This window comes from Aquimarina agarilytica ZC1 (genome assembly GCF_000255455.1).
GTDB lineage: Bacteria > Bacteroidota > Bacteroidia > Flavobacteriales > Flavobacteriaceae > Aquimarina > Aquimarina agarilytica.
Map to the genome: position 1 here is coordinate 21,358 of NZ_JH621252.1, position 115,343 is coordinate 136,700.

Sequence of the window (115,343 nt, forward strand, 5' to 3'; positions counted from 1 at the left end):
AAAATATTAAAAACCCGCATATCTCAAATAGGCTTTTTGTAATTTTTCATCATATTTATTTTGTCGGTATCCACTACCATTATAGCCTTCGGCAAACTTTGCCCAATTTTTAGCGCGAGCCCAATCTAATAATGGTTTTCCTTTAAATACCGTTACCTTTATAAATTTTCCAAATGCTGCTAAATGCTCACGTTCATGCTCATACATTTCAGAAACAAAATGATCAACAGAAGCATAGCCCAACTTTTTATAATGATATCCCATAATCTGGAAAGCTCCCCATGATGCAGATGCATATGCGGCATCATGAACCTCGGGTAAGTCAGACATTCCGGCTGCTTTTTCCAAACGCGTATATTCTCCTGCACCACCCTTGTAGTATTTTTTAGTCCAACGGGAATACAATACATCTTTTGTCCTATCCTCTAAAAAATCGGAAGGATTTAAGCCTTTACTTTTCAATTGTTTCCAAAACACATGTCCTTCAAACAATATTCGTGGGCGCCCGTACACTAAAAACCCTTTTCCACTACTCTCTATTTCATTCACAGCTTTAACTACAGCGACTTCTAAATCATAAGTAGTTGCAAAGTCTTCAATATCTTTTTCGGACAGCAACTTATCATTAAATACAATAAGTTCTTTTTCCTTTTCAATGAGTTTTGACCATGTTTTTAAACCTACAATACCATCCGCTACTAACTTATTCTTTTTTTGAAAATCAATGATAGCTGCATGAGAGTCTTTTCCAAAATAATTAGACACATATACATTATAGCCTAATTTTTCCAAAATTTCTTCTAAAAAATAAACTTCTTGTCCTCTGGACCTGTAACGTAGTGTCTTCATAATTATGTGGTTGTAGTTTTATACAATTTACGCTATTCTTTTATTCAACATCTGAATTTAACGAATAAATTAATTTTAACTTCCCCCTCTATTCTCAATCCTTTCCAATTCCTTATGCAATTCCTTTACTTTTTCGGGATATTTATCTGCTAAGTTAACTTGCTCCGATGGATCATCTCTTAAATTAAACAACTGGGCTTTATCCATTATCCCCGATTCAATACCCTTTGTTGTCACCCATAAAAAATGCTTTTCATATTTACTTGGTTTTATATATTTCCAATCTCCTATACGTAAAGCCAAAGTCCCCGCTTCTTCCAATAATTGATCTCTTCCTTTTTTATCTTCTCCCGTAAGGCTTGTTAAATGGTTTTTACTATCCAATACATTAGCTGGTACTTTTTGACCCACCAAGGCAGCAAAAGAACTATAAAAATCTACCTGACTTAGCAATGCATTCGATACCAACGGAATAATTTTTCCTTTCCAATACACTATAGTGGGTACTCGAGTACCTGACTCATAAATACTATATTTACCTCCTCTAAAAGGTCCAGAAGGATTATGATTCCCTAACTTTTCAACCGAAAAATCTTCGTATCCATCATTCAATACCGGTCCATTATCGCTAGTAAAAATAAGCATTGTATTAGCTGCAATCCCATGTTTTTCGACACTTTTCATTATTTCACCAACAACAAAATCTACTTGAGCAATAGCATCACCTCTAGGCCCCATAGTACTTTTTCCTTTAAATTTTTGATGTGGTAGTCTTGGCACATGAATATCGTGAAAGGAATAATATAAAAAGAAAGGTTTTTTCTGTTATTCTGAATAAATTTAGTTGCTTTTAGAGTTAATTTATAAGGAATATCCTCATCAACCCACTCTGCTGCTTTCCCTCCTTGCATGTAGCCTATTCTGCTCACTCCATTTATAATTGTATTACTGTGTTGTGGGTCCGCCTTAAAACGCAACTGTTCTGGATTTTGATCTCCTGTAGGTCGGTTCCCTACTTTTTTATCATAATTAACAAGTATAGGATCCTCTATTGATTTCCCTATCACTTCCCCATTTTCCATGTACACTGTAGGAACACGATCTCCTGTGGCTGGTAATAAAAAGCTGTAATCAAAACCTATCTGCTTAGGCCCTGGATTTATTTTTTTGTTCCAATCCACATATCCATCTCCTAAGCCTAAATGCCATTTACCTATTACTGCAGTTGTATATCCTGCTTTTTTAAGCATTTTGGGTAAAGTGATCGAAACCGTATCAATCAATAAAGGAGCGTCACCTTTTAATACTTTTGCCTTTTTTCGAAATGCATAATTACCCGTTAATAAGCTATAACGTGATGGTGTACATGTTGCTGTAGCACTATGCGCATCAGTAAAACGCACTCCATTTGCAGCCATAGCATCAATATTTGGTGTGTTTACTCCTTTTGCACCATAACAACCTACATCGGCGTATCCTAAATCATCTACATATAACAGAATAATATTAGGCGGTGCTTTTAGCTCGATAGCATTATTCACAGGTAATTCAAATCCTTTCTGCTTGCAAGCATTTACTGAAAATAATAGTATTAATATAAGAATTGAAACTTTCATTAATTAGAAGTTAAAAACTCAAATAAACTCGTGTTTAATTCATTTGGCACTTCCATATAACTCATGTGGCCACTTTGTAAAGTAATTAATTTTGAACTGGTTAAAGCAGCTTCAGCAACAGAATCATTATATAAAAGAACGGGATCATTTTTACCAGAAACAATAAGTTTTTTTCCTTTAAAATCCCCCAAAACTTTGGTTCTACTAAGTCGATCCTTCATACCTAATAATGCTGCTTTTATAGCTTCTGCAGAAGTTTTTTGAGCTTCCTTTACAAGTTCGTCAATTTGATTCGCCCGCTCTTTTTTAAATGAATTTGAAAATAAATTTACAATCCCCATACGTACATAGGTACTCTTTTGCTCATCGACAACCTTTATAGCTCTATCTCTATTAATTCTTTTTTCTGTACTATCCGCATTACTTGTTGAATTGAGCAACACCAAATGAGTAGCTTGTTTTTTACATATTTGCAGTACTGCTAAAGCCACATAACCTCCCATCGAATGACCGATGATCGCAAATTCTTTGATTTTTAAATAAAGTAACACCTCCTTGACTGCTTCGGCTTGCATTTCCATAGAGTGCACCAAACACAAATTGCCTGACTCCCCATGTCCTAATAAATCAACACATATATTGGTAAAATAATGATCAAAAAAAGTGATTTGCGATGTCCAAATAGATTTACTTTCCATAAATCCATGCAACCATACCACCGCAGGTCCTTTTCCAGAAACCGTATAGCCTATTTGGATATTTTTATAGCCTATTTTCATTGATTCATTAATGTTTCAATTTCATCTGCCTCTATAGGTATCGTACTCATTAAGTTCAATGGTGTTCCTTCCTTTTGAATCACAACATTATCTTCTAAACGAAACCCCATTTTTTCTTCGGGGATATAAATACCAGGCTCTACTGTTACTACCATATTTGCTTTCATCGGCTCGTTTTGCGAACCATAATCATGTGTATCTAAGCCTAAAAAATGTGATGTTCCATGCATAAAGTACTTACGGTAAGCGGGTGTTTCTTTGGATGCATTTTTAACATCCGCTTTGTCAAGTAATTTTAAATCTAATAATGCCGATGTCATCAATTTCCCTACCTCTTCATTATAATCTTTCCATTCAAGTCCTGGGGTCAATAAATTAGTGCTTTCTGCTTTTACATGGAGTAATGCGTTATATACTTCCTTTTGTCTTTTTGTAAATTTTCCAGAAACGGGAACTACTCTAGTTAAATCACTTGAGTATTTAGCATAAGCAGCTGCTACATCCATTAAAATCACATCACCAGCCTTGCACTGCTTATTATTCTCTATATAATGAAGTACATTAGCGTTTGTTCCACTTGCCACTATGGGTGTATAAGCAAAACCGTCGGCCCTATTTTTTGTAAATTCATAAATTAGCTCCGCTTCAATTTCATATTCCCATACCCCGGGCTTGATCATTCCTAATACCTTTCGAAATCCAATTTCGGTAATGGAACAGGCTTGTTGTATTATTTCAATTTCTTCGGGTTCTTTTATTGCTCGTAATTGGTGTAAAATAGGATTGCTCTTCGCTACATTATGAGCTGGATATTTCTTTTTACACCATTCAATAAAACGATCTTCACGTGTTTGTGTGATAGTATTGGCTCTAGAATGCTCATTAGTATTAAAATAAACTGTGGTTGCTTCTGCCATAAGCATGGCAAATATTTTTGGAAAATCATCCAACCAATATACCGTTTCAATACCTGATTGTTCAGTAACCTTTTCCTTTGTCAACTTTTCTCCTTCCCAAATAGCAATAAGTTCGCTAGTTTCCTTTACAAAAGCAATTTCCCTGTGTGCAGGATTATTAGCATCAGGAAATAACAGCAATATACTTTCTTCTTGATCTAAACCACTTAAATAATAAATATCTCTATGCTGTTGAAAAGGCAAAATACTATCTGCGCTTACAGGATATATATCATTACTATTAAAAATAGCTATACTACTATTATTCAGAAATTTATTAAATTTATTTCTGTTTTTTTTAAACAATGAAGCTTTAATTGGCGTATATTTCATTTTTAATTATTTACCTTATTGTCAACCATTTAAAACACTTATTAATCCCTCCTTTTAAAAGAACCCATTTTACCAAGTACAAAAGCCTTCATTAAAGACGAAATCAACAATATTGACGTTTACTAATAAAATTAAAGTTAACAATAAAATAGTGATAATGAATAATCAACTTTAAGAACATTGTAAATAAGTATAATCCTACAAAAAATATTAATTAAAACTTAAAAAAAGCGTTTTTCATCCTTTTTATTTGCTTTTAAACGTCATAAAGTGTAATTTATACGTCATTTAAAATACGCTCAAATTATAAAAAAAATTCCTATGATTCTTGAAATGAGCATCCCAGCCTTATTGTTTCCTGCTATTTCCTTAACAATGCTAGCTTACAATGCACGTTATCTTGCTATTGCTGCTCTTATAAGAAAATTACATAAGGAATATTTAAGTAGCAATTCAAAAAGCATTGGAATTCAAATAAATCAACTTAGAAAACGTCTGTATTTAATTAGAAATATGCAAGCTACCGCTATTTTAAGCTTTTTGGGCTCCGTAATTACAATGAGTTTTTTATATAAAGAAATGACCAATTGGGCTAATTTTGCATTTGGTTTAAGTTTAATTGCTCTAGTTATATCGCTCACCATTTCACTAATCGAAGTCCAACTATCTACAAAGGCATTATCTGTTCAATTAAATTCCTTAGAAGAAAACAACACTAATTAATAAGTCCCCCACCTTATGCTTGCGAATAAATTATTTGAAAATACATTAAAAAAATTTGATATAGGCTATTGGGAGCTTGGTAGCCTTTTGCCTAATGATATTTGGTCCAAAGAATTTTACAACAATTTAAAGTTAGATGCATCAAAAGTTAGTCCCTCAATTGATTTTTTTAACAATGAAATTATTCACCCCGAAGACTATGATTTTTTTCAAAAAAACTACACTAATTACCGTGTGAATAATTTAAATTTTAGACAAAAAATTCGTCTAAAAGACAGTTTTAGCTCTTACCTTGATTTCATTTGTTACACGGCCGAAGAAGCTCCTGTAAACATTAAATCGGATACTAAACTTTTATTTTTTCAAAAAATAACAGAATTTAACGAATCCAGTAATCCTTTCCATTATCAAGAAACTGCCGTAATGTCCTCAACCGGAAGTTGGTTTGTTGATTTTAAAAATAAAAAAAGTTATTGGGATCCAGAGGCTAAAAAGATTTTGGGATATCCAGAGGATTATGAACCCTCATTGAATAAATCTCATTTATACTATACTGAAGATTGCAGGCAACAGGCTTCTAATTTATTTTTATCCTGTTGTACTACCGGTAAGTCTTTTAATACCGAAATTAAAATGCTTACTCAACAAGGTGACGAAATTTGGGTTCGTTCTGTTGGAAAACCAATACATGACACTAACCATAACATTATAGGTATTAAAGGTGTTTTTCAAAATATTGATGAAGCCAAAAAAAGAGAACTTACACTTCAGAAATCCATAAACATTATAGCTTCGCAAAACAATAGGCTATTTAATTTTGCTCATATTGTATCACACAACTTACGCTCCCACTCTAGTAACTTAAGCTTACTTGTTCAACTTATTGAAAGTATCGAGGATCCCGCTGAAAAGGGTGAACTAATTAGTGAAGTAAAAAATATTGGTGAAAATTTGAACACCACTATTGAACACCTTAATGAAATTGTTACCATACATACCAATAAAAAACAAAAACGTAAGGATATTCTATTTAAAGATACGCTGCAACTAGTCACCAACTCCATTAGAAATATTATTACAAGTGGTAATGCTACAATTACATCCGATTTTAAAGAGTTCCCCCAAGTACGCTATATAGCAGCATATTTAGAAAGTATTATTCTAAACCTAATCACCAATGCTATTAAATACAAACACCCAGACAGAGACACTAAAATACATTTAAAAACAGGAATCACTGAAAACAATAAAGGAGGTTATTTAAAAATATCCGATAATGGTATTGGTATAGATTTAGATACTTTTGGGGAGCAAATTTTTGGAATGTACAAAACATTTCATAATAATACCGATGCTGTTGGTATTGGTTTATTTATAACCAAAAACCAAATTGAATCACTTAATGGAAGCATTAGAGTGGAAAGTGAAGTTGGAAAAGGAACCACATTTACCATAACATTTTAACAAAAAAACAAAAGACTGCCTCTCCAGGCAGTCTTTACACAACAACATTACTATCAATAAATATTCTAAAACTGAATATTATTAGTCTTTAATGTTTCAAATTAATTTACACAAGATCAATTAAAACACTAAAATCGCTTTGCCATCATTACAAACAATAGTACTTGGAGGCACTAACACATCACACGTAGAAACTACTCCCCATTTTTTATTAAAATCATCTTCAGCTTTTGTATACTTCGCTACTTTGGCTAAAAAGTCTTTCACATCAATTTTTGTGGAATAAGCGATAAAGCCATTGGGCCCACCACAGGCTTTACTGCCCACCGCTGTAAAATCCCATTCCGTTGCATTTTCACAAACTACACTTTCCGAAATTTCTTTGAGTTCTGCTAACATTTTATTTAATACTTCGCGCTCCTCTCCTTGAGTCAATTCACATTTTTTGCACTCTTTACTCCGTGTATAGCTAATTGGTTTATCAAAATTTTCTAAATTTAAAATAACCGTCTCCCCAGGAGATACTAATGATGAAAGATCAAAAGAAGTTGTTGCACTTGTTGTCGCAGGTTTAGTTAAATTTTCTTTTACTGTAAACTTAATATTTCGCTGTATTGGAAAACTTTCTAATACAGCTCCAGAATCAATTAAATCAACATCTTTAACAGGGTCTTGAGTGACCAATAAACTAAATGTAATATGCAAACAATCCCCATTAATTGTGGCTTTTTCTACCAACGATGATTTAGCACTTTCAAACAATTTTTTATCAATAATTACCGATTTATCACATTTTGTAATATCATCTCTTGTTGAAAATAAAATTACCCGATCTGTGGCTTCGGCTTCAAAATCTGGACAGGTATTTACTCCCGCTATTCCACCAAACTCACAAATTACATTTTCATCACAATCATAAACTAAGGCTAACGAATCTGCACAATTATTAACACAATCATCTACAAAATAAACCACTTTATTTTGATAGGTATATTGAATAATTTCAAGACCATTGGACGTTCCAGGAGTCTGAGCTTCTTCATTTGCTATTAATTTTTTTAACACAGCAATCTCTTCTAATGGATTATCACTACATTTTTGAGTTTCCAAAACCCGCTCACAACTAACAAATAGCAACAACAAAACGAATATTCTAATTATATTTTTCATGAGTAATATATTAAGATTGGTTACATTTAATTTTTTACACGTACTTATGAGCAGTGAGTACTTATTTTGAAAATCATGCAATACATGTAAACATGTACTGCATGAGTACTTTCAATTAAACTTATGCTCAATCAATAATAAGCTTAGTTATTTTTAAAATGTCGCTTGTTCTTATTATCCCAATAATACCCCCTCAAAATTGAACAATAAGCACTAAACAATACAAAATATTCATAAATATCTAAACCTCTTTTACTATAGATGCAAATTATAGTAATTGGTTGCGTGCTTTTTTATAAAAATTAATAGATAACTATAAAATGTTAAAATTTGGATAATGCAACGCAACCTTTTTGTTAAATAATACTCTTGTAAGTAGAAACACATTAATTTTAACATTCGGCTGGCTAAACTAACTTAGATATAGAACAACTTATTGAAAAATGTAAACAGTGTGACGTAAAAGCTCAAGAGGCTCTTTACAGAAGGCTTGCGCCTGTACTTTTGGGGGTTTGCATGAAGTATTGTAAAAATAAAGCTAATGCCGAAGATTTATTTCAAGAATCATTTATTATCATTTTTAATAAAATTGATCAATTTAAACACACAGGATCATTTGAAGGCTGGGCAAAACGTATTACTATTAATACTATTTTAAGTCATTTTAGAAAAAAAACAAATACAGAACCTATTAATGAAGAAAAAATTGAAATTATTGAAGATGACGACGAGTTTGAGCACACAAATTTTTCACTAGACACATTATTAGCATTAATTCATAAACTCCCTAATCAATACAAATTAGTATTTAATATGTATGTTCTTGATGAATATTCACATCAAGAAATTGCTGATGCCTTAAATATTTCAGTTAATACATCTAAATCAAATTTATCTAGAGCAAGAGCTATTCTAAAAAAAGAATTAGAAAAACTTAAGCAACAAAAAAACATGATTAATGGATAACAAAAAACCACATATCGATGCCCTTTTTAAGGATAAGCTTCAAGATTATGAAGCTATTCCTAATGCAGCTTTGTGGAAAGAAATTTCTAAAAACATTCCTCAAAAAAAGAAGAAAAATAACCGCTTACTTTTTTTAGCCTTCCCCATGGGGATAGCGGCCTCATTAGCGTTATTTTTTATGCTAACCACCTTATCTAAAAATGAAAGCATTCCTAAAACAAGTATCGTTTTTTCCGATAGTCCTTGCCCGGTAATCCCTAGCGAAAATAGTATTACAAATGTAAAAAACATTGAAAAAACAAATGTCAATCAAGGAGTAGCAACTATTACAAATCAAAAAGAAGTTGATGATACACCTAAAGTAAAAAATGAGTTTATAAAAAAAGATACTAAAAAGTCTAAAAGTTACCACGCATTAGTCAACTCAAACAATAAGCCACCTTTACCTCAAAAAACTTTAAAAAGTAACGCTCCAACAACAAAACAGATTGTCATACAAAACAACACAAGTTCACCGCAACAGGTAACCCAAGTTCCAATTAAAAAAAACCTAAATATATCGGGTAAAAAACCAAATCTAGAAAAAGAGTTTAAAAAAAATCAAGAAAAAGCGCAAGAAAACCTTTTAGACGAACTGTTAGCCGATACCAAAGAAAAAAAAGAAACTCTTCCCACTAAAAATGATCACAAAAACTGGAGCATTCAACCACAAATAGCCCCTTTGGCATATAATTCGCTATCGGGAGGCTCCACCATAAATTCCGATTTTTCTAATAACCCACAAACCACCAATACCGCATTAAGTTATGGTATACGTATTGCTTACCAGCTATCCAACAAACTCCAAATACGTTCGGGTATAAGCACCGCATCTATTAATTTAACTACCAATGATATAAATTCATCAAATTTAGCTTCAACTAATAGCGCCATCCTTTTCAACAATTCTGATGCCGTAAGTGCCCTTATTGGAGAAGAAGCTTTTAAGAATCTTGACGAATTTACTGGTAGAAGTACCCCACCAACTATAGGCCCCAATAGCATTCCCGAAAATTCTGAAGAAATTATCAACCCCAGTATATTTGCACCTCTAAACGACACCCCTTCAATACAAGACACTAACGTAATTAATAGAGGATCACTGCAACAGCAAATAAATTATATTGAAATTCCTATCGAGCTTGCTTATCGATTACTAAACAAGCAATTTGGTATTTCGCTCATAGGCGGAGTAAGTTCCTTTATTTTAACTCAAAAAAACGATCAACTTTTATTTGAAACTTCAGACAGATCAACCGAAATTGGCGAAGCTAAAAATCTTAACAACACCAGTTTTTCTGGCAACTTTGGTATTGGATTGGACTATAAAATAGCGCCAAATCTTAAAATAAGTGTTGAACCTATTTTTAAACTACAATTCAATGCTTTTGATAGTAATACCGCATTTGACCCTTATTTGTTTGGTATTTATAGTGGTATAAAATTCGATCTTTAAGCTCCTTAAAAACCCAAATAGAATTCCTTTACAGCCTTATTTAGTATTTTCAATACCTTAATGGTTTCCTGCTATTTTGTATTTTAGTCGCTTACAAAAAATCAAATGCTTTCCATAGAATCTATTTCATATGCTTATAACAAAACTAATGTTATTGACACACTTAGTTTTACGGCTAAAAAAGGAGCCCATATTACCCTAATGGGCGAAAGTGGTTGTGGAAAAAGCACCTTGTTAAAAGCTATATACGGCTTACTTTCCTTACCTAAAGGAAAAATAGTTTATAACAACAAAGAATTATTAGGCCCAGAACATCATCTAGTTCCTGGGCATCCATTTATGAAATATTTGGCACAGGAATTTGATTTAATGCCTTTTATATCGGCTGCCGATAATGTAGGCGAATTTTTATCTAATTTTTATCCAAATCAAAAACAACAGCGAACAAAAGAACTTTTGGAAATTGTTGGTATGACTGCTCATGCTAAAACCCACGTACGTTTTTTAAGTGGTGGTCAAAAACAACGTGTTGCATTGGCACGTGTTTTGGCAAAAGAACCCGAAGTTTTATTGCTAGACGAACCTTTTAGTCAAATTGATAATTTTAAAAAAAACGAATTACGTTACCGCCTTTTTAGTTACCTAAAAAAGCAAAACATTACCTGTATCACTGCAACTCACGATAAAAATGATGCGCTGGCTTTTTCGGATAACATTATTGTTATTAAACAAGGAAAACAAATCTCTGCCCGTAGTCCGCAAGAAATGTTTGCCAACCCTACTGACCAATATTCGGCTTCGTTACTTTCCGAAATTAATATAGTTCCACTTACTTTTTTTGACCCTGCCAGAGAAGAAAAAAACATCCTACTTTATCCTCACGAAATTAAACTGAAAAAGGATAGCCCTACTCAGCTTGAAGTTGTTGCCGCTTATTATAATGGCACCCATTATTTAATAAAAGCCGAACTACATAACAAAAGTGTGCTATTTCATCACGATTCATATATTGCACCAAAAACTTTAGTAGGTATTACAGTTAGTCGAACCATTATTGAACAACGTGCTAGGATTTGATAAAAAACATAGAGTCCCAACTGGAAACCTGCCTATAAAAATGCTCAAGCTGTGGAGGAAGAAGTTAGACTTACTTTTAAAATCAATTAATTTCTTTTAACATTTTTTTTGCTGCTTCACTTTTATATTGTGATGGATGCCGAATTACTAAATTTAAAGTTTCTTCCAGCTTTAGCTTTTCTTCCATTTTAAGATACACTAAGGATTTATACCACAAAGCTTTAGGAGCATCTATGGATTCTGAAGTCAATAAGTAATCAAAATTTGTAAGTGCTAACTCGGGTTGGTTTAGCTGTAAATAGGACATTCCGATATAGGCATAAACTATTGGATTCGCATCTTTATGTTGACTCAAATATTCTTTTAAACTAGTTACTGTTTTTGTATAATCCTGCTTTTTAAAAGCATTAATTCCTTTATCAAAGTCACTATTTATTTGAGTCCCTCGAGTGGTAAATGAAGGCAGTTCATTTTCATTATAATACTGCTCAAATAATTCATTATAACTCTTTTTACCATATAAAGTAACCAAACTAAAAAGAAGCAAAAAACTAGCCGCTGCTGCTAAAACATATTTAAAAAAAATAGGCTTCTTTTTTTTAGTAAAAATTGTCCTCGCTTTTACTAATTTATTTTCAATTTCAATGGCTTCATCTGACTTGAAATAAGCCTCTAGTGCTTGTTTATCTTTAGGATTAAAACTGTTATTTGAACTATCCCACGAACGAGTATTATAATGTAAGTTTATGGATTTATGTACGGCTAATTCCTCACGTAATTCGGCATTGTTTTTTAATTCCGATTCAAAAAGCACTTTTTGATCAGCGGTCATACTTTCATTTAAATAAGCTTCTATTTTCAGATATATTTCTTCTTCCATTATTTTGCCAAATTAGTATACCTTGTATCTTTCTTTACAAGTGCTGCTAAACTTTTTTTACATTTAAAAACTCGTTGAAAAGCTACATTTTCGGAAGCATAATTAAATTTTTTCACAATTACGGCGTAGGGTGTTTTTTTAAAATAAGCCTCTAATAATTTCTTACAATTCTCAGATAAAAGTGCTATTTTTTCTTCAAAAAGTTCCCAACGTTCTTGTTCTAAAATAAAATTACTATTGTCCGTCTCCTTATTATTTAGTTCTAATATCTGCTCGTTTCTTACCCTTTTTTTTCTAAAAGATAACTCTCTCAACCACAAATTCTTACAAACAACATACAAATAACCTTCAAAACTAGATTTAATTTCAAAATTTCTGACTTTTACTCTAGCTGTCAATTGAAACAGTGCCGAGTGAAATATTTCTTCAGCATCTTCGTATGTACCATTATTAGATTTTATGTAGGAAACAATATTAGAAAAGTTTTTTTCATATATCTTTAGAATGATTTTTTCTTCCCCAGACAAAAGTCCTTCTAAGTAAATTTGATTTTTATCTTTTTGCATCAATATTATAGTATTCTTTGGGTAAGAAAATAGTTTTGAATCAACAATGTTTAGAATATAACTCTTAAACTATAGAATTTATGAATTATAAAAGCATTTTTTTAAAATTAACAGCTATCGTTCTATTAATTAGCTGCTCTAATGATGATATTTTAATAGAAGACACCGATGTAGCGCCTTCGATACCACAACAGGTAACCCTTAATAAAACAAATATTCGCATATCAAATGCGCTTTCATTAAATAACACATTAAACCATAACGAATTTAATAATAAAAATGATATTCCTACTTTTTTAAGACCATGCAACGAGTTTACATATAGGGAATTTTTACATAAATATAAAGAAGTAATTGCGCCTCAAGATACACCAACTTATTACCGAAAAGCTTTAAAAATTAGAAGAGAAAACCAACTGCGAATATATCAATCCGAAGGAGCATGTTCCTCTATTAAAATCCCTTTAAAAATTGATATTTTTTATGATACTACGGATCAATTATACAAAGAAATCTGGTATTTTAAACCTGCAAAACCAGGTGGAGGCGAAGAACAAGACGACGTGGATTCTGATTAAAAATTAACATTAAAAAATTTACAATGCTCAAAAAAATAACACAAACTATGGCTATACTGCTAACTATTATTAGTTGTACCGCTGAAGATCATTTTGAAGATGTTACTAATAGTACTAATTTAATTATATCCAAAAACTCACAAAAAAAACAAATCCCTGTATTTTGCTCTCATGAATACCAACAATTTATGCATGTATACACAGAGACCACATTAATTAAAATAGCTCTGCCAATTTCCATTACCTCAGATACTGATCGCTTAAACCCTGTAACCAAAGTGAATTCTATAAAAAAGTCACAACCCATCAAAGACTTTGAAAAAGTACTAGAACAAAGGCATAAATTAAAAAAGAAGTATGATACAATGGGCAATTGTCCTAATATAAAAATACCCAACACAAAAAAAATACAATATAATACAAAACTAAAAGCGTACATCGAATATTGGGAAAAAACGGTAGGATTACCTGCTCCCAGAGGAGGTGAAGAGCAAGATGATTTAGATTCTCCCGATTAACATTCGGTTCATTAATAACGCTTAACAATTGTTTATTAAAAAGCTTTTAGTGTTCGTATTTATTTTTTTGTTTGAAGAAAGTTCATTTTCTCAAACAAATAATGACACTATTGATTTATACAATAAAAATGAAAGTATTACTGAGAAAATAGTCAAATCGGTAGCTTTACTCAACAATTTTTCAAATAGAAAAGCTTATGCTGAAAAAGAAAAATTTAGTAACCAGTACGCCAAATGGTTATATAAAAACAAACAATATGTAAAGGCTATTGAACTAAAAAAACACCGCTCTAGTACTCCAATAATTGACACCTTACTTTTTTGCAATCAATTGTTTTATGTAGGCTTATGCGAATATAAAATCAAACGTTATGATCAGGCTATTAAAACCTTTGATTTATTAACTTCATTAACCCATGCAAAAAGCAATTTATTAGTTGCAAAATCCTACACCGAATTAGGCCGCTGTTACAATAAAAAAGGGGATTACTTTAATGCTATTAAAAATTACCAATTAGGACAATCCCTTTTAATCAAAAACAACGAACTAAACAGACTACTTATAAACTATATAAATACGAGTCAAGCTTACGTAAATTTAGAAACAAAAAACAGTTATTTTGAATCATTAAAGTATCAACTTAAAGCAGATTCGCTATCAAAAAAAATAAAAACACAAGACAAGTATACATATTACATAAAAAAAGGGATTGCTCGGTTTTATAATAGAGATGAAACTTTAGATATCAATACCGCTTCTTTTTATTACCAACAAGCTTTAAAAATTGCAAAAAAGTTACAAGATTCATTCAAAATTGCCGAAATACATAGCCATCTGGGAAATCTTTATAACACGACTAATCCAACATTAAGCATAAAATTTCAATCAAAAAGCTTAGTGTTTTCCAACCAAAAAGATAGTATTCAAAATTATGCTATACATGCAAATTTAGGATTTGCACATATGCTTAACGAAGATTTTGACACTTCTTTAAAGCATTACTTCACCGCTATTGAATATATCACAGGATTTGAAATTCAACAACTAGCCTATTTATTAAACAAAAGAAAAAGCATAACGCTACAACATAACACCGATTATCTTTTAAAGGCATTAAAAGAGTTAGCTACTTTATATTTAAAAAAATACAATAAAGATTGTAACCAAATTCATTTAAAAAACTGTTTAGAATTATACCATTTTGCTGATCAAATTTTAGAATTGATTCGCACTCAAAGTAATGAGCTTAAATCTAAACTTTTTTGGCGTAAACAAAGCTCCGAAGTGTATAGTAAAGCCATTGAGATTTGTTATTTATTAAAGAAACCTAATCAAGCCTTTTACTTTATGGAAAAAAGCAAGGCCTTGCTATTAATTGAGAATGTAAAATCACAACACTTAAAACAGTCACTAAAAATACATCCTTACTTAATTGAAAAAGAAAACCTACTAAAAAAAGAAATTTATCAATTAGAAAAAAACAACCAAAACCCTAAACATAAAGATTCGGTCAATTTAATTTTATTTTCAAAACAACGACACCTTAAAAAGGTGCAAGATAGTATTGAATTTGAGTTATCAAAATACCCACATACAACATATAAAATTGATGTTATAAGTTTGGCAGAAACGCAACAAACGCTAAAGGAGAATGAAGTTATTATTGAATATAGCATTAACACCTATAATGATCATGCTAAAATAACATCACAAAATAAATACCTACATATTATTCCAGAAAGTGATTATGGAATAAAAAAGGTGTATAATTCCTACGGAATACTAATTACACGCAATACAGTTGATTTTTTTAACATTAAAAACCCCTCAACATTACAAAAAGAACTTCAATCATTTACCACTAAAATTTCTAAACCATTTCAATTAAACCAAGATTTTTTAACCTATAAAAAACAAGCGCTACAGATTTTTAAAAACTTATTTCCATCAAAAGATATTCTAGAAAAAATTAAAAATAAAAAGCTCACCATCATTCCCGATAGTTATTTAAACTATCTCTCTTTTGATGCTTTATTGGTACAAGAAAATGAAAAAACAAACTATTTAATAGAACAAAGTGAAATTAGCTATACCTATTCCAATACGTTTTTAAATCAAATTAAAAAACAAAAACCAACATCAAATTTATCACTTCTTAGTGTTGCTCCTATACAATTTGATTATTTAAAATTAGCTAAATTAGATCACAGTAAAAACGAAATACATCAACTTCAAAAACATTTCAAAAACACTGAATTTATTTTTAATAATGCTACAAAATCAAATTTTATCTCAGCATTGCCAAAATATGATGTGATACACCTTGCTACCCATGCCAACGCTCAAGATTCATTAGTGCCTTGGATTGCTTTTCACAAAGAAAAACTCACATTAGACGAAATTTACTTACATAAAAACAAAGCTAAACTAATTGTATTAAGTGCCTGTAATACGTTACTGGGAAAACAAGAACAAGGAGAAGGTGTAATGAGTTTAGCCAGAGGATTTTTCCATTCGGGAGCAGAAAGTGTGGTATCTTCTTTATGGAATGTAGACGACAAGGCAACAGCTAAAATAATGGATACTTTTTATGCGCAATTAAAAAACGGAAAGTCTAAAGCTACCGCGTTAAGAAACGCCAAGCTAACCTATCTAAAAAACCATAGCTTATCTGAAAAAGCGCCTTACTATTGGGCTTCCTTAGTACTTTTGGGCGCTAATGATCCTTTAATAAAATCTTCACATACAAATTGGTGGTATGGACTCCTCGCTTTAGCAATTAGCCTTTTTATTATGGTGTTTTTCAAAAAATATATCTTTTAATCTATTAATTGAGTAACGCACATACTATTACTATTATGTTGCTCCAAAATTTTCGTATTAATACCATTACCTATATGAATTTATCGAATTAAAATGCGCCTTTAGAAATTCTACGTCAACATAAAAAAGAACCGTAACACATGCTTATTTTTTCTGATTTGTAAATCCATCATTTTTATTTAAGGTAAATTCATATAGGTAATGATATAACAATTCATCTCATAAGTAATCCTAAATCTTTATAAAAACTTATTGAATAAAATAAGTTAATGCTCATTAATCTGAGCTCAAAAATAAATTGTGATTTTTTTAACATTTTATAGGGATAAGAATCGATTTCCATCATAACAATACTACGTATACATATACATCTTTTTTCATTGACTTGAAATATCTTAAATGGAGTAGACACAATCTTCATTAAACAATAAAACATAATAACCCTTAAAGGATATACACTAATGGAGAACATAAATAATGAATTTACAACACAATGGTGGGACACATTTTTAGATACCTCTAAAAATTTAACCAAACCTACTTCAATAAAAAATGCTTTTTCTGGGCAAACCTCAACCCAACTACTAGAAAAAACGCTAACTATTTTTAAATCCTTTGATGAAAGGGCAATGTTTAGGGTTTGGGTTAACGATAAACAACGTGATGATCTTAATAAGACTTTAATGAACAACCCTCCTCAAAAAAATGACACTCTGGAGAGCTGGACTAATCGAATTTTTGGAAAACAAAAATTTGGTATAATTTTTAATGAAAGTGAATCTTGGAATAAAGAATTAAATATAGATATCTATAAAAAAGTTAAACCCTTATTAGAAAAAGCGGGGTATCCTATGATGGGTATGGACCTTACTATTTTTATTGGGAATTATGGTTGGACCCCCTTAGGTATACATATCGATTATCTGGGTGAAAGCGTGATGCATTTTCATTTAGGCCCTACCAAAAAAGAGATGTATTTATGGGACAAAAAACTGTATTTAAATGATTTGAAAGGAAATTTAGGTGAAAAAAGGCCTGAGTTCTTTTTAGATAAAGCCACTAAATTCACTATTAATCAAGGCGATATTTTTTATATGCCATGGGGGATGCCACATATTGGTAAATCCGATGAACTCTCTGTTGGAGTTTCAGTTTGGTTTAATAAACCAACAAAGCAAAAATTAATATCTAAAATAACAGATAATTTAAATCTAGAATTTATAAACGAAAAAAAAACTTTTTTTAAAGAACATGATTCTTTTATTACTAATTCTGAAAAAATTAAAACTATTGATTATCAAAAAAATCCCTTAACAAATATTTTCTCAGAGCTAACGAATGAATTCAAAAAGAAAGATTTCTTGAAAGAAACTTCATTTCTAGAGCTATTCAAAATGGCGACTCTTGATTATCAACATTCATTAAAAAGTAGTTTAAATTTTAGTAGCCCATTATTTAGTAGTAAAGAAAAAAAGTCGCCTAAAATTTATAATGAAAGTCTCATTTCAATGGATAATCCATATAAAATAGAATGGTATCATAGTGATATATCAAGCAAACTTCACTTGTTTATTAAAGGTCAAAAATTAATGTTCAATTATTCTAAAGATATTATTGAACTGGTAACTAGAATAAACCAATCTAAAACATGTAGTGTTTCGGAACTACTTCAGGATCTTTTCATTGATTTCCCTAAAGAAGTACCCCTAAGAATTATTGAGCTCCTATATGAAAACGATGGGATTTCAATAAAAAACATTAAAAGAAAAAAAGTAAGAACACCTCAATTGAATAACGCATTGATTACATCGAAGTAATCAATTTAAAATAAATAAATTATGAGTAAAAAACAATTAGATGAGTTATTAGGCTTAGAAAAATTTAATCCTTTAAAAAACATTGAAAAAATTAAAGGAGGTTGTGATTGTGTACAGCGTATAACGGTAACTACGGTTAGATCAACCGGCCCTACAGTTGTAAAAAGCCTTGTAAGAGAAGAAGACAAACAGTAAAATGTACCATTAATCATTTAAGAGCTTAAGCCTAGGTTTAAGCTCTTTTTAATACCTATTTAAAAAAAATCGATTTCATTTATAATCTTCTAGTCTCGTAAGTTTTCAACTGATCGGTTTATCTAAAATAAGACTCCGTTGCTGTTATTGTTTAGTGTACTTTTTTACAAATAAATAAATCCATCTAGATTTAAAATAAACAATGCACATCTATAATCCAATCTTTACTTAAAACTCCTCTAACAACTCACAATCAAACAACTGAACCTCTACAAAAACTCCAAAAAATCAATTTTTTATTTTTTTTAACATTTTATAAGGATAAGAATCTTTTCCCAATATAACAATACTATGTATACATCATTTTCATTGATTTGAAAATTGGCATGCAGCCAAAGGGGGGAAGCCGAAAAACCTTTAATAGAGTAAGCATCATTAAAACAAATCACAAATGAAAACAATTAAGGAATTAGAACAGCTATCAAAAGAAAATTTAATAGATGAATTAATGATTGATTCTATTAAAGGTGGTTGCTGTGGGTGGACTGCAAGAACTACTGGTGGAACAAACACAACAGATAGTAAACGAGATGGTCCAGGACAAATGCTTGCGGCGTTTGAATAAACCTAAATTTAATTATCCCATCCAAAATTTGGGTGGGATATAAAAAATTAAAAATCATGAATCAAAGTTTTAAAGAATACATACACACTGAAACCGTTTTGCGATTTATGGATTCTTTTAATATCACAAAAGAAGAAGCCATTGATATCTTTCAGGAAATGAAAAAATTACTGGACTTAATGAATCATTATGGAGATTCCGAATATATTTTTACTCATGAACCTCTTTGGATTATCGATGAAATGTGGCACACTTTTATTCTTTACACCAGAGATTACAGAGATTTTTGCCAAACTTATTTCGGAAAAATTATAGATCACGATATAGTTGACAGAGAAAAAAAACAGATTATTATAGAAGGGCTAAACACAAAAAATGAAGACATCACTCAAACTGTTTCTTCTGCTGTAAAAAGATTATATCAATTAATTTATGATTACTTGGGTAAAGAGACATTAATAAAATGGATTGACAATTATGGAAAAAAATATACCATCTCGTATATGAATTCAATTAGAAAACCAATACAATGATTTTAATTATTAGCGAAAGTGATGATGGCAGTACATCAGATGTTATTAAATGGTTAAAGTATTATAAAATACCTTTTGAAAGAATTAATGAAAACCAATCAATAAGACTAGATTCAATTACTATTTCTAGCAATGAGATTGAACTAATTTTAGATCTAAACAATGGACGTAAAATTTTCTTATCAAAAGTAACTTCATTATGGTATAGAAGAGGACAGTTTACTTTTATTGAAGATATAGCGCTAAAAAAAACAAAACTTCCAAAAGATTTACTTTATACCTCAAAAAGTGAACTTATCAAAGTCAAACAGTTCATACATCTTTATTTAAAAAACAAAAGAACTATAAACAACTTTGATAATAACAAAATTAACAAATTACATATCCTTAATACAGCACTTAAATTTGATATCGCTATTCCAGAAACATTGATTACCTCCGAGAAAAAAAAACTAATGTGTTTTTTTCTCAAGCATAAAAATATTATTACAAAACCTATATATGAAAGTCCATATATTGATAAACTTCCGCCTTTTAATATTTATACTTCAGAGATAAAAGAAAAAGAAATTGAACAGCTCCCACCTTCTTTTTTTATGTCTCTTTTTCAAAAAAAAATTGATAAAAAATATGAAGTTAGAATATTTTATTTGGATAAAGCTTTTTATTCTATGGCAATTTTTTCACAAGGAGATAGGCAAACATCAATTGACTTTAGGAGGTACAAAGGAAATAAACCTAATAGAAAAACACCATATAAGTTACCTAAAAAAATAGAAAAAAAATTAATAAAATTTATGGACAGTATAGATTTAAACTGTGGATCTATTGATATGATTGTTAATAAAAACGGAGAACATATATTTCTGGAAGTAAATCCTGTGGGCCAATTTAATATGGTCTCTTATCCATGCAATTATAATCTAGAAAAAATAATAGCCAATTTTTTAACCGATGAAAAAGAAAAAACTCAAAAAATTATTACTGGAAAAAACTATTGAAGGGGAATTACCTGTTTTTTTTACTAAACCCATTTTTCTTAATGAAGAAGACGATTCATTTATAATGAACCAAAAATTCCTTTCTGTTAAAGATTACCAAACTAACAAATACAATATTCCAGATATTAAAATCATTAGGCCTATTTGTAAAACTTTTAAGTTATGAAAAAAAATATCGATCAATTCAACTTTAAAATATTTGAAAGCTGCAAGCCTGTAAAAGGTGCTAAAAGAGCTATAATATGTGACTTAGAAAGAAAAACGGCACTCCTAATTAATGAGGATCTTTATACTATTTTAACTAAAAATAAAAACAATACAATAGCACAAATTAAATCTCAATATGGCCATAAAAACAATAAAGTAATAGATGATTATTTTAATTATTTAATAAAACACGAGGTGATTTTTCTTTGTACAGTAGACGAACTAGAATTATTTCCAGAAATTCAAACCCACTGGAATACTCCTTCTGTAATTACCAATGCTATTATTGATGTGGATTCTGAAAGCAATCATAACTTTAATTCAATATTTCAAGAATTAAATGATTTAGGATGTAAAGATGTACTTCTAAGATTTTTTGACAACACCACTCTTGTTTATTTAACAAGAATCCTTGAGAAATTAAATAAAAGTAGTATCGAAAACATAGAATTAATACTAAAGTACTCAGGTGAATTTGATAACAATTTAAATTTCACTGAATTAAAAAACAAATTTCAACGAATAGCTTCTATAACAATTTATGATTCACCAATAAATAATGTATCCCCAAATCTTAATTCCACCATAGAATTAAAATTCATAACTAATTCATTAGACTCTGATACTCATTGTGGTTTTATCTCACCAAATCATTTCAGGTTCGAGAACAGTTTCTTTTTTGAATCTTTAAATTTTAACAATTGCCTTAATAGAAAAATTTCAATTGATAAAAAAGGTAATTTAAAAAACTGTCCATCCATGAAAGATCATTATGGAAACATAGCCACTAAAACAATTAGTGAGGTAATTGAAAATAAAAAATTTACTCACCTCTGGACAATAAAAAAAGATGCTATCAATAAATGTAAAGACTGTGAATTTAGATATATCTGTTCTGATTGTAGAGCTTTCACAGAAGATAATTCGATGTATTCTAAACCCTTGCACTGTAATTACAATCCATATGAAGCTGCATGGGAAGAAAATAGTAACTAATCTCAAATTCCCTTATAAAGTTGAAACAAACCTTCCCACATTACCGCCAACCCGATTCTAAAGACTGTGGACCCACATGTATTAGAATCATTGCCAAGTTTTATGGGAAACTTTATCCATTAGCCTTTTTAAGAGAATTATCGGAGACCATTCGTGATGGGAGTAGCCTTTTGGGATTGAGCGAAGCGGCAGAGCATATTGGTTTTCGAACACTTGCGATTAAAATTGATAGCCAGACTTTAGTAGAAACACCCCTGCCTTGTATATTGCATTGGAACAAACAACATTTTGTAGTACTCTATGAGGTAAAAACATCGAAAAAAGGAACTATCTATTACATTTCGGACCCTGCACATGGTTTATTAAAATACAACGAACAAGAATTTTTAAAACATTGGATTGGCAATAATGCCACCACTAACACCAATGAAGGCGTGGCCTTATTATTTGAAACCACTCCTAAGTTTTATAAAGATATTATCCAACACGAAACTCAAGATCAACGCTTGGGTATTTCGTTTATTTCTCCATATCTATTTAAATACAAAAAATTTATTGTTCAGCTGATTATCGGCTTACTTGCTGGTAGTCTGTTACAACTCATTTTTCCTTTTTTAACCCAAAGCATTGTTGATGTGGGGATAAAAAACCAAGATGTACACTTTATTTACCTCATTCTTTTTGCCCAATTATTCCTTTTTATTGGTAAAACTGCCGTAGAAATGATTCGGAGTTGGATTTTACTACACCTGAGTACTCGAATCAATATTTCACTAATCTCCGATTTTTTCATCAAATTAATGAAGCTTCCCATTGCCTTTTTTGATACGCGTATGACAGGTGATATTCTGCAACGTATTAATGACCATCAACGTATTGAAAAGTTACTCACCACCTCGTCACTAAACGTATTATTCTCCATGGTGAATCTTTTTATTTTTGGAATGGTATTGGCTTTTTACAGCCTATCTATTTTCGGAATTTTTATAGTGGGAAGTCTATTTTATTTTTTATGGATTCGCATTTTTCTTAAAAAAAGAGCCGATCTAGATTACCAACGTTTTACCGAAGTAAGTCAGGAACAAAGCAAAGTCATTGAACTCATTAATGGCATGCAGGAAATTAAATTACACAATGCCGAAAAACAAAAACGATGGGGCTGGGAATATTTGCAAGCCCGCTTGTTCAAAGTATCTATTGATGGATTAAAATTAGAACAATACCAAAGTGTAGGCTCCAGTTTTATTAATGAATTTAAAAACATCCTAATCACGGTGTTTTCTGCAAAATTGGTTATTGATGGCAACATCACTTTAGGAATGATGCTCGCCATAGCCTACATTGTAGGTCAATTGAACTCCCCCATTGCACAGCTCATCAATTTTGTACGCGAATTACAAGATGCTCAAATTTCATTGGATCGACTTGCCGAAATTCACAACAAAAAAGACGAAGAGCAGCAAATAGCACAACAAATTCAAAGCATACCAGATAACCTCTCCTTCGAGTTAACCAAAGTGTCTTTTAGATATATTGGCACAGAAAATAAGGTGCTCGATCAATTGACATTACGCATTCCTGCAAAAAAAATCACAGCCATTGTAGGGGCTAGTGGTAGTGGTAAAACCACCTTAATGAAATTGTTACTCAAGTTTTACGAACCTAATGAGGGTAACATTAGCATTGGACCACACAATTTACAATACATATCACAAAGATCATGGCGCTCAAAAGTAGGCGTGGTGATGCAAGAAGGCTTTATATTTAGTGATACCATTGCTCATAACATTGCCGTTGGTGATGATCATGTTGACAAAGACAAACTAGCCCATGCTGTACATGTGGCTAATATCAACGAGTTTATAGAATCATTGCCTTTGAGTTACAATACTAAAATTGGTAGCGAAGGTATTGGCTTAAGTACGGGTCAAAAACAGCGTATTTTAATTGCCAGAGCCGTATACAAAAATCCTGATTATTTGTTTTTTGACGAAGCTACTAGTGCTTTAGATGCCAATAATGAAAAAATAATTATTGAACGCTTGAATCACTTTTTTAAGGATAAAACCGTGGTTGTGATTGCACATCGTTTAAGCACCGTAAAAAATGCAGATCAAATTGTGGTACTCAACAAAGGTGCTATTATAGAACAAGGTGATCACGAAAGTTTAGTAAAACAACGAGAAGCTTATTATAGTTTAGTTAAAAATCAACTAGAATTAGGGGCATAATATGGAACATAAGTTGCAGCATATTGAGCTTAGAAGCGAAGAAGTCCAAGAGCTATTAACCAAAGTGCCTCATTGGATGATTCGGTGGGGCAGCGTACTCTTTTTTATATTAATTGTACTGTTACTACTCATTTCCTACCTTGTAAAATACCCCGATAGCATTCCTTGCCAAGCAGTAGTAACCTCGGAACTCCCACCCGAAAAAATTTACGCTCAAAAAACAGGAAAAATAGCAAAGATTCTTACTCCAAATAATAGTTTAGTTAATGAAAATACACCCATTGCTATTTTACAAAACACGGCTAATTATAAGGATGTTTTTTTATTAAAGTCCATTGTAGACACTTTAAAAGTCAACAACAAAACTTTTGACTTTCCTTTTGATGAATTACCGGTGTTGTATTTAGGAGAAATCAATACGGCGTTTATACTATTTGAAAATAGTTATTCAGAATACGTATTGAATAAAAATTTAAATCCCTTTGACAATGAAAAAAGAGCGCATCAGATTTCGATGATCGAATTAAAAAAACGCTTGTATACCACTATCAATCAAAAGGAAATTCAAAAGCAAGAACTCGAATTACAACAAAAAGACTTAAGTCGACAAGAACAACTATTTTCCAAAGGAGTCATTTCATCTCAAGCCTATGAAAATAGAAAACTAAGCCTATTACAAGCCGAAAGGGAGTATAATTCCATTGCATTAACCATATCACAACTTAACGAACAAATTAGCCAAGCCAACAAAAATAACCGAGGTACTACGGTAAACAGCACTCGAGAGGAGGTGCGTTTGTTTAAAAACGTAATTCAATCATACAATCAATTAAAAACGGCTTTACAACAGTGGGAAATCAACTATGTCCTCAAAGCGTCAACCACAGGAACTCTATCCTTTTTAAACCATTGGAGCATCAATCAAAGTGTCACCAAAGGAGACTTTATGTTTACGGTGATTCCTGAGAAAAATAAAGATTATGTAGTGAAACTAAAAGCTCCATTAGTAAATTCTGGCAAAATTAAAAAAGGACAACGCGTCAATATCAATTTGGACACCTATCCCGAGCAAGAATTTGGTATGCTCATCGGAGAAATTAAACGCATATCATTAGTACCTGATGCTAACGGGCAATATATAATTGACGCTTTATTGCCTAACAAACTAGTAACAAGCTATAATAAATCCCTCGATTTTAAACAAGAAATGAGCGGTAGTGCCCAAATCATTACCGAAGACCTCAGACTCATTGAACGCTTTTTTTATCAACTTCGGAAGGCGTTTGATAGATCATAATTTCAACTCACCTCAACAATCTCAGTAGACTTCCCTCTAAACACAAAATAATCTCCTTTCTTTTTTCCTAGCAAAAGCTGACCAATAGGGGATTGCATAGATATGGCATAAACCTTCTTCCCAGCGACCACTAACTCACCCGCAGAAATACTAATATAATAACTCATAGTATCCGTAACTACATAGCTCCCCAAGGTGATGAATACCGTTGATTTATCCCATTGTAATTTCTTTAAAGCAGCTTCTAAACGCTCTACTTCTTTTAATTGGTTTCCCGCTTTTTCACGTTCTAATTGTAGCATAGCACGTCCGGTTTCATGTTTGTCCCCTGCAGTACTTTTACTTTCGGATGTCATCGAAGTATGGATTTCATCAATAATCCGTTGTATATTATTTCGTTTATTCAAAACAAAATGTACACACTGATTATATAGTTCTTGCTTCAGCTTAGTCATAAATACATACTAATTTTTTAAACTCAACATAAACCCAGATGATTCGATAGAACAATATAATCTTAATAAGTTAGGCATGTTTATTGCAGAAAATTATAAGTTCAGAAAAATACATATATTAATCAAGTTAACCGCTATTGCCGATAAACATATTTATGAAATATTTTTTACCCGCTTTGCTCATTTCTATTCTTTCCTTTTTAAGTTGTAATCAGACCATCACTCCTATTAAAAAAACAGAAACAGCACCTACTGCTTCTAAATTACCACTAAAGGATACTATTTCTTCTGCGACAGCAATAACCCCTATCAAAATCAGTAATTTAACAAGTGTTTCCGATACTACTTTTATTAAAATTGCTGATTATAACTCAAATTTTTTTTACGATTTACGCTATGCTACCCCTAATAATTTTTTAAAAGAAAAAGTATATGAGTGCGCTCAATGTTATACCAGAGCCAAAACTGCTAAAGCATTAATTAAAGCCAATAAATACTTGATGAGCAAAGGTTATAAAATCAAATTTTTTGATTGTTACCGGCCTAATTCTGTACAATACAAAATGTGGAAAATTATGCCAAATCCACAATATGTAGCTAACCCCAAAAAAGGATCCATACATAACAAAGGAGGTGCTGTTGACATTACATTAACTGACCTTAACGGCAAAGAAATAGATATGGGTACTGATTTTGATTTTTTTGGATGGAAAGCCTATCACACCAATACTTCATTACCAAAAAAAATAGTAGAAAACAGAAAACTATTAAAAACAACCATGGAACGCTTTGGTTTTTGGTCCATACGTACCGAATGGTGGCACTATAATTTAAAAGGCACTGGCAACTATAAAATTGCTGATTTTAAATGGGACTGCCCTTAATTACAGGCACTATTGAAATGAAGTACTATAGACTAAAAGTGTCAAAGTTTCTGTGATGACTGAAAGTCACCAACTTTTTAAACATCTATTTTTGCTATTAGTCATTAGCACTTTGATAAATGTATATAAAAAAGCCAACTGCTAAAAGCTAACCGCCAAATGCATTAAAGTATATCGTTTTAACTATTCCTGAGACCAATAAAAAAAGATCCCTACTTTTAGCAGAGATCTTTTATACTATAGTTTTAACATTTATTGAATTTCAAAATCTTCCATAAACTTAGTGGTGTAATCACCAGCAATATAATCCGGATGATCCATTAATTGTCTGTGGAAAGGAATGGTAGTTTTAATCCCTTCGATAATAAATTCATCCAAGGCACGCTTCATTTTATTGATAGCCTCCTCACGTGTTTGCGCCGTGGTAATCAACTTTGCAATCATTGAATCGTAATTTGGTGGAATCATATAACCGCTATATACATGCGTATCCACACGTACACCATGTCCTCCTGGGATATGTAAATTGGTTATTTTTCCTGGCGAAGGTCTAAATCCATTGTATGGATCTTCGGCATTAATACGACATTCAATAGAATGTAATTCTGGAAAATAATTTTTTCCTGAAATTGGCACTCCCGAGGCTACTAAAATTTGCTCTTGTATTAAATCGTAGTTTACCACCTCTTCCGTAATTGGATGCTCTACCTGAATACGCGTATTCATTTCCATAAAGTAAAAATTTCGGTGTTTATCCACCAAAAACTCTACGGTTCCTGCACCTTCATACTTAATAAATTCGGCCGCTTTAACGGCAGCATTCCCCATGTCATTTCGTAACTTATCCGTCATAAATGGCGATGGTGTCTCTTCGGTCAATTTTTGATGACGTCGTTGTACAGAACAATCTCTTTCCGATAAATGACAGGCTTTACCTTTACTATCTCCAACAATTTGGATTTCGATATGTCTAGGCTCTTCAATAAGCTTTTCCATATACATGCCATCGTTTCCAAAACAAGCTTTCGCTTCTTGTCTGGCATCTTCCCAAGCTTTCTTTAAATCTTCAGCAGCCCAAACAGCACGCATCCCTTTACCTCCACCACCAGCGGTAGCTTTTAGCATTACGGGGTAACCTATTTCTTCAGCTAGTTTTTCTGTTTCTTCAAAAGTTTCCAAAATACCTTCGGATCCAGGTACGGTAGGTACTCCTGCTTCAATCATTGTCGCTTTTGCGGAAGCTTTATCTCCCATACGATCAATCATTTCGGCACTAGCCCCAATGAATTTAATGTCATGCTCTTCGCAAATTTTTGAAAAATTAGCGTTTTCAGACAAAAATCCATAGCCTGGGTGGATCGCATCGGCATTCGTAATTTCCGCAGCAGCAATAATACTCGAAATTTTCAAGTAAGATTCACTACTTGGTGCAGGACCAATACATACCGCCTCATCTGCAAAGCGAACATGTAAACTATCAGCGTCTGCTGTTGAATATACAGCTACTGTTTTTATGCCCATTTCCTTACACGTACGAATAACACGAAGTGCAATTTCGCCTCGGTTGGCAATTAATATTTTTTTAAACATAATTATAGTACGTTTAGTTACCTAAAAAGTGACCTAAGATGGGTCAACTAAAAATAAGGGTTGATCAAATTCAACTGGTGATGAATCATCCACAAGAATTTTAACAATTTTACCCGAAACTTCGCTTTCAATTTCATTGAAAAGCTTCATTGCTTCAATAACACAAAGCACATCACCTTCACTAATGCTATCACCTACCTCAATAAAATTAGGCTTGTCTGGCGATGGCTTACGGTAAAATGTTCCAATTATAGGAGACTTAACTGTAATATATTTTGAATCGTCATCAGCTGTTGCTGCATCTGTAGTAACTACAGGGGCTGCTTCTTGCACTGGTGCCGCAGGCGCAATTGCTTGAGGGGCTGCTGGAGCAGCTGCAGTTGGCATTTGCTGAATAATGGTTGTTTCCTTTTCATCGGATCCTGTTCTAATGGTGATTTTAACATCATCCATTTCTAATTTCACTTCGCTTGCTCCAGATTTGGCAACAAACTTGATCAGGTTTTGAATTTCCTTTAAATCCATGATATAGATACGTTGTTAATTGTTGTTGTGTTAGTTAAGAATTATAGGCCCATTTTAAATAAATAGATCCCCAAGTAAATCCTCCTCCAAAAGAGGCAAATACTAAAGTATCTCCTTTTTTAAATTTCTTTTCAAAATCATTGAGCACTAATGGTATGGTAGCCGATGTGGTGTTTCCGTACTTTTCAATATTAATAAGTACTTTATTCGCATCTTTTAACCCCATTCTGTTAGCAGTAGCATCAATAATACGTTTATTTGCTTGATGTGCTACTAACCAATCGACATCATTATTGGTCAAGTTATTGCGTTCCATTACTTTTTCGCAAGCACTTGCCATACTTGAAACAGCATATTTAAACACTGTTTTTCCGTCTTGTTTTATGAAATGTTGTTTATTTTCTATGGTTTCCTGTGTTGCTGGATGTAAAGAGCCTCCAGCTTCAATACGTAAAAAATTACGCCCTACGCCATCACTACGTAAATATTCATCCTGCAATCCTAAACCTTCTTCATTAGGTTCAAAAAGCGCAGCTCCTGCACCATCACCAAAAATGATACACGTAGTACGGTCTGAATAATCTACAATTGACGACATTTTATCTGCTCCAATGACTAACACCTTAGTATATCTTCCAGATTGCACGTAGCTTGCTGCTGTGGACATTCCGTACAAAAAGCTTGAACATGCTGCAGCTAAATCATAACCAAAAGCATTTACCGCTCCAATCTCTGTCGCTACATGTGCAGCTGTAGCTGCCACCGACATATCTGGTGTAGCTGTTGCTACAATAATCATTTCAATTTCAGCTGGATCTAATTTACGTTTAGCTAATACATCTTCGGCTGCTTTAATTGCCATATATGAAGTAGCCTTTTCTGGATCCTTTAAAATACGACGTTCTTTAATCCCCGTCCTTGTCGTGATCCATTCATCATTAGTATCCACTAAACCTTCTAATTCTTTATTGGTCAATTTATAGTCTGGTACATATGCACCAACAGCCGTTATAGCCGCCGTAATTTTACTCATAACAGTAGGTTAAAATTTACTCACAAGAACAAAAATGCTTCGAAACGAAGCAAAAATGACCTTTTTTTAGTAAATATTGTGCAAATTAAGTCGATTTTGACACATATTCAACAAAAAACAAAAAAAACGCTCAACAAGTGAGCGTTTTTCGATATAATGTTATGCATGCCTAGTAAAAAGACATCCATTTAATGTTAGGTAACACAATTTAGAATCTACTGGTAACTTAAATACTTTACACAAAAATTCTACAGAAATCAATAAAGCTTCTATTATATGTGACAAAATTGTTTTTTAACCGCTAAAAACAGTAAACAAAAAATTATTAAGCTACTGCTTCTTCTTCCGAATTATCGATAACTACATTACCTCTGTAATATAATTTTCCTTCATGCCAGTGTGCTCTGTGGTATAAGTGTGCTTCACCAGTAGTTGCATCAGTTCCAATTTGTGGTACAGTTGCTTTGTAATGTGTTCTTCTCTTATCTCTTCTAGTTTTGGAGATTTTTCTCTTAGGATGTGCCATAACTCAGTTATTTATTATCTTTTAGTAGATTCTTTAATTTATTCCAACGAGGATCAATATCCTCCTCATTTTTACTTTCTTCCTTTGTTTCCTTTGGAGCTAATGTTTCCAAATGCTCTAAAATATCCGACTCTAATGTTCCGTCTTCAACTCCAGGATGTACTCTTTTCGAAGGAACTGCCAACACAATACATTCATATATATATTGTGAAACATTAACTTCATACGATCCATGAGGGATGATTATAATTTCCTCATTTTCATTATTAAATTCGTTTCCAAACTTAACTACAATAAACAATTCATTGTTTATTGGCAAATCAAAAGGCTCTGTGGTGACATCGCAATCCACATTTACGCTACCTTCCGCTTTAAAACGCAATTCGAAAAAAGTACTTTTTTTATTAAATTCTAAAGCAACTTTTACGTTTGCACTATTATATTCTTCAAAATCAAACAAGCCTAAAAACTCATTATCAATCTGATAATCAAACTGATGAATCCCTTGTTTCAACCCAACAAAAGGAATCACATACTCCTTGAATGCCTTCATAGTTACTTCAGTTTGTTGCACTTTACCCACGATAAAGGCGGGTGCAAAGATACTAAAAATTTGAAATTAATTATTTTTTACATGTGTTTTTTTAATTACAACCTTTTTTAAAGGATTTTTTGTAAGCTCAACGTGCATATTTCGATGTTTAAAAATACTAATTGCTCTAAACACCGCTTCGGCAAACGAACTATGATCTGCCTTAGCTTGACCTGCTATTTCAAAAGCCGTTCCATGATCTGGCGAAGTACGTACATGCGATAAGCCCGCAGTAAAATTTACGCCTTGCCCAAAGGACAATGTTTTAAATGGAATCAAACCTTGATCATGATATGTTGCCACCACTGCATCAAACTGTTTGTAATTATTTGACCCAAAAAAACTATCTGCCGCATAGGGTCCAAAAACCAACTTTCCGGCTTCTTTAATTTTTTCTAGCGTAGGTCTTAGCACTGCATCATCTTCTTTACCAATCACTCCATTATCACCCGTATGTGGATTAATCCCTAATACCGCAATTTTAGGTTTAGCAATGCCAAAATCTTTTATTAACGAATTGTGGATCGTACTTATTTTTTGACTAATTACCCCAGGTGTTAAATGTTTTACCACATCGGTTAAAGCCACATGATCTGTAAGTAAACCTACTTTTAACCCATCGGTAACCATAAACATCAAACTGTCTCCTTCCAATTCTTGGTTTAAGTAATCGGTATGTCCTGGGAACTTAAAATCTTTTGACTGTACCGCCGTTTTATGAATTGGTGCGGTCACCAACACATCAACCGCCCCAGTTTTCAGAGCTTCCGTTGCTGCCACTAATGATTTTATCGCATACTCCCCTATTTTCGAATCTTCCTTTCCGAAATTAATAGATACCGATTCATTCCAAACATTAATTACATTGAGCTTACCATCAATAATATCATCTAATGATTTAATTTGCTGCACATGCGTTTTGGTCTTACTATTTTTTTTGTAAAAGGATACTAATTTCGAATTTGCAAACACTATAGGTGTACAAAAATCAAACATGCGTGCATCTTCAAAAGTTTTTAAAACAACCTCGGGACCTATTCCATTTAAGTCACCAATAGAAATTGCCACACGTATTTTATGTTCTTTCATCATTATTCAAGTTTCTATAAAAGCTAATCACTAAATTTGTGCTGCCTTAAAGGCAAATTTAACTAAATAAAACAATCTTATGTTTACTGGAATTGTAGAAACTTTTGGCGAAGTAGTTTCACTAGAGCAAGAAAAAGACAATTTACACCTACAAATACGTTCAAATTTTACTAACGAATTAAAAATTGACCAAAGTGTAGCTCATAATGGGGTCTGTTTGACTGTTGTCGAAATAAAAAACGACCTATACACGGTTACTGCAATTAAGGAAACTCTAGACAAAACAAATCTGAACACACTAGCTGTTGGTGATACTATAAACTTGGAACGCGGTATGAAATTAGGCGACCGGCTTGACGGACATCTTGTTCAAGGCCACGTAGACCAAACTGCCACCTGTAGTGCTATTGAGGAAACCGAAGGCAGTTGGCAATTTACTTTTAGTTATGATCCTACTTTAAACAATATTACTATCGAAAAAGGATCTATTACCGTTAACGGAACCAGCTTAACCGTAGTAAATTCAAAACGCAATGAATTTAGTGTTTGCATTATTCCCTACACTTACGAACATACTAACTTTAAAAATTTTAAAGTAGGTACAGTAGTTAATTTAGAATTTGATGTTATTGGAAAGTACGTGAGCCGTTTGACGGAATTTGGGTTGAAATAAAAAATGACCACTCTACAGCGGTCATTTTCATCATCAAAAAAAGGAGCGCATTAAAAATGAAGCTCCTTCTTTTGTTATTATTTTTCTTCTAGATTATCTATAAACTTTTTATCACGAGTGTTTTTTTGTACAGCTATGGCCGAAAATAAACTCAAAATAAAAGACATACTATAAAATCCTTTTTCACTTAATTCCAAGTCCGCATTCCACAAACCAATAACCAATAATGTGATGGAAGCCAAGGCTGCAAACCAACTAATTCCATAATACATTTCGGTTACCGCCAAGCCCTCTATTTTATCACGCACATTTTTTTGTACCGAAACTGCCGAGAATAATCCAAACAATAAAATCGTAAAATAATAGCCCTTCTCATTCAATTCCATTTCGGCATTAAACAATCCAATACAAAAAGCAACTATTCCTGCCAAAAGCGCAATCCATGAAGCTCCCATAAAAGCTGGCGTTGGTTTTTGATCAAATACTACCGCTTTTTTTGTTGTTGCATTTTCAACTATCTTTTCTTCTTTTTCGTCATTACTAAATTGATACTTCATAATTTCTGTTTTTTTTGATGATTTATTCTATGATCAAAACCTATTCATTTACTTCGTTTCGACAGGACAAATTTGCATCCTTTGCATAGAAATTAAAAAGCTATTTTTTTGGAAAACTTATGATATATTTATACTTATAAATAAAATTTAACCAATTAATTAAGGTTTTTTATAAATTAAAACTTACGATTAAATGAACACTCTTTATTCTATAATTCAACATTTAACACTGGAAGAACGCAGTGCTTTTTTATTTCAGCTTAAAAAAAAGAACAAAAGAAACGATACTAAAAATATTCAATTATTCAAACTTCTTGAAAAAGGAAATACCAATAACGCGGAGTTAAGTATACTTCTTTATGGAAAAAAAACTTGCGGTGCTTTTCATGCGCTTTGCAAACGCCTACATGATAGTTTAATTGATTTTGTCGCCATACAAAGTTTTTCCAATGAAAGTTCCGAAGAATTAGAAGTCCTTAAACTACTCATGGCTAGTCGGGTATTTTTTGAGCAAAAAAAACACAAAATAGGCTTCAAAACCCTTAGAAAAGCAACATTACAAGCTAAAAAGCTCAATTTATTTTCCATACTTGACGAAATTTATTACACCCAAATCCAATACGCGCACGAAGACCCTAGCGTGGATTTACAACAATGCATAAATCAATTAACCGAAAATAAGATCGCCTTACAACAAGAAGAAAATCTGAATCTTTTTTATGCCATTGTCCAAAATCAATTAACTAACAACTCTAAATCCACCGAAGAAATTATTAGCGAAAATTTATTAAAATTCAACATATCACCAACTCAAAATCTTAGCTATAAATCTTTATTTAAAATTTTAGAGATTACCACCAAATCAGCCAATATTAATCGTGACTATAATAGCATCCTTGGCTTTATTGAAAAAAATTACCAAGCTCTTCATCAAAACGAAAGACAAGCATCCAAACAACTATTTTACCACATACAGGTGCTTTACTATATGGCAAATTCTAATTTTAGAAGTCGAAATTTTAATAATTGCCAACACTATTTAGAATTAATGGCGATTCAAATGCAAGAGCAAAACAATAAATATTACTCACGTTTTATTCCACAATACACCTTACTAAAAACCCTATGGCTCAATTACACCAACCAACCTCAAAAAGCTATTGATACACTTACTCATTTTAATTTTAAAAAACACACTGATCAAATTTCCTATGTACTCGATTTGAAATTGTGTCTTATTGTATGCCTTTTTCAACAATCGCAATTTAAAATAGCCTCTGGCTTAATTAATCAATTAGATCATAGCGATACTTGGTACACACAAAAAGCTAGCATGATTTGGGTGATTAAAAAAAACATCATTGAACTACTACTCCATATGGAACTGGATAATTTTGACTTGGTTTTCTCCAGACTTAAAAGTTTCCAAAAAAAACACTCCAAATACCTTAAAGAAAAAAACGAAAGCCTAGTGCTCAACTTTGTAAAATGTATTGGTCAATTTTATTTTAATGACAAGAATACAAACACACCAAAAATGATTAACGAAGTTCAAAAAATTAGCAATGCCCTAAACCCAAAAACCGAAGACCTATTTAATCTTAGCTTTTTTGCTTGGTTAAAAGCAAAAATTGACAAAACTGATTTGTACGAAACCACCTTAAAATTGATTAACAATCCCAAATTAAATTAATCCTCCTTTTTAATCAGTCTTACTGTTAACTGCTCAACCAAGAGCAGTTCCATTTTGGAAGAAGAGGCCAATTTGAGTGAAATTCTACAAGAATTTTGTATTGGGAATCATTTTTAACTCACTTTAATTAGTTTCTAATTTTTCTAGCTCCAGATTAAAATCATATTGTAAATCTTCATGCAGCGTACTTATCGCTTTTTTAGCCATAGTCAATTGCCTATCGTACATATTTATCATTTGCTGACTTTGCTTAAATGCGGGTTTTAACTCATGCAGTTTAGCACAAAAATAAAGCAGTACACTTGCTTCGGTTTCTTTCTTTTTAGAATACCTCACATACTTTTTAATGTTTCGTAAAATTTTACGCGTTCCTTTTTTAACAAAATACAAACTGCTGTAATTTATGTTTGAAAACTCTGTATCTATTTCCTCTTTAATCCGTTGCACATATTCATCTTCATTATATGAGTCAAAAAGGGCATAGCTCAACAATTCTTTATTTTCTTTTTTAAATTTTGCCAATTGCAAACAAAGATCAATCACCTCTTGTTGTGTGCATTGATGTAGTTCTTTTTTTAATATAGCTATGCTAACTGGCTTCATTTATATATTACTTTCGGTGTGATTTTTAAATATGCCTTCAAAAAAAAGGTATGCTTATTTTTGGGGCTCAATTATTCAAAGCTAGGTAAAATATGCTTGCAGTCTTACTCATAAAAAACCAACCTACTTCAGCCCATTATTCAAATGAAGTATAAAAATTCCGGTAAAGCCAAAAACAAAATTCCCATCATTAAAATTGAAATTATTGGGAGTTTGCGTAATAAAAGCATCTTCGGTCTCATTTCGGATATTGGTTAATTGAAATTGCAACATCACATCACTTAATTCCCAGTTGACTCCTAATGAAAAGGCATCGTATGTTTTTCTGGACTGTAAAGGATTAACTTGGTAATAATATTCGGAAACCACAGATACATGACCTCCTAATTTATACCTACCTCCTACTCCAATGGCAAAATGATGTTGTGGATCTTCGCTAAATCTTGACGAAGCTCTGTAAATGTATGTTGGCATAATTTGCAATGAAAATTGTTTTGAAAATTTACGTGCAACCAATACCTGACTTGTAAAAGCCAATCGATCGGTAAATTCATTTGTCAAATGCACATTATTTGCTATAGCGCTTTTACTGTTGTAACTCACATTCTGAAAAACTGAAATGCTTATTGGCATGCCACTTTTTACTTGACGAACTAGTTTATATTTTAAAAAGGAATCAAAAATACCATCTAATGTGGTGCCACCTAGACCATAGGTTAATCGGTCCGAAATACCATATTCCAATCCAATTCGCGTACTCATTTTATCGGCAATAAAACTTTGACTTCTAGTTTGAGCATTAAAATTGGGCAGCTTCCAAAACCTACTCATCGTTTGTATTTCTAATACGCCTTTTTTTCGCGTTTCTACAGAATGTCCTATCGAAATACGACTGGCTTTAAATGTTGCCGACTCATATTGCGGTGTTTCGGGATATTTTTTTTCTAATGCTTCCAATAAGCTTTGTGCTCCTACAGAAGTAATACTTCCTACCAAAGCGAAAAAAAATGAGATAATGTATTTGTTATTTTTCATCTGTAGGATATTCAAATCTAAATTTTGCAGCTATGGTTTTGGCAATATTAGGCACTAATAAGGGCGGAATATTAATATCAAAGTCTTTGACAACCAAATCAAAGGTACCAGTGAATACATACGCATTGTTCTCCATTGTAATATTCGTTTTTACTTCCACTTCCTTAGCTATACCCCGCATGGTTAATATTCCTTTTATAAGTTTGATTTGTGGAGTAGTAACAGTAGGATCAAAATCTAAAATTTCACCTTCAAAAACAGCTTTAGGATACAAGTCCGATTCTATATAACTTTCATTAAAATGTTCTTGCATTAAGGCCTTTTTGAACACAAAAGCATTCATCAACATACTTATGGCAATTTCATTTTTTGACAAATCAACAACACTCAACACTTGATTATTTTTGGCCTCTATATTTTCTACAGAAGTGTATGAAAAAAAAGAAACCTGCCCTTGATTAGTGGTCAACTGAGTTGAGGCTATTTTTAAATTGGAAAAATTAACCAAAAGAAAAAGCAAGGCAATAATTTTATTCATTGATGTTTAGAATTAATCAGCGTACAATTTAGCATTATAACATCATTCAAAAAGCCTTTACAAACACCTTTTAACTTAACTTTTTGATCTTTCTTTAATTTTTTAGCAACTTTCAATTGACTTTTGGTCATATCGCACAATACACTAGAAGTACTTACTCCATTTAAAAAAACGGTAATTCTTCCATTTAAAAAGTTTACTTTTTTAACTACCCCTTCTACTTCAACAAGTTTACTTTTATAAATAGTATTAGCTGCTACCTCGTTAGTCACAAATAAATGCACTAATTGAGGTGCACTTATACTTTGGTTTTTACTTGTATCTTTATGGTTTGAATTGATCCTAAAAAATAGGAAAACAACCACACTTAACGCGAGTAGTACTAACAGGTAAGGTATTTTTAAATAGTTTTTCATTTCCAGTTTAAAAATAGCTAAACAAATTTACACCAGTCTATATTTAAAATACAGTGTTCTAATAAACATAAACACGACAAGAGAAAAAGATGATTCTAGACACAAAATTCTTACAGAATTTCACTAAAATTAACCTCTTTTTCCTACCTAAATTGCTTTTCTATTTACACGATTTTCTTTTGAAAAATACTCGGATTGATAATTTTGGCTCTTGAATAAAAATATAGCAAACCGACAATTAATCCCTTTAAATTTTGCTAAGGCTTTGTTAAAAAACAGACTCATTTACTCAAAAGCACAACTAAATTGTACTTTAGTTTTTGACTAAAACAGCACTGGTTCATCATATGAGAAAAGATAAATTATATTTTTTAACCTTTATTTCAATAGCTGTTATTTTTTTAATTATCGCCTCGCTTGGTATTAATTATTTTATAAAAATTAGTGTAAATCAATTAATTGAGGTGCAACTAGAAGCCAGTAAACGAGAAGCTGACGAAATTGCCTCTCTGGTGAATTATGAGTTTATTAACGGTCTCGATAAAAATACAATTACTCAAAATTTACAAAACACCCTGAATGACAGCAATAAAGGCACCTCATTTGTATCTGTATTTGATTGGTCAGGTAAAACCGTATGCCACCCCGATATTACACAAGTAAATCAAAAAGTAAATTCGAACCAAAACTTACTCGAATCCTTAAAAGATGGTAGTAGTTTAAATAAATTATACGACTTACTCATTGATCACAAAAAAAGTAAGGAAACAAATGTCACACAAGTCGAATCCGAAATTGTATATATTTCGCCTGTAAAAAGCTCCGATTTGATCATTGCCGCACACACTAATTTGGATAAAATGGTTACGCAGATCGTCAAATTGAAAAGACGTTATTATACCATATTTATTTTAATGGGTATATTGATTATTCTTGCTTCGTTTTTTGCAGTGCGTTTTATAGGGAGTTATTATGAAAAACAATTAGAGCTTAAAAACACCAATTTGGAAAGCGAGTTGATCAATCTTTCTAAATTAAACATGGATTTGGTAGCTTACCAACAAAAAATAGCTGCTAATGAAACAGAAGAAGCACAAAAGCCCACTGCCGTAGAAGCCAATACCAACAATGAAACCAATAAAATAAGACTACTTACCTATATTAGAAATGAGTTAGTACCCGTAGCTATTAATAGCATTGCTTACATATATACCGAAAATACGATCACTTATATTGTTTGTACCAATGGGAGTAGATCTACGAGTAATTCCAGTTTGGATGAAATTTTTGTCGACTTGCAAGCTTCATTATTTTTCAGAGCCAATCGACAATTTATTATAAGTATTACTTCTATAAAAAAAATAATAAAATACGGAAATAGCCAACTAAAAATTTTGGTTGAAGATGCCGATGTGGAAATTATTATTAGCAAACATAAAGCCGCCGAATTCCGAAAATGGCTTAATATTTAATTACACTACTATATTTTCTATAAACACTAACAAAACAGTCACTTAAGGCTGTTTTTTCTTTTCCCATTCACGGCAATTTTTTCTCCTTCACAGCTATTTTTTCTCCTTCGCATAGGTTCTTAGTATTTCTGCTCAAAAGTGAACGTAATATTGTGATATCGAAACGAAAAAGCTAACTCATATACATTATTAAAGTGGCTTTTTCAATTTGATAACCGATCGGAATGTCATTAAAATCTGGTGTCTATTTCAGTAAAATGATTCAAAACACTATTGCGCAAAAATGATTTGTAATGACAAAAAATACATGTTTAATCCTTATACTATTTTAAAAATGAACACATACGCATTTTATAACGGAGGTACAAAATCAACAGCATACGAGTTTGATCCAAATACCACACTTGATAAAGTTAGAAACCAATTGGTAAGCGATCAATTTATACCCGCTGTTGATGGCGAACAAAGCTTTCGTTTTGTCAATTATCAAAACACCGATTACGAACATGAAACCATGATTGTTGGGTCCAGCATTGAAATTTACCTGCCCTTAAAAGCCATAGCGGGTATTAATGACCAAATTTACTTGACTGATGTAAATAAAGTGAAGGATGTAGACCTAATCGGTTTTAGTACCGACTGGTGGTTTGACCGATACATGTCATGTAAAATGGTATTAAATACTCAGGACACAGAGGCCAAAAAATCCAATAGTGGCAAGTTTCAGCCCTTTATGCTAACCAACGTAAAAACTGCAAACCCTAATATAGCTGGTATTTCCTTGGACAACGTGGTGATTTGTGAACAAGATAGTATTGTACAGTTTGATATTAGCTCATGGGCTGCAGCGGGCTACGGATATCAAATTAAACCTGTAGGCTCCACTCCAATTAACAGCAGACCTTTATACATCACGTTTACCGATTGCCCTAACGGAGGAAGGTATGCAAGAACAGGTTTACGACGTTACTATGCGCCAGGCGAAAGTCAAGATGGAAACACCATAAAAGTTGTAGCCACCGATAAGTTAAACATAGGAGACAACACTTTAAACTACATGAAGTTCTCATTAAAAACATGGAAAGTTACTAGTTTTGAAAAACCTGCAGGCAAAAAACATACCTGTAACTTGACTTTACCCCTACCCAAAGCTTTCGCTTCAAAATCAACAGATGAGTTTTCTGATGTGGACATTCCATACAGCAAACTGGTAAATGCCGATGAAACGGTTATTCCAGGAGGTACTATTGAACCCGGAACAACTACCCCTAGTGGCGATCAATCGAGTCAAACTATTGGTACAATTTACAATGTAAACGATAGTCAAGATTCTGCAAGTGTCATTGGCGAAGTTATTTTTTATGTGTTTGTTTTTAAAACAAGAGAAGATGCCGACGCTGTATTTGGACAAATGAACAACATTGATCCAAGTATTTGGGAAGACTAAAAAGCAATCCAACATACAAATTCATTTTATTTTTCGAGCAAAAAAACAAGGCTCGTATCACATTTTAAATTTTAGAAATTATGGCCACTAAAAAAGCAAATACCACCAAATTAATTATCATTCAAAAATCGGGAGTAGCCTCCATATCTTATTTGTTAGATACAGCAAATAATTTATCAGAAATTAGAACCACACTCACATCAGATGAGGCATTAAATTTCATGAAGCCAAATGATTATTTTTTGAATCAAGGGAGTAAAATTCCTTTTTCTGCAGAAGTATATGTCACATTAAACGATGTATTAAATGGAGAAAACACCCTAGTTATTGGTACACCCGAAGTTACTGATCCTTTGGATCCACAAGATGGTGTGGAACATTATAATGATTTAAGCGATGCCGAAAAGCAATCCTTATTTACTAATATCGAAATTTTTAATGGGCTCACCTTTTCGCCCGAGGCAGGTTTTGAAAAATCATTTAAAAAATTGTTCACCTGGAAAAACAATAAATTTCCAAATGCACTAACTCCCAGAGTATTGACCGAAGTAAAATACACTTCAGCGTTTTCAAAAGTAACCCATTCACTACAAGAAACGAGTACCAATAGTGGTTCTGTTTCATTAAATACCCCTTACGGAGGAAGTGAGGCTGAGTTTAAACACGAGCAAAGTAAAAGCACTTCGAGCACGGAAATTACCGAATACATTACGGGTAAATATTTAGTACGTAAAGTAGCCTTACAAATGGATTTATCAAATTATGAGAGTACTACCGAATTTAATGAAGCTATTAGCAAGGCTTTACAAAGCAATACCGATAATGATTTTAAAACTTGCATAGCGGTATTAAAGGCATTGAACGACTATGGCTACTATGTACCCAAACAATTTAATGTTGGAGGCGCACTTTTTACCAGTGATTCCACTACTATAAGTGAATACAGTGAATCGGAAACTAACATCCAAGAGTTTGGAGGTTCCTTTAAATCAGAATTCAATGGTATTGGTGGTGGCGCCTCGTACAACAACGCACAAGGAAGCACACAAACCACAACCACTTCGGATAAGTTTCAAATTACTTCCTTTTCGCAAGTAGGTGGACGTGCGGGTACATCAAATAATTTTGATGAGTGGGCAAAAACACTTGATAAAGCTATCTATTGGGGTGTAGCTACTTTTGATGAAATGCTACCATCCATTGCTTTATTAAAAAGCGCTCAACATATAAATAGAGTGATTCAATTATTTGACAAGTTTAATTCATATCATGGCGTGTTAGAAGTACAACCACATATCAATCTTTTGGAGTATGCCACCGCAACCCAAAATATTTTTAATCCGTGGGGAGCCTAAACTTAAATTAAACAGTAAAAAACAGACTTCGAATATTCGAAGTCTGTTTTGTTTTAAAAGCATTTGTAACCCAAAAAAGAATCAAAACTATTTTTTTGATTTAATACCTCCTTAACTATTTGAAAACAAATAAATTTTGCTTTTATTTGAAGTCTACCAGCAATATAATACACTTATCTATGATTCACATTCAAAATGTAACCAAGCAATACACGCTAACCAAAAAGCAGCAAAAGGAATTACAAGCAAATACAAACTCCATAAATGCAGTTAATGAGGTGTCAATTTATTGTAAACCAGGTCGTGTATTTTCATTATTGGGTCCAAATGGTGCTGGTAAAACCACACTTTTACGTATGGTCGCTACTATTTTAAAACCTACTTCGGGCTCTATTTTGGTGAATGATAAAAATACCGTTAAGCAAGCACAGGGTGTACAAAAATCAATTGGTTTTTTAACCGGCTCCACCAATTTATATGACCGGCTTACTCCAGCTGAAACCGTAAGCTATTTTGGTCAATTACATGGCATGCCCAAAGAACAGCTTAAAAAACGCACTCATTTATTATTTGATCAATTGGATATTCATAAATTTTCCTCCAAACGCATTAGCCAGTTATCTACGGGGATGAAACAACGAGTATCCATTGCCCGAAGCATGATTCATGATCCCGATGTAGTTATTTTTGACGAACCCACATCTGGGCTTGATATTGTGAGTGCCAATAGCATTATAACACTTATAAAAGAATGTAAAGAAGCCGGAAAAACAATTATTTTTTCATCACACATTATGAGCGAAGTCGATTTACTTTGTGATGATTTAGCCATCATTAATCATGGTAGAATCATTTACAATGATACCATGGATAGTTTTAGAACACAAAGTACTGGACAATCACTCACCGAAGCTTTTATCACAACTGTTAACGCAAATTAAGCCACTCAACAACACAAAACCAACTTATGAAAACCGTATTTACTGTACTTAAAAAAGAACTTACTTGCCAGTTACGTGATAAAAGAACCTTGAAAAGCATGCTTATTTCTGCACTAGCTATTCCATTATTACTTTTTGCAGTATTTAAAATTGAAAGTAGTTTTATTAATAAAGAGAATAACAAACAATTAAACATAACTTTTATAGGCGCACATGCTGAAATTTTAAAAAATGAGTTTACAACCAAAGCTTTTAAAATAAAGAAAAATCACAACTTAGTTTCAGCCTTAGATGCCTTACATAAGGATAGCTTAGATGCTGTTATAGAAACCAATGCCGATTATTTAAAAAATATAGATTCCCTAAAAACAAGTACGATCAATGTTTATCATAAATCGGAATCTCCTATTGTATTTCAAAAAATTTCGCAACAGATAGAAACCTTAAAAGCGACATTACTTAGCAAAAGACTCACCCAACTAAACATCGATCAAAAAGTATTACATCCAATAGCAATTAAAGGTATAGACCTCACCTCGGATCAAGAAAAATTTGGACAACTAATTGGCGGTTTTCTTCCTTATATATTTATCATTATTTGTTTTTTGGGTTGCCTATATCCTTCCATTGACTTAATTACTGGCGAAAAAGAAAAAGGTACCGTTGAAACCCTATTAAGTTCACCCGCATCACGATTTCATATCCTTTTAGGAAAAATTTTATGTATTTCTTTAATGGGATTAACCTTGGCTACACTTTCTGTTACGGGAATATTTATTGGCATCAAATTTATTAATGAAATTCCTGTGGAAATTACCGAAATGTTACATCAAATTTTAAGCCTTAAATTTCTTGCAATGCTATTTGCCATGCTGGTTCCGTTAAGTCTATTTTTTGCAGGTTTACTCACTGCGCTTATAGTAAAAGCAAAAACCTTTAAAGAAGCTCAAAGTATTGCCACTCCCGTAAATATGCTTGTAATTTTCCCTGCTATGATGGCTTTATTACCTGGTGTTGAATTGAATTGGAATACTGTTTTTATACCCATCCTTAATTTAGCTTTAGCTACTAAGGAAATAATTGCGGGCACTATTCAAATCTCGCATTATTTTGCCATACTTTTGTCACTTATTATTTTAGCCTTAGCAACACTTTATTATAGTTATAAACAATACAATAAGGAATCTATGGTGTTGTAATAAATCATAAATGTTTACACCAAAAAAATCAACCACTTACCCCGAAGCTAAAAAAAAGCTTGAGCATTATTGTGCTTATCAAGAGCGTTGTCATTGGGAAGTGGAACAAAAACTCAACGAGTTTCATTTGATTCCAGAGGCTAGGGAAAAAATTATTATTCACCTTATTGAGCATAAATTTTTAAATGAAACGCGTTTTTCGCAAAGTTTTGCTCGCGGAAAATTTATCAATAAACACTGGGGGAAACTCCGCATAACCCGTGAACTGAAATTGCGCAAAATTTCTGCCTACAATATCAAAAAAGGGCTTCAAGAAATTAATGATACTGATTACTTCAACTCATTTTCTGCGTTAAGCGAAAAAAAATGGAATAGCTTAAAAAACGAACCTGTCACCAAAGCAAAACAAAAGTTTATTAGCTATATGCAATATCGTGGTTGGGAAAATCACTTGATTTTCGAAAAACTAGATCAACTGATTAATATTGAGAAGTTATAATAATTTTTATTCCTGTAAAAAAGTTGAAGGAACTATTGGATCGGAAACTTATAATGGAAAAAAAATTAAATTACTTTTAAAAGTTGCTCAGTAGATACTGATAATAAATTTGTTGTAATTTCTACTACTTGTTCCACAAAGACTAGTTCAATTACTCTAATCTCATCGTCTAGCTTAAATCCAGAAGCACAAAACTGTTTGTGTTTTTTTGAAAACAATAAAAAATCCAAGACTTGAAATAAATCAAGCCTTGGATTTTTAAATTTTTTAAAAAGTAGAAGTAGTTACTTTTGCTCCTGCATTTGAAAAGCCTACAATATCAGCTTTACCATCACCATTTACATCATTAACTACTCTAGGATGTTGACCAGTTGTCCAACCGCCTGCACGAGGAGAATAATGTCTTATCCACAATATTTGATTACCAAAACTATTTCCTGTCGATAATGAAACCCTTACTCCTTCTTCTGCAAAACCAACAATATCAGCCTTTCCATCTCCATTTACATCCGCAACCATCCTTGGGTTTCTATTAACTCTCCAACCGCCTGCATTTTGCGCATATTCTCTTATCCATAATTTTGGAGTTCCAAAACTATTTCCTGTTGACAATGAAACCCTTACTCCCTCATTAGCAAAACCAACAATATCAGCCTTTCCATCTCCATTTACATCTGCTAAAACTCTAGGATGATTACCCGTTGTCCACCCACCAGCTCTAATTGCAAAATCTCTAATCCACAACTTAGGTGCGCTAAAACTACTACCTGTTGACAATGAGACCCTTACTCCTTCTTCTGCAAAACCAACAATATCAGCCTTCCCATCTCCATTTACATCAGCAACCTCTCTCGGGTTTCTATCTACTCTCCATCCACCATATTCTTGAGCATATTCTCTGATCCATAATCTAGGGCTCCCAAAACTATTCCCCGTTGATAATGAAACCCTTACTCCTTCATTAGCAAAACCAATAACATCTGCCTTTCCATCTCCATTCACATCTGCAACTTTCCTTACATGTCTATCAATTCTCCAACCGCCTGCATATTGAGCATATTCCCTAATCCATAACTTTTGAGGGTTAAATTTACTTCCTGTAGATAATGATACTCTTACTCCTTCATTAGCAAAACCAATAACATCTGCCTTTCCATCTCCATTCACATCTGCAACTTCTCTTGGATGTCCCAAAAGCTCTCCATCTTCGACTTTAAAAGGGGTTAGATTCCCTTCCCCATCTGAAAGTAAAATACTTGTATCTCTACCCCTTTCAGATACGACCCATCCTTGATCTTGACCATACTCTCTAATCCATAATGGTGGATTTGAACTATTATTAATTAATTTAGATTCTTTAATTCCATTGAATGTTTCTGCTTCTTGAATAGCTTCCCCCTTTTCACAAGAAATTAATAGTAAATAAAGTACTGGTAATGTAAATAATTTGATTTTCATTCTTAATTCTTTTAAAAAATTATGCGTTAATAACATCTAATTTATCATTTTAAAAAAAAACAACCACCTACTAGTGTTACCATTACATTAACAATTCCAATGTGTCTTTTTTTAATCTTTAATTATTGAAATCCAATATATTTAAACTAAAAGCATTATTATTCTAATCGATTTCACTTAAAAAATAGATTTCCACAGTTTTTTGTAGACAAATTCCACAAAAATCTACAATAGTATTCCATTCATTAATTTCAAAAAAATCTTAAAACACTACATATCAACGCATTTTAAAACTATTCGAATTAATGGCACAATTATTCCTTTATTCTTAATACAAATTATTTTAAAACATATAAAACTCATTAAAAATGAAAAAGTCAATTTTATTACCGGTAGTAGCATTAGGATTATTAGTTTCAACACAAGCAATGAATGCGCAAGAAGCAACAGCTGAAGTAGCTGCTACAGAAGTAGTCGCACAAGATGATATGGTTGTGGTTTCTATCGAAGATTTACCTGAAGCAGTTAAAGCTGCCGTAGCTAAAGATTATGCAGGCATGACAATTGCCGAAGCACTTACTACTAAGGATGCATCAAAATTCAAATTAGTATTAATCAAAGAAGGTAGCGACGGTACTACAGTACTTTGTGATGCAGAAGGAAACTGGATTACCGAATAACACTAGTTATTATATATATCAAATTTTGTTTAGTTAGTCAAAAAAAGAGCATTTTTTTCAAATGCTCTTTTTTTTATTTATTGACAACTCTAATTAGTGTTATCTTTTTTGTCCAAAAATCTGAGTCCAATAATTTCCAGATTTTCCTATTCCCATTTCGTTTACATTTGGATTCAGCATATTTTGTCTATGCCCCGGACTATCTCTCCACAAACCAAAAACTTGTTCTGTACCAAAAGCCTGAGCTATATTTTCTCCCGTGGCAAATCCTTGATAATTTTCTCTTTTAGTACGTTGACTAAAACTAGAACCATCTTTACCTCTATGATCAAAATATCTATTATCATTCATATCCTTTGAATGTTTAAATGCTGCAGTATTTAACGCATTATTTAAAACCACAGGTTTTACTCCTGCATTTTTTCTTAATTGATTCACCAATTTAAGCATTTCCTGTGCTTCACTCGTATTACTATCAACAACAGGATTATTTACAACAGGAGGAGTCGTTGGTTTCGGTACAGGCTTTGACGGCACTGGAACTGGTTTCGTTACTGGTTTTGGTGGTACTGGAGCTGGCTCCGGTTTTGTTACTGGCTTTCCTTCCGGTTTAGGAGTATTGGGTTCTCCATTCGGTTTTTCAGGAACTTGCTGCTCAGTATTTGGATCCTCTACCGGATCCTTTTTTGTGACAAAATCACCCTCTAAAGGTTCTGTGACACAAGAAACAAACATAGTTAATACAGTAAGAAAAATTAATCTTAATTTCATAGCAGCAAGTGACTGAAAGTTATACATATTGTTGAGCAAATTAGTTGTGCTTTTGTGATTAACGAAGAATGACAAACCCATAGTATGGATACTAGAATTTACTTACAATATCTTGCCCAGAATATATACACCGTCTCGTGATCATTTTATTTTGCATATTTCTCACTAAAAGCAACAAAAAATAAACGAATCTAAGAAGCTCATTTTAACTAAAAAATGGGATAGCTTCATTTATTTCATAATAAGTTTCATGACCACCTAAAAATTGTAAATTTGCAAAAAAATCAATTACCTCAAAATAAATAGCATTGAGGTATTAGCCCCTCTGTGAGGGATTCAAAATTCAATTCATGAACTACGATTTTAACGCCATCGAATCCAAATGGCAAGCATATTGGGAGCAAAACCAAACTTTTAAAGCAAGTAACACTAGCAGCAAACCAAAATACTACACACTGGATATGTTTCCCTATCCTTCGGGAGCTGGGTTACACGTTGGACATCCGCTAGGCTATATAGCTAGTGATATTTATGCCCGCTACAAACGCCACCAAGGCTTTAATGTATTACATCCACAAGGTTACGATTCCTTTGGACTACCCGCAGAACAATATGCCATACAAACGGGGCAACACCCAGCCTTAACTACTCAAACTAATATTACGCGTTACCGCGAACAATTGGACAAAATAGGCTTTTCATTTGATTGGAGTCGCGAAGTACAAACAAGTAGCCCCGAATATTACAAATGGACACAATGGATTTTTGGTGAGTTATTCAATTCGTGGTATAATATTGACACCAATAAAGCAGAAGCTATTGATACGCTTGTCGCGAAGTTTGAAACCAGTGGAAATACAAAGGTAAATGCCATATGTGATGAAGATATTGAAATATTTTCTGAAATAGAATGGAAAGTTTTTCCAACAAAAAAACAACAAGAAATACTATTACAATACCGTTTGGCCTATTTAGCCGAAACGGAAGTAAACTGGTGTCCAGTTTTAGGAACCGTTTTAGCAAACGATGAAATTGTTAATGGCGTTTCCGAACGCGGTAGTCACCCAGTTGTACGCAAAAAAATGACGCAATGGAGCATGCGAATTTCTGCCTATGCCGAACGTATGCTTCAAGGATTGCAAGGCCTTGATTGGACCGAAAGTATTAAAGAAACACAACGTAACTGGATTGGGAAATCGGTAGGAGCTTCCGTTACGTTTGATGTGCAAGATATTGATGCAAAAATTGAAGTATTTACCACTCGACCTGATACCATTTTTGGTGTAAGTTTTATGACGATTGCACCAGAGCACCCTTTAGTGTCCAAAATTACCACTCCAAAAAATAAAGAAGCCGTAGAAGCTTACCTTAAAGCTACTGCAAAACGTAGTGAGCGTGAGCGTATGGCCGATGTTAAAACCATTTCGGGGGTATTTACAGGTAGTTATGCCGAGCATCCTATTAGCAAAAAACGCATCCCTATTTGGATTGGCGATTATGTGTTAGCAAGCTATGGTACTGGAGCAGTCATGGCGGTACCATGTGGTGATCAACGCGATCATGATTTTGCTACTCATTTTGATATTCCGATCATTAATATTTTTAAGAATGTTGATGTGACTACTGAAGCTTATACCGATAAGGTAAATGCCGTTATTGCAAATTCAGATTTTTTAGATGGTTTATCACCAAAAGAAGCCACTAAAGTATTGATCAAAACATTAGAATCTTTAGGTTGCGGTCAAGGAAAAACAAACTACCGTTTGCGTGATGCTGTTTTTAGTCGTCAGCGCTACTGGGGTGAACCTTTTCCTATTTATTATGTGGATGGCATGCCGCAGCTTATTGACACCCAACATTTACCTATCAATTTACCCGAAGTAGAAAAATATTTACCTACCGAAGAAGGAGAACCACCTTTGGGTAGAGCCACTACTTGGGCTTGGGATATTGAAAATAATGAAGTTGTTTCTAATGAAAAAATAAATCACACTAGTGTATTTCCTTTAGAATTAAATACCATGCCGGGTTGGGCAGGTAGTTCCTGGTATTTATTCCGCTACATGGATGCACAAAATGATACCGAATTCGCTTCCGCGGAAGCTTTACAGTATTGGAAAAATGTAGACTTATATGTAGGAGGTAGTGAGCACGGAACAGGACATTTATTATACAGTCGTTTTTGGACAAAATTTTTACACGACCGTGGTTTCCTTACCGTAGAAGAACCTTTCCAAAAAATGATCAACCAAGGGATGATCTTAGGAACTTCTGCTTTTGTATATAAGGCCTTAGCTTTTGTAAAAACAGGATGTAGTCTTGATGATGGTAGTGCCGAAGATCTTACTAAAAAGATTCCTTCAATTTTTGTTTCAAAAAATGCATTTACATCCGATGACGAATTTGAGGAAGTCGTACTAAACTATTTAATAGACAATAAAATTATAAGCAGTTTAGATACCGACATCTTAACCATTGCCAAAAGTCCTATTCACAGTGATGTTTCTTTTGTAAACGCATCTGACGAGCTTGACATAGAAGCTTTTAAAAACTGGAGAGCTGATTTTAAAGAGGCTCAATTTATTTTAAAAGACGGCAAATACATTGTGGGTCGCGAGGTGGAAAAAATGTCGAAATCAAAATTCAACGTAGTTAATCCCGATGATATTTGCGAGCAATACGGTGCCGATACTTTACGCTTATATGAAATGTTTTTAGGCCCCTTAGAGCAAGCTAAACCTTGGAACACCGCTGGTATTACTGGGGTACATAATTTCCTTAAAAAATTATGGAAATTATATATGGGCGAAAATGGGGTGAAATTCACCGATGCTGCTCCTACCAAGGATAATTTAAAAACACTACATAAAACCATCAAAAAAGTAGTTGAGGATATCGAAAACTTTTCTTTCAATACCTCTGTAAGTACTTTTATGATAGCAGTAAACGAATTGAGCGCTCAAAAATGTACTAGTAAAGAAATACTACAGCCTCTGGCTATTTTAATTTCGCCATATGCACCACATATTGCTGAAGAATTATGGAGTTTATTAGGAAATATCGAATCTATTTCAACAGCTACATTCCCTGTATTTGAGGCTTCTCATTTAGTAGAAAGCGCTAAAGAATATCCTGTTTCATTTAATGGAAAAATGCGTTTTAAACTCGAATTACCATTAGATATGAGTAAAGACGACATTGAAAAAGTAGTCATGGCTCATGAAAAAACACAAAAACAATTAGATGGACGTACGCCTAAAAAAGTAATTATTGTTCCCGGAAAAATTATAAATATAGTTGGTTAATGCATATGGACATCATTGAAATCATAGGCACTATTGCCGCCATATTAACCACGGGGTCATTTTTACCTCAGGTATACCAAACTTGGAAAACAAAATCAACCGAGAGCTTATCATTACCTATGTTCTCTATGTTTTTTACAGGGGTATGCTTATGGGTGTATTACGCCTTTAAAATTGGAAGTACTCCTCTTTTAGTTGCCAATGGCATTACTGCTATTTGTTCTGGAGCACTACTGTATTTTAAATTAAAATACAAATAGTAGTACGCTAACAATATTATACCCTAATGAGGTTACATTTTAATTGAATCAATAAAATGTAATCTCATTTTTTTTATAAAATCTAGTAATCAACACTACCAATATCAACCTAAAATATTCATCGAACTTAGGCGAATATCTTTTGTCCAAATAATTTTAAAAAAGTCAAATTCTCTTATTTTGCAACTTATAAAGCTAATTTTAAACATATAGCGCGCAATAAAAGTCAATATATTCTTAAAATACCCATTAACATTTTGTGTAATTATTTTAGAAAAAAATAATTATTAGACTAAAAATCTGCTTTATTAGTAATTTTAAAAGCCCTAATCCTTCAAATTGCCAATAATCAACTTATTACTCCATTAAAAATGTTAAATAGCCTATTAATAGGCTCCTGTTTTTTAATTTTAAGTAGTGATCTAAACCTACTGAATTATGATTATTGGAGTTCCTAAAGAAATTAAAAACAACGAAAACAGAGTTGGGCTTACTCCTAGCGGAGTCCTTGAATTAGTGAAAAATTCGCACGAAGTTTATGTACAACAAAATGCAGGAAAAGCAAGTGGCTTTAACGACCATCAGTATATTGAAGCTGGTGCTATAATGCTATCCAGTATTGCAGATGTATATAAAGTAGCTCAAATGATTATTAAGGTAAAAGAACCCATTGAAAAGGAATATTCTCTTATTCAAAAAAATCAAATTGTATTCACTTATTTTCACTTTGCCTCTAATAAAACCTTAACCAAAGCCATGATGGCTTCAGGTGCGATTTGCATTGCCTATGAAACTGTTGAAGAAAGCGACCATTCCCTTCCTTTACTTATTCCTATGAGCGAAGTAGCAGGTAGGATGTCCATACAGCAAGGTGCCAAATTTTTAGAAAAACCTTTACAAGGAAAAGGCATTTTACTTGGCGGTGTACCAGGTGTACCTCCTGCCAAAGTGCTTGTTATAGGTGGCGGTATCGTAGGAACCCAAGCAGCAAAAATGGCAGCTGGTATGGGCGCTTTAGTCACTATTTTAGATATTGATATGAAACGTTTACGTTATTTAGATGACGTGATGCCTGCCAATGTCATCACCGAATTTTCAAGCAGCTATACTATTGAAAATAACATAAAAAATGCCGATTTAATTATAGGAAGCATTCTTATACCAGGAGCAAAAGCCCCAAAATTAGTCACAAAAGCTATGCTCAAAAAAATGAGTCCTGGAACCGTACTGGTGGATGTTGCCGTAGACCAAGGAGGTTGTTTTGAAACCACAACACCAACCACACACCAAAATCCGACGTATATTATTGACAATATTGTACACTATGCTGTGGCCAATATCCCTGGAGCTGTCCCATACACTTCCACCTTAGCTTTAACCAATGTTACTATAAAGTATGCTTTACAAATAGCCAATAAAGGTTGGCAAAAAGCTTGCGCTGAAAATGAAACGCTAAAAAAAGGACTCAATATTATTGATGGACAAATTGTTTACAAAGCGATTGCCAAAGCATTTGATTTCAAACATACTAAAGTAGATCAGTTTTTAGAAACTCCTGTGATTGCATAGCTTATTATGTTACAAGTAAGCTTTAACAAAAGTATAGGGAAGTAGTATGAAATCATATAAATTAAAAAAATCTTTTGTACATTTAATGTACAAAATTTAAAATCATGATTGGTTATTATGTTATTGCTGGACTTATTTTTTTGGTAAGTTCATTTGTGAGTAACAAACTTAAAAGCAAGTTTAAAAAATACTCTGAAATCTCACTACAAAATGGAATGAGTGGAGCGGAAATTGCAGAAAAAATGCTACGCGATAACGGTATCCGTGATGTAGATGTAATATCTACGGCAGGTATGCTAACAGATCATTACAACCCACGAAATAAAACCGTAAATTTAAGCGAAGGTGTATACAGCCAACGAAATGCTGCCGCAGCAGCTGTTGCTGCGCACGAAGTAGGTCATGCGGTACAACACGCTCAAGCTTATCAATGGTTACAAATGCGTTCTAAAATTGTTCCTGTAGTTGGTATCGCTAGTAAATTTTCAAATATTATACTTATGGTAGGTATTGGTATGTCTGCCACGGGTAATGCCTTAGGAAACACCATCTTTTTAGTGGGAATTTTGCTATTTGCAGTAACTACAGCTTTTACATTTATCACCCTTCCGGTAGAATACGACGCCAGTAACCGTGCGTTAGCTTGGTTAGAGAACTCTCCTGGCATGTTAAATAGAGAAGAGCATGCTGCCGCTAAAGATGCTTTGAAATGGGCGGCACGTACCTATTTAGTTGCTGCTTTAGGTTCATTAGCCACGCTAATGTACTTTGTGCTACGTTATATGGGAAATTCAAGAGATTAAATTTTAAAACTTCTCTGTAAAGGATATAGCCTTAGCTTTTAATTGTTTTAAAATAGGATTATAAATTATTGGATTGGTAGGTATTTGAACTCCTGTCAATCCAATTTTATTTTGAAGCATGAGTATTGCGGCTTCATACATAGGCAAACCTACTGTTTTTGCCATTGCCGTATAACAATGATCTTCGCCTTCCACATACAAGGATAAATTTTGCTTTTGTTTTACTCCATCCAACTCATATTCAATTTCATGAAGCATGACCACACAATCTAAATCTTTTGCCGATAATTTCCATTCGTGTTCTAAAATAGCTAATAAAATTTGAGCTGCTGTTCCTTGTGTTTTTTCCAAAATAAGGCTTTCATCAAACAAACCTAATTGATCCATCTTTGCATAAACAACACCCCCTTTAACAATACCAGTTTGTTTACAAAACTGAGCTTTAACAGCTGTGTTGTCTTCTAAAAAAAAGTTCAAAAAGTCTTTTCGACTTGATTCTTCTGGAAGTTTAATTTGTTGATCATTATCAGTCATTCCCAATTGCACAAAAATATTCCAAGCCTCGCAAAAACCTTTATGTCTCAATGTTCCTCGGTATACGGTTTCACAATCTTCCAAACCATATTTCTTAATATAATTTAAACTATTGCGGTTCGCATAACTATCATAAAAATTAGATTGAACCTCAATATTTTCTACCTTACCAAAAAGCCTGTTATATGTAATTTCTTTCTCCCTTCCTTCAAAAAGATACGTTGCTCCTTCCGCCCCAGCGATAACAACGTTCATTGGACTCCACGTAAACTTGTAATTCCAAGCATTGGTCTTTTCTGATTTTTTAACCAAGCCTCCCGTATGTGACTTAAATGAATATAGCTTTCCTCCTCTTTTTTTTATAGCCGCAATAGCGCTTAATGCACTCATGTGATCCAAACCAGGATCTAAACCCATTTCATTTAAAAATAATACTCCTTTTGCAACGGCTTTTTGGTGCAATTGCTTCATTTTTTCACTTACATAGGAAGCCGTCAACATATTCTTAGAATACCGCAAGCAAAGCTCTGCTATTTGAACATGTAAATTTGCGGGAAGCATTGATATCACTAAATCTTGCTTTTCTATCAATTTTTCAATAGCTAAGGTATCCGAAACATCAAGCAACACAGTATGCGTATTTTTATGTTCAAGTAAGACTTTGGGAACTCCAGAAAAGCTGAGCGCCACTAAAGTAAGTTTACTTTTTACTTTTAAGCTATGTTGGAGCTCCTTAATTAAACAAACACTTGATTTACCTGCACCAAAAATTACAATGTTACGCATGCACTTATTTTAGTATTTTTGAATACTACTACTTATTAATAGCAGATTTAAGCCACAAAGGTAATCAAGTCATTATGGAAAAACAGTCAAAAATTATTTTAATCACCGCTAGTATTTTTGGCATACTCGGTGTGGTATTAGGTGCATTTGCCGCACATGGATTACAAGCCATTTTAACCGAATCGCAACTCACTTCTTTTCAAACCGGAGTGCGATATCAATTTTATCATGCTTTTTTCCTTTTATTTGTTGGCAACACTTCTTTTTTACAACCCAAGCAACAAAAGAGTATCTGGATATTAACTTTAGTAGGCGTGCTCCTTTTTTCTGGCTCCATTTACATACTTAATCTTGATGAATATGTAATAAACTCCAACCTAAAATCCATTGCTTTTGCTACTCCAATTGGAGGACTATTTTTAATAGCAGCTTGGGCTTATTTATTAATAAGCTTGTTTAAAAGACAAACTACATAAACCTAAATAAAGACATAAAAAAACCCATCGTTTGATGGGTTTTTTCTGTTTTATGATAAAATAATACTATCTATTTCTTATTCACTTGATCAATGTACTTTTTTAAAGCCATAGTCATTGATGGAGTTTCTGGTGTTGGTGCTTGTATATTACACACTAAACCATGAGATTCCGCTGCTTTTATAGTTGAATTTCCAAACACTGCAATACGTGTTTTGTTTTGCTGAAAATCTGGAAAGTTTTCAAATAATGATTTAATCCCAGATGGGCTAAAAAACACTAATACGTCATAAAAAACATCACGTAAATCGGATAAATCACTTACCACTGTTTTATAAAAAACAGCTTGTTTCCAATTCACTTTTAAATCATCCAACATTTTAGGTACCGCAGGCTTTAATTGATCGGACGAGGGTAGTAAAAACTTTTCTCCTTTATATTTTTTTATCAAAGGTGATAAATCATCAAAAGTACGCTTACCCACATAAATTTTACGCTTACGATATACTACATATTTTTGCAAATAATAAGCTACAGCTTCACTTTGGCAAAAATATTTTAAGCTATCTGGCACTTTAAAACGCATCTCTTCAGCAATTCTGAAAAAATGATCGACAGCATTTCTGCTTGTTAAAATAATTGCAGTAAAATTAGATAAATCAATTTTTTGATTCCTAACTTCTTTTGACTCAACCCCTTCAACATGAATAAACGGAACAAAATCTATTTTTACACGTTGCCTCTCCTCTAATTCAAAATAGGGTGAATTTTCCACTTTAGGTTCTGGTTGGGAAACCAAAATCGTTTTCACTTTCATAGATTCTAATCTTTTCGTCATAATTAACAACTGATTCTAACCCATAAGCAGGCTAAAATATAGGGGGCTATTTCAAAGGTGCAAAGGTACAAAATAAAATAAAAAGGAGCTTCATTAAATAGTTTTCTATGGTGGCTAATTATGAGTGCAACAGCTAGTAAGAATAATAAGACACTCAAAATTACTACTCCATAAGTAAGTACTTCAACATACTCGGAATTGAATACAAGCAGCAACAATAAAGGAAAAAATAAAATACTAAAATAATTTATATACGTCTGTCTTTCAAATATATATGGACTAAGTTTTGGATATAAACCAAATACAATCATAATCGTTTTTTCCAACATATATTTACTACCAAAAAAGACCACATATACTGCTAAAATTTTCAAATAACATGACAATTGCAATACATCAATTTTTTTCAAATTAAATAACACCACATAGATCAATAATGGCATAATTACCCCCTGAAACAAGGTTAACACGGTGTGAATACTTTTACGAGAGCTGTCTGTATTATGAATTTTCACGTACTTATCTGTAACAAAAAGAAGCATAAAATTCCTAAAGTGGTAGCCATTTATTTTTTTTGCTACCACCAATAAACTAAAGGCCAGAAAACAAATTACTGTAATCCAATCATGCGATGAAATATGCCTAAATAAAGCCTCCAAAAAAAGAAATATGTAATTTTTAAACTAAAAAACGGTTTGTTACTACAAACTGGCTTAACTTTTTGAATAAACTACAAAAAGCTTAAATCAGCTAAACAAATGTAAATCCAAAATATGAGTTTACACCAATTCCTTTATAAAATTCTAGTTTTTGTTTGAATTGGTATATTTATCTTTGACCCAAATTTAATCTAAATGCCCAAACCGCTGGTAATTGTACCTACGTACAACGAAATTGAAAACATTGAACTCCTTGTAGAAGCGGTGTTTCAGCTTCCCATTGCGTTCGATTTGTTAATTGTTGATGACAATTCACCCGATGGCACTGCAAATGCGATCAACGAACTCATAAAAAAATATCCCAACAAATTATTTTTAGAAAGCCGTAAAGGAAAATTGGGTTTGGGAACTGCTTACATCCATGGATTTAAATGGGCTCTAAATCGGAATTATGATTATATTTTTGAAATGGATGCCGATTTTTCTCATAACCCAAATGACCTTGTAAAACTATATCAGACCGCCACTAGCGAAAATATGGATATGGTTATTGGCTCACGCTACATCAAAGGTGTCAATGTGGTTAATTGGCCTATGAGCCGAGTGCTCTTATCATATGGAGCTTCAAAATATGTACAATTCATTACCGGAATGCCTATTTGTGACACCACCGCAGGATTTGTTTGTTATTCGCGTAATCTTTTGGAGCAAATCAATTTAAATAATATTAAATTTGTGGGGTATGCATTTCAAATAGAAATGAAGTTTAAAGCATATCTAAAAAAATGTGCGTACAAGGAAATTCCTGTAATTTTTACCGACAGAACTAGAGGAAATTCCAAAATGTCAAAGGGTATAATTTCTGAAGCTATTTTTGGAGTTATACAAATGAAACTAAACAGTATTTTTAATAAAAAATGAGCAAAATCCTTATAAAAAACGCCAAAGTTGTAAACGAAGGACGTATAAACGAATATGATGTATATATTGAAAATGGTGTTTTTGTAGAAATCAACGAAAGCATTAGCGTTAAAAATGCTGAAATTCAAGTGATTGATGCCGAAGGGAAATATTTACTTCCAGGCATGATAGATGACCAAGTACACTTTAGAGAACCTGGACTAACACATAAAGCGGATATTGAATCGGAATCTAGAGCAGCAATAGCAGGAGGAATCACTTCATTTATTGAAATGCCTAATACGGTTCCACAAGCGACTACTATTGAACTCTTAGAAGACAAATTTGAAATTGCCAGCAAATCGAGTTATGCCAATTACTCCTTTATGTTTGGAGGCACTAACGATAATTTGGAAGAAATTTTAAAAGTGGATCCTAAAAAAGTAGCTGCTTTAAAGTTATTTTTAGGTTCATCAACAGGAAATATGCTTGTTGATGACCCAGATGTATTAAAAAAAATATTTTCATCTACACCCTTATTAATTGCTGTTCATTGTGAAGATGAAGCTACCATTCGCGAAAATTTAGCTGCTCATGTTGAAAAATATGGCGACGATATTCCGGTGCATTTACACCCAATTATCCGAAGTGAAGAGGCTTGCTATTTATCCTCATCAAAAGCCATTGCTTTAGCTAAAGAAACTGGAGCGAGACTGCATGTTTTTCATTTATCAACCGCTAAAGAATTAGCGCTTTTCGATGCTAAAACTCCGTTAAAAGAAAAAAAGATTACTGCCGAAGTATGCGTTCATCATTTATGGTTTAATAGTGACGATTACGACACTAAAGGCACACATATTAAATGGAATCCTGCTGTTAAAACCGAAAAGGACCGTAAAGGATTATTAAAAGGTTTATTGGATAATAAGATTGATGTTATTGCTACCGATCATGCACCACATACATTAAAGGAAAAAGATAATGTATACACCAAAGCTCCATCGGGTGGACCTTTAGTACAACATGCCTTAACTGCCTTGCTTGAATTTTACCATAAAGGAGAACTTAGTCTTGAAAAAATTGTTGAAAAGGCTTGTCATAATCCTGCTATTTTATTTGAGGTTGAGAAACGTGGCTATATTAAAGAAGGCTATTATGCCGATGCTGTTTTAGTAGATTTAAATGCTCCTTGGCGTGTTTCCAAAGACAATCTTTTATACAAATGTGGCTGGTCTCCTTTTGAAGACACTACATTCACCTCTCGTATTACCCATACATTTGTAAACGGTGAATTGGTATACCATAATTTCAAAATTTTAAACAAAGCCAAACAAGGAAAACGCTTAACATTTAATCGTTAATGAAAAAATTAATTAGCATATTTACCCTTTTGATCCTGGCGGGATGCCAAAGTGTCGAAGAATTTCCGAAGCCGGAAGTCATTCTTCCTGAAGATTTAATGGTAAATATGCTGATTGATATGACGCTTTTAAATGCGACAAAATCGGTATCCCGAAATGAACTTGAAGATTCTGGAATTCACCCTAAAGAATTTATGTGTGCTAAATACGATATTGATCCCGATGTGTTTAAAGAAAACACCAAATACTACTCCAACGACTTAAAATACTACGAAAAAATATTTCAACGTGTTACTGATTCCTTGAAAATGCGTGCCCAAAAAATTGACACTATCATTAAAATAAGGGAAGCCATGATTGCTAAAGAAGATTCTTTAAAATATGCTCAACTTAAAGACTCTACTGAAGTTTTTGCTCCCAAAGAACCTATGTCAAAGGATGACACTTCTTCAAAAAATAATTTGAACGACCATTAGTATTTATTAAATCCATTGGTATTACTTCAAAAAATCCAAAGCCACCCTTTTAAAAACTACATCCATTTTTTCAAACGATAAGTTTAAGCCATTAACAATCTTTTTATTTTCATAAACAGAAGCGGTATACAAACTATCAACCAGCTCCAATGGAATGCTTGGTTTTATATTCAAAATCACACTAAAAAAATGTTGCATATAAGCATACATAAGCACCCATTTTTTTGCAATACTCCTTTTGGCCGGCTTAGCATTAATTAGTTTTGCTATAGTTTTTAACACATATTCTCCGGTAATGTTTTCAGAAACTAGAATAAAACGCTCTCCAAATTTATCCGTCTTCATCAATGCATGCATTAGTTTAACCACATCCCAAACACCTACATAACCTGTTTTCCCAGTGGTATAAAACGGAACTCCTTTAGCTACTTTAGCAAATAACTCACCACTACCCGATGCATAAAAACCTGCCCCTATAATTACCCCTGGGTTTACAATAACAGCAGGCAAACCTTCTTGCATGCCACGTTGCACTTCCATTTCGCCTCCAAATTTACTTATGGCATAAACCGAATTTTCAGCTTCAGGATTCCATTGGGATGCTTCCGTAAAAATGGTTTCTCCTGGGTTTAAATTTAGCGTAGCTATACTACTTACGTGACAAAATTTTTCAACCTTTTTACTCAAAGAAAGATTAACCATGTTAGCCGTACCTTCAATATTCACTTTTTTTAACTGATCAAAATCAGAAACATTCCATGAAATAAACCCCGCACAATGATACACTTGTGTTACTCCATCAAAAGCTTTTTCTAGCGCTGGTATTTCAGTGATATCCGCTTGAATCCATTCAATACGCTTCCAATGTTCAAAAAAATCGGTATTGGTATTACATGTTTTAAAAACTTGCTCGGCAGCGGCTTTTTTTGACAAACTTCGGTAAGTAGCTCTAATGGGAAGTGCACTATTTTTAGCCAATTCCATAAGTAAATAAACACCTACTAATCCTGTGCCTCCCGTAACTAATATCATGCTTTGGCTATTGCTGTGTAACTATGTTGTAAAAATAGGGAATATATAATGAAATTGTTATTTCTAATACCTGCGAATTTAACCGGTGCTTTTACTGGCATTTTTTATCTTTGCGCTGGTTCTGAAAAAAATAAATGATGCCTAAAAATTTTATTGAAGAAATTACTTGGAGAGGAATGCTACACGATGCTATGCCTGGTACCGAAGAGCACTTACTAGAAAAAATGCGTGCAGCCTACGTTGGTTTTGATCCAACTGCTGACTCATTACATATTGGAAACCTAGTTCCAATAATGCTATTAAGCCATTACCAGCGATGCGGACACAAACCTGTTGCTTTGGTTGGTGGCGCTACGGGAATGATTGGTGATCCTTCAGGAAAATCGGCAGAGCGAAATTTATTAGATGAAGCTACTCTTCGCCATAACCAAGAGGCGATTAAAAACCAATTAGCTCAGTTTTTAGATTTTGAATCGGCAGCCGACAATGCCGCCGAATTGGTAAACAACTATGATTGGATGAAAAACTTTTCGTTTTTAGATTTCATTCGAGATGTAGGTAAACATATTACCGTAAACTATATGATGGCTAAGGATTCTGTAAAAAATAGACTGAGCGGCGAAACTGCCGATGGGATGTCCTTTACCGAATTTACCTATCAATTAGTACAGGGATATGATTTTTTACAATTATATCAAGCAAGTAATTGTACTATTCAAATGGGGGGTAGTGACCAGTGGGGAAATATTACCACAGGAACTGAACTTATTAGACGTATTGGCAATGGAAAAGGTTATGCCATTACTTGTCCATTAATTACAAAATCAGATGGTTCTAAATTCGGTAAATCCGAAGGAGGAAATGTATGGTTAGATAAAAATAGAACTTCGCCTTATAAATTTTATCAATATTGGCTAAATAGCAGTGACGAAGATGCTGAAAAATACATTAAAATATTCACCTTTTTAGACCAACAAACTATTGAAAGTTTGATTGCCGAACATAGGGAAGCACCACATACAAGAATTCTTCAAAAAAGATTAGCAGAAGAGATCACTTTACTTGTGCACTCAAAAGAAGATTTAGATAATGCCATTGCTGCATCGAGCATATTATTTGGTAAATCAACAGCCGATGATTTAAAAAAGCTAGATGAAACTACCTTTTTAGATGTTTTTGAAGGAGTTCCACAACACGAAATGTCCATTTCGGAATTATCTGATTTAGGTATTATTTCGGCACTGTCTGAAAAAAGCGGTTTTTTAAAATCTAATGGAGAGGCGAGACGTGCTTTAAAAGAAAAATCTATTTCTGTAAATAGGGAGAAAGTTACTGATAGTTATGAATTGAGCGAAAAAGATTTAATCAACAATCAATTCATTTTATTACAACGTGGTAAAAAGAATTATTTTATTCTTAGTTTTAAATAATAACAATTCATGGATAAGAATTACTACTAATCCAAAAATCCTCATTTAGCATGCTAAATGAGGATTTTTTTTAGGACAAAAAAGATTTTTCCACTATTATTTATGATATATTACTAATTTAACAAAAATTAAGCTAATATTTTAATAAATATCTACTTTTTAAGTAGTTTATTTTCCCAATTATCATCTGCCTGTTCTTTTAACTCTTCTGGATTTTCCTCCAACCATTTATTCAGTGTATTCATTCCCCATGAATTATAAAACAGGTATAGTTTCCCGTCACGTATTTCAAAAGTTTCCGCATCAATACTCACTAAATCACCTTTAACACCTAATGCATACGCACAATACCCCCCATATTGAGGTAAGTATTTTAAAGGGGCTGCTTCAAATTTTGCTTTGTTTGCTTCGGTTTTAAAAGCAAATTTTGCTCCTTCATAAGTAGTACTATACATTTTATTACCTTCTACAGCAGTGCCATTAAAATATTCAGTAACATCATAACCTTCTGCTACAAAACCTTTTTTTGTCAAAAATTTTGTTTGTGCATTTACCAATGCACTCATACAAATTGTTAAAATTATTAAGACTGATTTCATTATTCCATTTTTTTTATAGGTCGATTACCCAAATATTTTCTTACAAAGAATAAGCTAAAAAAAAATGTTATATTATTATGAATACTTTAAAATAAACACTAGAAAACCATAAGGTTGCATCCTCTAATGTCACTGTGATCAAAGCGTCCCAAGATTTCAAAACTTTGATTTTCAAAAATTTTACCTAAATCTTGTGTAGCTATAAAACTACAAGAGTGCACATTTGCCAGATCAATGACATTAATTCCTCCGGTTTTTCCAAAAGGAACAGGTTCAAGTGGATTTTCTGTATTCCGAGTAGTAATTCGCATCCAGGGAGGACAAGTAAACACCCCATTTCCCATGGAGTATGCTTGTGACAACAGCTCTGTCATCCCATATTCGCTATGGATTTCATTTACTCCCAATCCATTTTGAAGCTGCTGATGTAATTCTTGCCGAATCATCTCTTTTCTACGCCCCTTCATTCCTCCGGTTTCCATAACAGTAGTGTACTTTAATTTTAGTGAAAACTGCTCTGCTAAATCCAATAACGCAAAGGAAACACCTATTAAAAGTGTTTTTTGTTTTTTTGATTCCAACACTTTTAACGTATTTACCAAAGCTTTTAAATCATTTAAATAAAAACCACTTTGTGGGTGCTTACTTTTTTGAATTAAATCATTAACCATATAGACTAATGAAGAGCCTTTTCTTTCCAAATACGCTGGTAAGAGTGCCAATACGCAATAATCTTCGATATTGTTATAAAAAAAATAGAAACCTTTCAAGTAACTTTCTTGATACAACTTTATATCGGGCACATAATGCTTACTAGTTTGCTGGCCTGTGGTTCCACTACTTGAAAAAACTAGTTGAGCTTCGGCATTACCAACCAACACTTTTTGTTTTTTAAAAAACTCAATAGGGAGGTAAGGAATTTGAGACAACTCCTTGACCGATTTTTTTGAAACCCCCAATAAATTACAAAATCGCTGATATACTATAGTATGTTCATATTGGTATTTAAACACCTCTAAACATACATTTTTGAACGCTGTGGGTGTTTGTATTGAAAAAATAGAGGAGGTATTTATCATTTTATCGTAATAGTGCAAAATGTCCTTTTAGTACTTCAAAATTATCACTTTTAGAATCTGGTAACCTATATTCTAAAGTAAACCAGTAATCATCGGCCGCTAAAAACTTGTTATCATACATTCCGTCCCAGCCTTCACTTTGTGTATCAATCTTTTTTAGCAATTTACCATAGCGATTAAAAATATGAATCACAAAAGGCTCTTGATTTAATTGCTTTATATTCCAAAAATCATTAATCCCATCATTATTAGGCGTAAAGCTTCGGGGATAGGATATCAACGTAATAGATGCTGATAAAATATCACTACATAACCCGACATCGGATGCTGTTAAAACACTCACCGTATAATTTCCGCTTGGCAAGTTATTAAATGTGTTTGAATCTTGTGGAGTTTGATCATTTAATTGATATAAATAAGCATCTTTACCAATTGAAGCCTCGGGTATTTGAGCTGAGATTGTAAATTGATTTGAAAATATAGGCGACTCACTTTTTAATGTAAAATCAAGTGGTATGCCTATTGGAGTTACCGTAGTACGATATTCAATAATCGAACACAAGCTATTATCCGCAGAAACCACCTTTAATACGTATTGAGTAGGCTTGGTTAACGCACTAATTTGATACGTACTTGATGTATTTGCCGCTACATTTGAATCAAAATCACTCTCCCATACATAATCATTCACGCCTGGAAAACTTCCTCCGAGTAGTAAGGGTGAAATTAATTCCCCATTAGCATTCACACAAACTTTGTGATTTTTAGTAAAACCATTAACTGAATTCCTACCTTGACTAATTGTAACTGGCATTACATTCAACATAAAAGAGCTTGTCGTGTAGCAGGAATTCTGCAATTTATTTTCGAGTCTTACAAAAACTTCGGTGGTTTTAGTTTCAATTTTTAATCCTAAATCATTTACTCCTAATTCCGCATCATCAAGTGTGTTATGAAAACTCGCATTAAAATTTCCATTTTTCAAAAGTTCATTGCTCACAGGTGTCATATCAAATAGTGCCATTTCATTTCCGGCATCGCACATTACAATATTATTAGGCTTCTCTAAAAAAACAGGCGCTTCAACAAACTCAACGGTAACAGTATCATCAAAAGTACAATTTGATTTTTCAATATAAGTAACTTTATAAGTCCCCGATGCTGTAACCAAATAAGTGGACTCATCACCTCTTTTAATCTCTTTAAAAGTTCCAGAAACTTCATCCCACTCTTCCCACACAAAAACTCCTTTAAGGTTTACAAACTCTTCCCCTAACAAATAACTATTTACTCCACAAAGTGCATTTCCCTTAGCAATAGTAAAATCATCTCCAAGACTAGCGCTGATATCAAAACTTCCTTCCAATAAAAAAACTGCCGTATCAATAACATCATCAGTATCATCGGCTAAAACTAATTTAATGCTATATTTTTCGTTAGGAATCACATCACTAACAGCGGTAAATACTTTGGTTTTACCTGCATAGCTGGTAGCTCCTTCTCCAATTTTATTAAATCTATCAAAATATTGTTCATTGGCTGCTCTACAGGACAACACACCATCAAATATAATGTCTGGATGAATATTTGTAATTGAAATTGGCAAATCTGAGTTAGGAATCACTGCTAAATTTGTTGTCTTCCCATTTTTATCTGTCAACAAAAAAGCAAAAACATCGGCAAAATTACAGGGAAAGTCTTTCACATATTCATCTGAGGCTAATAAAAAATCAAAATTTATCCTGCTAATTGTTGGTACAAAATCAAATTCGATAAAAACAGCATCATTTGTAGATCCTGCTGCAACAGTCGGGAGTGCATTCTCTAAATCTCTATCCCCTACTTCTTCATCAACCCCTTCACTATCAAAAATGGTATTTGGTCCTTCGGCATCCAACACGCTTCCTGTACTTAAAATTATACCTCTTTCAAAAGCAAAATCTGATCCATTTTGAGTAAAATAACCAATGCCTTTTAAATCTCTATTTTTGGTATACCTTATATTGGACACACTTGATCCAGAACATCCGATATTTATTAAAACATCTGACACTAGTTCCTCAACAGTAAATAACTCTTCGCTTACTTTAATTTGTGCGCATACTCGTAGCTGTGAACTAAACACTAAGATGATTGTAGCAGCTATTAATTTGCAATAATTAGACAATGAATACTTTTTATCAATATTAATAATAATATTCAAATTCTAGCTCAGAAAATTGTCTTATTTACAGAAAAAAAAGAGGTAAGTTAATCTAACTTAGGACTTTCATCTTTATCATCGTCTTCTTTAGAAGCATCCTTAAATTCTTTAATTCCACTTCCAAGTCCTCTCATAAGCTCAGGAATTTTTCGTCCACCAAAAAGTAATAAAATCACTACAACAATAAGAATGATTTGTGGTGCTCCTATGAATCCTAAAAAAATATTTTGTGCTATCATTAGACTTACATTTATATGGGATACAAATTTATGAAGAAATAAAGAGTTGATCCCCATATTTAGCGATAATTTAGTTATCTACACTTAGTCACAAGCTATGAACCTTATTTGAACAGGTGATTTTAGCGTGTAAACATAAGTATAAAACCCAAACCAAGCTATCCACAACTAACTTTACTCTAATTTATACTTAAACCCGAATTATCCATTAAAAAATCTATTCCATATCGAAATCTCTACAAAATCAAAGGCTTTGCTACATTTTTTGATTTAATCATAACGATGCTGTACTGAAATCAAGAAACTACTCGATTTTATTGAGCTTTCAATACTCATAACGAAGTTCTAATATAAAATGCCGTTTAAAAAACAAGGATTCATCGTACAACTACTTATAGTTCGCCATTATTTTTCTAAATTTGCACCGCTTAAAGTGAACATCGATAATGATAGACGAAATAAAGAAATATATAGCGGAAGCGGAAGATTTTCAAGCCAAAACACTTGACGAAGTTGAACAGTTCCGTATTAAAGTACTAGGAAGTAAAGGACTTTTAAAAGACTATTTTGCCAAATTTAAAACTGTTCCTAACGAACTTAAAAAAGAATTTGGACAAACTATAAATGCTTGGAAAAATACTGCTGAGGCTAAAGTTGCTGAATTAAAAGGCTCGCTAGAAAATCAAGAATCTACTCAAAATGAGTGGGGAGATTTAACACGTCCGGCAGCTCCGATTGCTTTAGGTTCTCGTCATCCAATATCATTGGTAAAAAATCAGATTGTTGATGTATTTTCGCGTATTGGCTTTAATGTAAGTGAAGGTCCAGAAATTGAGGATGATTGGCATAATTTTACGGCTTTAAATTTACCAGAATATCACCCAGCACGTGATATGCAGGATACGTTTTTTGTGCAAACTAATCCCGATGTATTACTACGTACCCACACTTCATCGGTTCAGGTACGTTATATGGAAGACAACAAACCTCCTATTCGAACTATTTCACCTGGAAGGGTTTTTCGTAACGAAGATATATCGGCGCGTTCACATTGTATTTTTCACCAGGTAGAAGGTTTGTACATTGATAAAGATGTTTCGTTTGCCGACATGAAGCAAACCTTGCTTTATTTTACGAAAGAAATGTTTGGAAAAAGTAAAATACGTCTACGACCATCCTACTTCCCTTTTACAGAACCTAGCGCCGAAATTGATATTTACTGGGGATTAAAAACGGAAACAGATTATAAAATTACCAAAGGTACCGGCTGGTTAGAAATCGGTGGTTGCGGAATGGTTGATCCAAATGTATTAACCAACTGTAATATTGATCCTAAAGAATATTCTGGTTTCGCTTTTGGGATGGGTATTGAACGTATCGCTATGCTTTTACACCAAATTGGGGATATTCGTATGTTTTACGAAAATGATATCCGCTTTTTGGAACAATTTAAAAGTAGTTTTTAAAAACTCCTCCCACAAGGAAAAGAAATAAAGCTAGGACAGCAAAAGCTTTTTTATCCAGTACGTCGAACGTAGGCTAATAAAAAGTTTTTGCTGTAGGGTGATAACTACGAGACCTTTCGGTATTACAAAAGCCCTTTTTGGCTGGTGTAATACTAATAGATTGAAGGCGATAGCCGACTCACTTAGTTATTTAGTACTTACGAGCATCTTTTCCAGCAAAACGCATTCTAATAATTCTTATGTTTTTTTCAATAACTCTATAAGCAACATTATAATTTCTGATCTGATAAGATCGGTAACTCCCGTCATTATTGTGTTTGTTTTTGTCTAAAGTATAAATTTCAGGTTGTGTACTTAAGATTTCAGCACTATCTAAAATATCATTTACAACTCGATCTGAAGCTTCTAGGGACTTACTAACGTCTAAAATATCTTGATGTATTTCCTCTAAATGTTTTAAGCTGGTAGGTGACCAAATTATTTCCTTCCCCATTGACTAGCAATTTTTCGTACTTGTTCTTGTGTATGAAAATGACCTTCTTCAATCTCTTTTTCTGAAGCTTCTAACTCTTGGTTGTAGAGTTCTAGGTCAATAGTATTTGACTTATTTTTAATTCGGTATTTCAATAAGTTTTTAAAAGCCTCAATAAGATTAGGATCTCTTACCTCACTAAGTTCTTTCTGTATCCATTGGATGTCTGCTTGTAAATCCATAATGCTTATTTTTAAATTTATATACAAAGATAAATATATCTATTATAATATATATTTACCCAAGCGGATGGAATTTTTGTATTTGTTTATATAAATATTCAATGTCCTTTAATCTGAAGTGTTCTATGGAGTAAATTCCTTTGTGTCCGATTAAGTATTGCGCTTGACTAAATCCATATTGGTTAATCCATAATACAATTCTACTTTATCTTAATTGCAGTTAAGGGTGACAAGGTATGCCTTGAATTTTTTGGTTGTACCACTAATTATTCTTTATAGTTATAATGAGTTTCTTTAATAGTATAAATTATTGATAATTGGGTTGTTATTTGACGAAAAATATCACTTGAAAAATCTATTTTTAAATTCAATTTTCTAGATATGTCCATAACCTGTCCCAATATGTCTATAAACCATATTAACTATTTTAATTGGTATACAAGTTTAATATTTCTGCCCAGTGGAGGAACTATTAGGCGATGACAAAAAGAAAACTCTCTTTGACCTTATTGACACCTATATCAGAGATGCTAAAACTCGATTAGCATACTCCTAAAACCAAACAAAAACCGAAGCTTTTTAAAACTTCGGTTTACAAATTCATTAGCAACACCTTGAACTACTCCACAGATCTATCCTCCGGTTTCTTTTTTACTTGAAAGTAGCCTAAAACACCACCAATTGCCACCATAATTAATCCCGCAGGTAAGCCCCAAATAGCTTTTAATAATGACTTGACACCTTGCCTGCGACCTGTCACTTCAATAGCCATAGCCATATCTGGATCCATAATCATCGAAACTCCAATACCTATTAAAGCGATAATACCAGCCCAGGGCCTTACTTTTTCTAATAATTTCATAAATATGTTTGTTTTTAATAGGGGGATTGTTTATTTATTTTTTAGTGGCCACTAAAAGGCTAAACTTTAATGTTTTTATAAAGAATAGGTTAGACAATTGTAGTATTATTTCCATTAACTCTCTTTTTTAACGTATTCAGAGTAGCATACTCCTAAATAAAAAAACCAAAGCTTTTTAAACTTCTATTTTCCCTATAACTATTGTTTTATGCCGTGTATAGAAACAGAATGCAATTCCTATCTATCATATCAGCATGATCGGATAGGCTTATTAATTGTTTATATGGTAATTAATTTGGCTATTAGTTGTATGGGGTATACCGTCGACATTTTAAAAGGTGAAAAATTTTATATTTCTTTACACAAACCTATTTTGGTGATGACATTTGCTTCATTAGGTTGCTATTTTAACCTAAAACTTATGAAAATGTAAAAGTTTGAAAAACGTATTTTTTTTAAAATCGCCTTAATTGTCAGGAACATGTTTGACTATAAATTGCTTCACTGCTAAGCTCCAATCTTTCGTTGATGTGGTCTTAATCTTTTGAATTTGACTTAACAAATTACCATAGTTTTCTTTATCTTCCATAATTTGCTCACCTAGATTGTTGTACTCTTTAATTTTTTCCTGAGTAAGTTCTTCTTGAGATAGACTTTTCAACTTTTTTCCCAACTTATCTAATTCATCTATTGACTTATGGTAGGTAATTACTTTAGAAAAATTTTCTTCCGACTGTTTTTTATACAAAGTTATAATAGCTGTCATCTTTTCTTTTAAAAGATTATCTTTATCAAAGGCAGATAATTTAGATACTTGACTTTCTGCATTTTTAATTACTGATTTTAGTTTTTTGTTATTTTCTTCTAGTTTATTGGGATTTTCATAATCACGTAAGCCATTCATTATTTTTGTATCTAAAACATACATATTATAAAAAAAGGTCTGCAGTCTATTTTTGTATAGGAGTACTTCATTGATTTTTTTTCCCTTTTGAGTTTGGTCTGAACCATCATTTAAAAGAACTATATTGTTTCTATTCCCAAAATTTATTTCGGCCTCTTTATAAGCTTTATTATAGATTCGTGATTTTTTATAAATTTCTAGTTCTAAGCCCATATATTTTCCATAGGCTTCTGCAGAAGTAATATTGCTTCTAAGAATATCTATTTCTTGATATTCATTATTATAAAGTGTTTGAATGTTTTCGAAGTATTGGAGTACTTCTTCTTTTAGGGCTGTACTATTATTAAAAGCAGGAAACTTATTTATTTCCTTTTTACCCTTTTCAAATAATTCTACGATAGCTATTCTTTCGCTGTTAGTCTTGCGAAGACCTAATCCATTAGCAACATTCTGTGTATATTCTATGATTTTGTGTTCAATCGGCTTCTTAATTTTTAATATAGCATATACATAATCAGATGCATTTACATATTCTTGTCCATGTGCTATTGTTCCAATAAAAAAGAAGAGTAGTAAGCTGTATTTTGTCATTATTTTTTTGTGTTATATCTAAAATCAAAACTTTTTAAAACTTTGGTTTATGCAATTATTTTAAAAAAAGAGTATACTTTAGAAACCTAATTTACCTAACAAGCCTTTCTTTTTAGTTTTTTCTTTGATAGGGTGCACTAAATCTTTAGGGTAATATTGGTTATCAATAAAACTACTATCATCTAATCCCATAATTTTAACTATTGCTGCGGCCTCAAAACTCCAGCATCCATAGTAGGCATTGTAAGTTTTGTTTTGAAGTTCATAACAATTAGAATGTTCGTTGTAGAAATCTTCTTCCAAAAATTGTTTAACTAATTTAGAAGCCTCTGATTTATCCTTTTGCTCAATAGCTTTACGAAGTTTATCGTACACTTTTAAAACAATTGAATGTTTTTGATCATACTCCTCAGGGCGATTGTTATTTCTATTTTTAAACTTTGACTTTATAATAAATTCCAATAAATTATCACTGATATTATCTCTATCTATAATGCCAACTATTGTACCAAAATCTTGATCATTTTGATTTAATAAACATGTAAGTGAAATATTTTGTAATATTTCTTGATAGATATTAACATAATATTGATCTCTATAAATATCTTCCTTAACATGTACTTTCCCATTATTATTAATTAAAGATTCGTGTAATAATGTAATACCCTTAGATAAATCTGCTTGAAGTTCAGTAAAAGAAATTGTACCTAAAGAATACTTAGCATTGGCTATTTGCCAATATGTATAGGACATTACTTTTTTTACTGGAACTATTCTATCTTCTTTAATTGAATTAGTTTCAAGTTTTCTATTTCTTTTATTGATAGATTCCTGTTTCTCGTTAATAAAAGAAAAAAAATATGTCTCATTTTTTAAATTATCTCTCATATATAATTATTTAAGGATACCATCGGTCAACAATTTTACCAGTTGAACTAATCTCATTGTAAATAGTTTTACCATTAGGACCGTGAGTAGCTATAACTCTTGTATAACCATTATCAATAATATCATCGGCTAAACTTGGTGTTACATCTCTAAGCCTTTCGTAATCTCGTTGACTTATCCAATCATCACTCATTTGTTTAGGTAAACCAGTTTTTCGATTAGCTGAATTTAAGGATGGAATTGTTGTTTTTGAAAATTTACTTTCTACAATAAAATATTTCCCATTCCTTTCGAACACAGCATCAATACCCTGATGACCTGGTTCATCAATGTTACTAATCCGTCTGTGTAAAGGTATAAAACCTTTTTCAGATAAATCTAAATCTGTAGCCATCTCTCCGTAGTTACCTTTTCTTGCATTTGAAGCACTTGCAATATTATCTTTAAACCTACTTAAAATAGTTTTTTGAGCATCATTAACTTTATCCGCAAGGTTTGTTATAATTTTTTGAGTAGCATTATCTCCATTTGAAGTTATTCTATGGAAAAAAGTTTTTACGTTATGATCTCCAGAGATAAGTTTAGTAAATGTACCATTTGCTCTCTTTTTTAATATGACAACTTTGCTAGAAAGCGCCCCCACAGTTTCAGTAGCTATTTTAAAACCTTTATCAAGTAATGCTTGTGTTGTTTTTAAATGTTTGCCAATTACCCTTACAATTTTAAAAGTTTTGGCTAATTGCCTAGCAAATACCCCTAATACTTTTATAATTTTACCTCCAAAAATAGTAGCAGTAAGTCCCGCTACGCCTAAGCCTATGGCAACATAGTCTTCTTCATTAATTCCTCGAACAATATCAATAATCTCAGATCCTGGTATTGCCGATAATCCAACCTCAACTAATAATGGAGCCATTATGGAAGCAATTGCATTCCATTCATTTTGGTTTTTAGGAAAATATTGGCTTAAAGTAATTTTAACTTCTTTAAATATTTCTAAAAAAGTAGCACTTTTAGTTACTTCAGCTTCTTTAGCAGCAGATAAATTGTTCCAATTATAATCAACATTTTTCCCGTTTTTTAAAATTTTATTGTTTTCATTACTCATTACTGAGTATTCAGGTGGGGTTAAACCTGCATTGGTCGAAGCCACTTCAATAGCAGAAACAATTTTTTGATGTTTGGATACGCTTGTATTAAATTGAGAAAGTGCTATGGCACTTTTTTTAAGGTATTCCCTATGAACTTCTTTACTCGCTATTAAAGATGGAGGATTCGTAATTAAATCATCAAGTTTTTTTTTGGCCTCAGCAACTAAATCTTGGTTTAGCTTTAACTCTTCATTCTTAATTGCTTTTTCTAAATCGGCAATAACTTTATTTCGATTTATATTTTCGATAGGCTTTCTTGCCCTTCCTAAACTATGAGTTTTGGGAGGTGTTGGTGCTTTTTTGGCTAATTTTTTTCCAATATCAATAATTTCTACACTGGTGTCACTAACACCTGCTTTTATCCAATTGCTATGAGATTCATTATCCGTCAAAGTCTCTTTAAATTTTAACGATACCGTAAAAGCTTCTTTACCTTTATCATCCAATACTGGTATTCTAGTTTTTTTGATGCATTTAGGGCATCCGTTTGACAATGCATCACTAAAGTATTCAGCACCTCTTTCTCGTTCAAATAAGTTATTTGAAATAGAAGATAACCTATCAATTTCCAAGTTAAATTGATTAGTAATTCCATTTGCAGCTTGAAACCTTTCTTTATCCCTAAAAGCATTATCAATAGCACTTTGGTTAGCATAAGGGATAAATTTATATTTAGGTAATCTAATATGAAGTACTGAAAACCTTGGTTTACCTGTAACTTCACCCTTATGTGCACCTATTCGTTGATTGGCATCGGTATAACATAAAAAACAAGTTTTGTGACCCGTTCCTTTTTCGTAATAACCCACACCATACTCACCATTTGCTCCTATAGAAACATTTGATATATCTCCAGTAAATAAGGCATTAGGATATATTATAGGTCCATTATTAATAGAAAAAGGAATGCCATTTTCTTTGGCATATTGTTCAGCTGACTCTAAGGGGGATTGACCTGATTCATTATAACCTTGTCCATAAAATACAGCAGAGTAGATTAAGACAATAAATAATAGTATCGATTTAATTTTATTAGTTTTTATCATCTTTTCTATTCTTTAATAATCAATTTTGTGTGTAAAATATCATTGCTAGTAACTCGAACAACATATAAGCCTTGTTGCGGATATGTTGATCCATCAACATGGTATATATGTTTACCTGCTTTTTGTTGTTCATTAGTAACAATAGTTTGAGTAAACTGTCCACTAAAGCTATATACTTCTACTGATGTTAAGCTATCTTCAGATAAATCATACTGTATTAATAGGTCATTTTTAAATGGATTAGGGTATAGCTTGATAAAACTATCATCTTTAAGTTTTGTTAAAGCTTCGATTAAATTTAAATCTATTTCTTGTCCATTATCGGTTAAAGCTTTGGTGTTTCCTAATACTAATAGCATTGGTGGTCCTGGTTCATTCCAATCAGTAATTTTTGTTTCAATATTAGCAACTAGATAACGAATTTTATTAATTTCTTTAATTTCTATATCATTTATAGATAGTATGTTGTAGTTTAAATTAAATTTAGTTTCACTATCTTGATATACTTTTGGTAAGTCTATTTCAGATTTATTTAAATAGAAATTATTATCTAACAATATTCCATCATTATGAGTTGTCTTATCATTTACAATTAATTGGTAATTTAGATCGTTAGTAATTTCATTACTATTAAAAATTAGGGATGAGTTTAAATTTCTGAGTATCATAGAACCAGACCAATCTAGTTCTACTAATTTTCCAGTCCATTTTCCTAATAATTGATTTTTGTCAATAATTTGAGGATATTTTTTTTCATTTTCATTATCAGCAGTGATACTTACTATTTCATTAAGCCTTTCAGTACTTAATTCTTTATCAATAAGCGTATTGTTAGTATTTAATTCGTCAGAATCAATATCTAAAAATGTTGCTAGTATTTCACTTTTTAAAGCCTTAGGGTTATTTAAAAATAATTCAAAAGCTTTATCTTTATCTACAGGTAAACCGTAACCAAAATAATTACAAATGCCTAGAAAGTGTTTAGCCATAGGGTATTCACTTTTTTTAAACCATTCAATTGCTTTAGCATAATCCTGATCAATATTTCCAAAACCTTTAAAATACAAATAACCTAGGCTGTAGGAAGCTTTGTGATTTCCTAAATCGTAGGCTTTTCGAAACCAATCAATTGCAGTATTAAAATTTAATTTACATCCAATGCCATCTTTGTAAAGTATTCCTAGCTCACATGTAGCTTTGGGGTTATTTTGTAAAGCAGACTTTTCAATGTATGAAAAAGCTTTTTTTGTGTCTTTTTCAAAAATGTGACCATTTTTGTACAACATTCCAATAATGTATAAAGCCTCAGGGTTTCCATCATTAGCACATTGTGATAAAATTTCTATTGCCTTAGTTTCGTTTTTTAGAATTACATCTGATCCTGTAAGGAGAATTTTAGCTTCATTTACTTTAAAATCGCAAGTATTTGAATCTGTATTTTGAGCATTTATACTTAATGTGAGAAATGCAGTAAATACAAAGAATATTTTTTGCTTAATTGAATTCATTTTGACTTGATTTTTCTATGTTTTACTGAATTTTATTTCAATTCACTTATAATTAAACTCATTATCTTATTGTTTAGGTATCCACCTAATTTTCTTCCAACTTTGTATAATTCTTCATTAAGACTTTTATTAGATCTTTTAAATTCTTTAGTGTAGTATACATCGTTTTGATTTGTAATATTATATTTTTTAACAAATTCAAAGCGATCCTTTATACTATTATTATTTGCTAGCGCAGCTATTGTATGCTTTTCAACTCTTTTGTAATCAATCTCTTGCTTTACCTTGTTCCAAAAAGATGTACTGACTTGTGGAAATTGATTTTTGTAAGCGTCTATCACTTCATCAATAAATGATGAAGTTGATTCTTCAAATTTCAATTGTTTATATAAAAAAATTCCATAACGTTTTCGACCAAAAGGTTGAGGTTTAATTTTGATCGGGCGTTCACCATATTTATCCAAATTATACCGTAAGGCTGGATCTTTTGGAGCAATAGATTGTTGTGAATTGGCATTAATAAAATAAATCAAAAAGAATAATGTGGTTACAATTTTTTTCATAGGAAATAACTTCAAATATGTAGTTCCTAAAAATAGGAGTCTTTTTTTGAAATTAACAAATACTTAAGTAAAATAAATAATGAATTTTTAAGTAACTACAAAATAGATGTTTACGATTGTTAAGTTGCTATTTTTATATATAAATTCTTACAGCATACCTTTTGGTAAGTACCCCTTAATTAAAGCTTAAAAAAAATAAAAACGTCAGTTTTTGTAGGTATTCCTTTTCTATTTGATCGTTTTAAATTTAAAAACAAGCATTCTTTTATAAGATTCATTGCTATATATTTACCCAAATTTAAATGCTGTTATTTTTTGAAAACTTTAATTACAAATGAAAAATCGGTAGTACTTGATCATTTATTTTTAATACTTGTTATTGTAGCAACAGTAATACCTAATTTTAGCTTTATAACTAATTACTATAGTTGGCTAATTACAGTAGGTATTTGGAGTATATGCTCTTCTTTTTTTATAAAAAAAAGCTTTAGTCTGCTGGATGTGTCGTTTGGCTGTTTAGCTATGTATCTTAGTATTCGATTTTTCTATTTTTCAACATCATTTAATGGATTTACAAGTCAGCGATTTTTAGAGTTACTTGGTTATATTATTGTTTATTACAATATATCCAAAGCTTTTAAAATCAAATCCCAGTACCTACTTTGGATTGTATTTGCTATAATTAGTGTTTGTGTGGTACAGGCCTTCATAGGCTTACTACAATACCAGAGTATTTTGCCTTCAAAAAATGAATATTTTGTATTAACAGGTACGTTTACTTCGCCTAATTATTTAGGTTTATTTTTAAGTATTGGAGCTGTTTTGCTATCATGGTATTTGCTGTGTTTTGAAACAAAAAACAAAAAAAAACGAATTATAGCTTTGTTTGTTTTTTGCTTTTTAATGCTTCCTATTATATTATCTAAATCAAGGACTTCATGGTTAGTATTGTTAACGGGATTTAGTTATCTTTTGGTAAGTAGTGGGGTTTTAAAAAAGCTTTTTAATGTGATCTCAAAAAAAATAGCTCTTTTAATTGCTATGGTATTTACAGCAATAATTGCTTATGGGATAATTAACTTGTATAGCTTTAAGAAAGATTCTGCAGATGGCAGGTTGCTAATTGCAAAAATTACGAGTCAAGAAATTTTAAAAAAACCTTTTTTAGGACATGGGCTATTTTCATTTGAAGGAGGTTACAATAGCGCTAAAACAACTTATTTTAATGAAACTAAAAGACCTTGGAGCGAAGTAAAATTAGGGAATTATGCCTTTGATACATTTAATGATTATTTGTACTTAGCTTATGAGCTTGGATTTGTTGGTCTATTTATAGTCCTTTTTATAATTGGGTACGCCATATACTTTGGTGGATCAGATATATATGCTAAGCTTGGTATTGCATTGTTACTATGTTTAGTAATAGCTGCTTTTTTTATGCCCATAATAAAAATACCACTATTTATTATTTTGGGTATTATTGGCATTCAACTTTGTGTTCCAACATCAAAACACAGTTTGGTAATACCTATTTTTTTTCAAAAAATAAGTCAACTCTTAATTTTTGGTACTTCAGTTTTTTTGTTGGTCGTAGTTTTTAAAGATGTAAGGCATAGCAAAAAACTAAACGCTTTTTACAACTTGTCCGATGATAAAAAAAGAGAAGTTTCGGAAACCGAATTACAAAAAATTTATGGAGACTTTTTTAAAAAGGGCTACGCCACTTTTAATCAAGGTTATTATTTATACAACCTAGGCAATTATGATCAAGGACTTAAAGCCATGGAAAAGGGGTATGTATTTAATAAAGCGCCAAAATTAGGAAGACACCTAGGCTACATTTATTTAAACACACAAAATTTTGAACGCGCAAGTGCGCTTTTTAAAGAAAATATAGGGAATGAACCTTTTAGGTATGAACCTAGAATGGACTTATTAAAAGTATATGAGGCCACAGGAAATGAAAAACAAATTATTCAATTGTGTAAAGAAATTATAGCATTGCCTGTTAAAATTCCTTCAAAAGAAGTAAAAGACTATAAAAAACATTGCAAACAACTATTACAATATTATACAGGAGATAGTTATTATGATTTAGAAGAAGAACCTTACCAGGGATTGCATAATGAGCAATTGCTAAAATTAGATAAACAAACCATTAGCAGCCAACTAAAAGGAAATATTTCTGAAGAATTGCTAGTCGAAAGCAACATTTTAAACCGAACACTAAAACATCGCATTTACCTACCCAATATTAACTACATTACTAAAAGTTTACCGGTAGTGTATTTAGCCGATGGACAACAGTATGTAAAGGATAAGTCATTTGTAAAAACTATAGATAAACTCATACTCAATAAAAAAATAACGCCAGTAGCTTTGGTGTTTATGGATTCGAGCGATTACCAAGATCCGAGTATTGATCATAGGCAAGAATATTATTTATGCAATAAAAAGTATGTGGATTTTGTAACTACCGAATTGATTCCGGAAATAGAAAAATACTACCCTGTGAGCAAGGAACGAACTGAACGCAGTATTATGGGCTATTCCTTTGGTGGATTGTTTGCTGCTTTCGCAGGAATGGAGGCTCCTGATTATTTTAAAAATGTGATTATGCAGTCACCAGCCTATCACCCGTGTCCAGATATTTATACTGATTATAATACTAAAGAAACCTTAGACCTCAATATGTATTTGAGCTATGGTACTGGTAAAGATACCGAAAGCCAAGATGTACCCATGATTAACATTTTGCAAGCTAAAAACTACCGTTTAAAAGTAAACAGAGAAGAAGGTGCCAATCATGAATGGCATGTATGGATGAACCAAACTAAAGATATTTTTAAACATTATTTTAAAATTGACTAAATCTTTCTGGTGTAAGACCTAAGACTGCTCTGCTTTTGACGTAGCACATAAGATTTATTTCAAAATGCAGTTCTCGATACCATTTTTTTCATTTCATTACAAAAATCACTCGAACTTGCATTTTGAAAATACATCCGTTAAAATTAATACCAAGTAATGCTGTGTGTTTTGGGATCAATGGTAAAAACACGTTCAAAACCGTCAATTTCTTCTTGGGCAACCATCATAAACAGGGCATTTTTAGGTACGTTTTTAAAATTCACGCGATTATTTACACTAGAAACAAAATCGCCCAGCGGCTTCCATTCGCCATCCCAATAGCGTAATTGGTAATGCTTTTCATCTTCAATAAAAAAAGGATTGTAATCCTCGTTATTATTTACAATTTCATTATCTCGAGTCAAGGTACAGTCAAAAGTATCTTTAAAATTAGGTGCGAGTAGTGTCGTGGTACCATCAGCATTATTCAAAATAGGAAAACGCTCTAGTATAAAAACATTGTCTTTAAAAATACTAGGCAGGTATACAATATTTCGTCCCATATTGGTAAAACTGGCGTTTCCATTTTTATCCAAACGGCTCCATTGTGTCGGTTTCCATTTAAACTTGTTAAACACATTTAGATAAGCATGATTTGCCACAGTCTTTGTGCTAAACGTATAATTTACGGTACTTACAGGAACATATTCGGCAGTAACATCAATATAATTTTTAGTGCGCATAAATCCTGGCGGAATTTCATTTTCGGGAATTTGATTTGCCAATGCTCCTTCTTGAATTGAATACGTAGTTCTGATTACTTTACCAATACGCTTTCGGGTTGGGGCAATATTAGTAGCATAATGATAGCCATCAAAAGCTAAATGATTCCCGGTACTATCAATAATACTATTCCAAAAATGCCTGTTGGATGAGGCGGCATGGTGTGGTGTGTAATCAAAAGTAACAGGTAAGCCTACACTGCGCGAAGCATAAATAGCCAAGTTAGCATAGTCGGTACACGTACCTTGGTTCCGCAATGTTAATTGTTTAGGACCAAGCGCCATAATAGGCTCCTTTCGGTTAAAAATGAATTTAAAATCGATCTTCATTTCGTCCATAAGCAAGCCAAGGACTTCCATGGGATCTTTTTTGTTTTTTGCCAATCGGGCTTTTTCAAAAAAAGCATCGCTGTAATCGGCTCTCCAAGTTTGCAAAGGCTCAATTAAACTGCGATAGGGTAAAATATATTCGCAAAAAGTAGTAAAATCATAATTGGATGCCCAAGGATTAGTACGCCACATTTTAAAAGCCAAATCAATATTTTGGATTAAAAAATCAGCTTTCATTACGTAAATATCTTTAGTAATCACTTGTCTGGGATGTACTTTAATACTATCGGTTAATTTGCCAAAGGCTTCCAAAGCGGTATCAAAATCTGGGTAGTCAATGTCTTCAAAATTAGTATCCTCTTCATATGTATTATACCACCGGCAAGCTTGCGAATAATGAATAGGCATATGTTTAATTAAAAAAACAGCTGCTTCATATTTTTGTGGATCGCCTGCATTTTTGTAATGATCCAATACCTTTTGGAGTTCCATTTTGTTTCCTGCGGCCATTTCCAAAGCCTTTGCAATACTTTGCGCATAAAGTGAGCTAAAATTAATTGTACAAAATAGAATTCCTATGCTAAGTATGCGTGTAATAAAACTCATATGCTAGTAAAAAAGTTGGTGTAACAAAAAAATCACTTTTTTTTGACTTAATACACACTGATCCAATTATATTTACTTCAAAAATTATAAAAAATAAAAATTGTGGCCTTTAACTATTTTCTAAGCTTACTAACTGTATTAATATGCTCCCTACTAAGTTATGGACAAGCAAGTGATGCCGAAAAATTACAAAAAACCCTCACTAAAGCCGCTGAGATTGGTTTAAGCGACACACAAATTGAAGGAATTAAAACCTTGTATGCCGAATATAATGAGCAGGTAGCGGCGCTTAACGCGAAGCAAAAAGCACATCAAAATGAAACCATTCTTTATTTAAATAGTGAAGATCAAGAGAAAGGTGATGCCTTGTTGAATTTTAGAAAAAAATTAGCTAAACTCATAGACATACACGAGTTTGAACGCTTATTTGGCTTTCAGTTCAAAGATCGTATAGAGCGAGAAGCCGTAGCAAAATATGAGGAAGCTATAGCCACGTATATATTTACTAAAAAACAGCAAAAGTTGGTAAAAGACACCTTTTTACTAAGCACTAAAAACGAAATGATGACTTGGGCGTATTATACCTATGATCCAAAAGTAGCCTATGCAAAAACTACCGCAGCAAAAGCTACTAGCTTAAAACGATTTAATGATTTATTAAAAAGCTTTGAAATACAAAAAACCATTCCCGTAACTGGGAATCCCAAAATGGAACATTTGGTAGCTATGGCAAAAAAGGCTGCCCTTACGGAAGAACAAATACAAAAACTACTCCATATTGTTGCCAAACGCAATGATCAAATTGCTGTGTATCCCAGTATTTGGGCAAAAGGCGATGCCAATTATGTGCTTAACTTTCATGATAAAGTAACAAGTAAGGAAGAAGCACATCGACAATTTAAAGAGGATTTAGCAAATTTGATCACCTTAAATCAATTTAATACCATGTTTAAGGATCAATTGCAAACCCAGATAAAAAGAGATGCCTACAATCATTTAGTTGAAGCTGGTAAAGTGTATAATTTTAACAAACTAAGCTTTGAGCAAAAAGAATCCTTAAAAGCATTGTTATTAAAACACTACACCAACAAAAAAATGTATACCGAATACTACGAATACGATTGGACATTGAGAACTCAAAAATTAAGAGTACTCCAATTTCGTTTTGAAAAAGCTTATAAAAAAGCCTTAGATGAATTTGGTGTAACGGCAGGTTCGGCAAAAAAATCGGGGGCTAAAGGTTTTGATTGGTAGAAGGCCTGCCTATTCAAGTAATCTTACATCAAAAATTTAGTATCACTTTTTTCTATAATTTAAACAGTATTCACCCTAACCAAGAATAATACGATTTACTAACAAAAATTTCGCATATATGCTGTTTCTTTTTTCACTATTCTAGCGTTAAAAAAAGCAACCGTAGCTAAGGCTATGGCTGATTTTTTTGCCTTAGACTAGCAAAAAATAATTCAACATATTTATACGAAATCATTATCAGTAAATCGTATAATTTATTAGAAAACTAACGCCCTAGCAGTCAAATTTATTAAATTATAAAGAGATGACAGCCTACTCTTTATTTCTTCATTCTATTTCTTGCTATTTCAGGGTTTCTTCGAGTATGTAAGACAGCAAATAGAATAATCTGCTTCTTAGATTCTTCCACTTGATAAAATATAGCATAGGGAAAACGAGGAACTAGAGACTGACGTAATTCCTTGTATTTCTTTTGGTAATTTTCCGGATGCTTACTTATGTAATCTATTTCTTTGTTAACCTCTTTTTTAAAGTCTTTCGCTAAATTTTGATTTTTATTGTAATACCATTCTTTGGCCTCCTTCAAATCAGAATAAACAAAAGAGAGTAATTTAACGTTATAACTCATTACCACTCATTTTCAACATCTTTCCAATCTAACAAATCATCAGGATTATTTTTATAGCTTTCTAAACGTTGATCGAGTACTTTTTTATCTGCTGTAGAGATTTTTAGGGAGGCTTCTCTTTCTTTCTTCAAGGTAAGCTCTAAAGCTTCCAATATACTTTCCTTTTCTATTTCAAAAAGCTGCTCCATAAAGTTATATTTTCTTGCCTGTAAGTCCATGATTCTATTTTTTATTGTATCCAACAGTTGTATACTATTGATACAAAGATAATTCATAATATTTTATTGGTTCTAAACTATGTTCAAGTACTGTTTTCTATATATTTTCTGCTAGGCTATACTCACTAAAAATTAATTTAATTAACACATTTTTATCAGCTGCCATAATCAAAAAACCACACAACAAGCATTATCCAAACAAGTAACTCACCACATCCTCAATACGGGCTACTTTTATTTGTTGAATTCCTTTACTTGTTACACTAGTTTTAGAATATTTTGAAATGAGTATTTGCGAAAAACCTAATTTTTCGGCCTCCTGTATACGTTGATCTACTCGGCTTACGGGTCTAATTTCACCAGCCAAACCAACCTCAGCAGCAAAGCATATGCCTTTTTCCAATGGAATATCTTCGTTCGAAGATAAAATTGCAGCTACCACAGCTAGATCAATAGCAGGATCATCCACATGAATCCCTCCAGTTATATTTAAGAAAACATCTTTTGCTCCCAACCTAAATCCGGCTCGTTTTTCCAAAACTGCCAATAACATATTTAAACGTTTGACAGGAAAACCTGTAGTACTCCGTTGTGGCGTTCCATATACTGCTGTACTAACTAATGCCTGAATTTCAATCATTAATGGTCGCATCCCCTCTATGGTTGATGCTATTGCAGTACCACTTAAAGCTTCTTCTTTTTTTGAAAGTAATAACTCACTTGGATTAGCTACCTCCCGCAAACCTGCCGATTGCATTTCGTAAATTCCCAATTCGGCCGTAGAGCCAAAACGGTTTTTATGTGCCCTAAGAATACGATATACAAAATTACGATCTCCTTCAAATTGCAATACCGTATCCACCATATGTTCCAATATTTTGGGTCCTGCAATGGTTCCATCCTTAGTAATATGACCAATTAGCAAAACTGGCGTATTAGTTTCCTTTGCAAACTTGATTAACTCGCTTGTACATTCTCTTATTTGAGAAATACTTCCAGGACTACTTTCAATATAATCGGTATGCAGTGTTTGAATAGAATCAATAACCAATACATCAGGTTCAGTTTTTGCTATTTGTTTAAAAATATGCTGTGTTTTGGTTTCGGTAAGAATAAAACAATTATCTGTATCCGATTGCATGCGTTCGGCACGCATTTTTATTTGTTTTTGACTTTCTTCACCCGAAACATATAAGGTTTTAAAAGGCAATTTTAATGCTATTTGAAGCAACAATGTACTTTTTCCAATACCAGGCTCTCCTCCTAAAAGCGTTAATGAGCCCGGCACAAGTCCACCTCCTAATACCCTATTAAATTCTCCATCACCAGTATTAAAACGGATATCGGCAGTCGTATCAATTTCGGAAACCTTTAATGGTTTAGATACCTTTTTTTTTGAATTACTACTGGCTTCCTTCCAAGCTACTTTTTCCTGTTTTTCAATAATTTCCTCTACAATGCTATTCCATGACTTACAGCTGTTACACTGACCTTGCCATTTAGCATATTGCGCGCCACAACTTTGACAGTAAAAGGTAGTTTTTGTTTTTGCCATTAAAAATGTAGTATAAATTGAGCTTGTTAAAATTTGTGCTAATTTAACCCGAATTATGAATAGTAACCGCCTAAAGCGACCCAAAGTTGGTTTATTGGTACTTCTTTTTCATTTTAAATTCCAAAGATTTTTTTACCGTTGGCCATTCGGCATTTATAATAGAAAAAACCACCGTATCTCTTAAACAACCTGTAGCGTCAATTTTATGGTTTCGTAAAATCCCATCTTGCTTAGCCCCTAAGTTTTCAATAGCTTTTCGCGATGCTAAATTATGTATATGCGTCCTAAACTCAACCGCAATGCAATCTAATTGCTCAAAAGCATGAGTTAGTAATAAATATTTACATTCGGTATTAACTCCTGTACGCTGGTATGATTTTGCATACCATGTTGTACCAATTTCAAGTCTTTTATGACTAAGTTCTATATTCATATAACGAGTGCTTCCTACTATTTTATGATTTAGTTGATGTCTTACTACAAAGGTTAACGATACTCCGTCTTTATATTCTTGAATGGCTTTTTTGATATAATCTTCCATATTTTCTGGCTTGGGAACCGATGTATACCACAATTCCCAAAGGTTTCCATCCTTAACAGCATCGGTCAATTCTTGTTGATGTTCCAAGCTAACTACTTCAAGCCGTAACAAACTTCCATCGATATCTAATTTTTTAAGCATTTTTTCGTTATTAATACATAATTTAAACCCTAACATTATTAAAAATATAAAAATAAATTGTCTTTTTTATTTTTATGAAAATTAAAAAAACAGTTTTCAACAACTTAAAGTCAAGTATTCGCTATAGCGTCTATTTGTAGGAAACTAAAAATAAAATATCGTTAAAATGCAATATTTTACGCTAAAAAGTGTTAAAATGGCATTTTTACACTTATAACACTACAAAATTCGTATATTAGCAATACCAAATTTATCAACATCATAAAACCCTACCATTATGAATGCATTACAAATTGAAAAAGAAACTGTAGCACAATTACATTTCCCTACGGATGATGTGTTAGTAAAAAAAGAAGATCAAGTAAACCGAAACATCTTGTTAAAAAGAGCTCAAGTTTTAGGTAATATTGACCACACAAAAATGAAAATCATTTTTCAAGATGATATGGGTTTAAAAAAAATACACACAACCATTTGGGGTGTTACAGAAAAGTATGTAATTCTTAAATCGGCAAATGTGCTTCCTTTAAACCGTATACTTGAAGTATATTAATTAGCATATGTGTTTATAAAAACCTACACCACCTTTGAAATACCATGAGTACGAATAATTAAAATCGTTTTTATGGTATTTCAAAGGTTTATAGCAAAATATAATTTGTAATATCAAAGGCATGAGCTGTTCAAATTAACATATAATTTAACGTGTTACGTTTAGTTTTTTCATAAGGTGGTTCTAGTGATAAAACGTTTCACAAAATTATTTTTGAACAGCTCTTTTTATATACAATACCAACTCTTAAATGAATTTACTAGAATAATAGTAGCATTTGTCATTGGATGTTATATAAGATTAAGATACAAAAACTAGTATCCCATATGCTTCCGCACTCTTTTTAAAGTGACTGAGGCAACTTTTTCTGCTTTTTCGGCTCCAATTTTTAACGCCTCTTCAATTTCTTGAGGATTAGCCATGTAATGATTAAATTTTTCGCGCTCAGTTTTAAAACGCTTCAAAACACATTCATATAAAGCTTGTTTAGCGTGTCCGTATCCAAAATTTCCTGCCAAATAGTTGGCGCGTAATGCCTCAATTTCTTCGGGAGCACCTAACAATTTGTACAAAGTAAATACATTACAAGTATCCGGATCCTTTGGCTCCTCTAATGGAGTACTGTCTGTAGCAATACCCATAATTTGCTTACGCAATTTTTTATCTGGCAAAAAGATGTTAATTATATTCCCTTTGGACTTACTCATTTTACTCCCGTCTGTTCCGGGAACATACATGGTACTTTCCTGAGTTTTAGCTTCGGGTAACACAAACAATTCCTTACCAACTTGCGCGTGGATACGTGAAGCCACATCCCTTGTCATTTCCAAATGTTGTAACTGATCCTTACCTACGGGCACCAAATCCGCATCATATAATAATATATCCGCTGCCATTAACATTGGGTAAGTAAACAAGCCGGCATTAACATCTGCTAAACGATCTGCCTTATCTTTAAAAGAATGGGCCAATGTTAGCCTTTGGTATGGAAAATAACAGCTTAAATACCAACTCAACTCGGTTACTTGTGGAATATCACTCTGACGATAAAACACCGTGTTTTCAACGTTTAGTCCACATGACAACCAAGCTGCTGCGGTTGCTAGTGTGTTTTCTTTTAAAATTTTAGCTTCCTTAATTTGTGTTAACGAATGCATATCGGCAATAAACAAAAACGAAGTATTTGCGGGCTCATTTGCCATGCGAATTGCAGGTAAAATTGCTCCTAAAATATTTCCCAAATGTGGAGTTCCTGTGCTCTGTACCCCCGTTAGTATTTTTGCCATTGTGTTGTTTTTTGTGCAAATATAAAAGAACTTATCAGATGTATTCAATCCACTTGTTATTTACCCCGAATTAGGCACTAAAACTTACAAAAAAAGCAATCGATCTCGATTGCTTTTTCCTTAATTATACTTCCTAAAATGTAAGCTTGCTTCAATGTTTATTTTATAGGACGTGTTCTTATTTATTCAATTTTAATTGAATAAATACAGGAAAATGGTCACTATATCCCCCTTTGTAACGTCGACCTACATAAGTACGAAATGGCGTGCCTTTGTAACGACCTCGATAAATTTTTAAAAAATCATCATCAAATATTTTGGCATTGGCAAAGGAGTGCTTCCCAGCTTCATACTTATGAAAACTATTGCTAAAAATGACTTGATCAAATAAATTCCATGCGCCTCTATAGGACAAACTTCCGCTTGAGCGGGTTAATAATTTTTCCATTGGGTTGTAAAAATCGGTTTGTACCAAGTGCTTTTTTACGCTATTATCAATAGGATCATCATTAAAATCACCCATTATGATAATCTTAGCTTCGTCACCTTCTTCGTCCTTAATTTTATCAATAATTTCTCGATTTCTTTCTGCAGCAGCAACACGCTTATATTCGGTTAGATCCGCACCATCTCTACGTGAGGGCCAATGATTAACTAATAGGTGAATTTTTTCTCCGTTAAGGAAACCACTCACCCATAAAATATCACGGGTATGATCCACCTCTCCTTCATAACCTTCTACGTAAAGTGACACCGCCTCTTTATGCGTAACTTCAAAATATTTTTTTTGATAGAGTAACGCCACATCAATACCCCGTTCATCTGGTGAATCAAAATGTACTATTCCATAGTCTTTATTTATTAAGTGCTTTGAATTTGTTAAATCCTGTACCACTTGTAAATTTTCAACCTCGGCCAATCCTATAATTGTGGGTGCTTTTCCTGTTTGCGCAAAGCCAATATTGGAAATAGCCGTCCCTGTTTTAAACACCTTCTTTTTGTAGCGTTTTGGGGTCCACTGTTTTTCGGATTCTGGCAAAAAGTCATCGTCTAATGTATTTAGATCATTTTTAGTATCAAATAAATTTTCGATATTATAAAAAGCCACCGTAAAAAAATCGGTATCTGTTTTGGTTTTATAGTTTTGGTATCTCATGTATAGTATATTGTTTGCTTTTCCAGAAATAGGTCGCAAACGTTGTATTAAAATATCAACAATTGAATTATAGGGGTGCAAAATACAAAAATACAAGACACTGCTTTGTTGTATCTTTGTACAATAATTAAAAGTGCATGTTAGAAAAAACTGAAATAGCTTACGAAAAAGCCATTTTAATTGGAATTGTTACACAAAATCAAAACGAAGATAAGCTAAAAGAATTTTTAGATGAATTGGAGTTTTTGACCTTTACTGCAGGCGGTGAGGTGGTAAAACGTTTTACCCAAAAAATGCAGATGCCTAATTCAAAAACCTTTATTGGATCGGGTAAAATGGAAGAAGTACAGGCTTATGTGGAACAGCACGATATTGGAACGGTGGTGTTTGATGATGAGCTTACCCCTTCGCAACAAAAAAATATTGAAAAAATTTTAAAAGCAAAAATTATTGATCGTACCAATTTGATCTTGGATATTTTTGCGCAGCGCGCCCAAACAAGTTATGCACGTACCCAAGTGGAACTGGCCCAATACCAGTATTTATTACCTCGATTGGCGGGTATGTGGACACACTTGGAGCGTCAAAAAGGAGGAATTGGAATGCGTGGTCCTGGAGAAACGGAAATTGAAACGGATAGACGTATTGTTCGTGATCGGATTTCCTTACTAAAAAACAAACTAAAAACCATTGACCGCCAAATGGCAACCCAACGTGGTAATCGTGGTAAATTGGTACGTGTAGCTTTAGTCGGATATACCAACGTGGGGAAATCGACATTAATGAATGTGATTTCAAAAAGTAAGGTGTTTGCCGAAAATAAACTTTTTGCAACCTTGGATACTACGGTACGTAAAGTAGTTATTGGTAATTTACCTTTTTTACTAAGTGATACCGTTGGATTTATTAGAAAACTACCCACACAACTTGTCGAAAGTTTTAAAAGTACTCTTGATGAGGTAAGAGAAGCCGATCTTTTACTACATGTGGTTGATATTTCGCATCCGCAGTTTGAAGATCACATTGAATCCGTAAACACGATTTTAAACGAAATTGATTGTAAAGACAAGCGTACTATTATGGTGTTTAATAAAATCGACGCCTACACGCACGAAACCATTGACGACGACGATTTAACTACCGAACCTACCAAGGCACACTACACTCTTGATGATTGGCAACAGACTTGGATGAGTAAAATTGGTGATAAAGCTTTGTTTATTTCGGCGGTGGAAAAGGAAAATATGGAGAGTTTCAGAAAACGTACCTATCAAGAGGTGAGAGATATTCATGTAACGCGATTCCCATACAATAACTTTTTATATCCAGAAGAATACGAAGAGTATTCCAATGGCGAAGAGAATTAGTTGTCAGTTTTGTGTGGTGAGTTGTCTGTTATTTGTTTAATTACCAAATACAAATTATGAAGAAAATAGTATTGATAACAATAACTATGTTTTTAATTATATCATGCAATAGTGATGATAAAGAAGCTAATGAAACCTTAGCTAATATAGATGTTGCTACTGGAATGTATTTAAGGGGAAGTAAGACAACTGAACCTATAAGGCTAGGAAATCCTAATAATTTTAGTTCAAAAATACTAATCTACCCAAATCCATTTCAAAGTGTAATTACTTTACAAAGTGGCACACCCACAGATTTATGGGTGGTTCCAGTAAGAGCAGAAAAAATAAATCAAACTATAGATTATACTTCAGTTTTAAACGCTAATTCGTTTACAGAAAATACTGTTGAAAATAAGGCTATTTTAAAATTAGACCTCCGAAAAGAAGAAAAAGAAACAGCTGAAGAGATTCCCACTAATGAGGAAAAAGAAAATCCATTTAGTGTAGCAGATTTTAATCCGAATGGTTTTACAAGTGAAAATGATTTGGATTTTTCAGAATTAAAATCTGGAAGCTTTTACAAAGTTTTTGTAAAAATAGAGGGTAAATTGTATTGGGATATTATTTATAAATCCGGTCAGGAAAATGATCTCAAAGTTTTTGAAGATTTATGGGGTATTTAGATATCTTTTAATTAATATTAAAATTTTACAATGAAAATCATATCATATAACGTAAACGGAATTCGCGCGGCCTTAAAAAAAGGCTTTATAGACTGGCTTACTAGTGCCGATCCCGACGTAATTTGTTTGCAAGAAATAAAAGCGCAGGAAGATCAATTGGATTTATCTATTTTTCATGATGCGGGCTACAAGTATTGCTACTGGTATAGTGCCCAAAAAAAAGGCTATAGCGGAGTAGCCATTTTATCCAAAACCGAACCCAATCATATCGAATACGGAACAGGTATTGAACATATGGATTTTGAAGGCCGTAATATTCGTGCTGACTTTGATGGTGTTTCGGTAATGAGTATGTACTTACCAAGTGGCACCAACAGCGCACGATTGGAGCATAAATTCAAGTATATGGATGATATTTTGGAGTACTTAACCGAATTACGAAAAAGCATTCCTAATTTAATAGTTTGTGGGGATTACAATATTTGCCATGAGCCTATTGATATTCATGACCCCGTACGTTTAAAAAAGGTATCTGGTTTTTTACCCGAAGAGCGCGAATGGTTAAGCAAATTTATAGCCAGTGGTTTTGTGGATACTTTTCGTGAATTTAACAACGAACCACATCAATACAGCTGGTGGAGTTACCGTGCCAATGCTAGAGGCAATAATAAAGGTTGGCGTATTGATTATAATATGGCTACCGAACCCTTACGGGAGAAGCTAACGCGTGCGGTAATTTTACCCGAAGCTAAGCATAGTGACCACTGCCCTATTGTGGTTGAACTAACAGCTTAGCTCAACAAGTTTTACTACCGTTTTCCAGTTTCGGGTGGTTGCTGAAACTTTCAATTTGGTTTCAAAAAAGGTATTACTCAACTTCGATTTATGGTATTTATCTTGACAACAAAGATAAACTACCTGATCCTTTAGTATGAATTGATCAGCCCCTGTGGGGTATGATGTTATTTTTACAAGGTGTTCCGAATTCGGAATACCTTGTAAAAATGTTACATGTAATTGATCGACACTCACAGTCTCCTCATTTAAAAAAGGATTTGCTTTTGCGGCCTGTTGCATATCATTGGCAATAATAACTACTACAGGAACCTCAAAACCATAGACTTTTAAAATGGCTTGCTCAATTTTGGAAGCTGTTTTGATAGTATCCAATGCAGCATTTGAATTAAAAATCACATTACCACTCTGTATATACGTCACTACATCGGTAAAACCTAAGTCTTCAAATAAGACTTTTAAGTCTTTCATGTGTACTTTTCGTTTTCCGCCTACATTGATTCCTCGTATTAATGCAATTCTTTTTTTCATATAATTAATTTCAATAGTTGTTACTCACATTTATTTAATTCAAATGATTATCCAAACGTTCTGCTAATTGCTTGTAATTGATATATCCATTGGACAACAACACTTTAGCATCTTCAGTTTCTAATACTAATGATGGCATGCCTCTAATGCCATTTTGCTTGTAATTTTGAAATTCCTTTTCTGCCATTTCTCTATAAATAGGATCACTCATGTATACCTTAAAAGCTTCGGCATTAAACCCAATTTTTGTGGCACAATTAGCAATACCATCAATATCAATGGTGTCCATTCCATCGGCATAAATAGCATCAAGCAATAGCTTCGCAAAAGCGACTTGACTTTCGGGTTGTTTATCTTTTACCACACAAAGTGCAATGGATCCCCAAGTGGAATCTAAAGTCATTTTGCCTTCGCTAAAAACGTCTTTTAAAAAGGCTTCACCAAATTTAGCTCCTGTTAATGCCTCGACACTCTTATAAGCTCCCGATTTAATATGGGGTGCCACATCATTTACATAACCTGCCCTATTTCCTAAAAATAAACCTCCGCTCACAACTTCAATGCTTAAATCATCTTTATAAGCTTCTTTAACTGCGGCAATCACAGGACTAAACCCAAAACACCACCCACAGAGAGCGTCATAATAATACACTAGTTTAGCTTTCTTTTTTTCAATCATAGTTATTTTGTTTGTTTTGTTCGGTATTGAAACTGTTGTAGTGCTGCAAACTCCTGTTTCAATATCACAGGCATAACTTTTATGATCAGATCCCACCTTCTGCGAAAGCATCCCCTGCATTAAAACCACTTGAATAACAACTGCTACAACTAATCGTTCCATTATTTTTTTAAACTAATTTACTAAAAAGCAGCACTTTATATTCCATTAGGATTCTTTTTTGATTTTTTTACGAATACATCAATAATTCCTTATTAAAATTCTCAATTTCAAAACAATAAACCATTTTAACCCCTGTAAGATTATTCAATTTAAAGCAATTGCTATGTTCTAATAAAAAAGTAACTTTCGGTTAGAAAAAATAATGCTATTAAATTTCGATAAATGAAGTACACAAACCTACCTGGAACAGAAATTAATGTTAGTAAACTATGTTTAGGAACCATGACATGGGGTATTCAAAACACGGAAGCCGAGGGACATGCACAAATGGATTTTGCTACCGAAAATGGCATCAATTTTTTTGATGCTGCCGAATTATATCCGACTCCTTTTGATATAAAAAAACAAGGAGATACCGAACGAATTATTGGGACTTGGTTAAAGAAGAATAACAATAGAGATAAAGTTGTGGTTGCAAGTAAAATTGTTGGACCTCGGGCTTTTGTTAAAGAGATTAGAAATACCATTGATTTTAGTAAAGCCTCGTTGGATGATGCCATTCATAAATCATTAACCCGATTACAAACCGATTATATTGATTTATACCAACTGCATTGGCCAGAACGGAATACCAATTTTTTTGGAATTTTAGACTATAAACATCAAGAGGACGAAGCTTGGTCGGATAACTTTAAAGAAGTGCTCCACAGATTAGAAGGCTATGTGAAACAAGGAAAAATAAGACATATTGGTGTATCTAACGAATCACCGTACGGACTGATGCGTTATGTGGAAGAAGCCCGAAATGGCGCTAAAAAAATAAGTACCGTACAAAACCCTTATAGTTTACTAAACCGTAAAGACGAAATTGGCTTAACCGAAGTGCTCCATCGAGAAAAAGTGGGTTATTTAGCCTATTCGCCACTCGGTTTTGGACAATTAACGGGTAAATATTTAGATGAAACTCCTGCTAATGGACGGGTGACCAAATACCCTCAATTTAGCCGCTACCATAACGAACAATCATTTGAGGCTACCCGTGCGTATCGAGAGGTAGCTCAAAAACATGGATTAAGTTTAACCGACATGTCCTTAGCCTTTATTAATCAGCAAAGCTTTGTAACCAGCAACATTATTGGGGCTACATCTGTTGCACAATTAAAGGAAAATATAGGCAGTATCGATTTGATCCTTTCGGAAGAAGTGCTAAAAGATATTAATGCAGTGCATAAAAAATATCCTAATCCTGCGCCATAAAAGTAATTAAACTAGAGATTAATATAGGAAGGGTGTTTTTTTGACACCCTTTTTTTGTGCATTTTTTTTAACTATGTTAAATGCCCTGCGTCTGCAACAAGAAAAAGATATTGGTTCGAGTAAAATTCTGCAAGAATTTTGTATCGAGAATCATCTTTTTCGTATCAAAACTCTATTTAAATACAAGCATTTTTACTACAAAAAAAATGTACCTACACTTGAATATTGACGTTTACCCTCAATTTCGGGACCACTTACCAAAAGGTTAGTTATAAGAAAAGGCCTGTTAAATAATTTACAATTAACTTATTTTTAGCATTATAATTTATTCTCTTTTTTTCTTGCCCGCCAAAATACTTAAGTATAGCTTTATTACAAGGTTATAGTAAAAACCAACTTAATTGACTATGAAAAAACAAATTAACACCTTCCTTTTGAGTGTTTCATTAGGAGTGCTAACAGTGCACACTCATGCCCAAACCGAAATTACTAACGACTGCTATTTGCAAGTAAATAGGGTAAAAGAACTACTTGTAGGTTCCGATACCGTTATAAAAAATGAAGCAGCCGCCATTAGTTTATTACAACAATGTGTAGTCCAAAACGATGCCCAAGCCCAGTATATTTTAGGATTGCTACACAAAAAAGGTATAGGTATGCCCGTAAATGAACATGAAGCCTTTAAATACATTGAGCTAGCCGCCAAGCAAGATTACCCTGAAGCAGTCTGCGAATTAGGCGTATTGTATAAGGATGGTATTGGGTGTACCCTAAATTTTGACACCGCCATAGCTTATTTTTCCAAAGCCGAAGCCTTGGGTTACAGTAAAGGATCCTATAGTATTGGTTACTTATATTTTAAGGGACTTGGGAGTATTGAACAAGATTATGCTAAAGCTATTGAATGGTTTGCCAAAAGTGATTACCCTATGGCACAACATTGGTTAGGGATTTGTAATTATTTTGGCTATGGTATGCCCGTAAATAAACAAAAAGCTATGGAATTGCTTTTAACTAATGAACACACTACTAATAGTGCAGTATTGGCTGAGCATTTAGAAACAAATGCTGACTTATTAGATTTAGGTATCCAAAAAGAAAACACCTTAAAAGCTACCGAATTTAGTACCTCAAAAATTAACGAAGTAGTAAGTACTACAGCTGAGCAAGGAGCAGAAGAAGCTATTGAAATTAGCAAAGCTACCTTAACTGGCGAATGGAAAGGAAAGTTAATAGAATTGGATTGGGCAGGTAAACGCATGAACCGTAGTTTTCCTATAACACTTAATTTAACTAAAAACAAACAAACACAAGATTTAGATTACAGCGTAGCTGTAAACAATACAACAAGCACGAGCTATGGAATTTTTTTAGACGACAATTTTTATTTCGATGACTTTAGCATGGCTTTGCCAAGGTTGTATCAAGATGATGCAGTAAAATATACATTAGACTACAATGTACTCTCCATAAACACGATTGAAATTAAAGAGATCAATAATATCCGTTATTTAGTAGCTAATGTAGATACTCAAGTAACAGATTGGAATGAGCCAGGTCCGCCGATGTTGGTCGTATTAGGAAACACCAAAGCCTTAACCGATAATGGGCAAGAAATTGACCAGGATGTTATTGAAGCCTTAGCGCAATTGCAAGATGTTAGTTTTATCACCCTGTATCCCAATCCATTTAAAAACGATTTATTAATTCAGTACGATTTAGCCCAGGATAGTGTAACCAGTGTGGAACTCTACAGTTTTGCAGGGGAGTTTACCAAAACTATTGTGGCAAACCAAACCCAAACCGCAGGGAACCATTTATACCACGTAAATGGCAGTGCATACCCTAAAGGGCTTTATGTAGTACGTGTAACAGCAAACAACAGTATACACACCAAATTAATTATCAAAGAATAACCAACTGAATTACATATATAAAATGAAAAAACTATTAAAATATACATTAACCTTCCTATGTGTAATAGGAGGTTACTTAAACATAAATGCCCAGTATAATGAAAGTGGCGGTGGTTTTATTTCAATTCCTACTACTAGGCCTAATGGACCTGTAAATAAGCCGAAAGCTGATGAAGAAAAAGGAAATTTTAAAGTTGTTTTTAAGCCATCTTTAAAAGTATATCATAATAAAGCTAGGTTACCAGATTTCCCTAGTGATAATGTAGGCTACAATAGTTCAACATGTGAACTCCCTCCATGTAATGATGGACCAAACAATCCTTTCATACCTCCAAGAGGATTTCCTGGAGGCCCAATACCAGCAGACCCAAATCGACCATCTGATCGCGAATTTGATAATCCATTCAATCAACCATCAAATGATCCATTCAATCCAAATTATGACCCAAATTATAATCCCCAAGAAATTTCCAGTAAAGACTTGTTAGAAGCATGGGAAGATCTTTTTCCCAAAGATTGGAGTTTTAATAATGTTTTTAAAAAAAATATTCAAAGATTAAGATCTGAGGGAAATGAAAGAATAACAGATTGGATGAATATAAATTCCCCCACTTTTAACAAGAAAAAATATGAATCTTTCGGAGAAGCTTTTTCAGATTTCAGCTTATTCAGGTCTGGTCTAATTTTAGCACAACTAGAAAGAGACGCTATTTACAAATGTACTCAAAATATAGATAAATTCAGAGAAGATTTTTTCAAAGCAAGTGATAGGATGAGTGTTATAAACAAAAATAGTACTGAATACAAAAATTTAATTAAAAGAAAAAACAGTTTATACTTAAATATCCTTAATGAATATAAAGCTATAGATGGTATAAATAAAGGTTATAACAAAGCTGAATGGTTAAGTAGACTTGCAAAAGAACAAGGAGATCATTTTTTTAGAAAATCCAGTAAAAAAATAATAAATAGTACCGATGATAATGCAAAAGCTACTTTGTACAGAATTAAAGATGCAACAGCAGTAGGTCCAAGAGATTATTTTTTTAATAGTACTACTGATAAAAGAGATGATATAGCCAATGATGCTAAAAAATTTAGTGATATTATAACCGAAACAGATAATGTTGATTATGGTTTACTTAAATTAGAAACTGATCAAAGAGGTAATACCGATTTACGCTCTTGGTTAGATAACAATAAAAAAGCAGTTGTTGACTATTTTGAAATTAATAATAATTCAAAGGGAGCATCACATTGTATGCGTTATTTGTTTAAAACATGGTCTAATAAAGAAGATTTTGTAACCCCAACCGAATTTTATAAATCTGTATCCAAGGCAGGTTTCCAGACAAGCTCAAAACCTAATTTAGCATTAAGTGCTAAGCCTTCGCAACAAGCAATTGATATTGGATATTTAGGTTTTAGCAATGTATTGCATGCTTTTTTTGATGGCCGAAATGATGCATTTGCCAACCAATTTAAAGGCTACATTATAAATGATATGTTTAAGGTAAATGGGTTACCCTCAAGCATTCAATTTGAATTTTTAGGGGCAACTTTTGATTTTGGTATTACAAATGGCCGTACTAATGATGTTGTTTTTGTAGGTGATAACGGAAGGACATTACTAAACAATGGATTTAATACTACCGAGGTGATTAAGGAAATTGGGAAGGGGAATGATTTTGGGTCACTATCTACTAGTGATGATAAATTTACAAAATTTGCTTTGGAAGAATTAAAAAGTGGATCGGAAGTTGATTTTCCTAACCAAATAATAATTGAAAAATCTATAATAGAAGAAAGACCTGATATATTGTGTGTGTATAATAAATTGAAAACAACTAACGGTGGTTTGTTTAGGAGAACATTTAATATTTTTAGTAAAAGTGGAGAGTATAATTTAGTTTTAAGAATGAAACATAACAACAGAGCTGCTGTTGCTGTTACAGATGCAAAATCAATAGATGAAAATGGTTCAGTTTTTATAAATTTTGACCCTTTAAGGTCTTCAGGTATAAGTAATATTGAAATTGCAGCTACAATATTACATGAAGGAATACATGCTGAGTTATTTAGATTAGTACATGCAAACGAACCTAATGTAAAAATAGAAGAAAGAGAAAGAATATTAGAATTGGCTTATATTTATAGAAATTCAAATGATTTAAAGCACGAGAGCCAACATATCCATATGACAGAAATATATGTTAAGCCAATTGCTCAAGCATTAAGAAATTTGCAAGGAAATAGATTTAGTGTTGATCATTATATGCACTTGGCATGGGAAGGATTGCTTCCATACTCTTCATCTAAGATTAGACCAAGTAAAGAACAATTAACCGAATGGGCAGAAAAAAGAAGTATTATTGAAAACTCAAAAAATGACTTAAAATGCGATTAAGAATTTATTTAAATATATTATTATGTTTTTTTTCTATTTCTTGTAATTCTCAAAATGAATATACAGAAACTGATAGCTCAAAGGTGTATTTGAAAATATTAAATGAATTACCCCATTTACCACCTCCATCACCCGAAATAATGATGAATAAAAAGTTATTAAAAAAATATACAGATTCATTATCTAAGAAGAAATTGAATGTAGGTTTGTTGACTAAGACAAGGGTACTGAATGATACAATTAAACTAGACAATCATCAACTTTTATTATCTCTTTTAAATAAAAAAAATCAATCAATGGATATAAATTTTAATTATATCAAGTCTTCTTCGGTGAATAATATTAAAGCTTTTGATGAATTTGATATTAACATTTATAAGAACAATCCTAATTTAGATTGGTTTATTAGCTTTTCTAATGTTGCTTTTGATAAAAAACAAAACAAAGCACTTTTAGCAGTTTATTCTTCAGTCGATAAATTATCTGGATCGTCTAAATTATTTGTGTTGAAAAAGAAAAAAGAAAAGTGGATTATAATCGAAACAATTTTGTTAAATATTTCTTAAAACATTCTAGTAGCAAAATACCAGATAGGCTGATTTGCAATCAGTACCTATGCTGGTAAAAAGTTATATGAAACCGAAGTTCGAAAGAGCTTCGGTTTATTTATAAAATAGTTAGGAAAAAGATATACTGATGATAATGTATACATTTTATTGATAAAACAACTACCCTAAAATGCGACAATTAATTTTAATAATAACTATTTTAGTTTTTATTAATTGTAAAAAAAACAATCAAATAGATGATTCTATTGAAATATATAGTTTAATAGTTTCAGAACTAGGAAGTGTGACTAAGCTAAAACCTACAATTGATAACCTAGAGTATAACTCAAAATTAGATTCTTTGAATAAAGAAAGAGATTCAAATTGGCGAATAGGTGTTTTTAGTGAAAAAGTAAAAATTGAAAATGAAAAGTATAAGCACTTAATTCCTAAAAAATATGAGTTTTTGTTAAAAGCATCTAAAATAGATTCAGGTAGGATTCCTTTTGAGAAAATTAAAATTAAAAAGGGCCAATTGATTTTAGTTGAAGAAGGTAAAATTGATTTTGATAACTTAGATATTTTTTTAATTTTTTCTGATTTAATCTTTAACAAGAAAAAGACTAAAGCTGTAATTCAATGTTCAAAAAGAAGAGGAAAGTTAAATGGGGGGAGTTATTATTGTTTACTAAAAAAATCAGATAATGAATGGATGATTGATAGGGTAATTGTGTTGAATATAAGTTAAATAAAACTGAGGTTCCAATAGCATTTATTTGTAATCAATGCCTATGCAGGTATAAAACGTTATATAACACCGAAGCTCTTTTAGAGCTTCGGTGTTATTATTACTGTAAAAAATAGGGTCACAAGCGAAACGCTCGCGCCAGCATAGGGCTGTAAATACTATAATTTCGCATTAAGAAAAAAATATTGGTTCGAATGAAATTCTGCAAGAATTTTGTATCGAGAATCATCTTTTTCATATCAAAATTGCCTTTCTCAACATCGATGTTTATATTGAAAATTACTTGATAAACAATAAGTCCCCAGCTGGTCCTCGTATTCGCTAGCGCTTCGTCTGTGACGAGTGCCAACAACGAGAATAACACACAACCACTTCTATTAAATTAGGAGTGGTTTTTATTATTATAAAAACAACCCCAGCTCCCCTAGCAGAAGATAATTAAGGCTACTGCTAGACTTTGGCTAGTAGCAACAAAGTATAACAATAAAACATTATTAAACGCGACCTACAGTTTATAATTAACTGTTAATGACAATAACTATTAAGCCCATAAAAAGTAGCTAAAGTTTTGTGCGCGAATCAAATGTGTGTATTTTCGCACAAAATTTAAAATATGAAACGATTTTTACTAGTTTTATTAAACCTTACTTTGTTGGTAGGTTGTACAGATGATGATTCTAAATGTGGTGCTAATGAACAAGAATTAGAATTTCCAGATGGAACAACCACGTGTATTCCAATGCTAAACACAAATCCTTTTCCTTAAAATTTAGTCCTTGTAAATGAAAAAAGACATTGAAATTCCTGTAGTCAAAAATGTATACGTAGCTGTGGTTAAAGAATGGAATACCGAATACGAAATGCATGACTGGAATGCCTATATTATAAATGACAATGAAGCGCAAATTGATGCTGTAATGGTCGTATCACAAGGTTATAGTACCGATAAAAAAACCTCGAAATTTAGGCATATGTTGGGTACGGTAGCGCCTAAATCAGCTTCTAAAATTGAATTTATACAAGATAAAGTGATTTCGTTTACTAATGAGTTTAGTGTTACCTATTTTTTAGATAATAAGCTATTCGATAAAAAATTTGTGTTCAGAAAAAATACGATAAACGATAACGCACTACAAGATATTCCAAATATGGAAATAAAAGGGGTTTTGGTTAAATGAGGTACTATGAATAGAAAGTCCCATAGTTTCCGTTATAACTGAAAGTCACTATCTTTTTTAAGCATCCGTTTTTGCTATTTGCCATTAGTACTTTTATAAATATATAAAAAGCCAAGAGCTAACTACCAATAACTTTTGTATATGTTTAGAAACTAAAAGCGAAATGCACTAAATCACATAGTTTTAACTACTCATGAGACCAATAAACGGTATAACTTAGTATACATGCAAGCAAGTATTACAAGGTATTATATATAAAACCCATAGACCACAATGTGGTTTTAAAATAGATTTTCTATTTTAGAAATATGAAAAAGCTACCCCAGAATTTACAATTAAAGCTTGAAACGCGTGAAAAATCGAGTGCTTTACGTGTATTACCAAAGGAATCTGATCGTATCGATTTTCAGTCCAATGACTATTTAGGTTTTGCTCAAAACCCCAAAATCCAACGTTTAGCACGTAAACTGGTTAAAGAACATACTGCGGTAAAAAATGGCGCTACGGGTTCGCGCCTACTATCGGGGAATCATAATTTGTACCCTGTAGTCGAGGAACAAATTGCTGCTTTTCACCAGACACCTAAAGCTTTGCTATACAATTCGGGCTACAATGCAAACATTGGCTTTTTTTCATGCATCCCTCAACGTGGTGATGTGGTGTTTTATGACGAGCTTATACATGCCTCCATTCGGGATGGTTTACTAATGAATTATGCTAAAAATTACAGCTTTAAGCATAACAACCTAGAGGATTTACAGGAAAAAATAGCGCGTGTACAACAAGAAAAAGTGAGAAATATTTTTGTGGTAACCGAGTCTGTATTTTCAATGGATGGGGACTCTCCCGACCTTGTTGCTTTTGCCGATTTTTGTACACAAACCAATAGTTACCTTATAGTGGATGAAGCTCATGCCCTAGGGGTTTTTGGCATACGTGGTCGGGGTTTGGTTGATGAATTAGGAATCCAAGACCAAGTATTTGCTCAAATTGTTACTTTTGGAAAAGCCTTAGGTTGCCATGGAGCTGCTATTTTATGCAGTGAGGATGTCTACGACTATTTGGTTAATTTTTCGAGGAGTTTGATATATACTACGGGACTTCCGCCAGAGGCTATAGCTACTATTGGCGCGGCGTATTACACCTTAGAAAACCCTAAAAAAGATACTGCAAGAAAAGATTTGCTTAAAAATATACTGCATTTTAATGCCGAAAAAAAACGATTATCCTTAGATCAATTTTCGACTAAAAGTAACTCGGCTATACATTGTTGCATTGTTCCAGGTAATGAAAAAGTAAAAAGTGTTGCTGTAATTTTAAAATCTTATGGCTATGAAGTTAAACCAATTTTATCCCCCACGGTTCCCGAAGGAAAAGAACGACTGCGTTTTTGCCTACATAGCACCAATACGTTTCAAGAAATCACCGAAGCTTTGGAGGTGGTGATTAACTGTATCTAAATTTTTACACAAAACTAAATTCCTTTTTTACAGACTGCCGTACATTTGCTTTTAAAACAAGTATAAAAAATGCAGCGTTATTTTATTACAGGTATTGGTACCGAAGTTGGTAAAACTGTTGTTTCCGCTATAGTCACCGAAGCTTTAAAAGCCGACTATTGGAAACCTATCCAGGCAGGTGATCTTGATTTTTCGGATACACACAAAGTACAGCAATGGATTAACAATAAGGAGACTAAATTTCATAAAAATAGTTACGCGTTACAAACTCCAATGAGTCCACATGCTGCTGCAGAAATTGATCACATTCAAATTTCAGCGAAAGCGATACAAACACCAAAAACAACTAACAATTTAGTAGTTGAAGGTGCCGGAGGACTTTTAGTACCCATAAATGATACCGAAACCATTCTTGATTTAATTTTACCCACCGATAAAGTGATTCTAGTATCTCGGCATTATTTAGGTAGTATTAATCATAGTTTGCTTAGCGCAGAAGTGTTAAAAGCAAAAGGCATCACTAATGTCGGTATTATTTTTAATGGAAATGAGCATAAAACTACCGAAGCTATTATTTTAAAAAAAACAGGTTTTCCCTTTTTAGGAAGAATTAATGAGGAAGCCACTATTAATGCCGAAATAGTTTCGAAGTATGCCAATCAATTACAACAACGTTTAGCCGAATTATAATGAGTTTACAAGAAAGAGACAAAGCCCATATTTGGCATCCGTTAACCCAACACAAAACACATCCCGATGTGTTGCCTATTCATAAAGCTAAAGGGGCTTTGCTGTATGACGAAAACGAAAACACGTACATTGATGGCATAGCCTCTTGGTACACCTGTATTTATGGTCATTGTCATCCATATATTATTGAAAAAGTGTATGCGCAAATGCAGCAACTGGATCAAATTGTATTTAGTGGATTTACCCACCAACCCGCGGTAGAATTATCCGAAAAACTCATCCGCATTTTACCCCAGAATCAACAAAAGGTCTTTTTTTCCGATAATGGCTCGACCACTACCGAAATTGGAATTAAAATGGCCTTGCAATACCATTACAACAAAGGAAACAGTCGCAATACCATTTTGGCCTTTGAAGAAGGTTTTCATGGAGATACCTTTGGGGCCATGTCTGCATCGGATCTTTCGGTATACAATGGGCCGTTTGAAGAGCATTTTATAAATGTAGTACGTATCCCCGTACCAACAATGGATACTATTGATGCTGTTTTAGAGCAATTAAAGCAACTGATCACCACACATCAAATTGCTGGTTTTATTTATGAACCTTTGGTACAAGGAGCAGCAGGTATGAAAATGTATCCTGCCGAAGCAATACATCCGATTCTTGAACTATGCAAGTCTAATGAGATTATCTGTATTGCCGATGAGGTCATGACAGGTTTTGGTAAAACAGGCCCTCATTTTGCTTCCGAATCAATAGCAACTAAACCCGATATAATGTGCTTATCAAAAGCATTAACTGCCGGAATGATGCCTATGGGAGTAACTACATGTACTCAAAAAATATACGATGCCTTTTATAGCAATGATATGGGAAAAGGACTTTTCCATGCGCATACCTATACGGCAAATCCATTAGCTTGTGCTTCGGCCTCTGCGGGTATTGATTTGTTAGTTTCCGATGAGATTCAACAATCTAAAAAGCGTATAGCACAAGCACATATTGAATTTGTAAATAGGCTTGAAAAGCATTCAAAAGTAACTAATGTGCGTACTTTGGGGGTTATCGTTGCTTTTGAGCTTGATATTAAAATGGAACGTTATGGCAAACTACGCGACCAATTGTTTGAACATTTTAAAAACCAAGGAGTGTATTTAAGACCCTTAGGAAGCACCATTTACATACTTCCACCCTATGTTACTACTACCGATCAATTAAACAAAATTTACCAGTCTATAGATAGTCTTTTAAATAGTTTATAACTTTACAGACTTAATTAATACTATTTTTTTGAATTCACCTATCTCCATAACTGGATTTGCATCAATTTCTCCTTTGGGTGCTACCCCTAAAGAAATTTGGAATACTTACTTACAGTTTGACAAACACTGTATTAGCTTGCACCCTTTTTCTGAAGAAGCTACCGCAATAGCGGCGCTTCAAACTAAAGAAAACATACTTTTACAGGAAGTTAAAGAAAGTGTAAGCCATTATGCAAATGTAGATCGTTCCGTATTAATGGGTCTTTTTGCGGCACGAAAAGCTATGGAAAATGCTGGTTGGAAAAAAGGAAGTCATTTTGGGATTAATATTGGAAGTTCTCGCGGGGCTACTCAATTATTTGAAACCTATCATAAGGAGTTTATTGAAACCCAAAAAACAAGTACCTTAAGTTCCCCCACCACCACTTTAGGAAATATTTCATCGTGGATTGCTAATGATCTGGAAACCCAAGGGCCAGAGATTAGCCACTCTATCACCTGTTCCACGGCATTACATTCTGTGCTAAATGGGGTGGCATGGTTAACTTCTGGCTTGACCGATAAATTTATGGTTGGAGGTAGTGAAGCGCCTTTGACTCCTTTTACTGTAGCTCAAATGAAGGCCTTAAAAATTTATGCTCAGGATACCTCAGCAGAATTTCCTTGTAAAGCATTAGACCTAGATAAAAAGAGGAACCAAATGTTTTTAGGCGAAGGCGCTGCAGTTTTTTGCTTAGAAAAAGGAATACTGCCCAATGCAAATGCAATGATTAGTGGTATTGGTTATGCTACGGAACCTTTAACGCATAATATTTCAATATCTACCAATGCAGATTGTTTTCAAAAATCGATAAAAATGGCATTAGGTGACACTAGTTTAACCGATATAGATGCTATTGTTATGCATGCACCAGGTACTATTAAAGGAGATAGTTCGGAATACAATGCGATAACGCATGTATTTGGAAAACAGCTTCCTTTTTTAACTACTAATAAATGGAAAATTGGACATAGCTTTGGAGCTAGTGGTGCACTGAGTATGGAACTCGCTATTTTGATGCTCACACACCAAAAAGCGATTCCTGTACCTTTTATAAAGAATGATCAGTATCCTAAAAAACTGAAAACAATTCTTGTAAATGCTGTTGGTTTTGGGGGAAATGCTGTTACTATTAAAATGGAATTACCTTAACTAATAGTATATACTTATTATACGATACAATAAAATTAATCACTGTATGAATAATTAAACTTAAGCGATTCAGTTACCGAACAATTATCAGTAGTTTGTGCGGCTACTTGAACTGTATTTTCTCCTTCGTTAAAATTACTTTTGTAACAAGAAAAAAGCACCGTATTTGCTTCTGTTTTTTTAATTATTTTTTTGCCATTTACAGTAATTTCGTATTGATAATTACTGTTTTCGGGTTGTTTCCATTGAAAAATATAAAATGTAGCTCCAGATTCTACTTTACGAATCGCTAATTCTTTTTTTAATTTTGGAAACCTAAACCCTCGAACTCTCGTTCTAATTTTTAAATTTCTCATAGTTTGTTTTTTAAACTTTTAACTAAAGTCTCCTTATTATATAAACGAAACTAGCGCTAAAAGGTTGCTTCAAAACGAACTATTCCTACAAAAAAAACCTGCCAAAGCAGAAAGAATCTTTTCGTGGACAACCCCAAACACTTTAAAGTAAAAACATGATGCTCAAATAAATAACAAACCCGGTTTATGAACTTGAAATAAACCGATTCACTTGATACTATAGAATATAATAGTCAAATCTAGAATTTAATATAGATTTTGCAACGTAGAAAAGTGACTTAAAGAAGTATTCAATTTTGTAATTGAATGTAAAAAAATAAAGTCCAAACAAAACCTCAACATTGTTATTGTTGCTATTCTGCTTGAACCTTATATAAATTAATGGAAGTAACACTCCCTATAGCCACATAAAATTAGTCCACAAAGGAGTAATTAAACTTAACTTCATCCATTATTCTTTCGCTATGATCATTAAGCACTTTAACTGAAAATGTGTTTTCGCCTTCATTAAAATCACTCTTGTAACAAGAAAAAAGTACTAAAGAAGCTTCGCTCTTTTTTCTTATTTTTTTTCCATTTATACTTACTTCGTATTCATTAGCCACCTTATTAGGTTTTTTCCACTGAAATATGTCAAATGTTGACCCTACTGCAACTTTTTTTAAACTTAAGCGCTGATTTTTTTTGGTTAATGATTGAACTGTTTTTTTTGTTTTTAGTAATAATTCCTCCATGGTAATAATTTATTTTGATTAAAGTTTAACTATTTAAAAGAGGGGGTAATGCATCTAAAATATTTTACTTCAATACATTATAAGCGCAAAATATAATCTTAATACAGATTATTTCTAGTAATTTACTTTTTTAACACACTGAAATCGACGATAAGCATAATTTATATGTTAAGAGGTATTTTAATTTAAAATTTATAGGACTAAAATTAAAAAAAGCCCACTGAATGGGCTTTGTTTATAATAATCTTCTTTGTGTTTTTTTATTAAGTTATTGTTTAGATTCGTTTTACGAAGTAATATTATTGATAAATGGGTAGTCTTATCTTTATTTATACCAATTGAAACACTTTATCCATTTCAATCCATTTCTCACCATTTTTGGCCCAAGGTAAACCTTGTTGGTATTTCCACATTAATTGCTCCCATTCTTGCACTTTTGGATTATTGGCATCCATGGATGCCTTTTTATTAGGATCAAAAGTTTCATCACATTCCATAATCATAAACATACGATTTCCCGAAAGGTAAATTTGCATATCCACTATTCCAGCGTCCTTAATACTGGCTGTAATTTCGGGCCATGCATTTCCTGGAGCATGATATTCCTTATATTCTGCAATTAATTTAGGGTCGTCCTTTAAATCGCAAGTAAGACAGTATCTTTTTGTTTTCATAGTATAAACTAATTATTGATTATCAACTTTTGAAGCATAAAGCCCATAAAGAGCTACTACCGAAATACAAATTAAAGGCATTATGAATGAAAACTTCACTTCGGGCACACCCATAATTAACGTATCGGCAAGATTTGAACCACCCACATCAATAATTAACCCTTGTATGGGCGGAAAAATAGCCCCACCAACTATAGCCATTACTAAAAAAGCAGAACCGACCTTAGCTTCATCCCCCATGTCTTTTAATGCAATTCCATAAATGGTTGGGAACATAATTGACATAAATAAAGAAATACATACTAATGAAATTAACCCAGGCATGCCTGGCAATACAATAGCTCCTACACAACAAACCATGGCCAACACAGCAAATAGTGTAAGTAATTTTGGTGCTTTTAATTTACTTAGCAATGCCGTTCCTAAAAAGCGTCCACCCAAAAAGATTCCCATAGCTATTATATTCATATAAGTGGCATTTAAATCTGTCCCAGCCGATTCGTTCATGTATTGAACGTACTGATATATGGCAGTCCAACACATAATTTGAGCGCCAACATAAAACATTTGGGCTAATACTCCTGGAAAAAATGCTTTTTTAGAAAAAACCCTTTTTAAAGATTCCTTAAATGTTAGGGCTTCAAATTTTTGCACTGTCGGTATTTTTGTAAAAGCGATAATGGCAAGAATAATCAATACCACTACACCAATACCTAAATATGGGTAACTTATAATACTTAAATCTTCGGTTTTAATTGCTGCTTTTGTTGCAGTGTCCAAAGCGGCATAAGTTTCATCATTATAATCTGCCGATTTAATTTGGCTAAGTACAACAAATTGCGCAATCATCATTCCCGAAATAGAACCTATTGGATTAAATGACTGTGCCAAATTTAAACGTTGTGTAGCTGTTTCTGGAGCACCTAAAGACAATACCAAAGGATTTGAAGTGGTTTCCAAAAGCGCCAATCCACATGTAATCACGTAAAGGGAAATCAAAAAGAAGGCATATTCTTCAAATAAAGCTGCTGGATAAAATAAAAATGCTCCCAATGCATATAACGATAGCCCTAGTAAAATACCTGATTTATAACTGAATTTTTTTATAAATAAAGCCGCAGGTATCGCCATACAACCATAGCCAAAATAAAAGGCAAATTGAACTAAATAAGCTTGAAACCAACTCAACTCAGGCATTACTTTTTTAAATGCAGTAACCATTGGGTTGGTGACATCATTAGCAAAACCCCATAATGCGAATAAAGAAGTGATGATAATAAAAGGAAACAATAACTCTTTACTCACAAGAGGAGTCTTTTTGGTATTCTCCATAATAATTTGGTTTAATTTTTTAACGAAAACGTTTTCTAGTTATTCTAAAAAAATCCTTCCTCATATAAGAAAAAGGATTTTAAAATTTTACTCGGTAAGCAATGAACGATCCAAATGAACATAACCCCCATCCACAGTAATAAATTGACCTGTGGTATGTGATGATTTTTCTGAAATAGTGAACAAACACTGATCGGCTATTTCCTGTGGGGTAGTCATACGATTTTCTAAAGGAATCTTTTTTACTATAGACTGTAATTTCTCATCACCATTCTCCAGAGTTTTTATCCAAGTTTCATAGGCTGGAGTCCAACTTTCTGCTATAATAATGGCATTAGATCGTATTCCAAACTTTATCAAATCCACAGCCCATTCACGAGTTAATCCCAACACTCCTCCTTTTGATGCTGCATAACCCGAAGTACCTCCTTGACCAGTAAGGGCTACTTTTGACCCAATATTTAAAATATTCCCTTTTGCCTTTTTAAGCATAGGCAAGCAATATTTTGCCATGGCAAAAAAGCTAACCATATTTAATTTTAAGGAGTACATAAAATCATCTACAGAAGCATCCAAACCAGCACCATCATTAACACCTACATTATTAATTAAGGCATCTATATGTCCATATTTTTTTTTAATTAGTGTCGCCGCAGCTTCTATTTGAGTATGATCGGAAAGATCTGTTTTTACAAATAAAGCGTCGATCCCCTTATCCTTTAATTCTTTTTCATAGCCAAAACCACGATCATTTCTACATACAATCACAGGGATAGCACCTTCATTTGCTAATGCTTGCACAATAGTTTCACCAATACTACCCTTAAGTCCTGCCGCTCCGGTAACTACGACTATTTTATCTTTTAATTTTAAATCCATGTAAGCTTTAAACTATAGGTCTTGGCAAGTAAGCATTAACCTAATTAATACTAGTTTGATTATACTCAAATAACCAAAAAAATTCTTTTTATCAATTTACTACAATGAATAAAATTCAATGGCGTTTTTTCCGTAAATTTTCTCTTTTTCTGAAGCAGAAAAATTTTCAGTATACGTATCAATAATTCCTTTTACCTCTCCATAGGTCCATTCAATTAATGACACTGGCCAATCGGATCCATACATTACCCTATCCACACCAAATAATTCCATCACGTTATCTAAATAGGGAACAAAATCCTCTTGCTTCCAACCTTTCCAATCTGCCTCGGTCACCATTCCCGAAAGTTTACAACTCACGTTTTCATGTGCTGCAAGCTCTTTCATCCCTTTCTTCCAATCGTCAATTTGACCTTCTTTAATATTGGGCTTGGCTATATGATCAATAACAAACTTTTGGTTTGGGTGTTTTTGCACCGTATACAAAGCAGCATGTAATTGCGATGGGTAAATTAAAATATCATAAGTAAACCCAAACTTTTCTAATTGACTAATTCCATTCTGAAAATTAGACCACATCATAAAATCCACATGAGGCTCATCTTGCACTACATGACGGAAACCTTTTATAATTTTTTCTTGCGCATAATGCTCTAAGCGACGCTCCACTTTTTTTGCTCTTAAGTCAACCCAACCTACTACTCCCTTTATAAAATCATGCTTTTGGGATTGCGTTATTAAAAAATTAGTTTCAGATTCGTGTTGATCTGCCTGTACGGCAACACAGCCATCAATTCCTTTATCCAGTAATTCCTTATGCAAATCTTCGGGTAAAAAGTTTTTTTTAATCGCCGACATCTGATCATTAATCCAGCTGTGCTTTACTTCGCAGTAATGCCAAAAATGTTGATGAGAATCTATTTTCATACGTTAAATTAAAAACAAAAAAATTGTAAAAGTTTACAACTTTCAAATATGATTTATTTAAGTCTATAGTTGTGCTTCTTATGTTTATTTTATTACCTCATATAGTTAAGGGCCTACTTAAACATTCTTTAAGAAACTGATAATCCCTTTATTTTCTATGGCTACCAAAGCTTTTTCAATAAAAGAAACTAAGCCCTTGTATTGAGTTAAATTAGCACCAAATACCTTTTCATTAACTAATACATTTTCCGCTAAATTAGCCATCGTTTGCGTTTTGGAATCCACTTTAGCCCATTCTTCTTTAAAAAATTGAAGTAGGGTTTTATCATCATTTAATACGATGGTTTCTCCATTAAATTCTCCTTTATAAAAACGAATTAAGCAAGCTAATGAAAATGCTATTCGTTTAGGAAAACGTCCTTCATTCAATTGAGCAAATTCGGCAAAAGCAGGCAATAAACGAGCACTAAATTTTGATGTACTGTTTAACGAAATATCAATTAAAAAATGTTTTAACGTAGGATTTTTAAAGCGATCTATAACAGCAGTTATAAAGGCATCTACTTCCTGTTCCGAAAAATCTGTTAACGTAGGTTTCACTTCTGTAGAAAGTAAGTCTAAAATATGATTTTTAACTAACTCATTATCCATACTTTCTTTAACCGTTCGTAGTCCAGCTAAGTAAGCTAAAGGGACTAATGAAGTATGTGCTCCGTTTAAAATACGCACTTTCATTTCTCGGTACGAAGAAAGCGCATTGACAAACTGCACATTTAATTTTGTTTTAGAAAAAGGCAATTCTTTTTGAATAAAACTAGGTGCTTTTATAACCCAACTATGATAGTCTTCCCCGGCAACTAATAGTGGATCATTAAATCCTATTTTTTCATTAATTTCTTGAGCACGATCTTTAGGGTAACCCGAAACAATACGATCCACTAAAGTGCTACAAAAATGATTGTGTTCCGTTATCCAATCCTGAAAGTCAAAGCCTAAATTCCATTTAGATGCATATGCCAAAATTGTTTTTCTTAAAACATCCCCATTATCTTCGATTAATTCACAAGGTAGTAATACACATCCCTTATCAGCAGCTCCATTAAAATGAGTAAATCGATGATGCAACCACAACGTTAATTTTGCTGGAAATTCATGCGGAGGTGTATCTGTAATTTGATCCTCTTTTGAAAATTTTATCCCCGCTTCGGTAGTATTTGAAATTATATAACGCATTTCGGGTAGTTCGGCTGTTGCCAGAAAAGTTTCCCATTCTAGATAAGGCTGAATAACCCGACTTACCGACTCAACTAAGCTTACTTCGGATGTTAACTCCCCATTACGAACACCGTCTAAAGCTACATGAAACAAACCTTCTTGCGCTCGTAATTCTGAATAATCCCCACGCTTAGTAGGCTTAACCACTACAATACTGCCTCCAAAATCAGTTTGTTTATTTAGTACGTCAATCATCCAATCGCAAAAAGCTCTCAAAAAATTCCCGCCTCCAAATTGAAGTATACGCTCTGGGTATTGTACCGGTTTGTTGGTTGTATTTCTATTTAATGTTTTCATATTAGTTGGTAGTTATGAGTTGTCGGTTTGGAATTGTCAGTTGTGAGTTGTCAGTGATGAGGTTAATCTATTTTTTTGAAGAATTTAAAAAATTCTCACAACTCCCAACTACCAACCCACAACTAGTCTATAGTGATACGCCTCGTTTCCAAGGAATAAAATCGTTTTGGCCTTTTGTGTCTGCTTTGGCTTGTGTTTCACCGCTAGCTACTTGTATAATGTGTTCCAATACTTTTTCGCCCATCGTTCGAATCGTATCTTCGCCACTAATTACTGTTCCGGCATTAATATCAATAATATCATTCATACGCTCAAATAAAGCAGTGTTACTTGACATTTTTAATACTGGTGTAATGGGGTTTCCGGTTGGTGTTCCCAAACCTGTAGTAAAAACAATCATATTACAGCCACTCCCTGCCAAACCCGTGGTACTTTCAACATCGTTACCTGGTGTACATAATAAATTGAGCCCTGGCTTTTCAATTTTTTCGGTGTAATCCAATACAGAAACTACGGGTGATGTGCCTCCTTTTTTTGCAGCACCTGCAGATTTCATCGCATCGGTAATCAATCCATCTTTTATATTTCCTGGTGAGGGATTGTTTTCAAAACCCGATCCAGCTTCAACAGCTCGTTGCGAATAGGTTTTCATTATGGAAGCAAACTTATTGGCATCCTCACTCGTTTCGCAACGATTAATAATTTCTTGTTCTACTCCATTTAATTCTGGAAATTCTGATAACACTGGCGAACCTCCTAAAGCGGTTAATAAATCTGAGGCATAACCTAAGGCAGGATTTGCTGAAATACCTGAAAAACCATCGGAACCACCGCATTCCAAACCAAGAATTAATTTACTCAAGGGGGCTGGTTGTCTTTGAATTTTATTGGCTTCGGTTAAACTTACAAAGGTATGTTTTACCGCTTCTTCTATAAGATGACGTTCACTTTTACTTTGTTGTTGCTCTAAATAATGTATAGGTTTTTCACAATTTGGATCACGATCGGCTATGGCTTTTTGCAACATATCAATTTGAGCATTTTGACAACCCAAACTAAATATAGTTGCTCCAGCAACATTCGAATTGGTAATATATCCGGCTAATAGGTTACACAAGGTTTCCGAATCTTGACGAATGCCTCCACAGCCTCCATCGTGTGTTAAAAATTTAATTCCATCCACATTTGGAAACAATCTGTTTTTAGATAATTCTTCCTTGGTAGTAATGATATCTGTTTCCAGTATGGCTTCCGCAGAAGCGCCTGCTTTATATTTATCAATTAAAGCGGCGGTATTTACCGCAAAATCTTTTTTTGTTTCGTAGCCCAATACATCCAACAATGCTCCTTCAAGTACATCCACATTTCTGTTTTCACAAAAAGTTAATGGAATCACTAACCAATAGTTACGAGTACCTACACTGCCATCCTTTCGATAAAAACCATTAAAGGTACGCTCCTTAAATTTTGAAATATCTGGCACTGACCAATCCTGTTTTTTTTGGTCCGCATTATACACCGCCGAAGCATGTTTTATGTTTTTAGTAGTAATGGCTTCACCTTGCTTAATTGGTATTATTGCTTTTCCTACAAGCACACCGTACATAAAAATTTGATCCCCTACAACAAAATCATGCAAAGCAAATTTATGCTTTTGCTGAATGTCTTGTTTTAACGTAAACGTACACCCTGCTATATCGACAAAGGTATTTTTAGGCAATGTGTGAATAGCAACAATAATGTTATCCTTCGGATCTATTTGGGCGTACTGGTTTGTCATGTTTTTAATCTTAAGTGATTATTTATTTCCAACAAAAAACCCTTTTGAATATCCTTATTTTACAATTGAGGACAACCAAAAGGGCTCATATTTATGTTTTGTTTCTACCTATGACTTAAATTCGAATTATGTATTAAAAATTCTAATCCATAATACAGGTTAAAAAGCATATAGCAAAAAGTCAAATTATCCTCTTACTTTTTTAATTGTTGCTATAGCTTGAGCAACTGTTTTTTGTAAACCATCGAAATCGCGATCCGCTAATATTTGTTTACTAATTAACTGAGATCCCATACCAACACAAGTTACTCCGGCATCAAACCATTCTTGTAAATTTGATTCTTCGGTAGTTACACCACCAGTAGGCATAATTGATGTCCATGGCTGAGGACCTACAATACCTTTAACAAATTTAGGTCCGTATAAATTTCCAGGGAATAACTTTACGATTTCGCAACCTAATTCTTCGGCTCTTGCAATTTCAGTTAGGGTTCCACAACCAGGATTCCAAGCTACTTTGCGTCGATTACACACCATTGCAATATCCTCGCGCAATACTGGAGTCACAATAAAGTTTGCTCCTAATGACATGTATAATGAGGCTGCGGCTGCATCGGTAACAGATCCTACTCCCATAATCATTCCTGGTAATTCGGCAATCGCATATTTAGTTAATACTGCAAAAACTTCGTGAGCAAAATCACCACGTGCTGTAAACTCTAATAAACGAGCTCCACCATCGTAACAAGCTTTTAATACTTTTTTACCTAATTCGATATCCGGGTGATAAAATAAAGGAACCATTCCTGTTTCCTTCATTACCTGAGCTACTTCTATTCTTGAAAATTGTGCCATTTTTTTTAGTTTTTAGTTTTTGGTTACCAGTTGTTAACCAAAACTATATTAGTTATTATATTAAAAATCCCTTTTCGGGAAATTAGGAGTTAGTTATCGATCTACTTTAGCTGAACCGTCACTTGCTATAAAGTTTAATACTTCTTCCTTTGATGCTCTATTAACATCACCAAAAATAGTATGCTTAATTACACATGCCCCAGTTGCAAAAGCAATGGCTTTTTCTAAATCATCTGCATATTCAATTAACCCATATATTAAACCTCCCATAAAGGCATCACCTGTACCAACACGATCAACCACTGGCGTAATCTCATTTAAACGTGCTCTGTACATATCGCCCTTATTATAAAGTAGACCACCTATGATTTGATGTGACGCATTTAATGAATTACGGTAAGTCATTGCCATAGTTTCCAAATTAGGAAGCATTTTATGTATTTTGGCAAAGCTCTTCTTGGCATCCACATCCACCGTATAATCTGGATCTATTTTTTTTTCACCTAACATAAACAATGCCGTATCCACATCACCTAAAATGACATTACTATAACTTAACAATTCTGGCATTACCTCCTTAGGGGATTTCCCATAATTCCAAAGTTTTTTTCTGTAATTTAAGTCTGTTGAAATTATTAAGCCTTTAGATTTTGCTGCTTTAATTCCTTCTAAACATACTTCGGCAGCATTTTCAGATAATGCGGGTGTAATTCCACTCCAGTGAAACCATGTAGCTCCATCTAAAACTTTATCCCAATCTATATCTCCTTTTTTAATTTGAGAAATAGCCGAGTCGTCACGATCGTAAACCACCGCACTATTTCGACCCGAGGCTCCGTTTTCAAGAAAATAAAGCCCTAAACGCTTTCCTTGACGTAAAATATGTTTATGACCAACCCCAAAACTTCGAATAGTATTCATGGCACAATCACCAATGGCGTTAATAGGAATTGCCGTTACAAATTCGGCATTAGCACCATAATTAGCTAATGAAGCCGCTACGTTAAATTCACCTCCTCCATAAATTACCTCAAATGAGGTTGCTTGACTAAAGCGAAGGTTGTTTGGAGGTGAAAACCTTCCTAATATTTCACCGAATGTTATTACTTTATGCATCATAAAAAAAGTTGGCTTTGCTAAGAATAATTTCAAGTAACATTATTTTTTCACTTGACATTTCTTACTGATCAAATATGTTTTAAAAAAACCTTGGCAAATTTCCGAAAATTAATTCGATTTAAAAATCTACAGTCGCTTTAATTACACCTGTTTCTGGTTTTGTCCAACTATCGAAATTAGCAATCATTTCCGTAAAAGAGACATTATGTGTAATAAATGAATCGGTTGGAAATTGATCCAATACCTTAATCACATGTTCAAAATCTTCTCTTGTGGCATTACGACTACACATTAATGTAGTCTCTTTGGCATGAATTTTAGGATGTGTAAACACCAACTCTCCTTTGGATAAGCCTACTAAAACATACCTTCCGCCATGAGCCATA

At 32.9% G+C, this 115,343-nt stretch carries 111 protein-coding genes (1 of these 111 running past the window's edge); 53 read left to right on the forward strand and 58 right to left on the reverse strand.

Annotated features, from left to right (window positions below; translation table 11 throughout):
• Positions 1-6: 6 nt before the first annotated feature.
• From KQA_RS0205315 to KQA_RS0205330, 5 genes are all read right to left on the reverse strand, one after another.
• Entirely contained in the window at positions 7-849 is an 843-nt protein-coding gene (locus KQA_RS0205315) for an N-acetylmuramidase domain-containing protein (RefSeq protein WP_010178862.1), read from the reverse strand.
• Positions 850-924: 75 nt separating this feature from the next.
• Positions 925-1,629: a sulfatase-like hydrolase/transferase gene (locus KQA_RS20495; RefSeq protein WP_232285856.1), complete on the reverse strand. Its 705-nt coding sequence runs from the start codon at positions 1,627-1,629 to the stop codon at positions 925-927.
• Positions 1,554-2,465: a sulfatase-like hydrolase/transferase gene (locus KQA_RS20500; protein WP_198283110.1), complete on the reverse strand. Its 912-nt coding sequence runs from the start codon at positions 2,463-2,465 to the stop codon at positions 1,554-1,556. Before KQA_RS20500 ends, KQA_RS20495 begins: the two co-directional genes overlap by 76 nt.
• Positions 2,465-3,244, reverse strand: coding sequence for an alpha/beta fold hydrolase (locus tag KQA_RS0205325; RefSeq protein ID WP_010178864.1), 780 nt, complete (start codon positions 3,242-3,244; stop codon positions 2,465-2,467). The genes KQA_RS20500 and KQA_RS0205325 overlap by 1 nt, the downstream gene beginning before the upstream one ends.
• Positions 3,241-4,533 (reverse strand): aminopeptidase P family protein, encoded by a 1,293-nt coding sequence (locus KQA_RS0205330; RefSeq protein ID WP_010178866.1) that lies wholly within the window; start codon positions 4,531-4,533, stop codon positions 3,241-3,243. The genes KQA_RS0205325 and KQA_RS0205330 overlap by 4 nt, the downstream gene beginning before the upstream one ends.
• A 321-nt stretch (positions 4,534-4,854) precedes the next feature.
• Between KQA_RS0205330 and KQA_RS0205335 the strand changes: the two genes are divergently transcribed.
• Entirely contained in the window at positions 4,855-5,256 is a 402-nt protein-coding gene (locus tag KQA_RS0205335) for a DUF2721 domain-containing protein (RefSeq protein ID WP_010178868.1), read from the forward strand.
• Positions 5,257-5,271: 15 nt separating this feature from the next.
• Complete coding sequence (locus KQA_RS0205340; protein ID WP_010178871.1) at positions 5,272-6,720, forward strand: PAS domain-containing sensor histidine kinase; 1,449 nt, start codon at positions 5,272-5,274, stop codon at positions 6,718-6,720.
• 120 nt (positions 6,721-6,840) lie between these two features.
• On the opposite strand, the gene KQA_RS0205345 is transcribed toward KQA_RS0205340, so the two are convergent.
• A complete protein-coding gene (locus tag KQA_RS0205345) occupies positions 6,841-7,890 on the reverse strand; it encodes a DUF6970 domain-containing protein (RefSeq protein WP_010178873.1) in 1,050 nt (349 codons plus the stop codon).
• A 423-nt stretch (positions 7,891-8,313) separates the two neighbouring features.
• Here KQA_RS0205345 and KQA_RS0205350 point away from each other — a divergent pair, with 423 nt between their 5' ends.
• From KQA_RS0205350 to KQA_RS0205360, 3 genes are all read left to right on the forward strand, one after another.
• A complete protein-coding gene (locus KQA_RS0205350; protein ID WP_029209468.1) occupies positions 8,314-8,856 on the forward strand; it encodes an RNA polymerase sigma factor in 543 nt (180 codons plus the stop codon).
• Entirely contained in the window at positions 8,849-10,351 is a 1,503-nt protein-coding gene (locus tag KQA_RS0205355; protein ID WP_010178876.1) for a hypothetical protein, read from the forward strand. The genes KQA_RS0205350 and KQA_RS0205355 overlap by 8 nt, the downstream gene beginning before the upstream one ends.
• A 105-nt stretch (positions 10,352-10,456) precedes the next feature.
• Complete coding sequence (locus tag KQA_RS0205360; RefSeq protein WP_010178877.1) at positions 10,457-11,428, forward strand: ABC transporter ATP-binding protein; 972 nt, start codon at positions 10,457-10,459, stop codon at positions 11,426-11,428.
• Between the two features lie 82 nt (positions 11,429-11,510).
• On the opposite strand, the gene KQA_RS0205365 is transcribed toward KQA_RS0205360, so the two are convergent.
• Together KQA_RS0205365 and KQA_RS0205370 are read right to left on the reverse strand one after the other, a co-directional pair.
• Positions 11,511-12,308 (reverse strand): tetratricopeptide repeat protein, encoded by a 798-nt coding sequence (locus KQA_RS0205365; RefSeq protein WP_010178879.1) that lies wholly within the window; start codon positions 12,306-12,308, stop codon positions 11,511-11,513.
• Positions 12,308-12,874 (reverse strand): RNA polymerase sigma factor, encoded by a 567-nt coding sequence (locus KQA_RS0205370; protein WP_010178881.1) that lies wholly within the window; start codon positions 12,872-12,874, stop codon positions 12,308-12,310. Before KQA_RS0205370 ends, KQA_RS0205365 begins: the two co-directional genes overlap by 1 nt.
• An 80-nt stretch (positions 12,875-12,954) precedes the next feature.
• Between KQA_RS0205370 and KQA_RS0205375 the strand changes: the two genes are divergently transcribed.
• From KQA_RS0205375 to KQA_RS0205435, 11 genes are all read left to right on the forward strand, one after another.
• A complete protein-coding gene (locus KQA_RS0205375) occupies positions 12,955-13,452 on the forward strand; it encodes an RNA-dependent RNA polymerase family protein (protein ID WP_010178883.1) in 498 nt (165 codons plus the stop codon).
• A 23-nt stretch (positions 13,453-13,475) separates the two neighbouring features.
• On the forward strand, positions 13,476-13,970 hold the full coding sequence (locus KQA_RS0205380; protein ID WP_010178885.1) for a hypothetical protein: 495 nt from the start codon (positions 13,476-13,478) through the stop codon (positions 13,968-13,970).
• A 49-nt stretch (positions 13,971-14,019) separates the two neighbouring features.
• Complete coding sequence (locus KQA_RS0205385) at positions 14,020-16,794, forward strand: CHAT domain-containing protein (RefSeq protein ID WP_157366595.1); 2,775 nt, start codon at positions 14,020-14,022, stop codon at positions 16,792-16,794.
• 461 nt (positions 16,795-17,255) lie between these two features.
• Complete coding sequence (locus KQA_RS0205395) at positions 17,256-18,611, forward strand: JmjC domain-containing protein (protein WP_010178888.1); 1,356 nt, start codon at positions 17,256-17,258, stop codon at positions 18,609-18,611.
• Between the two features lie 21 nt (positions 18,612-18,632).
• Positions 18,633-18,806 carry a hypothetical protein gene (locus KQA_RS20185; RefSeq protein ID WP_157366596.1) on the forward strand — a complete coding sequence of 58 codons (174 nt, stop codon included), beginning with the start codon at positions 18,633-18,635 and terminating at the stop codon, positions 18,804-18,806.
• A gap of 451 nt (positions 18,807-19,257) precedes the next feature.
• On the forward strand, positions 19,258-19,431 hold the full coding sequence (locus KQA_RS20190; protein ID WP_157366597.1) for a hypothetical protein: 174 nt from the start codon (positions 19,258-19,260) through the stop codon (positions 19,429-19,431).
• A gap of 56 nt (positions 19,432-19,487) precedes the next feature.
• A complete protein-coding gene (locus tag KQA_RS18590; protein ID WP_010178890.1) occupies positions 19,488-19,964 on the forward strand; it encodes a glycine-rich domain-containing protein in 477 nt (158 codons plus the stop codon).
• Complete coding sequence (gene gwsG / locus KQA_RS0205415; RefSeq protein ID WP_010178892.1) at positions 19,961-20,965, forward strand: grasp-with-spasm system ATP-grasp peptide maturase; 1,005 nt, start codon at positions 19,961-19,963, stop codon at positions 20,963-20,965. Before KQA_RS18590 ends, gwsG begins: the two co-directional genes overlap by 4 nt.
• A gap of 162 nt (positions 20,966-21,127) precedes the next feature.
• Entirely contained in the window at positions 21,128-22,168 is a 1,041-nt protein-coding gene (gene gwsS / locus KQA_RS19505; protein WP_010178897.1) for a grasp-with-spasm system SPASM domain peptide maturase, read from the forward strand.
• Between the two features lie 20 nt (positions 22,169-22,188).
• Positions 22,189-24,399, forward strand: a complete 2,211-nt coding sequence (locus tag KQA_RS0205430; protein ID WP_010178898.1) for a peptidase domain-containing ABC transporter — start codon at positions 22,189-22,191, stop codon at positions 24,397-24,399.
• A gap of 1 nt (position 24,400) precedes the next feature.
• The gene (locus tag KQA_RS0205435; RefSeq protein ID WP_010178900.1) at positions 24,401-25,696 is read left to right on the forward strand and encodes an HlyD family secretion protein; all 1,296 of its coding nucleotides are present in this window, start codon (positions 24,401-24,403) and stop codon (positions 25,694-25,696) included.
• A gap of 2 nt (positions 25,697-25,698) precedes the next feature.
• On the opposite strand, the gene KQA_RS0205440 is transcribed toward KQA_RS0205435, so the two are convergent.
• Positions 25,699-26,151, reverse strand: a complete 453-nt coding sequence (locus tag KQA_RS0205440) for a GreA/GreB family elongation factor (RefSeq protein ID WP_010178902.1) — start codon at positions 26,149-26,151, stop codon at positions 25,699-25,701.
• Positions 26,152-26,306: 155 nt separating this feature from the next.
• Between KQA_RS0205440 and KQA_RS0205445 the strand changes: the two genes are divergently transcribed.
• Complete coding sequence (locus KQA_RS0205445) at positions 26,307-27,035, forward strand: M15 family metallopeptidase (RefSeq protein ID WP_010178904.1); 729 nt, start codon at positions 26,307-26,309, stop codon at positions 27,033-27,035.
• A 252-nt stretch (positions 27,036-27,287) separates the two neighbouring features.
• On the opposite strand, the gene accC is transcribed toward KQA_RS0205445, so the two are convergent.
• The 6 genes from accC to pdxA all read right to left on the reverse strand — a co-directional run bounded on the left by accC (position 27,288) and on the right by pdxA (position 32,393).
• Positions 27,288-28,625, reverse strand: a complete 1,338-nt coding sequence (gene accC, locus KQA_RS0205450) for an acetyl-CoA carboxylase biotin carboxylase subunit (RefSeq protein WP_010178906.1) — start codon at positions 28,623-28,625, stop codon at positions 27,288-27,290.
• Positions 28,626-28,658: 33 nt separating this feature from the next.
• On the reverse strand, positions 28,659-29,150 hold the full coding sequence (accB, locus tag KQA_RS0205455; RefSeq protein WP_010178908.1) for an acetyl-CoA carboxylase biotin carboxyl carrier protein: 492 nt from the start codon (positions 29,148-29,150) through the stop codon (positions 28,659-28,661).
• Positions 29,151-29,184: 34 nt separating this feature from the next.
• Positions 29,185-30,183, reverse strand: coding sequence for a beta-ketoacyl-ACP synthase III (locus tag KQA_RS0205460; protein WP_010178910.1), 999 nt, complete (start codon positions 30,181-30,183; stop codon positions 29,185-29,187).
• Positions 30,184-30,508: 325 nt separating this feature from the next.
• Complete coding sequence (gene rpmF / locus KQA_RS0205465; RefSeq protein ID WP_010178912.1) at positions 30,509-30,709, reverse strand: 50S ribosomal protein L32; 201 nt, start codon at positions 30,707-30,709, stop codon at positions 30,509-30,511.
• Between the two features lie 7 nt (positions 30,710-30,716).
• Positions 30,717-31,262 carry a YceD family protein gene (locus KQA_RS0205470; protein ID WP_010178914.1) on the reverse strand — a complete coding sequence of 182 codons (546 nt, stop codon included), beginning with the start codon at positions 31,260-31,262 and terminating at the stop codon, positions 30,717-30,719.
• Between the two features lie 66 nt (positions 31,263-31,328).
• The gene (gene pdxA, locus KQA_RS0205475) at positions 31,329-32,393 is read right to left on the reverse strand and encodes a 4-hydroxythreonine-4-phosphate dehydrogenase PdxA (protein ID WP_040396116.1); all 1,065 of its coding nucleotides are present in this window, start codon (positions 32,391-32,393) and stop codon (positions 31,329-31,331) included.
• A 76-nt stretch (positions 32,394-32,469) separates the two neighbouring features.
• On the opposite strand from pdxA, the gene KQA_RS0205480 reads away from it, so the two are divergent.
• Positions 32,470-33,063 carry a riboflavin synthase gene (locus KQA_RS0205480; protein ID WP_010178918.1) on the forward strand — a complete coding sequence of 198 codons (594 nt, stop codon included), beginning with the start codon at positions 32,470-32,472 and terminating at the stop codon, positions 33,061-33,063.
• A gap of 77 nt (positions 33,064-33,140) precedes the next feature.
• On the opposite strand, the gene yiaA is transcribed toward KQA_RS0205480, so the two are convergent.
• Positions 33,141-33,620 (reverse strand): inner membrane protein YiaA, encoded by a 480-nt coding sequence (yiaA, locus tag KQA_RS0205485; RefSeq protein ID WP_010178919.1) that lies wholly within the window; start codon positions 33,618-33,620, stop codon positions 33,141-33,143.
• A 193-nt stretch (positions 33,621-33,813) separates the two neighbouring features.
• Here yiaA and KQA_RS0205490 point away from each other — a divergent pair, with 193 nt between their 5' ends.
• Complete coding sequence (locus KQA_RS0205490; protein WP_010178921.1) at positions 33,814-35,313, forward strand: hypothetical protein; 1,500 nt, start codon at positions 33,814-33,816, stop codon at positions 35,311-35,313.
• A gap of 123 nt (positions 35,314-35,436) precedes the next feature.
• Here KQA_RS0205490 and KQA_RS0205495 read toward each other — a convergent pair whose 3' ends face one another.
• From KQA_RS0205495 to KQA_RS0205510, 4 genes are all read right to left on the reverse strand, one after another.
• Positions 35,437-35,916, reverse strand: coding sequence for a hypothetical protein (locus tag KQA_RS0205495; RefSeq protein ID WP_010178923.1), 480 nt, complete (start codon positions 35,914-35,916; stop codon positions 35,437-35,439).
• Between the two features lie 123 nt (positions 35,917-36,039).
• A complete protein-coding gene (locus KQA_RS0205500; RefSeq protein ID WP_010178925.1) occupies positions 36,040-36,951 on the reverse strand; it encodes a DUF5777 family beta-barrel protein in 912 nt (303 codons plus the stop codon).
• Positions 36,941-37,489, reverse strand: coding sequence for a YceI family protein (locus KQA_RS0205505; RefSeq protein ID WP_010178927.1), 549 nt, complete (start codon positions 37,487-37,489; stop codon positions 36,941-36,943). The genes KQA_RS0205500 and KQA_RS0205505 overlap by 11 nt, the downstream gene beginning before the upstream one ends.
• Positions 37,486-37,905 (reverse strand): OB-fold protein, encoded by a 420-nt coding sequence (locus KQA_RS0205510; RefSeq protein ID WP_010178929.1) that lies wholly within the window; start codon positions 37,903-37,905, stop codon positions 37,486-37,488. Before KQA_RS0205510 ends, KQA_RS0205505 begins: the two co-directional genes overlap by 4 nt.
• Before the next feature lie 347 nt (positions 37,906-38,252).
• Here KQA_RS0205510 and KQA_RS0205515 point away from each other — a divergent pair, with 347 nt between their 5' ends.
• The 6 genes from KQA_RS0205515 (at position 38,253) to KQA_RS0205540 (ending at position 44,818) form a co-directional block, all read left to right on the forward strand.
• The gene (locus KQA_RS0205515; RefSeq protein WP_010178931.1) at positions 38,253-39,377 is read left to right on the forward strand and encodes a LytTR family transcriptional regulator DNA-binding domain-containing protein; all 1,125 of its coding nucleotides are present in this window, start codon (positions 38,253-38,255) and stop codon (positions 39,375-39,377) included.
• Between the two features lie 334 nt (positions 39,378-39,711).
• On the forward strand, positions 39,712-40,824 hold the full coding sequence (locus KQA_RS0205520) for a hypothetical protein (protein WP_157366598.1): 1,113 nt from the start codon (positions 39,712-39,714) through the stop codon (positions 40,822-40,824).
• Between the two features lie 80 nt (positions 40,825-40,904).
• Positions 40,905-42,179 (forward strand): hypothetical protein, encoded by a 1,275-nt coding sequence (locus KQA_RS0205525; RefSeq protein ID WP_010178935.1) that lies wholly within the window; start codon positions 40,905-40,907, stop codon positions 42,177-42,179.
• Between the two features lie 179 nt (positions 42,180-42,358).
• Positions 42,359-43,120 carry an ABC transporter ATP-binding protein gene (locus KQA_RS0205530; protein WP_010178937.1) on the forward strand — a complete coding sequence of 254 codons (762 nt, stop codon included), beginning with the start codon at positions 42,359-42,361 and terminating at the stop codon, positions 43,118-43,120.
• A 26-nt stretch (positions 43,121-43,146) separates the two neighbouring features.
• A complete protein-coding gene (locus KQA_RS0205535) occupies positions 43,147-44,319 on the forward strand; it encodes an ABC transporter permease (protein ID WP_010178938.1) in 1,173 nt (390 codons plus the stop codon).
• Between the two features lie 10 nt (positions 44,320-44,329).
• Complete coding sequence (locus KQA_RS0205540; RefSeq protein ID WP_010178940.1) at positions 44,330-44,818, forward strand: regulatory protein RecX; 489 nt, start codon at positions 44,330-44,332, stop codon at positions 44,816-44,818.
• Positions 44,819-45,085: 267 nt separating this feature from the next.
• On the opposite strand, the gene KQA_RS18600 is transcribed toward KQA_RS0205540, so the two are convergent.
• Positions 45,086-46,276, reverse strand: coding sequence for an FG-GAP repeat domain-containing protein (locus KQA_RS18600; protein ID WP_157366599.1), 1,191 nt, complete (start codon positions 46,274-46,276; stop codon positions 45,086-45,088).
• Positions 46,277-46,644: 368 nt separating this feature from the next.
• Between KQA_RS18600 and KQA_RS0205555 the strand changes: the two genes are divergently transcribed.
• Complete coding sequence (locus KQA_RS0205555; protein WP_010178944.1) at positions 46,645-46,956, forward strand: hypothetical protein; 312 nt, start codon at positions 46,645-46,647, stop codon at positions 46,954-46,956.
• Positions 46,957-47,055: 99 nt separating this feature from the next.
• Here KQA_RS0205555 and KQA_RS0205560 read toward each other — a convergent pair whose 3' ends face one another.
• The gene (locus KQA_RS0205560; RefSeq protein ID WP_232285857.1) at positions 47,056-47,727 is read right to left on the reverse strand and encodes a CAP domain-containing protein; all 672 of its coding nucleotides are present in this window, start codon (positions 47,725-47,727) and stop codon (positions 47,056-47,058) included.
• 350 nt (positions 47,728-48,077) lie between these two features.
• Between KQA_RS0205560 and KQA_RS0205565 the strand changes: the two genes are divergently transcribed.
• From KQA_RS0205565 to KQA_RS0205580, 4 genes are all read left to right on the forward strand, one after another.
• A complete protein-coding gene (locus tag KQA_RS0205565) occupies positions 48,078-51,032 on the forward strand; it encodes a leucine--tRNA ligase (RefSeq protein WP_010178948.1) in 2,955 nt (984 codons plus the stop codon).
• Positions 51,032-51,292 carry a SemiSWEET family sugar transporter gene (locus tag KQA_RS0205570; protein ID WP_010178950.1) on the forward strand — a complete coding sequence of 87 codons (261 nt, stop codon included), beginning with the start codon at positions 51,032-51,034 and terminating at the stop codon, positions 51,290-51,292. The genes KQA_RS0205565 and KQA_RS0205570 overlap by 1 nt, the downstream gene beginning before the upstream one ends.
• 438 nt (positions 51,293-51,730) lie before the next feature.
• Positions 51,731-52,861: an alanine dehydrogenase gene (gene ald / locus KQA_RS0205575; protein WP_010178952.1), complete on the forward strand. Its 1,131-nt coding sequence runs from the start codon at positions 51,731-51,733 to the stop codon at positions 52,859-52,861.
• A gap of 104 nt (positions 52,862-52,965) precedes the next feature.
• On the forward strand, positions 52,966-53,664 hold the full coding sequence (locus KQA_RS0205580) for a zinc metallopeptidase (protein ID WP_010178954.1): 699 nt from the start codon (positions 52,966-52,968) through the stop codon (positions 53,662-53,664).
• Between the two features lie 3 nt (positions 53,665-53,667).
• Here the strand turns inward: KQA_RS0205580 and KQA_RS0205585 are convergent, their stop codons facing one another.
• Positions 53,668-54,984, reverse strand: coding sequence for a saccharopine dehydrogenase C-terminal domain-containing protein (locus KQA_RS0205585; RefSeq protein WP_010178956.1), 1,317 nt, complete (start codon positions 54,982-54,984; stop codon positions 53,668-53,670).
• Between the two features lie 74 nt (positions 54,985-55,058).
• On the opposite strand from KQA_RS0205585, the gene KQA_RS0205590 reads away from it, so the two are divergent.
• The gene (locus KQA_RS0205590; protein ID WP_010178958.1) at positions 55,059-55,460 is read left to right on the forward strand and encodes a DUF423 domain-containing protein; all 402 of its coding nucleotides are present in this window, start codon (positions 55,059-55,061) and stop codon (positions 55,458-55,460) included.
• A gap of 70 nt (positions 55,461-55,530) precedes the next feature.
• Here the strand turns inward: KQA_RS0205590 and KQA_RS0205595 are convergent, their stop codons facing one another.
• Together KQA_RS0205595 and KQA_RS0205600 are read right to left on the reverse strand one after the other, a co-directional pair.
• Positions 55,531-56,277: a uroporphyrinogen-III synthase gene (locus tag KQA_RS0205595; RefSeq protein WP_010178960.1), complete on the reverse strand. Its 747-nt coding sequence runs from the start codon at positions 56,275-56,277 to the stop codon at positions 55,531-55,533.
• 23 nt (positions 56,278-56,300) lie between these two features.
• Positions 56,301-56,957, reverse strand: coding sequence for a DUF4271 domain-containing protein (locus KQA_RS0205600; RefSeq protein ID WP_010178962.1), 657 nt, complete (start codon positions 56,955-56,957; stop codon positions 56,301-56,303).
• Between the two features lie 195 nt (positions 56,958-57,152).
• Here KQA_RS0205600 and KQA_RS0205605 point away from each other — a divergent pair, with 195 nt between their 5' ends.
• From KQA_RS0205605 to KQA_RS0205615, 3 genes are read left to right on the forward strand one after another with little or no spacing between them, the layout of a single operon-like run.
• The gene (locus KQA_RS0205605; RefSeq protein WP_010178964.1) at positions 57,153-57,878 is read left to right on the forward strand and encodes a polyprenol monophosphomannose synthase; all 726 of its coding nucleotides are present in this window, start codon (positions 57,153-57,155) and stop codon (positions 57,876-57,878) included.
• Positions 57,875-59,218 carry a dihydroorotase gene (locus tag KQA_RS0205610; protein WP_010178966.1) on the forward strand — a complete coding sequence of 448 codons (1,344 nt, stop codon included), beginning with the start codon at positions 57,875-57,877 and terminating at the stop codon, positions 59,216-59,218. The genes KQA_RS0205605 and KQA_RS0205610 overlap by 4 nt, the downstream gene beginning before the upstream one ends.
• Complete coding sequence (locus KQA_RS0205615) at positions 59,218-59,694, forward strand: DUF4296 domain-containing protein (RefSeq protein WP_010178969.1); 477 nt, start codon at positions 59,218-59,220, stop codon at positions 59,692-59,694. Before KQA_RS0205610 ends, KQA_RS0205615 begins: the two co-directional genes overlap by 1 nt.
• 21 nt (positions 59,695-59,715) lie before the next feature.
• Here the strand turns inward: KQA_RS0205615 and KQA_RS0205620 are convergent, their stop codons facing one another.
• Positions 59,716-60,726 carry an SDR family oxidoreductase gene (locus KQA_RS0205620; protein ID WP_010178971.1) on the reverse strand — a complete coding sequence of 337 codons (1,011 nt, stop codon included), beginning with the start codon at positions 60,724-60,726 and terminating at the stop codon, positions 59,716-59,718.
• Positions 60,727-60,863: 137 nt separating this feature from the next.
• Between KQA_RS0205620 and tyrS the strand changes: the two genes are divergently transcribed.
• Positions 60,864-62,156 (forward strand): tyrosine--tRNA ligase, encoded by a 1,293-nt coding sequence (gene tyrS / locus KQA_RS0205630; protein ID WP_010178973.1) that lies wholly within the window; start codon positions 60,864-60,866, stop codon positions 62,154-62,156.
• Between the two features lie 152 nt (positions 62,157-62,308).
• Here tyrS and KQA_RS0205635 read toward each other — a convergent pair whose 3' ends face one another.
• The 4 genes from KQA_RS0205635 to tatA all read right to left on the reverse strand — a co-directional run bounded on the left by KQA_RS0205635 (position 62,309) and on the right by tatA (position 66,276).
• The gene (locus KQA_RS0205635) at positions 62,309-62,722 is read right to left on the reverse strand and encodes a YHS domain-containing (seleno)protein (protein WP_232285858.1); all 414 of its coding nucleotides are present in this window, start codon (positions 62,720-62,722) and stop codon (positions 62,309-62,311) included.
• Between the two features lie 131 nt (positions 62,723-62,853).
• The gene (locus KQA_RS0205640) at positions 62,854-63,834 is read right to left on the reverse strand and encodes a LuxE/PaaK family acyltransferase (RefSeq protein WP_010178977.1); all 981 of its coding nucleotides are present in this window, start codon (positions 63,832-63,834) and stop codon (positions 62,854-62,856) included.
• Position 63,835: 1 nt separating this feature from the next.
• On the reverse strand, positions 63,836-66,001 hold the full coding sequence (locus tag KQA_RS0205645; RefSeq protein WP_157366600.1) for a T9SS type B sorting domain-containing protein: 2,166 nt from the start codon (positions 65,999-66,001) through the stop codon (positions 63,836-63,838).
• Between the two features lie 83 nt (positions 66,002-66,084).
• On the reverse strand, positions 66,085-66,276 hold the full coding sequence (gene tatA / locus KQA_RS0205650; protein ID WP_010178981.1) for a twin-arginine translocase TatA/TatE family subunit: 192 nt from the start codon (positions 66,274-66,276) through the stop codon (positions 66,085-66,087).
• A 446-nt stretch (positions 66,277-66,722) separates the two neighbouring features.
• On the opposite strand from tatA, the gene pheS reads away from it, so the two are divergent.
• Positions 66,723-67,742 carry a phenylalanine--tRNA ligase subunit alpha gene (gene pheS / locus KQA_RS0205655; RefSeq protein ID WP_010178983.1) on the forward strand — a complete coding sequence of 340 codons (1,020 nt, stop codon included), beginning with the start codon at positions 66,723-66,725 and terminating at the stop codon, positions 67,740-67,742.
• Positions 67,743-67,932: 190 nt separating this feature from the next.
• On the opposite strand, the gene KQA_RS0205660 is transcribed toward pheS, so the two are convergent.
• The 8 genes from KQA_RS0205660 to KQA_RS0205695 all read right to left on the reverse strand — a co-directional run bounded on the left by KQA_RS0205660 (position 67,933) and on the right by KQA_RS0205695 (position 75,969).
• Positions 67,933-68,235: a type II toxin-antitoxin system RelE/ParE family toxin gene (locus KQA_RS0205660; RefSeq protein WP_010178984.1), complete on the reverse strand. Its 303-nt coding sequence runs from the start codon at positions 68,233-68,235 to the stop codon at positions 67,933-67,935.
• Entirely contained in the window at positions 68,220-68,456 is a 237-nt protein-coding gene (locus KQA_RS0205665; RefSeq protein WP_010178985.1) for a hypothetical protein, read from the reverse strand. The genes KQA_RS0205660 and KQA_RS0205665 overlap by 16 nt, the downstream gene beginning before the upstream one ends.
• 619 nt (positions 68,457-69,075) lie before the next feature.
• Positions 69,076-69,318, reverse strand: a complete 243-nt coding sequence (locus KQA_RS0205670) for a hypothetical protein (RefSeq protein WP_010178986.1) — start codon at positions 69,316-69,318, stop codon at positions 69,076-69,078.
• Between the two features lie 466 nt (positions 69,319-69,784).
• The gene (locus KQA_RS0205675; protein ID WP_010178987.1) at positions 69,785-70,813 is read right to left on the reverse strand and encodes a hypothetical protein; all 1,029 of its coding nucleotides are present in this window, start codon (positions 70,811-70,813) and stop codon (positions 69,785-69,787) included.
• A gap of 78 nt (positions 70,814-70,891) precedes the next feature.
• Positions 70,892-71,701, reverse strand: coding sequence for a PoNe immunity protein domain-containing protein (locus KQA_RS0205680; RefSeq protein ID WP_010178988.1), 810 nt, complete (start codon positions 71,699-71,701; stop codon positions 70,892-70,894).
• 10 nt (positions 71,702-71,711) lie between these two features.
• Positions 71,712-73,898 (reverse strand): hypothetical protein, encoded by a 2,187-nt coding sequence (locus tag KQA_RS0205685; protein WP_010178989.1) that lies wholly within the window; start codon positions 73,896-73,898, stop codon positions 71,712-71,714.
• A gap of 5 nt (positions 73,899-73,903) precedes the next feature.
• The gene (locus KQA_RS19510) at positions 73,904-75,406 is read right to left on the reverse strand and encodes a T9SS type A sorting domain-containing protein (protein ID WP_010178990.1); all 1,503 of its coding nucleotides are present in this window, start codon (positions 75,404-75,406) and stop codon (positions 73,904-73,906) included.
• A gap of 32 nt (positions 75,407-75,438) precedes the next feature.
• Positions 75,439-75,969, reverse strand: a complete 531-nt coding sequence (locus KQA_RS0205695; RefSeq protein WP_010178991.1) for a hypothetical protein — start codon at positions 75,967-75,969, stop codon at positions 75,439-75,441.
• 315 nt (positions 75,970-76,284) lie between these two features.
• On the opposite strand from KQA_RS0205695, the gene KQA_RS0205700 reads away from it, so the two are divergent.
• Positions 76,285-78,840, forward strand: a complete 2,556-nt coding sequence (locus KQA_RS0205700; RefSeq protein ID WP_010178992.1) for an alpha/beta hydrolase-fold protein — start codon at positions 76,285-76,287, stop codon at positions 78,838-78,840.
• Positions 78,841-78,983: 143 nt separating this feature from the next.
• Here the strand turns inward: KQA_RS0205700 and KQA_RS0205705 are convergent, their stop codons facing one another.
• The gene (locus KQA_RS0205705) at positions 78,984-80,537 is read right to left on the reverse strand and encodes a transglutaminase domain-containing protein (protein ID WP_010178993.1); all 1,554 of its coding nucleotides are present in this window, start codon (positions 80,535-80,537) and stop codon (positions 78,984-78,986) included.
• A 102-nt stretch (positions 80,538-80,639) separates the two neighbouring features.
• On the opposite strand from KQA_RS0205705, the gene KQA_RS0205710 reads away from it, so the two are divergent.
• The gene (locus KQA_RS0205710; protein WP_010178994.1) at positions 80,640-81,791 is read left to right on the forward strand and encodes a hypothetical protein; all 1,152 of its coding nucleotides are present in this window, start codon (positions 80,640-80,642) and stop codon (positions 81,789-81,791) included.
• A 319-nt stretch (positions 81,792-82,110) separates the two neighbouring features.
• On the opposite strand, the gene KQA_RS0205715 is transcribed toward KQA_RS0205710, so the two are convergent.
• From KQA_RS0205715 to KQA_RS0205730, 4 genes are all read right to left on the reverse strand, one after another.
• Complete coding sequence (locus KQA_RS0205715) at positions 82,111-82,419, reverse strand: type II toxin-antitoxin system RelE/ParE family toxin (RefSeq protein WP_010178995.1); 309 nt, start codon at positions 82,417-82,419, stop codon at positions 82,111-82,113.
• Complete coding sequence (locus KQA_RS0205720) at positions 82,419-82,637, reverse strand: addiction module protein (RefSeq protein WP_010178996.1); 219 nt, start codon at positions 82,635-82,637, stop codon at positions 82,419-82,421. The genes KQA_RS0205715 and KQA_RS0205720 overlap by 1 nt, the downstream gene beginning before the upstream one ends.
• A gap of 190 nt (positions 82,638-82,827) precedes the next feature.
• On the reverse strand, positions 82,828-84,192 hold the full coding sequence (gene radA, locus KQA_RS0205725) for a DNA repair protein RadA (RefSeq protein WP_010178997.1): 1,365 nt from the start codon (positions 84,190-84,192) through the stop codon (positions 82,828-82,830).
• Between the two features lie 91 nt (positions 84,193-84,283).
• Positions 84,284-84,874 (reverse strand): GNAT family N-acetyltransferase, encoded by a 591-nt coding sequence (locus KQA_RS0205730; RefSeq protein WP_040396135.1) that lies wholly within the window; start codon positions 84,872-84,874, stop codon positions 84,284-84,286.
• A gap of 277 nt (positions 84,875-85,151) precedes the next feature.
• On the opposite strand from KQA_RS0205730, the gene KQA_RS0205735 reads away from it, so the two are divergent.
• Positions 85,152-85,427, forward strand: a complete 276-nt coding sequence (locus KQA_RS0205735; RefSeq protein ID WP_010178999.1) for a hypothetical protein — start codon at positions 85,152-85,154, stop codon at positions 85,425-85,427.
• A 314-nt stretch (positions 85,428-85,741) separates the two neighbouring features.
• On the opposite strand, the gene trpS is transcribed toward KQA_RS0205735, so the two are convergent.
• Together trpS and KQA_RS0205745 are read right to left on the reverse strand one after the other, a co-directional pair.
• Positions 85,742-86,713, reverse strand: a complete 972-nt coding sequence (gene trpS / locus KQA_RS0205740; protein WP_010179000.1) for a tryptophan--tRNA ligase — start codon at positions 86,711-86,713, stop codon at positions 85,742-85,744.
• A 178-nt stretch (positions 86,714-86,891) separates the two neighbouring features.
• Positions 86,892-87,869, reverse strand: coding sequence for an endonuclease/exonuclease/phosphatase family protein (locus tag KQA_RS0205745; protein WP_029209475.1), 978 nt, complete (start codon positions 87,867-87,869; stop codon positions 86,892-86,894).
• Between the two features lie 137 nt (positions 87,870-88,006).
• Between KQA_RS0205745 and hflX the strand changes: the two genes are divergently transcribed.
• The 3 genes from hflX to KQA_RS0205760 are packed head-to-tail and all read left to right on the forward strand — an operon-like array spanning position 88,007 to position 90,696.
• A complete protein-coding gene (gene hflX / locus KQA_RS0205750; protein WP_010179002.1) occupies positions 88,007-89,236 on the forward strand; it encodes a GTPase HflX in 1,230 nt (409 codons plus the stop codon).
• A 56-nt stretch (positions 89,237-89,292) separates the two neighbouring features.
• The gene (locus KQA_RS0205755) at positions 89,293-89,901 is read left to right on the forward strand and encodes a hypothetical protein (RefSeq protein WP_157366601.1); all 609 of its coding nucleotides are present in this window, start codon (positions 89,293-89,295) and stop codon (positions 89,899-89,901) included.
• A gap of 30 nt (positions 89,902-89,931) precedes the next feature.
• A complete protein-coding gene (locus tag KQA_RS0205760) occupies positions 89,932-90,696 on the forward strand; it encodes an exodeoxyribonuclease III (RefSeq protein ID WP_010179004.1) in 765 nt (254 codons plus the stop codon).
• Here the strand turns inward: KQA_RS0205760 and KQA_RS0205765 are convergent.
• The gene (locus KQA_RS0205765) at positions 90,685-91,227 is read right to left on the reverse strand and encodes a DUF1697 domain-containing protein (protein WP_010179005.1); all 543 of its coding nucleotides are present in this window, start codon (positions 91,225-91,227) and stop codon (positions 90,685-90,687) included. The genes KQA_RS0205760 and KQA_RS0205765 overlap by 12 nt on opposite strands.
• A 34-nt stretch (positions 91,228-91,261) precedes the next feature.
• Entirely contained in the window at positions 91,262-92,068 is an 807-nt protein-coding gene (locus KQA_RS0205770; protein WP_010179006.1) for a DsbA family protein, read from the reverse strand.
• 222 nt (positions 92,069-92,290) lie between these two features.
• Here KQA_RS0205770 and KQA_RS0205775 point away from each other — a divergent pair, with 222 nt between their 5' ends.
• From KQA_RS0205775 to KQA_RS0205825, 11 genes are all read left to right on the forward strand, one after another.
• The gene (locus tag KQA_RS0205775; protein WP_010179007.1) at positions 92,291-93,325 is read left to right on the forward strand and encodes an aldo/keto reductase; all 1,035 of its coding nucleotides are present in this window, start codon (positions 92,291-92,293) and stop codon (positions 93,323-93,325) included.
• A gap of 407 nt (positions 93,326-93,732) precedes the next feature.
• Positions 93,733-95,241 carry a T9SS type A sorting domain-containing protein gene (locus KQA_RS0205780; protein ID WP_010179008.1) on the forward strand — a complete coding sequence of 503 codons (1,509 nt, stop codon included), beginning with the start codon at positions 93,733-93,735 and terminating at the stop codon, positions 95,239-95,241.
• Between the two features lie 22 nt (positions 95,242-95,263).
• Positions 95,264-97,648 (forward strand): hypothetical protein, encoded by a 2,385-nt coding sequence (locus tag KQA_RS0205785; protein ID WP_010179009.1) that lies wholly within the window; start codon positions 95,264-95,266, stop codon positions 97,646-97,648.
• A complete protein-coding gene (locus KQA_RS0205790; RefSeq protein ID WP_010179010.1) occupies positions 97,639-98,214 on the forward strand; it encodes a hypothetical protein in 576 nt (191 codons plus the stop codon). The genes KQA_RS0205785 and KQA_RS0205790 overlap by 10 nt, the downstream gene beginning before the upstream one ends.
• A gap of 172 nt (positions 98,215-98,386) precedes the next feature.
• Entirely contained in the window at positions 98,387-98,944 is a 558-nt protein-coding gene (locus KQA_RS0205795; RefSeq protein ID WP_010179011.1) for a hypothetical protein, read from the forward strand.
• A 613-nt stretch (positions 98,945-99,557) separates the two neighbouring features.
• Positions 99,558-99,710: a hypothetical protein gene (locus tag KQA_RS20195; RefSeq protein ID WP_157366602.1), complete on the forward strand. Its 153-nt coding sequence runs from the start codon at positions 99,558-99,560 to the stop codon at positions 99,708-99,710.
• A 16-nt stretch (positions 99,711-99,726) separates the two neighbouring features.
• Positions 99,727-100,122 (forward strand): hypothetical protein, encoded by a 396-nt coding sequence (locus KQA_RS0205805; RefSeq protein ID WP_010179012.1) that lies wholly within the window; start codon positions 99,727-99,729, stop codon positions 100,120-100,122.
• Between the two features lie 308 nt (positions 100,123-100,430).
• On the forward strand, positions 100,431-101,582 hold the full coding sequence (locus tag KQA_RS0205810) for an aminotransferase class I/II-fold pyridoxal phosphate-dependent enzyme (RefSeq protein ID WP_010179013.1): 1,152 nt from the start codon (positions 100,431-100,433) through the stop codon (positions 101,580-101,582).
• Positions 101,583-101,651: 69 nt separating this feature from the next.
• Entirely contained in the window at positions 101,652-102,272 is a 621-nt protein-coding gene (gene bioD / locus KQA_RS0205815) for a dethiobiotin synthase (RefSeq protein ID WP_010179014.1), read from the forward strand.
• The gene (bioA, locus tag KQA_RS0205820) at positions 102,272-103,537 is read left to right on the forward strand and encodes an adenosylmethionine--8-amino-7-oxononanoate transaminase (RefSeq protein WP_010179016.1); all 1,266 of its coding nucleotides are present in this window, start codon (positions 102,272-102,274) and stop codon (positions 103,535-103,537) included. The genes bioD and bioA overlap by 1 nt, the downstream gene beginning before the upstream one ends.
• Before the next feature lie 28 nt (positions 103,538-103,565).
• Positions 103,566-104,729: a beta-ketoacyl synthase N-terminal-like domain-containing protein gene (locus KQA_RS0205825; RefSeq protein ID WP_010179017.1), complete on the forward strand. Its 1,164-nt coding sequence runs from the start codon at positions 103,566-103,568 to the stop codon at positions 104,727-104,729.
• A 35-nt stretch (positions 104,730-104,764) separates the two neighbouring features.
• Here KQA_RS0205825 and KQA_RS0205830 read toward each other — a convergent pair whose 3' ends face one another.
• From KQA_RS0205830 to KQA_RS0205880, 11 genes are all read right to left on the reverse strand, one after another.
• Entirely contained in the window at positions 104,765-105,085 is a 321-nt protein-coding gene (locus tag KQA_RS0205830) for a hypothetical protein (RefSeq protein WP_010179019.1), read from the reverse strand.
• A 413-nt stretch (positions 105,086-105,498) separates the two neighbouring features.
• Positions 105,499-105,819 (reverse strand): hypothetical protein, encoded by a 321-nt coding sequence (locus KQA_RS0205835; protein ID WP_010179021.1) that lies wholly within the window; start codon positions 105,817-105,819, stop codon positions 105,499-105,501.
• Positions 105,820-106,148: 329 nt separating this feature from the next.
• A complete protein-coding gene (locus tag KQA_RS0205840; protein WP_010179023.1) occupies positions 106,149-106,493 on the reverse strand; it encodes an L-rhamnose mutarotase in 345 nt (114 codons plus the stop codon).
• 12 nt (positions 106,494-106,505) lie between these two features.
• Positions 106,506-107,825: an L-fucose:H+ symporter permease gene (fucP, locus tag KQA_RS0205845; RefSeq protein WP_010179024.1), complete on the reverse strand. Its 1,320-nt coding sequence runs from the start codon at positions 107,823-107,825 to the stop codon at positions 106,506-106,508.
• 87 nt (positions 107,826-107,912) lie between these two features.
• On the reverse strand, positions 107,913-108,704 hold the full coding sequence (locus KQA_RS0205850) for an SDR family oxidoreductase (RefSeq protein WP_010179027.1): 792 nt from the start codon (positions 108,702-108,704) through the stop codon (positions 107,913-107,915).
• 99 nt (positions 108,705-108,803) lie between these two features.
• Positions 108,804-109,631, reverse strand: coding sequence for an amidohydrolase family protein (locus tag KQA_RS0205855; RefSeq protein ID WP_029209476.1), 828 nt, complete (start codon positions 109,629-109,631; stop codon positions 108,804-108,806).
• 117 nt (positions 109,632-109,748) lie between these two features.
• Positions 109,749-111,203, reverse strand: a complete 1,455-nt coding sequence (locus KQA_RS0205860) for a tagaturonate reductase (RefSeq protein WP_010179031.1) — start codon at positions 111,201-111,203, stop codon at positions 109,749-109,751.
• Between the two features lie 127 nt (positions 111,204-111,330).
• Positions 111,331-112,983 (reverse strand): UxaA family hydrolase, encoded by a 1,653-nt coding sequence (locus tag KQA_RS0205865; protein ID WP_010179033.1) that lies wholly within the window; start codon positions 112,981-112,983, stop codon positions 111,331-111,333.
• 186 nt (positions 112,984-113,169) lie between these two features.
• The gene (locus KQA_RS0205870) at positions 113,170-113,838 is read right to left on the reverse strand and encodes a bifunctional 4-hydroxy-2-oxoglutarate aldolase/2-dehydro-3-deoxy-phosphogluconate aldolase (protein WP_010179035.1); all 669 of its coding nucleotides are present in this window, start codon (positions 113,836-113,838) and stop codon (positions 113,170-113,172) included.
• Positions 113,839-113,931: 93 nt separating this feature from the next.
• Positions 113,932-114,954: a sugar kinase gene (locus KQA_RS0205875; protein WP_029209477.1), complete on the reverse strand. Its 1,023-nt coding sequence runs from the start codon at positions 114,952-114,954 to the stop codon at positions 113,932-113,934.
• A 121-nt stretch (positions 114,955-115,075) separates the two neighbouring features.
• Positions 115,076-115,343: the 3' end of a zinc-binding alcohol dehydrogenase family protein gene (locus tag KQA_RS0205880; protein ID WP_010179039.1), read on the reverse strand. Its footprint extends 740 nt past the window's final position; the window shows 268 of its 1,008 coding nt (coding positions 741-1,008); its start codon lies off the right edge, out of view — the gene reads right to left on this strand; the stop codon is at positions 115,076-115,078.

Bases quoted from the DNA above. Each gene is read 5' to 3' on its own strand.
- rpmF (WP_010178912.1), bottom strand. From the start codon at position 30,709: ATGGCACATCCTAAGAGAAAAATCTCCAAAACTAGAAGAGATAAGAGA.
- KQA_RS0205360 (WP_010178877.1), top strand. From the start codon at position 10,457: ATGCTTTCCATAGAATCTATTTCATATGCTTATAACAAAACTAATGTT.
- KQA_RS0205395 (WP_010178888.1), top strand. From the start codon at position 17,256: ATGGAGAACATAAATAATGAATTTACAACACAATGGTGGGACACATTT.
- KQA_RS0205535 (WP_010178938.1), top strand. From the start codon at position 43,147: ATGAAAACCGTATTTACTGTACTTAAAAAAGAACTTACTTGCCAGTTA.
- KQA_RS0205515 (WP_010178931.1), top strand. From the start codon at position 38,253: ATGAGAAAAGATAAATTATATTTTTTAACCTTTATTTCAATAGCTGTT.
- accC (WP_010178906.1), bottom strand. From the start codon at position 28,625: ATGTTTAAAAAAATATTAATTGCCAACCGAGGCGAAATTGCACTTCGT.
- KQA_RS0205805 (WP_010179012.1), top strand. From the start codon at position 99,727: ATGAAAAAAGACATTGAAATTCCTGTAGTCAAAAATGTATACGTAGCT.
- KQA_RS18590 (WP_010178890.1), top strand. From the start codon at position 19,488: ATGAATCAAAGTTTTAAAGAATACATACACACTGAAACCGTTTTGCGA.
- KQA_RS18600 (WP_157366599.1), bottom strand. From the start codon at position 46,276: ATGAAAATCAAATTATTTACATTACCAGTACTTTATTTACTATTAATT.
- KQA_RS20185 (WP_157366596.1), top strand. From the start codon at position 18,633: ATGAGTAAAAAACAATTAGATGAGTTATTAGGCTTAGAAAAATTTAAT.
- KQA_RS0205380 (WP_010178885.1), top strand. From the start codon at position 13,476: ATGCTCAAAAAAATAACACAAACTATGGCTATACTGCTAACTATTATT.
- KQA_RS0205565 (WP_010178948.1), top strand. From the start codon at position 48,078: ATGAACTACGATTTTAACGCCATCGAATCCAAATGGCAAGCATATTGG.
- KQA_RS0205365 (WP_010178879.1), bottom strand. From the start codon at position 12,308: ATGGAAGAAGAAATATATCTGAAAATAGAAGCTTATTTAAATGAAAGT.
- fucP (WP_010179024.1), bottom strand. From the start codon at position 107,825: ATGGAGAATACCAAAAAGACTCCTCTTGTGAGTAAAGAGTTATTGTTT.
- KQA_RS19510 (WP_010178990.1), bottom strand. From the start codon at position 75,406: ATGAATTCAATTAAGCAAAAAATATTCTTTGTATTTACTGCATTTCTC.
- KQA_RS0205525 (WP_010178935.1), top strand. From the start codon at position 40,905: ATGGCCACTAAAAAAGCAAATACCACCAAATTAATTATCATTCAAAAA.
- pdxA (WP_040396116.1), bottom strand. From the start codon at position 32,393: ATGATGAAAGAACATAAAATACGTGTGGCAATTTCTATTGGTGACTTA.
- KQA_RS0205730 (WP_040396135.1), bottom strand. From the start codon at position 84,874: ATGCTTAAAAAATTAGATATCGATGGAAGTTTGTTACGGCTTGAAGTA.
- hflX (WP_010179002.1), top strand. From the start codon at position 88,007: ATGTTAGAAAAAACTGAAATAGCTTACGAAAAAGCCATTTTAATTGGA.
- KQA_RS20190 (WP_157366597.1), top strand. From the start codon at position 19,258: ATGAAAACAATTAAGGAATTAGAACAGCTATCAAAAGAAAATTTAATA.
- KQA_RS0205335 (WP_010178868.1), top strand. From the start codon at position 4,855: ATGATTCTTGAAATGAGCATCCCAGCCTTATTGTTTCCTGCTATTTCC.
- KQA_RS0205585 (WP_010178956.1), bottom strand. From the start codon at position 54,984: ATGCGTAACATTGTAATTTTTGGTGCAGGTAAATCAAGTGTTTGTTTA.
- KQA_RS0205315 (WP_010178862.1), bottom strand. From the start codon at position 849: ATGAAGACACTACGTTACAGGTCCAGAGGACAAGAAGTTTATTTTTTA.
- KQA_RS0205720 (WP_010178996.1), bottom strand. From the start codon at position 82,637: ATGGACTTACAGGCAAGAAAATATAACTTTATGGAGCAGCTTTTTGAA.
- KQA_RS0205705 (WP_010178993.1), bottom strand. From the start codon at position 80,537: ATGAGTTTTATTACACGCATACTTAGCATAGGAATTCTATTTTGTACA.
- KQA_RS0205330 (WP_010178866.1), bottom strand. From the start codon at position 4,533: ATGAAATATACGCCAATTAAAGCTTCATTGTTTAAAAAAAACAGAAAT.
- KQA_RS0205325 (WP_010178864.1), bottom strand. From the start codon at position 3,244: ATGAAAATAGGCTATAAAAATATCCAAATAGGCTATACGGTTTCTGGA.
- KQA_RS0205555 (WP_010178944.1), top strand. From the start codon at position 46,645: ATGAAAAAGTCAATTTTATTACCGGTAGTAGCATTAGGATTATTAGTT.
- KQA_RS0205780 (WP_010179008.1), top strand. From the start codon at position 93,733: ATGAAAAAACAAATTAACACCTTCCTTTTGAGTGTTTCATTAGGAGTG.
- gwsS (WP_010178897.1), top strand. From the start codon at position 21,128: ATGAAAAAAAATATCGATCAATTCAACTTTAAAATATTTGAAAGCTGC.
- KQA_RS0205715 (WP_010178995.1), bottom strand. From the start codon at position 82,419: ATGAGTTATAACGTTAAATTACTCTCTTTTGTTTATTCTGATTTGAAG.
- KQA_RS0205870 (WP_010179035.1), bottom strand. From the start codon at position 113,838: ATGGCACAATTTTCAAGAATAGAAGTAGCTCAGGTAATGAAGGAAACA.
- KQA_RS0205480 (WP_010178918.1), top strand. From the start codon at position 32,470: ATGTTTACTGGAATTGTAGAAACTTTTGGCGAAGTAGTTTCACTAGAG.
- KQA_RS0205855 (WP_029209476.1), bottom strand. From the start codon at position 109,631: ATGAAAATAGATTCTCATCAACATTTTTGGCATTACTGCGAAGTAAAG.
- KQA_RS0205560 (WP_232285857.1), bottom strand. From the start codon at position 47,727: ATGAAATTAAGATTAATTTTTCTTACTGTATTAACTATGTTTGTTTCT.
- KQA_RS0205345 (WP_010178873.1), bottom strand. From the start codon at position 7,890: ATGAAAAATATAATTAGAATATTCGTTTTGTTGTTGCTATTTGTTAGT.
- KQA_RS0205505 (WP_010178927.1), bottom strand. From the start codon at position 37,489: ATGAATAAAATTATTGCCTTGCTTTTTCTTTTGGTTAATTTTTCCAAT.
- KQA_RS0205795 (WP_010179011.1), top strand. From the start codon at position 98,387: ATGCGACAATTAATTTTAATAATAACTATTTTAGTTTTTATTAATTGT.
- tatA (WP_010178981.1), bottom strand. From the start codon at position 66,276: ATGATAGCACAAAATATTTTTTTAGGATTCATAGGAGCACCACAAATC.
- KQA_RS0205770 (WP_010179006.1), bottom strand. From the start codon at position 92,068: ATGGAACGATTAGTTGTAGCAGTTGTTATTCAAGTGGTTTTAATGCAG.
- KQA_RS0205695 (WP_010178991.1), bottom strand. From the start codon at position 75,969: ATGAAAAAAATTGTAACCACATTATTCTTTTTGATTTATTTTATTAAT.
- KQA_RS0205640 (WP_010178977.1), bottom strand. From the start codon at position 63,834: ATGATAAATACCTCCTCTATTTTTTCAATACAAACACCCACAGCGTTC.
- KQA_RS0205610 (WP_010178966.1), top strand. From the start codon at position 57,875: ATGAGCAAAATCCTTATAAAAAACGCCAAAGTTGTAAACGAAGGACGT.
- KQA_RS0205675 (WP_010178987.1), bottom strand. From the start codon at position 70,813: ATGACAAAATACAGCTTACTACTCTTCTTTTTTATTGGAACAATAGCA.
- KQA_RS0205375 (WP_010178883.1), top strand. From the start codon at position 12,955: ATGAATTATAAAAGCATTTTTTTAAAATTAACAGCTATCGTTCTATTA.
- KQA_RS0205595 (WP_010178960.1), bottom strand. From the start codon at position 56,277: ATGAAAGTGAAAACGATTTTGGTTTCCCAACCAGAACCTAAAGTGGAA.
- bioA (WP_010179016.1), top strand. From the start codon at position 102,272: ATGAGTTTACAAGAAAGAGACAAAGCCCATATTTGGCATCCGTTAACC.
- KQA_RS0205495 (WP_010178923.1), bottom strand. From the start codon at position 35,916: ATGAAGCCAGTTAGCATAGCTATATTAAAAAAAGAACTACATCAATGC.
- KQA_RS0205735 (WP_010178999.1), top strand. From the start codon at position 85,152: ATGAATGCATTACAAATTGAAAAAGAAACTGTAGCACAATTACATTTC.
- KQA_RS0205860 (WP_010179031.1), bottom strand. From the start codon at position 111,203: ATGAAAACATTAAATAGAAATACAACCAACAAACCGGTACAATACCCA.
- KQA_RS0205760 (WP_010179004.1), top strand. From the start codon at position 89,932: ATGAAAATCATATCATATAACGTAAACGGAATTCGCGCGGCCTTAAAA.
- KQA_RS0205540 (WP_010178940.1), top strand. From the start codon at position 44,330: ATGTTTACACCAAAAAAATCAACCACTTACCCCGAAGCTAAAAAAAAG.
- KQA_RS0205765 (WP_010179005.1), bottom strand. From the start codon at position 91,227: ATGAAAAAAAGAATTGCATTAATACGAGGAATCAATGTAGGCGGAAAA.
- KQA_RS20195 (WP_157366602.1), top strand. From the start codon at position 99,558: ATGAAACGATTTTTACTAGTTTTATTAAACCTTACTTTGTTGGTAGGT.
- KQA_RS0205840 (WP_010179023.1), bottom strand. From the start codon at position 106,493: ATGAAAACAAAAAGATACTGTCTTACTTGCGATTTAAAGGACGACCCT.
- KQA_RS0205355 (WP_010178876.1), top strand. From the start codon at position 8,849: ATGGATAACAAAAAACCACATATCGATGCCCTTTTTAAGGATAAGCTT.
- KQA_RS0205755 (WP_157366601.1), top strand. From the start codon at position 89,293: ATGAAGAAAATAGTATTGATAACAATAACTATGTTTTTAATTATATCA.
- bioD (WP_010179014.1), top strand. From the start codon at position 101,652: ATGCAGCGTTATTTTATTACAGGTATTGGTACCGAAGTTGGTAAAACT.
- KQA_RS0205680 (WP_010178988.1), bottom strand. From the start codon at position 71,701: ATGAGAGATAATTTAAAAAATGAGACATATTTTTTTTCTTTTATTAAC.
- KQA_RS0205490 (WP_010178921.1), top strand. From the start codon at position 33,814: ATGAACACTCTTTATTCTATAATTCAACATTTAACACTGGAAGAACGC.
- KQA_RS0205775 (WP_010179007.1), top strand. From the start codon at position 92,291: ATGAAGTACACAAACCTACCTGGAACAGAAATTAATGTTAGTAAACTA.
- KQA_RS0205570 (WP_010178950.1), top strand. From the start codon at position 51,032: ATGCATATGGACATCATTGAAATCATAGGCACTATTGCCGCCATATTA.
- ald (WP_010178952.1), top strand. From the start codon at position 51,731: ATGATTATTGGAGTTCCTAAAGAAATTAAAAACAACGAAAACAGAGTT.
- KQA_RS0205440 (WP_010178902.1), bottom strand. From the start codon at position 26,151: ATGACTAAGCTGAAGCAAGAACTATATAATCAGTGTGTACATTTTGTT.
- accB (WP_010178908.1), bottom strand. From the start codon at position 29,150: ATGGATTTAAAGGAAATTCAAAACCTGATCAAGTTTGTTGCCAAATCT.
- KQA_RS0205785 (WP_010179009.1), top strand. From the start codon at position 95,264: ATGAAAAAACTATTAAAATATACATTAACCTTCCTATGTGTAATAGGA.
- KQA_RS0205510 (WP_010178929.1), bottom strand. From the start codon at position 37,905: ATGAAAAACTATTTAAAAATACCTTACCTGTTAGTACTACTCGCGTTA.
- KQA_RS0205620 (WP_010178971.1), bottom strand. From the start codon at position 60,726: ATGATATTAGTTACGGGAGGCACAGGATTAGTAGGTGTTTATTTACTT.
- KQA_RS0205670 (WP_010178986.1), bottom strand. From the start codon at position 69,318: ATGAAATTATTAGAAAAAGTAAGGCCCTGGGCTGGTATTATCGCTTTA.
- KQA_RS0205850 (WP_010179027.1), bottom strand. From the start codon at position 108,704: ATGGATTTAAAATTAAAAGATAAAATAGTCGTAGTTACCGGAGCGGCA.
- KQA_RS0205865 (WP_010179033.1), bottom strand. From the start codon at position 112,983: ATGACAAACCAGTACGCCCAAATAGATCCGAAGGATAACATTATTGTT.
- KQA_RS0205810 (WP_010179013.1), top strand. From the start codon at position 100,431: ATGAAAAAGCTACCCCAGAATTTACAATTAAAGCTTGAAACGCGTGAA.
- tyrS (WP_010178973.1), top strand. From the start codon at position 60,864: ATGCCTAAAAATTTTATTGAAGAAATTACTTGGAGAGGAATGCTACAC.
- KQA_RS0205835 (WP_010179021.1), bottom strand. From the start codon at position 105,819: ATGGAGGAATTATTACTAAAAACAAAAAAAACAGTTCAATCATTAACC.
- KQA_RS0205370 (WP_010178881.1), bottom strand. From the start codon at position 12,874: ATGCAAAAAGATAAAAATCAAATTTACTTAGAAGGACTTTTGTCTGGG.
- KQA_RS0205615 (WP_010178969.1), top strand. From the start codon at position 59,218: ATGAAAAAATTAATTAGCATATTTACCCTTTTGATCCTGGCGGGATGC.
- KQA_RS0205460 (WP_010178910.1), bottom strand. From the start codon at position 30,183: ATGAGTAAAATTACGGCGGCTATAACGGCTGTTGGTGCATATGTACCA.
- trpS (WP_010179000.1), bottom strand. From the start codon at position 86,713: ATGGCAAAAATACTAACGGGGGTACAGAGCACAGGAACTCCACATTTG.
- KQA_RS0205445 (WP_010178904.1), top strand. From the start codon at position 26,307: ATGAAATATTTTTTACCCGCTTTGCTCATTTCTATTCTTTCCTTTTTA.
- radA (WP_010178997.1), bottom strand. From the start codon at position 84,192: ATGGCAAAAACAAAAACTACCTTTTACTGTCAAAGTTGTGGCGCGCAA.
- KQA_RS0205635 (WP_232285858.1), bottom strand. From the start codon at position 62,722: ATGAGTGCATTGGTAAATGCACAAACAAAATTTTTGACAAAAAAAGGT.
- KQA_RS0205340 (WP_010178871.1), top strand. From the start codon at position 5,272: ATGCTTGCGAATAAATTATTTGAAAATACATTAAAAAAATTTGATATA.
- KQA_RS0205580 (WP_010178954.1), top strand. From the start codon at position 52,966: ATGATTGGTTATTATGTTATTGCTGGACTTATTTTTTTGGTAAGTTCA.
- KQA_RS0205605 (WP_010178964.1), top strand. From the start codon at position 57,153: ATGCCCAAACCGCTGGTAATTGTACCTACGTACAACGAAATTGAAAAC.
- KQA_RS0205500 (WP_010178925.1), bottom strand. From the start codon at position 36,951: ATGAAAAATAACAAATACATTATCTCATTTTTTTTCGCTTTGGTAGGA.
- pheS (WP_010178983.1), top strand. From the start codon at position 66,723: ATGATAGACGAAATAAAGAAATATATAGCGGAAGCGGAAGATTTTCAA.
- KQA_RS20500 (WP_198283110.1), bottom strand. From the start codon at position 2,465: ATGAAAGTTTCAATTCTTATATTAATACTATTATTTTCAGTAAATGCT.
- yiaA (WP_010178919.1), bottom strand. From the start codon at position 33,620: ATGAAGTATCAATTTAGTAATGACGAAAAAGAAGAAAAGATAGTTGAA.
- KQA_RS0205435 (WP_010178900.1), top strand. From the start codon at position 24,401: ATGGAACATAAGTTGCAGCATATTGAGCTTAGAAGCGAAGAAGTCCAA.
- KQA_RS0205790 (WP_010179010.1), top strand. From the start codon at position 97,639: ATGCGATTAAGAATTTATTTAAATATATTATTATGTTTTTTTTCTATT.
- KQA_RS0205530 (WP_010178937.1), top strand. From the start codon at position 42,359: ATGATTCACATTCAAAATGTAACCAAGCAATACACGCTAACCAAAAAG.
- KQA_RS0205520 (WP_157366598.1), top strand. From the start codon at position 39,712: ATGAACACATACGCATTTTATAACGGAGGTACAAAATCAACAGCATAC.
- KQA_RS0205875 (WP_029209477.1), bottom strand. From the start codon at position 114,954: ATGCATAAAGTAATAACATTCGGTGAAATATTAGGAAGGTTTTCACCT.
- KQA_RS0205470 (WP_010178914.1), bottom strand. From the start codon at position 31,262: ATGAAGGCATTCAAGGAGTATGTGATTCCTTTTGTTGGGTTGAAACAA.
- gwsG (WP_010178892.1), top strand. From the start codon at position 19,961: ATGATTTTAATTATTAGCGAAAGTGATGATGGCAGTACATCAGATGTT.
- KQA_RS0205830 (WP_010179019.1), bottom strand. From the start codon at position 105,085: ATGAGAAATTTAAAAATTAGAACGAGAGTTCGAGGGTTTAGGTTTCCA.
- KQA_RS0205660 (WP_010178984.1), bottom strand. From the start codon at position 68,235: ATGGGGAAGGAAATAATTTGGTCACCTACCAGCTTAAAACATTTAGAG.
- KQA_RS0205685 (WP_010178989.1), bottom strand. From the start codon at position 73,898: ATGATAAAAACTAATAAAATTAAATCGATACTATTATTTATTGTCTTA.
- KQA_RS0205745 (WP_029209475.1), bottom strand. From the start codon at position 87,869: ATGAGATACCAAAACTATAAAACCAAAACAGATACCGATTTTTTTACG.
- KQA_RS0205590 (WP_010178958.1), top strand. From the start codon at position 55,059: ATGGAAAAACAGTCAAAAATTATTTTAATCACCGCTAGTATTTTTGGC.
- KQA_RS0205665 (WP_010178985.1), bottom strand. From the start codon at position 68,456: ATGGATTTACAAGCAGACATCCAATGGATACAGAAAGAACTTAGTGAG.